Source organism: Pseudomonas sp. RC10-4-2, from assembly GCF_050433085.1.
Taxonomy (GTDB): Bacteria; Pseudomonadota; Gammaproteobacteria; order Pseudomonadales; family Pseudomonadaceae; genus Pseudomonas; species Pseudomonas aeruginosa.
Genome location: NZ_JBNPXX010000004.1, coordinates 56,063 through 168,439, shown reverse-complemented (window position 1 = coordinate 168,439; position 112,377 = coordinate 56,063). Strand labels below are relative to the sequence as shown.

The following is a 112,377-nucleotide window of genomic DNA, read 5'->3' as shown; positions in this document are numbered from 1 at the left end:
GGCGGTCCACCCCTTGGCCGTTGGCGTCTGCCGGCGGGATAAAAACAACGATAAGGGGAACCCGAATGCTGCGACATCCACGAGTCTGGATGGGCTTCCTTTTGCTCTCGGCGATCAGCCAGGCGAATGCCGCCTGGACGGTCAACATGGCCCCGGGCGCTACCGAGGTGAGCCGGTCCGTCTTCGACCTGCACATGACCATCTTCTGGATCTGCGTGGTGATCGGCGTGCTGGTCTTCGGCGCGATGTTCTGGTCGATGATCGTCCACCGCCGCTCCACCGGCCAGCAGCCGGCGCATTTCCACGAGAGCACCACGGTGGAAATCCTCTGGACGGTGGTGCCGTTCGTGATCCTGGTGGTGATGGCGGTGCCCGCCACCCGCACCCTGATCCACATCTACGACACTTCCGAGCCGGAGCTGGACGTGCAGGTCACCGGCTACCAGTGGAAGTGGCAGTACAAGTACCTGGGCCAGGACGTCGAGTACTTCAGCAACCTGGCCACCCCGCAGGACCAGATCCACAACCGGCAGGCGAAGGACGAGCATTACCTGCTGGAGGTGGACGAGCCGCTGGTGCTGCCGGTGGGCACCAAGGTGCGCTTCCTGATCACCTCCAGCGACGTGATCCATTCCTGGTGGGTGCCGGCCTTCGCGGTCAAGCGCGACGCCATCCCCGGCTTCGTCAACGAGGCCTGGACCAAGGTCGACGAGCCCGGCATCTACCGCGGCCAGTGCGCCGAGCTGTGCGGCAAGGACCACGGCTTCATGCCGATCGTGGTCGACGTCAAGCCCAAGGCCGAGTTCGACCAGTGGCTGGCCAAGCGCAAGGAAGAGGCGGCGAAGGTCAAGGAACTGACCAGCAAGGAGTGGACCAAGGAAGAACTGGTCGCGCGCGGCGACAAGGTCTACCACACCATCTGCGCCGCCTGCCACCAGGCCGAAGGCCAGGGCATGCCGCCGATGTTCCCGGCGCTGAAGGGCTCGAAGATCGTCACCGGGCCCAAGGAGCACCACCTGGAAGTGGTCTTCAACGGCGTGCCCGGCACCGCCATGGCGGCCTTCGGCAAGCAGCTCAACGAGGTCGACCTGGCCGCGGTGATCACCTACGAGCGCAACGCCTGGGGCAACGACGATGGCGACATGGTCACCCCGAAAGACGTCGTCGCCTACAAGCAGAAACAACAATAGGAGACCGCCATGAGTGCTGTGATCGATACGCCCGACCACCATGCCGGCGACCACCACCACGGACCGGCCAAGGGCCTGATGCGCTGGGTGCTGACGACCAACCACAAGGACATCGGCACCCTCTACCTGTGGTTCAGCTTCATGATGTTCCTGCTCGGCGGCTCGATGGCCATGGTGATCCGCGCCGAGCTGTTCCAGCCCGGCCTGCAGATCGTCGAGCCGGCGTTCTTCAACCAGATGACCACCATGCACGGCCTGATCATGGTCTTCGGCGCGGTGATGCCGGCCTTCGTCGGCCTGGCCAACTGGATGATCCCGCTGATGATCGGCGCGCCGGACATGGCCCTGCCGCGGATGAACAACTTCAGCTTCTGGCTGCTGCCGGCGGCCTTCGGCCTGCTGGTCAGCACCCTGTTCATGCCCGGCGGCGGTCCCAACTTCGGCTGGACCTTCTACGCGCCGCTGTCGACCACCTTCGCCCCGCACAGCGTGACCTTCTTCATCTTCGCCATCCACCTGGCCGGGATCAGCTCGATCATGGGCGCGATCAACGTGATCGCCACCATCCTCAACCTGCGCGCCCCGGGCATGACCCTGATGAAGATGCCGCTGTTCGTCTGGACCTGGCTGATCACCGCGTTCCTGTTGATCGCGGTGATGCCGGTGCTGGCCGGCGTGGTGACCATGATGCTGATGGACATCCACTTCGGCACCAGCTTCTTCAGCGCCGCCGGCGGCGGCGACCCGGTGCTGTTCCAGCACGTGTTCTGGTTCTTCGGCCACCCCGAGGTGTACATCATGATCCTGCCTGCCTTCGGTGCGGTCAGTGCGATCATCCCGACCTTCGCGCGCAAGCCGCTGTTCGGCTACACCTCGATGGTCTACGCCACCGCCAGCATCGCCTTCCTCTCCTTCGTGGTCTGGGCGCACCACATGTTCGTGGTCGGCATCCCGGTCACCGGCGAGCTGTTCTTCATGTACGCCACCATGCTGATCGCGGTGCCCACCGGGGTGAAGGTGTTCAACTGGGTGACCACCATGTGGGAGGGTTCGCTGACCTTCGAGACGCCGATGCTGTTCGCCGTGGCCTTCGTCATCCTGTTCACCATCGGCGGCTTCTCTGGACTGATGCTGGCGATCGCCCCGGCGGACTTCCAGTACCACGACACCTACTTCGTGGTCGCCCACTTCCACTACGTGCTGGTGCCCGGCGCGATCTTCGGCATCTTCGCCTCGGCTTACTACTGGCTGCCGAAGTGGACCGGCCACATGTACGACGAGACCCTCGGCAAGCTGCACTTCTGGATGAGCTTCATCGGCATGAACCTGGCGTTCTTCCCGATGCACTTCGTCGGCCTCGCCGGCATGCCGCGACGGATCCCCGACTACAACCTGCAGTTCGCCGACTTCAACATGGTTTCGTCGATCGGCGCCTTCATGTTCGGCACCACCCAGCTGCTGTTCCTGTTCATCGTCATCAAGTGCATCCGCGGCGGCAAGCCGGCCCCTGCCAAGCCCTGGGACGGCGCCGAGGGCCTGGAGTGGAGCATCCCCTCGCCGGCGCCCTACCACACCTTCAGCACCCCGCCCGAGGTCAAGTGAGGAGCGCGCCATGAGCGATGCCAAGGTCGATACCCGCCGCCTGGTCGGCCGCCTGCTGCTGGTGACCGTGCTGATGTTCGCCTTCGGCTTCGCCCTGGTGCCGCTCTACGACGTGATGTGCCGCGCCCTGGGGATCAACGGCAAGACCGCCGGCAGCGCCTACAGCGGCGAGCAGCAGGTGGATGTCGGGCGCGAGGTGAAGGTGCAGTTCATGACCTCGAACAATATCGACATGGTCTGGGAGTTCCGCTCCGCCGGCGACCAGTTGGTGGTGCATCCCGGCGCGGTGAACCAGATGGTGTTCTACGCGCGCAACCCGAGCGACAAGCCGATGACCGCGCAGGCCATCCCGAGCATCGCCCCGGCCGAGGCCGCAGCCTACTTCCACAAGACCGAATGCTTCTGTTTCACCCAGCAGGTGCTGCAACCCGGCGAGAGCATCGAGATGCCGGTGCGCTTCATCGTCGACCGCGATCTGCCCAAGGATGTGCGGCACGTGACGCTGGCCTACACCCTCTTCGATATCACTGCGCGGAAGCCGCCCGTACCGGTTGCGGGACGATAAGGAGAACAACATGGCAAGCCACGAACACTATTACGTCCCCGCCCAGAGCAAGTGGCCGATCATCGCCAGCATCGGCCTGCTGGTGACGGTGTTCGGCCTGGGTACCTGGTTCAACGACCTCACCGCCGGCCACAAGGAATCCCATGGCCCGTGGATCTTCTTCGTCGGCGGGCTGATCATCGCCTACATGCTGTTCGGCTGGTTCGGCAACGTCATCCGCGAGAGCCGCGCCGGACTCTACAGCGCGCAGATGGACCGCTCGTTCCGCTGGGGCATGAGCTGGTTCATCTTCTCCGAGGTGATGTTCTTCGCCGCCTTCTTCGGCGCGCTGTTCTACGTCCGCCACTTCGCCGGTCCCTGGCTCGGCGGCGAGGGTGCCAAGGGCGTGGCGCACATGCTCTGGCCGAACTTCCAGTACAGCTGGCCGCTGCTGCAGACCCCGGACCCGAAGCTGTTCCCGCCGCCGAGCGCGGTGATCGAGCCGTGGAAGCTGCCGCTGATCAACACCATCCTGCTGGTCACCTCCAGCTTCACCGTGACCTTCGCCCACCACGCCCTGAAGAAGAACAAGCGCGGCCCGCTCAAGGCCTGGCTGGCGTTGACCGTGCTGCTGGGGATCGCCTTCCTGATCCTGCAGGCCGAGGAGTACGTGCACGCCTACAACGAGCTGGGCCTGACCCTCGGCGCCGGTATCTACGGCTCGACCTTCTTCATGCTCACCGGCTTCCACGGCGCCCACGTGACCCTCGGCGCGCTGATCCTCAGCATCATGCTGATCCGCATCCTGCGCGGTCACTTCGATGCCGAGCACCACTTCGGCTTCGAGGCCGCCAGTTGGTACTGGCACTTCGTCGATGTGGTCTGGATCGGCCTGTTCATCTTCGTCTACGTGATCTGACCGCCACCGGGGGAATCAGAAATGCCAGGGCGCGTGGCTGTTCAGCTCGCCGCTGTAGAAGCCCCAGGCGACCAGCGCCAGGGTCGCCGCGGCGAGCACCACGCGGACGGTCAGCGAATTGACCACGCGGGAACCATGGCCCTGGTCCTTGACCAGGAAGAACAGGCCGCTGAACAGGCTCACCAGGGTAGCCAGCAGTAGCAGGACGATCGCCACTTTCAACATGGTGGGACTCCGGCGATGGGGGGATTCATGCAGTATAGCCAGCGCCTCGGGGAGGCCGGACGCAATGACAGACGCAGCATGCGTGGCGCGTTCCGCCCCGGCCTGCTGCCGACCCTGGTGGTCCTCGGCCTGCTGCCGGTGCTGCTCTGGCTGGGCACCTGGCAGTTGCAGCGGGCCGACGAGAAGCGCGCCCTGCTGGCCAGCTACGAGGCCCGGCGCGGCGCCGAGCCGGTGTCGCCCGGGCAGCTAGAGGGGCTGCGCGACCCGGCGTACGTCCGCGTGCGCCTGCACGGCCGCTTCGACGAGCGGCATACGCTACTGCTGGATAACCGGCTGCGCAACGGGCAGGCCGGGGTCGAGGTGCTGCAACCCTTCTACGACCAGGCCAGCGGCCTCTGGCTGCTGGTCAACCGCGGCTGGGTCGCATGGACTGACCGACGCTCGCCGCCGGCGCTGGAAACCCCCGACCGCGTCCTCCTGCTCGACGCCTGGACCTACCTGCCGCCACCCGGCGGTCTGCACCTGGCCGACGCGCCGGCCGGCGGCTGGCCGCGCCTGGTGACCCAGCTCGACATCCCGGCGCTGTGGCAGGCCTTCGGTCGCGCCGGGCTGCCCTGGGAAATCCGCCTGGAACCGGGCGACGCCAGCTTCGACACCGACTGGCCCCTGGTCTCGATGCCGCCGGAGCGGCACACCGGCTACGCCGTGCAGTGGTTCGCCCTGGCGACGGCCCTGCTCGCCCTCTACCTCTACCTCGGTGTGCGCCGCGCACGGGAGAAAAACCATGAGTCTCGCGATTCCGATGCCTGAACGTCCGCGCCGCGCCCGTGGCCGCCTGCAACTGCTGGCGATCATCGGCCTGGTGGTGGGGCCGATGCTGCTCGCCAGCGCCATGTACAAATGGAATTTCTGGGTTCCGCAGGGGCGCAGCTACAGCGGCGCGCTGATCGGCAACGGCCAGACCCCCGCCGACCTCGGCGTGCAGGGACGCAGCCAGGGCGAGCAGTGGCAACTGCTGGTGACCGCGCCGGGCACTTGCGGCGAGGACTGCCAGCAACTGGTCTACCTGGCCCGCCAGGTCAACATCGCCCTCGGCCGCGAAGCCTCGCGCGCCGGCCACGCCCTGGCCGCCAGCGGCGAGCTGCCGGCGGACTTTGCCAACCTGGTGAGGCAGGACTACCCGCGCCTGCAGCGCTACGGCCTGGACCCGGCCCTGTACGACAAGGCCGGCGGCGAGCGGCCGCTGCTGTGGGTGGTCGACCCGCACGGCAACCTGGTGCTGCGCTACGACGCCAAGGCTAACGGCAAGAAGCTGCTGAAGGACGTGCAACTGCTGCTCAAGCTCTCGCATATCGGTTGATCGGCGTGGCCGGCGCGGTTCCCGGCCCGATGAGGACAGAACGACAAGAAAAAGGGGCCCGCGAATGTCAGGCGCAACCCGCAAACCCGGTTTCACCGTCGCCGTGCTGGCGACCCTGCTGGCCGCCGTGGTGGTCCTGCTCGGCGCCTATACCCGGCTGACCCACGCCGGCCTCGGCTGTCCGGACTGGCCAGGCTGCTACGGCTTCGTCCACGTGCCGTTGAGCGAGGCGCAACTGGCCCACGCCGAACTGCACTTCCCCGACGCCCCGGTGGAGGCGCAGAAGGGCTGGAACGAGATGATCCACCGCTATTTCGCCGGCGCCCTCGGCCTGCTCATCCTTGGCCTGGCTTTGCATGCGCTGGTCCGCCGCGGGCGCGACGGCCAACCGCTGAAGCTGCCGCTGCTGCTGCTCGCGGTGGTGATCGCGCAGGCCGCTTTCGGCATGTGGACGGTGACCCTCAAGCTCTGGCCGCAGGTGGTCACCGCCCATCTGCTCGGCGGCTTCACCACCCTGGCGCTGCTCTTTCTCCTCGCCCTGCGCCTCTCCGGACGCTTCGCGGCGCGGCGCTACCCGGCGGCGACCCGCGGCCTGGCGGGGCTGGCCCTGCTCCTGGTGATCGGCCAGATCGCCCTCGGCGGCTGGGTCAGCAGCAACTACGCGGCGGTGGCCTGCATCGACCTGCCCACCTGCCATGGCGAGTGGTGGCCGCGGATGGACTTCGCCAACGGCTTCCACCTGACCCAGCACATCGGCCCCAACTACCTCGGCGGCCAGCTCGACAGCGACGCGCGCACGGCGATCCACATGACCCACCGGATCGGCGCGCTGTGCGTGACCCTGGTCCTCCTGCTGCTCGCCTGGCGCCTGCAGCGCAGCGGCCTGGTCTGGCCGACCGCGCTGATGCTGCTCGGCCTGTCGCTGCAGATCGGCCTGGGCATCAGCAACGTGCTGCTGCACCTGCCGCTGCCGGTGGCGGTGGCGCACAACGGCGGTGGCGCCCTGCTGCTGCTCAGCCTGGTGCTGGTCAACTATCGCCTGCGCGCGCCGGCCAGCGTCCGCGCGCCGGCACCGTCGCCGCAGCGCGTGCGCCGCACGCTGCCGCCGGCGCAAGGTTCGCGGCTGAAGGCCGCCTGACAGACAGAAGGATGGAGGTAAGGATATGGCCACCGTCATCGATCGCCACAGCCAGCCGACCTGGCGCGACTTCCTCGAACTGACCAAGCCCAAGGTCGTGGTGCTGATGCTGATCACCTCGCTGATCGGCATGCTGCTCGCCACCAAGGCGCCGCTGGATGGCTTCGTGCCCTGGCAGGTGCTGATCTTCGGCAACCTCGGCATCGGCCTTTGTGCCGGCGCGGCAGCGGCGGTCAACCATGTGGTGGACCGGCGCATCGACTCGATCATGGCGCGGACCCACAAGCGGCCGCTGGCCGAGGGCCGGGTGTCGCCGAGCATGGCGCTGGGCTTCGCGCTGCTCCTGGCGCTGGCCGGGATGGCCGTGCTGCTGGCCTTCACCAACCCGCTGACGGCCTGGCTGACCCTCGCCTCGCTGCTCGGCTACGCGGCGCTCTACACCGGCTTCCTGAAGCGCGCCACGCCGCAGAACATCGTCATCGGCGGGCTCGCCGGGGCGGCGCCGCCGCTGCTCGGCTGGGTCGCCATCACCGGCCACCTGAGCGCCGAGCCGCTGTTGCTGGTACTGATCATCTTCGCCTGGACCCCACCGCACTTCTGGGCGCTATGCATCCACCGCAAGGACGAATACGCCAAGGCCGACATCCCGATGCTGCCGGTGACCCACGGCGAGCGCTACACCAAGCTGCACATCCTGCTCTATACCCTGGTGCTGTTCGCGGTGAGCCTGATGCCGTTCGTCATCCACATGAGCGGGCTGGTCTACCTGCTCTGCGCCCTGGCGCTGGGCGCGCGCTTCCTCGACTGGGCCTGGGCGCTCTACTGTGACAGCCGGCCACATGCGGCGATAAAGACCTTCAAGTACTCTATCGTCTACCTGTTCCTGCTGTTCATGGCGCTGCTGGTGGACCACTATCTGCCGCTGAAGCTGCTTCTCTGATCCCACTCTAGAGCCTTGCCCACCCATGACTCGAGTCAACAAGACCGTCCTCGTCCTCGTCGCCCTGGTCGCCCTGGTCCTCGGCCTCACCGTGCACAAGGTGCTCACCGCCCAGCGCCAGGCCGATCCCACCGTGCTGCTCGACGCCGGCATCGTGATCCTGCCGCAGACGCGCAAGGTGCCGGCGCTGGAGTTCACCAACCAGGACGGCCAGGCGGTCAGCACCGCCAGTCTCAAGGGTCGCTGGCACCTGCTGTTCTTCGGCTACACCTTCTGCCCCGATGTCTGCCCGACCACCCTCGCCCAGCTCCGCGAATTGCAGGGCAAGCTGCCGCAGGAGGTGCGCGACGACCTGCAGGTGGTATTCGTCAGCGTCGATCCGAACCGCGACACGCCGCAGCAGATCAAGCAATACCTGGGCTACTTCAACGCCGGCTTCCAGGGGCTCACCGGTACTCCGGAGAACATCCAGAAGCTGGCCAACGCCATGAGCATCCCCTACATCCCCGCCGACACCAGCAAGCCCAACTACACCGTCGACCACAGCGGCAACCTGGTGATCATCGGCCCGGACGGCGAGCAGCACGGCTTCATCCGCGCGCCGCTGAACAACGCCAAGCTGGAAGCCCAACTGCCCGGCGTGCTCAAGCCGCAGGCCTGATTCCCTTCCCTCCCCCCACCGTCCGCGGCGTTCCGGGCCTCAGGCCCGGCGCATGCCGATGTGCGGGATGTCGTCTTCCAGGTAGACCTCGGTGACCGCGACGAAGCCATAGCGGCTGTAGTAGCCCTGCAGGTGGGCCTGGGCCGAGAGGTATACCGGGGTGTCCAGCCAGAGGCGCTCCGCCGCCTGCAGCGCGCGTTCCATCAACTGGTGACCGAGCCCCTGGCCGCGCGCGGCCGAGGAACTGACCACCCGGCCGATCACCACCTGGCCCTCGTGGCGAACCGGGTCCAGCAGGCGCAGGTAGGCGAGCAACTGGCCGTCGCGCCAGGCCATCAGGTGATGGGTATCGCCGACCAGGTCGAGGCCGTCGACTTCCTGGTAGGGGCATTTCTGTTCCACCACGAAGACCTCGGTGCGCAATTGCAGCAGCGCGTAGAGTTCCTTCAGGGTGAGGTCGGCGTGGTGCTTGCAGGTCCAGTCGAGCGACATGGTCGGGATTCCGGGACAGGAGACAGGAACGCGGTTATGCCATGGGCGGCGGGCCGCTGGAAAGGCGTGGCCGGTCGGTTTCGTTTCAGAACCCACGCGGCTATCCTTTGCCGAACGGCTGGAGGTGTCTCATGCGTTGGGAAGAACTGAGCGAACAACCCTGTTCGCTGGCGCGGGTGCTGGCGATCCTCGGCGATCGCTGGACCCTGTTGGTATTGCGCGACTGCTTTCTCGGCGTGCGCCGTTTCGACGACTTCGAGCGCAGCCTCGGCGTGACCCGCCACGTCCTCGCCGACCGCCTCAAGCGCCTTGTCGAAGCGGAGATATTGGCCAAGGTGCCCTACCAGGAAAGGCCGCTGCGCGAGGAATACCGGCTTACCGAGAAAGGGATGGAACTGTACCCGGCCATCCTTTCCCTGGTGAACTGGGGCGACCGCCACCTCGCCGGCGTCGAGGGGCCGCCACTCGAGCATGTGCACAAGCATTGCGGCCAGCACATGCATGGCGTGCTGGTCTGTTCCGAATGCGGTGAGCCGCTGCACGCGCGGGACGTGACGGTACGCGAGGGGCTGTTCTGGAAGGGGCGCCTGCTGCGGCGCGGCTGAGCGTTCCAGGCCTGGCCGCCGACGCGAATCGGCGGATAAACGCCGATGGCGTTACGGCAGGAAGGACGCTGTCGTACCAGGCTCCGCCGACCGGTCCCCGCTCTTCAGGGAGAGGACGTGCCGGGCAGGCTGGGACAGGCAGAGTAATTGGTGCGCGGATATCACTCGAGCCCTTGCCAGTTGACAAGTTCCTTTTGAGAACTAACTATCGTCTCTATTGGGTTCTAAAAAAGAACTAACAAGAGAGGCCTCTGCAATGACCCAGCGCAAAGCGGTTCTGGTAATGGGCGCCGGCGACGCCACCGGTGGCGCCATCGCCCGGCGGTTCGCCCGCGAGGGCTACGTGGCGTGCGTCGCCCGGCGCAACGCGGAGAAGCTGGAGCCGCTGGTGCAGGCCATCCGCGACCAAGGCGGCGAGGCCCTGGCCTGCGGCTGCGACGCACGCCAGGAGCAGCAGGTGATCGACCTCTTCGCCCGCATCGAGGGTGAGGTCGGTGCGCTGGAGGCGGTGATCTTCAACGTCGGCGCCAACGTCTGGTTCCCGATCACCGAAACCACCGAACGGGTCTATCGCAAGGTCTGGGAGATGGCCGCCTTCGGCGGCTTCCTCACCGGCCGCGAGGCGGCGCGGGTGATGCTGCCGCGGCAGCGCGGAACGATCATCTTCACTGGCGCCACCGCCTCGCTGCGCGGCCGCGCGCATTTCGCCGCGTTCTCCGGCGCCAAGTTCGCCCTGCGTGCCCTGGCCCAGAGCATGGCGCGCGAGCTGGGGCCGAAGGGCATCCACGTCGCCCACCCGATCATCGACGGCGCCATCGACACCGACTTCATCCGCGAAACCCTGCCCGAGCTGTACAAGCGCAAGGAGCAGGACGGCATCCTCGATCCCGAGCACATCGCCGAGACCTACTGGCAGATCCACTGCCAGCCGCGCGACTGCTGGGTACACGAACTGGACCTGCGCCCCTGGATGGAAACCTTCTGATCCCCGCCACGGAAAGAGCCACGCATGAGCAAGCAAATCGAGTTCTTCTTCGACTTCGGCAGTCCCACCACCTACCTCGCCTGGACCCAACTGCCGCGCATCGCCGCCGCCCATGGCGCGAGCATCGCCTGGCGGCCGATGCTGCTGGGCGGCGTGTTCAAGGCCACCGGCAACCATTCGCCGATCGAGGTGCCGGCCAAGGGGCGCTACACCCTCCACGACCTGGCGCGCTATGCGAAACGCTACGGCGTGCCGCTGGCCTTCAACCCGGCCTTCCCGATCAACACCCTGACGCTGATGCGCGGCGCCCAGGGCTATCTCGGCGGCGAAGGGTTCCAGCCCTACCTGAAAGCGGTGTTCGAAGCGTTGTGGGTACGACAGCAGAACCTCGGCAAGCCCGAGGTGGTCGCCCAGGTGTTGGCGGAGGCCGGGTTCGATCCGGATGAGTTCCTCCGCCTGGTTGGCGACGAGCAGGTCAAGGAGGGGCTCAAGGCGACCACCGAAGAGGCGGTGCGGCGCGGCGTCTTCGGCGCGCCCAGCTTCTTCGTCGGCGACCAGTTGTTCTTCGGCCAGGATCGCCTCGATTTCGTCGCCGAGGCCCTTGCCGGCTGACCTCCCCTTCCCCGCGGCGAGCCGCTCTGGCCCGCCGCCTTGCGCCATCCGAGCGCCCTTCTCCCGGCTGCGGCCCGCGCGTGCCGCGGTTCCTGGCCATTCGTCGCGCCCGCCGATAGCGGCTTGTCAGGCCGACTTCTTTGCGTATAGGCTGAACTGGTCAGACCGGTAATACCACAATAAAAATGCGTTCATCGCCCGCCTCCGCGAGGCCCGATGGAAGCGCCGAATGGAGACTCCTGCGATGTTCATCAAGCGCTGTTCCCGCTCGATATTCCTGCAAGTCGTGATTGGCCTGGTGATAGGCGTCATCTGCGGGGTCGGCATTCCCGACCTGGCCGTGCAGATGAAGCCGCTGGGCGATGGCTTCATCAAGCTGATCAAGATGCTCATCGCACTGATCGTCTTCTGCGTGGTGGTCAACGGCATCTCCGGCGCCGGCGACCTGAAGAAGGTCGGCCGCATCGGCCTGAAGTCGGTGATCTACTTCGAAATCCTCACCACCATCGCCCTGGTCCTCGGCCTGGTGGTCGCCTACAGCCTGGGCCTGGGCAGCGGCGCCAACATCCATCTCAACGAACTGCCCGCCGGCGACGTCGCCCTGTATACCGGGCGCACCCAGGAGATCCACGGCCCCGTGGCATTCCTCATGGGCCTGATCCCGACCTCTGTGTTCAGCGCCTTCGCCGAGAACGACATCCTCCAGGTCCTGCTGTTCTCCGTGCTGTTCGGCAGCGCCCTGAACCTGGTCGGCGAGCAGGCCAGCGGCGTGGCCCGCCTGATCAACGAATTCAGCCACATCGTATTCCGCATCATGGGCATGATCGTGCGCCTGGCACCGCTCGGCGTGTTCGGCGCGGTGGCCTTCACCACCGCCCGCTACGGCGTCGACTCGCTCAGCCACCTGGGCGCGCTGGTGCTGGTGTTCTACGCCACCTGCCTGGTCTTCGTCATGGCGGTGCTCGGCAGCGTCCTGCGTCTCTCCGGGGTGCGCATGCTGCCGTTCCTGCGCTACTTCCGCGAAGAGCTGCTGATCGTGATGGGCACCGCCTCCTCCGACGCGGTGCTGCCGCAGGTGATGCGCAAGCTCGAGCACATGGGCATCCGCAGCTCCACGGTAGGCCTGGTGATTCCCACCGGCTACTCGTTCAACCTCGATGGATTCTCGATCTACCTGACCCTGGCGGTGGTGTTCATCGCCCACGTCACCGGCACGCCGCTGGCGATGACCGACCTGGTCACCATCCTGCTGGTTTCGCTGGTGACCTCCAAGGGCGCCCACGGCATTCCCGGCTCGGCCCTGGTGATCCTCGCCGCCACCCTCACCGCGGTGCCGGCGATCCCGGTGGCCGGCCTGGTGCTGGTGCTTTCGGTGGACTGGTTCATGGGCATCGGCCGCGCGCTGACCAACCTGATCGGCAACTGCGTGGCCACCGTGACCATCGCCCGCTGGGAAAACGACATCGATATGCCGCGCGCGCAGGCCATACTCGACGGGCGCCTGGAGGCGCCGGCCAAGGCCGACGGCGAGCCGCTCAAGCGCAGCGCGGTGGCCGGGGAAGGCAAGCTGCATGGCTGACGCGCCGAGGCGCGTTGCACGTCCGATTGGCAAGTAAAGGGAGGCGACATGTTTTCTTCGTCCAAGCTGGTCAACGCGGTTGCCCAGCGCCTGCTCGACACCATCGAGCAGGGTCGCTGGGTCGCCGGCCAGATGTTGCCCGGCCAGCGCGAGCTGGCTGAGCAGATGGAAATCAGCCGGCCGAGCCTGCGCGAGGCGATCATGGTCCTGGAGACCCTGGGCGTGGTCCGTTCGCTGCCGGGCAAGGGCGTGATGGTCCTCGAACGCAGCGAACCGCTGCGCGAGGTCGCGGCGCCCGGCGAGGCGACCATGGAAGACGTCCTGCAACTGCGCTATGCGCTGGAGCCGTTCATCGTCGGCATCGTCGCGCAGAGCGCCGGGGCGGCGGAGATCAGCGAACTGCGGCTGTTGCTGCTGGACCTGCGCGAAGCGGTCGAGGATGGCGACCCGCAGGCTCTGGTTGAGGCCTACACGGCCTTCCACCGGCGCCTGGTGAAGCTCACCTCGAACCCGATCTTCCTCAGCGTTTCCGAACAGATCGGCAGCGCCCTGGAACGCAGCGACAACCTGGTGCGCCGCCAGCCGGAATACGCCGAGGAGATCCTCCAGGAACACGACGCCATTCTCCGTGCGATCCGCCAGCACGACAGCGAGCGGGCGAGCCAGGCGATGCGCCAGCACATCCTCAACGAAGGCGCGCGCCTGAACATCGACCTGCGCTTGCCGCAGGTCTGATCGCCCGCGCCAGGGTTCCAACCCGGGACCGTCGCGGCGCCCGGACGGCTTTCGTCCGCCGCCTGCGAAGGCCCACAAGCACGACTCGACAGGTGTGAACATGGTCGGATTCGACGCACGTACCCAGCAGGGCGCCGCGCTGCGCCCCACCAGCCATTTCGTCTACGAAAGCATCTACACGGCAATCCTGGAAAAGCGCCTGGCGCCGGCCGCCAAGCTGAGCAAGGAAACCCTCGGGCAGATCTTCCGGGTCAGCAACGGCACCATCCAGCGTGCCCTCACCCGTCTCGCCGAGGACGGCGCGGTGGTGATGCCGCCGAAGGAGGTCGCCAGCGTCGCCCGCCCGGACGAGCGCCAGGCGCGGCAGGTGCTGGACGCGCGCCTGCTGGTGGAAAGCGAAGTGGTGCGGCAACTGCCCGCGGGGCTGGATCCCGCCGCCCTTGCCGAGCTACGGGCGCTGGTCGACGAGGAGCAGGCTTGCCTCGCGGCGCGCGACAGCGCCGGGCTGATCCGTCTCGCCGGGCGCTTCCACCTGCGCCTGGCCGAACTGACCGAGAATCCCTTGCTGCAGGGTTTCGTCCGTGGCCTGGTGGCACGCGCCTCGCTGGACATCGCGCTGAACAAGGGGGCGGTCTATACCGCCGAGGCCTGCGCCGCGCAGCGCGCCCTGCTCGATGCCCTGGAGGACGGCGACAGCGCGGCGGCGGCTGCGCTGATGGACGCTTACCTGCGAGGCCTGTTCGCCCGCATGCGCTTCCTGCCGCCACCCACCACCGACCTGCGCGAGGCATTCGGCATGAAGGCCCCTCGCGGGGAAAAACGCCGGAGGGCCTGACCTCCCCGGCCGCCGCCTACCAGATCTGGCAGGCGGTGGTGGCTGGTGGCCAGCCTATAGTGAAGCGGGTCAGGGATGGCGCCGTGCTGGTCGAAGTAGCCAAGGGTCCGTTGTGAGCGCCCGGTCCTGTCCGTGACGTCCTACAGGAAGCTGTGAACGCATGGTTAACGGAGATCGACATGGCATACGCAGAATGGATCGCAGTGAAGGTCGTGGTATCCAAATCCATCGGCACGGTGGGCATCCGCAACGCCACCTTGCAATGGGGCAAGTTCTACCGCTACACCAACAAGGACGACGAGATTTCCACCGAGGAAGTCAGCAGCATGAACGTGCAGGCCGGCAGCCCGCAATGGATCGCCTCCTGCGGACGGGAGAACGCTTCGTCCGGCACCCAGGGCAGCTTCGACTGCTACGACGGCAACACCAAGATGGGCACCTTCAGCTGGGATGACCCGTGGAAATCCGGCGCCACCAACACCTGGGGCTTCACGCCGGCATCGGCGGACTATGCCGGCATCACCAGCGGCGGCAACGCCACGGGCACGGACATCGGCGAGGTCACCCTGACCCTCGGCCGCTTCTCCTGACGGTACCTGGAGCTGGCCGGCAGTCCGTCGGTCAGCTCCAGCGCTCATCCCCGTCCGTGGCGAACGCTCGCCGCAGCGCCTCGATGGCGACCTTCACCTTGGCCGGCTGGGCCTCGCGCCGTGGCGTCACCGCATAGATGCCGAGCCCGGGAATCCTCCACTCCGGCAATAGCTGTTGCAGGCGCCCGTCGTTCAGCGCGTCGCGCACCTCCGGCAGCGGCTGGTAGGACACGCCGAGTCCGTCGAGGGTGAACTGACGCACCGCGAGCATCCCGTTGGCGGCCACCCGTGGCTCCAGGCGCAGTTTGCAGACTTCCCCGCCCGGCCCGCTGAGCGTCAGGTGGTTGAGGTGGTTCGAGGTGTTCAGGGAAATCCAGTCGACCTCGGTCAACTGCTCCGGACGGTTGATGGGCGCCCGTTGGCGCAAATAGGCCGGCGCCGCGCAGAGCACGCTGCTCCAGTCGCCGAGGTGGCGCGCCACCAGGCTGGAGTCGGCGAGATTGCCGACGCGGATCGCCAGGTCGATGCGCTCGGCGACCAGATCGATGCGCTCGTCCTGGAAGAACAGTTGCAGGCGCAACTGGCGGTGGTTCTCCAGCAACGGTTTCAGCGCCTGGGTGATCAGGGTGCCGGAGAACCCCACCGGCGCCGCCAAGCGCAACTCGCCCACCGGCGCATCGCGCCATTCGCCAAGCCGCCGCTCGGCTTCCTCGGCGATCGCCAGCATCTGCGCGCAACTGCGATAGAACGCCTCGCCGGCCTCGGTCAGGGTCAGCCGGCGGGTGGTGCGATGCAGCAAAGTGACCTGGGCGCGGCTCTCCAGCTTGCGGATCTGCTGGCTGACTGCCGAAGGGGTCATGCCCAGGCTCTGGGCCGCGGCTGCCATCGAGCCCTTGTCCACCACAGTGGCGAAGATCGCCATGCCTTTCAGCGAATCCATGCCGGTTCCTCCTTGCGGGAGACTGCGTCTGGGAAAAAATCACCGGAAAAAGCGCGAGAAAGCGTGCCCAGCGGGCGAGGTCGTCGGGTTTCGGAAAAATACGGATGCGTATGGGAGCGAAGCATAAGTCAGTTAAAGAACTAATCAGGTTGCAGTGGTCGCAAGTTGGTCGCTCTCATTTGTCTGGTCGAAAAATGTCCATTTCTTGTGAGTTATGGATGTTTTGTCCGAAATAAGTAACTACGTACAAGTCAAGGTAAATATTCGTTTTGAAACATCTTGTAACCGTGTGATCACTTTTAGGGGGTAATTTCGACCCTGTCGATGCGCAAAATCTGGATTTCCTTGCCTTTTACCCGAAAAGGGGCGCTGAACGGCCAGCGCTCCAGGGTCAGGGTGCGTACGCCTGGCACCTCGCTGGGCCGCCCTGCCCCCTGGTTGGCTACCTGCTGCAGCGGTTTCACCTGCTCGACGATGTCCTGGACGGCTTTCAGGGCTTTTTCCGGGCCGATCAGCACGACGTAATGGTCGTAGATGGCGTCCAGGTCGGCGGCCGCCTTGCGGGTCCACTTCAGGCTCATTGCAGCCCCCAGCGCTTCTCGATCTCGGTGTGTTCCAGCAGGCGACCGGCATTGGCATCGGCCAAGCCTTCATCGATGGCAGCGACCTGCCACTGCTGCCTTTCCAGGTACTGCGCGAGCGCCTGCCGCAGGTGATACGGGCGGTCGCGGTGGGTGGCGCGGGCCAGTTCGTCGAGGGCCGCGACCAGGGCGTCATCGGCGCGGAACGAGACTACGGTGCTCATTTTCTGATCAGCTTCGTTTTCGTTGTATACGGTGTTTACAGTGAAAACGAATGTATACGAAAGCCCTCGGGCGAGCAATCGCCAGGCTGTTTCGTCCGACGAAAAAACCTTTATCGATCAGTGGGTTGAATGAGGAGCCCGCCCCGAGCGGGGCGGGCGGAAGGGTGGCGCGGGATTACCAGGCCTGGTTGAAGTGGAAGCCCTGCCTGGGCGAGAAGCGGGTGTTGACGAGCTTGTAGCCTTCCTCGCCGCGTGGCTTGACCAGCGAGACCTGGCCGACCTGCGGTTGGGTGATCTGTTGCAGGGTGGTCAGGCTGGCCTGCTTGAGCACCTCGGGGTTCTTCGCCCAGTCCTTCACTTCGCGTGGCTTGACCTCGACGGTGACCAACCAGCCCTTTTCCACGGCCGGGCCGTAGTCGTCGGGCTTGGCGGGGTCCACCGAACGGACGCTGACGTCGAAGCCGCTGCTGTAGCAGAAGGCCTTCGACTCGGGCTTGTAGTCCTCGCGGCCGGCGGGCGTGAGGTCGTAGGAATCGCCGTCGCGGCGCAGCAGGCCGACGCCGACCAGCGCGTCGTAGACCGCAGCGTTGCCTTTCGCCGGGCCGGGGCCGGAGAAGCTGTCGGAGAGCGTCACCGGGAAGGTCTTGAACAGGGTGGAGCTGGCGCAGGCGGGTTTGTCGAAGCCGCGCTCGGCGAGCAGGCGGGCGATCTCCTCGCTGGACGGAGCGGAGTCCGAGCAGGCGGCGAGGAACAGTGGGAGGGCGGCGACGAGGCCGCGCAGAACGCGTGTAGGCATGGGCATGTCCTTTGTCCATTGGCGCAGCCGGATCGGCTGCGCGGCGAATTCTAGCGGCTGTGGCACCATGGGCGCACATTCGACCCAAGGAGGAGAACCCATGCGCCTGCCTGCGAACCTCGGCCGCCTGCTGCCGGCCCTGTGCCTGGGCGTCCTGTTGAGCGCCTGCAGCACCTTCGGCCAGCGCGATCCGTTGCGTATCGACCTGGTCGGCCTGGAACCCCTGCCGGGGCAAGGCATGGAGATGCGCTTCATGGTCAAGCTGCGGGTACAGAACCCCAACGACGAGCCGATCGAATACAACGGCATCGCCCTCGACCTCGACGTCAACGGCCAGCCCCTGGCCAGCGGCGTCAGCGACCAGACCGGCGAGGTGCCGCGCTTCGGCGAGCGGGTGGTGAGCGTGCCGCTGACCGTCTCCGCCTTTTCCGCCTTCCGCCAGGCCTGGGGCCTGAGCAACAACGCGCCGACCCGGGGCATGCCCTACGTGGTGAAGGGCAAGCTCGCCGGAGGCCTGTTCGGCACCGTGCGCTTCAGCGAAAAGGGCACCCTCGACTTCTCCGGGCCGGCCGTCGGCGCGCCGAAGACCAAGGGGCTCTGAGGCGGTTCGGCAGGGGAGCGATAAACCCTATATAATCTGCGGTTTTCGTCCCCCTGCTGAAGAGAGAATGCCGTGAGCACGCTGCCGCCCTGTCCCCAATGCAACTCCGAATACACCTACGAGGATGGTGCGCTGCTGGTCTGCCCGGAGTGCGCCCATGAATGGTCGCCGAACGAGGCCGCTACGGCGTCCGATGATGGCAAGGTGATCAAGGATTCGGTGGGCAACGTTCTCCAGGACGGCGATACCATCACCGTGATCAAGGACCTGAAAGTGAAAGGCTCCTCGCTGGTGGTGAAGGTCGGCACCAAGGTGAAGAACATCCGCCTGGTGGACGGCGACCACGACATCGATTGCAAGATCGACGGCATTGGCGCGATGAAGCTGAAATCGGAATTCGTCAGGAAGGTCTGAGACGACCTTGCCTGAAGAAGCCCGGCCATTGGCCGGGCTTTTCTTTGGAGGGCTGTCTGGGTTCTTCCCCCGGTGGTGGACTCAGACCCGCGCCGTCTTCCCGGCGTAGTCCTCGCCGAGGCGCGGCTTGCGTCGCGCGTTGAGCAGCCCGAGGCAGACGGTGAAGATCGTCAGCAGAGCGGTGGCGAACACCTCGTGACGGTGCTCCGGCATGATCAGCATGATGCTCAGCGCGGCGACGATGAACAGGATCACCGCCCAGGTCAGCCAGGGATACAGCCACATGCGGAACTCGATGGGCTGGCCGCTGGCCTGCAATTGCTTGCGCATGCGCAACTGGGTCACGGCGATCACCAGGTACACCAGTAGCGCCACGGCGCCGGAGCTGGCGAGGAGGAAGGTGAAGACCTTCTCCGGCGCGAAGTAGTTGACGATGGTGGTGAGGAAGCCCACCGCGGTGCTGGCCAGCACCGCCGGGCGTGGTACGTGGGCGGTGTTGGTCAGCTTGAGCACGCTCGGGGCGTCGCCGCGCTTGGCCAGGGAGAAGACCATCCGCGACGAGGTGTAGATCGCCGAGTTCAGGCAGCTGGCCACGGCGACCAGTACCACCAGGTCGACGATCAGCTTGGCGTGCGGGATGTCCAGCAGCTCCAGGGCGCGCTGGTAGGAGCCGACCTGGATCAGCAGCGGGTCGTTCCACGGCACGATGGAGATCACGATGAAGATCGACACCAGGTAGAACAGGCCGATCCGCCAGATCACCGAGTTGGTGGCGCGGGTGATCTGCTTCGCCGGGTCCTTGGACTCGGCGGCGGCGATGGTGACGATCTCGGTGCCCATGAAGCTGAACATGGTCGTCAGCAGGGCGCCGAGCACCGCGCCGTAGCCGTTCGGCACGAAGCCGCCGTGGCTCGCCATCAGGCTGGGCAGGCCGCTGACCTCGCGTTCCGGCAGGCCGCCGACGATGGCCACCGCGCCGAGCACGATGAAGGCGATGATGGCGATCACCTTGAGCAGCGCGAACCAGAACTCGAACTCGCCGTAGCGGGCCACGCTGAAGAGGTTGGTGACGGTGAGCAGGAAGGTCACCGCGAGGGCGAAGATCCAGGTGTCGATGGCCGGGAACCAGGCGTTGAGGATGGCCGCGGCGGCGATCGCTTCGAGGGGGATCACCAGCACCCAGAACCACCAGTAGAGCCAGCCGATGGTGAAACCGGCCCAGCGGCCGATGGAGCGATCGGCGTAGGTGGAGAAGGAACCGGTATCGGGGGAGGCGACCGCCATTTCGCCGAGCATGCGCATGACCAGCACCACCAGGGTGCCGGCGATCAGGTAGGCGAGCAGGGCGGCCGGGCCGGCGGCGGCGATGGCATGGCCGGAGCCGACGAACAGGCCGGCGCCGATCACCCCGGCGATCGACAGCATGGTGACGTGGCGTTGTTTCAGGCCGGGCGCGAGCGAGGCGTTGCGCTTGTTCGGCAGTTGTGAAGCCAGTACGACTTTGGACATCGTTGAGACCCTTTAATTGTTCTTGGGCAAGGTCTGGGCCGCCTTGTGGGCGACGCCATGGGTGCGGCCGTGGGTGAGGTTTCACGGCGGTGGAACGTTGCGGACTCCTGATTGCGGAAAAAGAAAAAAGGCATGGTCGTTACCGACCATGCCTGTTGTCGTCAGCCTTCAGAGGCTGGGGAAGGCGAATTGCGAGGCCTCGTGGCTGGCCCGCTGCGGCCAGCGCTGGGTGATGGCCTTGCGCCGGGTGTAGAAGCGCACGCCGTCCGGGCCGTAGGCGTGGAGGTCGCCGAACAGCGAGCGCTTCCAGCCGCCGAAGCTGTGGTAGGCCACCGGCACCGGCAGCGGGACGTTGACGCCGACCATGCCGACCTCGATCTCGTCGCAGAACAGGCGGGCGGCCTCGCCGTCGCGAGTGAAGATGCAGGTGCCGTTGCCGTATTCGTGGTCGTTGATCAACTGCATGGCCTCTTCCAGGCTGTTGACGCGAACCACGCACAGCACCGGGCCGAAGATCTCTTCCTTGTAGATGGTCATTTCCGGGGTCACCCGGTCGAACAGGCTGCCGCCGAGGAAGAAGCCGTTCTCGTGGCCGGCGACCTGGTAGCCGCGGCCGTCCACCACCAGCTCCGCGCCCTGGGCCACGCCGCTGTCGATGTAGCCGGTGACCTTGGCCTGCGCGGCGGCAGTGACCAGCGGGCCCATGTCGAGGCCGCAGGAAGTGCCGGCGCCGATCTTCAGCGCCTTGATCTGCGGAACCAGCTTGGCGATCAGCGCGTCGGCCACCTGGTCGCCGACGCATACCGCCACCGAGATCGCCATGCAGCGCTCGCCGCAGGAGCCGTAGGCGGCACCCATCAGCGCGCTGACGGCGTTGTCGAGGTCGGCGTCGGGCATCAGCACCGCATGGTTCTTCGCGCCGCCCAGGGCCTGCACGCGCTTGCCGCGCTTGGTGCCCTCGGCATAGATGTATTCGGCGATGGGGGTCGAGCCGACGAAGCTGATGGCTTTCACTTCCGGCGCCTGGAGCAGGCCGTCCACGGCTTCCTTGTCGCCGTGCACCACGTTCAGCACGCCCTTCGGCAGGCCGGCTTCGTGGAACAGCTCGGCGATCAGCAGGGTGGAGCTGGGGTCGCGCTCGGAGGGCTTGAGGATGAAGGTGTTGCCGCAGGCGATGGCCAGCGGGTACATCCACAGCGGCACCATCGCCGGGAAGTTGAACGGGGTGATCCCGGCGACCACGCCGATCGGCTGGAAGTCGCTCCAGGCGTCGATGTTCGGGCCGACGTTGCGGCTGTACTCGCCCTTGAGGATTTCCGGGGCGGCGCAGGCGTACTCGACGTTCTCGATGCCGCGCTTGAGTTCGCCGGCGGCGTCTTCCAGGGTCTTGCCGTGCTCTTCGCTGATCAGCTTGGAAATCCGCGCCTCGTTCTGCTCCAGCAGTTGCTTGAAGCGGTACAGCACCTGTGCGCGCTTGGCCGGCGGGGTGTTGCGCCAGGCCGGGAAGGCGGCCCTGGCGGCATCGATGGCTTTCTGCAGGGTCTTGCCGTCGGCCAGCGGGACCTTGTGGATGGCTTCGCCGGTGGAGGGGTTGAAGACGTCTGCGCTGCGGCCGTTGTCGGCGACCATTTCGCCGTTGATCAGGTGGTGGAGGGTGCCCATCTTGTCTTGTTCTCTCTTCGCTAGGGGTGACGAAAGGGCCGTGGCCCTTTCCCTTTACCCGCTCCCTGGGGAGCGGGTGCGGATTACTTGATCTCGGTCTCGACGAAGACCACTTCGTGTGCGCTGGCGTTGATCACGTTGTGCTCGACGCCGGCCTTGCGGAAGTAGGCCTGTCCGGCGACCAGCGGCGCGTGACGGTCGCCCTCTGGGGTTTCCAGCAGCAGCGTGCCGTCGGTCAGCGGTACCACCACATAGTCGTGGCCGTGGCGGTGGCGCCCGGTTTCCGCGCCGGGGGCGAAGCGCCATTCGGTCACGATCACCTCGGCGTTGTCCACCTGCACGGTGGGTACGGCTTGCGGGCGGCCGCTCATCAGGCGATGCCGTTGAGCGCTTCGCCGACCGCGTCGAACAGGCGGTCCAGCTCTTCCGGCCTGGCGTTGAAGGTCGGGCCGAATTGCAGGGTATCGCCGCCGAAGCGCACGTAGAAACCCTGTTGCCAGAGCTTCATGCCGGCCTCGAACGGACGCACAGTCGGATCGCCGTCGCGCGGGGCGATCTGGATCGCGCCGGCCAGGCCGCAGTTGCGGATGTCGATGACGTTCTTCGCGCCTTGCAGGCCGTGCAGGACCTTCTCGAAGTGCGGCGCCAGCTCGGCGGACTGCTGCACCAGGTTGTCCCTGGCCAGGATGTCCAGCGCGGCGAGGCCGGCGGCGCAGGCAACCGGGTGCGCGGAGTAGGTGTAGCCGTGGCTGAACTCCACCGCGTGCTCGGGCAGCGCCTGGTTCATGAAGGTGTCGTAGATCTCGCTGCTGGCGATCACCGCGCCCATCGGCACGGCACCGTTGGTGACCTGCTTGGCGACGTTCATCAGGTCCGGGGTGACGCCGAAGTACTCGGCGCCGCTGTAGGTGCCCAGGCGGCCGAAGGCGGTGATCACCTCGTCGAAGATCAGCAGGATGTTGTGCTGGTCGCAGATCTCGCGCAGGCGCTGCAGGTAGCCGACCGGCGGCACCAGTACGCCGGCGGAGCCGGACATCGGCTCGACGATCACCGCGGCGATGTTCGAGGCGTCGTGCAGTTCGATCAGCTTGAGCAGTTCGTTGGCCAGCTCGACGCCGCCGGTCTGGGCCATCCCGCGGGTGAACGCCATGCCCGGTTGCAGGGTGTGCGGCAGGTGGTCGACGTCCATCAACTGGCCGAACATCTTGCGGTTGCCGCCGATCCCGCCGAGGCTGGTGCCGGCGACGTTGACCCCGTGGTAGCCGCGGGCGCGGCCGATCAGCTTGGTCTTCTGCGGCTGGCCTTTCAGGCGCCAGTAGGCGCGGGCCATCTTGACCGAGGTGTCGGCGCACTCGGAGCCGGAACCGGTGAAGAACACGTGGTTCAGTTCGCCTGGCAGCAACCCGGCGATCTTCTCGGCCAACTGGAAGGACAGCGGATGGCCGTACTGGAAGCCCGGCGAGTAGTCGAGGGTACCGAGCTGGCGAGCCACCGCCTCCTGGATTTCCTTGCGCGAGTGGCCGGCGCCGCAGGTCCACAGGCCGGACAGGCTGTCGTAGACCTTGCGGCCCTTGTCGTCGGTCAGCCAGCTGCCTTCGGCGGCGACGATGATCCGCGGGTCCTTCTGGAAGTTGCGGTTGGCGGAGAAGGGCATCCAGTGGGCGCGCAGGTTGAGTTCGCTGGAAACCGGCGGGGCCACGTTGAGCGGCTGGTTCATCGTTCGATCCTCGGGCTTTCTTGTTGGAAGGTTCCGCGCACGCGGCGGCGGAGCGTTGGATCAAGCTTGGCCCTGACGAAAGGTTAGATAAAGCTTATTCTTCTCACGTTTAGTTTCGACTGGGTAAAACAATAATGGCCAAATCCCGCAACCCGTCGCTCGGCCAGGTCAGCGATTTCGATATCCGCCTGCTGCGCATCTTCAAGACCATCGTCGAGTGCGGCAGTTTCTCCGCCGCCGAGAGCACTCTCGGCCTCAGCCGCTCGGCGATCAGCCTGCACATGGGCGACCTGGAGAAGCGCCTGGGCATGCGCCTGTGCCAGCGCGGCCGCGCCGGCTTCGCCCTGACCGACGAGGGCCGCGAGGTCTATCGCGCGACCCAGACCCTGCTGGCGGCGCTGGAGGGGTTCCGCGCCGAGGTCAACGACCTGCACCAGCACCTGCGCGGCGAACTCAACATCGGCATCATCAACAACCTGGTGACCCTGCCGCAGATGCGCATCACCCACGCTCTCAGCGCGCTCAAGGGGCAGGGACCGCAGGTGCGGATCAACATCGGCATGACCACCCCCAACGAGATCGAGCTGGGCGTGCTCGACGGCCACCTGCATGTCGGCGTGGTGCCGTTGATCAGTCCGCTGTCGGGGCTCGAGTACCTGCCGCTGTATGACGAGCACGCGCAGCTCTATTGCAGCCGCGGCCACGCACTGTTCGAGCGCGCCGACGGCGATATCGCGGTGGACGAGGTGCTCGCCGCGGACGCCGTGGCGCCCAGCTACCGCCTGCCCGCCGAAGCCCAGGCGCGCCACCAGGAACTGAACAACAGTGCCAGCGCCTCGGACCGCGAGGGCATGGCGTTCCTGATCCTGACCGGCAACTTCATCGGCTACCTGCCGTCGCACTACGCCGCCGACTGGGTCGCCGCCGGGATGCTGCGGCCCCTGCTGCCGGAGCGTTTCCACTACGCCATCGCGCTGACCATCGTGACCCGCAAGGGACGCCGGCCGAACCTGGTGCTGGAACGGTTCCTGGAGGCGGTGGCGGTGTCGTGAGGGCGCGGATTGAGTGACGCGAGCTTCGGCCGTCCGCCGAACGGTGCCTTTTCTCTAACAGCGCGAGGAGGTGGCATGCAGCGACGGGCCGAGCCAACGCGGGAAAGAGGCTCTCACCCCTTCGCATGGCGCCGCTCCCCCATCACCCAGGTCTCCGCCACCGCGCGGTCGTCGCCCAGGGTGTTCAGCACGAACAGGGTATCGGCCAGGCCGCGCGCATGCTCCATGCGCTGGGCGATCATCGGCGTGGCGGCCAGGTCGAGAGCGACGAAGTCGGCCTCGCGGCCGGGCAGGAAGTTACCGACCAGGCCGTCCAGGTCGAGCGCCCTGGCGCCGCCGAGGGTGGCCAGGTAGAGCGCCTGGAACGGATCGAGGCTGGTGCCGCGCAATTGCTGGATCTTGTAGGCGTCGGCGAGGTTGGCCAGCAGCGACAGGCTGGTGCCGCCGCCGACGTCGCTGCCGATGCCGACGCGGATGCCGTATTGCTGGGCGCGGCCAAGGTCGAACAGGCCGGAGCCGATGAACAGGTTGGAACTGGGACAGTGCGCCAGCGCCGCGTTCTTGTGCGCCAGGCAGCGGCATTCGCGTTCGGAGAGATGGATGCCATGGGCGAACACGCTGCGTTCGCCGACCAGGCCGGCGCGATGATAGACGTCCAGGTAGTCCTGTGCCTGGGGAAACAGCTCGCCGACCCAGGCGACTTCCTTGAGGTTCTCCGAAAGATGGGTGTGCAGGTAGACGCCGGGATACTCGTCCAGCAGGCGCGCCGCCGCGGCCAGTTGCTCGGGCGAGGAGGTCGGCGCGAAGCGCGGGGTGACCGCGTATTGCAGGCGCCCGTTGCCGTGCCAGCGCTCGATCAGCGCGCGGCTCTCGGCGTAGCCACTGGCCGCGGTATCGCACAGCGCCGGCGGCGCGTTGCGGTCCATCAGCACCTTGCCGGCGATCATCCGCAGGCGGCGCTTCTGCGCGGCCTGGAAGAATGCCTCGGCGGATACTGCATGGACCGTGCCGAACACCAGCGCGGTAGTGGTGCCGTGGCGCAGCAGTTCGTCGAGGAACAGTTCGGCCTGGGCGGCGGCGTAGCCGGCATCGGCAAAGCGCTGCTCGGCGGGAAAGGTGTGGGTTTCCAGCCAGTCCAGCAGTTGGGTGCCGTAGGAGGCGATCACTCCGAGTTGCGGGTAATGCACATGGCAGTCGACGAAGCCGGGCAGCAGCAGGCGCTGCGGATGCTCCTCCAGCGGCAGGTCGGCGGGCAGTTGCGGCAGCAGGTAGGCTGCGTGATCGAGCGCGCGCACGTGGCCGTGTTCGATCCACAGCAGGCCGTCCTCGAAATACTCCCAGGCCTTGTCGCCGAGCTTCGCCGGGTCGCCGAGGAAATGCAGGATCCGCCCGCGATGGGCCGAACTGCTCATCGCGCTCCCGCCGTGGTCGGAGTGCAGGATAAGTGGGGGGACGAAGTTGCCAGCAGGTACTGCATCGTTCATCTCCTCTGCTGCCGGAACGGCGCTTTCGCCTCTTTAGTCCGGGAAATCGACGGAAATATCCCGTCTTTGGCGCGTGATCTCGCTTCCGCCATTATGCACTGTGCGCATGCTGTGGATAAGTCTGTGTGTAGCGCGTGTGCGGAGAGATTGCACGAGCCATTGCGGGATGCGCCCATCTGGCTGCCGGCAGGCGATCCGCGAAAAGCGTTCCGGCACCTTGAATCCGCCTTGCGAAATGCCCGGTCGGCAACTGGCGCTTCTGTGGGTTTGTCTGTGGAAAAGCTGTTCGCATTCCCCGTTGAAAAAATGCCTTCGGCGGTCGGGGGAAAGGCGTTGGACGGGGCCGCAGGATTTCTCCCGGTTGGCGAAAGAGCCAGGGAAAAGGCGCTGTGGAATGCGCCACGACGGTGCGTCGCGAAACTGTGGACAGTGGATCCACCCATGGCGCCGCCGAGCATGCTTCCGTCGATCGCCGCGGACTTTCCTGAAAAGCCGGAAAACCCAGTATTCATGGGCGTTCTGGCGTCGAAAGGGGAAGTCCTGGAGACATTTTCACGGGCATTCCCGTTCCGCGGGTTTCCTGTGGAAAAGCTGTTGGCAAACTGTGCCGGAAGCGGGCCGCCGGGGCTGCCCCAGGGATTCGGCCGAGCCATGGCTTGGCCGGGAGAGATCGTTCTGCCGGGTTCCTCCGAACGGCTGTAGATATCTTGTGGATAAAGCTGTTGGCAAAGTGTTGGAGAAAATGCCTTGCCAGGTCGCGCTCATGGCCTGCCGGGTTGGCTGTTTTCTGTCCATCGCCGATGTTGCGAAAATTGCCGGGACGGTCGGCGCGGGAGGCTTCCCAAGGTCCCGGATGGGCTCCCGACACGCTGTGGATAACTCTGTGAGCAAGGTGGTGATGACTGTTTTGCGACAAATGCTCACGCGGGTGCGCCGCAGGGTTGCCCGCAAATGTGCCGCGGCGTCCCAGGCGTGCCCCGGCTTGGTGCCGCTCGGCGCGGCAGCCTGGCCCGTGGCTCCCGGCGCAAGCCGCGTTCCAGGGCTTTCCTGACCTCCTGGCCAGGTATTTGCACCGGCCGCGGCATCGTCGAGCAACCGACCGGGTCCGCCATGTCCGCACCTTCCTCCTTCGCGCCGCCGCGCCTCGAACTACGCGGGATCAGCAAGCGCTATCCGGGTTGCCTGGCCAACGACCGCATCGACCTGTGCATCGACGCCGGCGAGATCCACGCCCTGCTCGGTGAGAACGGCGCCGGCAAGAGCACGCTGATGAAGATCATCTACGGCGTGACCCGTCCCGATGCCGGCGAGATCCGCTGGCAGGGCGAGCCGGTGCAGGTGCGCGACCCGGCTCGCGCCCGGGCGCTGGGGATCGGCATGGTGTTCCAGCATTTCTCCCTGTTCGAGACGCTCAGCGTGGCGGAGAACATCGCGCTCGCCCTCGGCACCGAGGCGGGCAGCCCGCGCCGGTTGGAGGCGCGTATTCGCGAGGTGTCGCAGCGCTACGGCATGCCGCTGGAGCCTCGCCGGCTGGTCCATGGGCTGTCCATCGGCGAGCGCCAGCGGGTGGAGATCGTGCGCTGCCTGATGCAGGACATCCGCCTGCTGATCCTCGACGAGCCGACCTCGGTGCTGACTCCGCGCGAGGCCGAGGATCTCTTCGTCACCCTGCGCCGTCTTGCGGAGGAGGGTTGCAGTGTCCTCTTCATCAGCCACAAGCTGGCCGAGGTCCGTGCGCTCTGCCAGCGCGCCACGGTGCTGCGCGGCGGACGGGTGGCCGGACAGTGCGTGCCGGCGCAATGTTCCGATCTCGAGCTGGCGCGGCTGATGGTGGGCGACGCCGAGGGCCTGGCGGCGGAGTATCCGAAGGTTACCGGCGGCGCGCCTTTCCTCCAGGTGCGCGACCTGCACTGGCGCAACCCGGACCCCTTCGGCGTGTCCTTCGCCGGCCTCGACCTGGAGGTGCGCAGCGGCGAGATCCTCGGTATCGCCGGGGTCGCCGGCAACGGCCAGGACGAGTTGCTTGCCCTGCTCAGCGGCGAAGTGCGCCTGCCGCGCGCCCAGGCCGAGCGCATCCGCCTCGGCGGCTGCGCCGGCGCGCACCTGGCGCCGGATGCGCGGCGCCGCGCCGGTCAGGCCTTCGTGCCCGCCGAGCGGCTGGGGCACGGCGCGGTGCCGGAGATGAGCCTGGCGGACAATGCGCTGCTCACCGCCTTCCAGCAGGGCCTGGTGAAGCGTGGGTTGGTCCGGCGGCGCAAGGTGCTGGCGCTGGCCGAGGAGATCATCCGCCGTTTCGCCGTGAAGGCCCCGGGTGCCGGGGCGCCGGCACGCAGCCTTTCCGGCGGCAACCTGCAGAAGTTCATCCTCGGCCGCGAGATCTTCCAGGCCCCGCGCCTGCTGGTGGCGGCGCATCCCACCTGGGGCGTGGACGTCGGCGCGGCGGCGCTGATCCACCGCGCGCTGATCGCCTTGCGCGATGCCGGTACGGCGATCCTGGTGGTCTCCGAGGACCTCGACGAGCTGTTCCTGCTCAGCGACCGCATCGCCGCGCTGTGTTCGGGTCGGCTGTGCCCGGCGGTCGCCACCGCGAGCGCTTCGCCGCAGCAGGTCGGCGGCTGGATGGCCGGTCAATTCGAGGCGCCGGCGGCGGTCGCCGGCGCCGTTGCCCAAGGGAGCCTGTGATGCTGTTGTCCCTGGAACCGCGCGGCCGGCAGTCGCGCTGGATGCTGCTGGCCTCTCCGCTGCTGGCGGGGTTGCTGACCCTGGTCTGCGGCGCGCTGCTGTTCGCCTGTCTCGGCCACGATCCCTGGCAGACCCTGCATACCGTGCTGGTACAGCCGCTCAGCGACCTCTATGGGCTCGGCGAGCTGCTGGTCAAGGCCATGCCGATCCTGCTCTGTGCCCTCGGCCTGGCACTGGCCTACCAGGCGCGCGTGTGGAACATCGGCGCGGAGGGCCAGTTGCTGGTCGGCGCCCTGGCCGGCAGCGCGGTGGCGATCCAGTTGCTCGACTGGCAGAGCCGCTGGGCGCTGGCCTGGGTGCTGCTCGCCGGCACCGCTGCCGGGGCGCTCTGGGCCGGGTTCGCCGCCTGGCTGCGAACGCGCTTCAACGCCAACGAGATCCTGACCACCATCATGCTCAACTACATCGCGCTGAACCTGCTGCTGTACGGCGTGCACGGGCCGTTGAAGGACCCGGATGGCTTCAACTTCCCGCAGTCGGCGCTGTTCGGCGAGGCCAGCCGCCTGCCGGCGCTGTTCGAGGACAGCCGGGTGCACCTCGGCGCATTGTTCGGCCTGCTGGCGCTGGCGGCGGTCTGGGTGCTGGCGCAGCGCAGCTTCCTCGGTTTCCAGGTCCGCGTGCTCGGCCTCGACCGCCGCGCCGCCGGTTTCGTCGGTTTCCGCGAGAAGCGCCTGGTCTGGTTCGTGCTGCTGTTCTCCGGCGCGCTGGCAGGCCTGGCCGGCGTCTGCGAGGTCGCCGGGCCGATCGGCCAACTGGTGCCGCAGGTCTCGCCGGGCTACGGCTATGCGGCGATCACCGTGGCCTTCCTCGGCCGTCTCAATCCCTTCGGCATCCTCTGCGCCAGCCTGCTGATGGCGTTGCTCTACCTCGGCGGCGAGGCCGCGCAGATGAGCCTCAACCTGCCGTTGGCGCTGACCGGGCTGTTCCAGGGGATGATGCTGTTCTTCCTCCTCGCCTGCGACGTGCTGATCCTCTACCGCCCACGTTTGCACGGACGCTGGCGCAAGCGCCCGGCGCTGCGCGACGCCCTGGCCTGACCGAACCGCCGAGGAACCACGATGGATATCGATCTGCTCGACAACCTGCTGTTCGCCATGGTCCGCACCGGTACTCCGCTGCTGCTGGTGGCCCTGGGCGAACTGGTCTGCGAGAGAAGCGGAGTGCTCAACCTGGGCCAGGAGGGGATGATGCTGTTCGGCGCGGTGATCGGCTTCATGGTCGCCTTCTCCAGCGGCAGCCTGTGGCTCGGCGTGCTCCTCGCGGTGCTCGCCGGCATGCTGCTGGCGGCGCTGTTCGCCGGGGTCGCCCTGTACCTGAACGCCAACCAGGTGGCCTGCGGCCTGGCGCTGACCATCTTCGGCGTCGGCCTGTCGTCGTTCGTCGGCGCCGCCTGGGTCGGCAAGCCGCTGCAAGGGTTCGCCCCGCTGGCGCTGCCGGTGCTGGGCGAGTTGCCGCTGCTCGGGCGCATGCTGTTCGCCCAGGACGCGCTGGTCTACCTGAGCCTGGCGCTGTTCGCCGCGGTCGCCTGGATGCTCCTGCGCAGCCGCGCCGGGCTGGTTCTCCAGGCGGTCGGCGAGAACCCCGACGCGGCCAGCGCGATGGGCCTGCCGGTGCTGCGCGTGCGCACCCTGGCGGTGCTCTTCGGCGGCGCCATGGCCGGCCTGGCCGGTGCCTACCTATCGCTGGCCTACACGCCGATGTGGGCGGAGAACATGACCGCCGGACGCGGCTGGATCGCCCTGGCGCTGGTGGTCTTCGCCAGTTGGCGGGTGTTCCGCGTGCTGCTCGGTGCCTGGTTGTTCGGCCTGGCCAGCATCCTGCACCTGGTGGCCCAGGGGATCGGGCTGTCGATTCCGGCCAACCTGCTGGCGATGCTGCCCTATGCGGCGACCATCCTGGTGCTGGTCCTGCTCTCCCGCGATGCCCTGCGCACCCGGCTGTATGCCCCGGTTTCCCTGGGCCAGCCGTGGAAGGCCGGGCACTGACGAGGGCAGGTTCTTCGATTAGTTGTTTTAACTATTTATATATTCTTCGATAGATTTAGATAATTTCACTGATGGCCTAAATCAATGGGGCATTTTTGCCGAACCCCGTTAAGATTCTCCCAGTCGATTTGAAACACCCCATTCAACTGAGAGAGGAACGACTGATGTCCCTGATCAACACTCAAGTCCAACCGTTCAAGGTCAACGCTTTCCACAACGGCAAGTTCATCGAGGTGACCGAGGAATCCCTGAAGGGCAAGTGGTCGGTCCTGATCTTCATGCCGGCTGCCTTCACCTTCAACTGCCCGACCGAGATCGAAGACGCCGCCAACAACTACGGCGAGTTCCAGAAAGCCGGTGCCGAGGTCTACATCGTGACCACCGACACCCACTTCTCGCACAAGGTCTGGCACGAAACCTCCCCGGCAGTCGGCAAGGCCCAGTTCCCGCTGATCGGCGACCCGACCCACCAGCTGACCAACGCCTTCGGCGTGCACATCCCGGAAGAAGGCCTGGCCCTGCGCGGTACCTTCGTGATCAACCCGGAAGGCGTGATCAAGACCGTCGAGATCCACTCCAACGAGATCGCCCGTGACGTCGGCGAGACCGTGCGCAAGCTGAAGGCCGCCCAGTACACCGCCGCCCACCCGGGCGAAGTCTGCCCGGCCAAGTGGAAGGAAGGCGAGAAGACCCTCGCTCCGTCCCTGGACCTGGTCGGCAAGATCTAAGACCGCGCCGGCGGCATTCGCCGCCAGCCTCTCCGGCGGACGATCCCTCGCGGATCGTCCGCCCTTCACCCAGCCAACGCGCCGTGCAGGGCGGATGTCCCATCCGCCGGGGATACGTTTGCCCGAATTTCGAGGAGCTGAACCATGTTGGACGCCAATCTTAAAACCCAGTTGAAGGCCTACCTGGAAAAGGTCAGCCAGCCGTTCGAGATCGTCGCGTCCCTCGATGACAGCGACAAATCCCGCGAGCTGCTGGGCCTGCTGCAAGACATCGTCGGCCTGACCGACAAGATCACCCTGAAGACCGACGGCAGCGATGCGCGCAAACCGTCGTTCTCGTTGAACCGCCCCGGTGCGGACATCGGCCTGCGCTTCGCCGGTATCCCCATGGGCCACGAATTCACCTCGCTGGTGCTGGCCCTGCTGCAGGTAGGCGGCCACCCCTCCAAGCTCGACGCGGACGTGATCGAGCAGGTCAAGGGCATCGAGGGCACCTTCGAGTTCGAAACCTACTTCTCGCTGTCCTGCCAGAACTGCCCGGACGTGGTCCAGGCGCTGAACCTGATGGCCGTGCTCAACCCGAACATCCGTCACGTCGCCATCGACGGCGCGCTGTTCCAGGATGAGGTCGAGGCGCGCCAGATCATGTCGGTGCCGAGCATCTACCTCAACGGCGAAGTCTTCGGCCAGGGCCGCATGGGCGTGGAAGAGATCCTAGCCAAGATCGACACCGGCGCCGCCGCCCGCGACGCCGAGAAGCTGACCGCCCGCGACGCCTTCGACGTGCTGGTGGTCGGCGGTGGCCCGGCCGGCGCCGCGGCGGCGATCTACGCCGCGCGCAAGGGCATTCGCACCGGCGTCGCCGCCGAGCGCTTCGGCGGCCAGGTGCTGGACACCATGGCCATCGAGAACTTCATCTCGGTGCAGGAGACCGAAGGGCCGAAGCTGGCGCGGGCGCTGGAAGAGCACGTGCGTCACTACGAGGTCGACATCATGAACCTGCAGCGCGCCAGCAAGCTGGTTCCGGCGAAGAACACCGGCGAGTTGCACGAGGTGCAGTTCGAGAGCGGCGGCAGCCTCAAGGCCAAGACCCTGATCCTCGCCACCGGCGCTCGCTGGCGCGAAATGGGAGTGCCCGGCGAGCAGGAATACAAGGCCAAGGGCGTGTGCTTCTGCCCGCACTGCGACGGCCCGCTGTTCAAGGGCAAGCGCGTGGCGGTGATCGGCGGCGGCAACTCTGGCGTCGAGGCGGCCATCGACCTGGCCGGCATCGTCGCCCATGTGACCCTGCTGGAATTCGACAGCAAGTTGCGCGCCGATGCCGTGCTGCAACGCAAGCTCTACAGCCTGCCGAACGTCGAGGTGATCACCAGTGCCCTGACCAGCGAAGTGAAGGGCGACGGCCAGAAGGTCACCGGCCTGGTGTACAAGGACCGCAACTCCGAGGAGTTCAAGTCGATCGAGCTGGAAGGCATCTTCGTGCAGATCGGCCTGCTGCCCAACACCGAGTGGCTCAAGGGCAGCGTCGAGCTGTCGCCGCGTGGCGAGATCATCGTCGACGCCCGTGGCGAGACCTCGCTGCCCGGCATCTTCGCCGCCGGCGACGTGACCACGGTGCCGTACAAGCAGATCGTGATCGCCGTGGGCGAGGGCGCCAAGGCTTCGCTGAGCGCCTTCGACCACCTGATCCGGACCTCCGCGCCGGAGTGACCCGGCCAGCGACCGTCGAACCAGGGACGCCCGGAGCGCGAAAGCGCCCCGGGCGTTTTCGTTGGCGCGACCGCCCGCCTCAGGCCGGGATATCCAGGTTCGCGTGGCCCGGCGCGGCGGCCGCCTCGGCGTAGACCTTCTCGTCCTCCTCGATCACCCGCGAGGCCGGCCCCACCAGCAACGGGTCGGGCTCATGGGCGATGCGCCGGTCCTTGTCCGGGTAGTCCAGCGCGTGCAGGAAGTGGCGGATGCAGTTGAGTCGTGCGCGCTTCTTGTCGTCGGACTTGATGACCGTCCACGGCGCGTCGGCGGTGTCGGTATGGAAGAACATCGCCTGCTTGGCGGCGGTGTAGTCGTCCCATTTGTCCAGAGACTTGATGTCGATGGGCGACAGCTTCCAGTGCTTGAGCGGATCGTCGCGGCGCGAGATGAAGCGCCGCAGTTGCTCCTCGCGGCTCACCGAGAACCAGTACTTGAACAGCAGGATGCCGCTGTTGCTCAGCATGCGCTCCAGCTCGGGGGCCTGGCGCATGAACTCCAGGTATTGCAGTGGCGAACAGAAGCCCATGACCCGCTCGACGCCGGCGCGGTTGTACCAGGAGCGGTCGAAGAAGACCATCTCGCCGGCGGTGGGCAGGTGCTGGATGTAGCGCTGGAAATACCACTGGCCCTGCTCCTGGGAGGAGGGTTTCTCCAGGGCTACGATCCGCGCGCCGCGCGGGTTCAGGTGCTCCATGAAGCGCTTGATGGTACCGCCCTTGCCGGCGGCGTCGCGGCCTTCGAACAGGACCACCACGCGCTGGCCGGTCTCCTTCACCCAGCTCTGCACCTTGAGCAGTTCGATCTGCAGGTCGTGCTTGGCTTTCTCGTACTCGTTACGGCGCATCCGCGTGTGATAGGGATAGTTCGCCGGCAGGCTCGCCGAGGTGCTGTCCTCGCTGCTGCCGTGGGGCGCGCTGGCGACCTGCAGGGCCACCGGCTTCTGGCTGATCGCCTGGATCTCCTCGCGGGCCTTCTGCGCCGGGCTGGCCACCCGCGGGCGGCGGGTCGCCGGCTTGCGTGGGGCGCGGCGGGCGGCTGGCCGGGCCGGCTTGGCCGGCTGCGCGGCGGGTTGCTCGGGGGAGGGGGGAGTGACAGTGGGTTCTTCGCTCATGCGGGGCTCCTTCCGTTCTACGTTTTCAGCTATGCAGTCCCCCACTCTATGCCCCTGCCGGAGGGCGTCCGTTGACCCCCATCAAACCGCGCCCGGCTGCCGCCGGGAGGAAAGCCTTACACCTCTCCGACAATCCCTTGTAGGATATCGCCACGCGCGCGGCGTCCCGTCGCCCCGCGGACCTGGATCAGCAGACAGGGTGAACACTGAGCTGGCTCTCATCAACCGAGGGCCGGCAGCGTTCGCGCCGGCCCGCCGATCCGACGAAGGTCCGCACATGTCCCGCACCTGGATTCGCAACCCCCTCGCCATCTTCACCGCCAACGGTCTCGACGCCGCCGGCGGCCTGGTCGTCGAAGACGGCCGCATCGTCGAGCTGCTCGGCGCCGGCCAGCAGCCCGCGCAGCCCTGCGCCAGCCAGTTCGACGCCAGCCGGCACGTGGTCTTGCCGGGACTCATCAACACCCATCACCACTTCTACCAGACCCTTACCCGCGCCTGGGCGCCGGTGGTCAACCAGCCGCTGTTCCCCTGGCTGAAGACCCTCTACCCGGTCTGGGCGCGGCTGACCCCGGAGAAGCTCGAACTGGCCACCAAGGTGGCGCTGGCCGAGCTGCTGCTGTCCGGCTGTACCACTGCCGCCGACCACCACTACCTGTTCCCCGGCGGCCTCGAACAGGCCATCGACGTGCAGGCCGGGGTGGTCGAGGAACTGGGCATGCGCGCCATGCTCACCCGCGGCTCGATGAGCCTCGGCGAGAAGGACGGCGGCTTGCCGCCGCAGCAGACGGTGCAGGAGGCTGAGACCATCCTCGCCGACAGCGAGCGACTGATCGCTCGCTACCACCAGCGCGGCGAAGGCGCCCGGGTGCAGATCGCCCTGGCGCCCTGCTCGCCGTTCTCGGTGACTCCGGAGATCATGCGCGCCAGCGCCGAACTGGCGGCGCGCCACGACGTACGCCTGCACACCCACCTGGCGGAGACCCTCGACGAGGAAGACTTCTGCCTGCAGCGCTTCGGCCTGCGCACCGTGGACTACCTGGACAGCGTCGGCTGGCTCGGCCCGCGCACCTGGCTGGCCCACGGCATCCACTTCAACGCCGAGGAGATCCGTCGTCTCGGCGAGGCCGGCACCGGTATCTGCCACTGCCCGAGTTCGAACATGCGCCTGGCCTCGGGCATCTGCCCGACCGTGGAGCTGGAGGCGGCCGGCGCGCCGATCGGCCTGGGGGTCGATGGCTCGGCTTCCAACGACGCCTCGAACATGATCCTCGAGGCGCGCCAGGCCCTGTACCTGCAACGCCTGCGCTACGGCGCCGAGCGGATCACCCCGGAACTCGCCCTGGGCTGGGCCACCCGTGGCTCGGCACGCCTGCTCGGACGCAGCGACATCGGCGAGCTGGCCCCCGGCAAGCAGGCCGACCTGGCCTTGTTCAAGCTCGACGAGCTGCGCTTCTCGGGGAGCCACGACCCGCTCTCGGCGCTGCTGCTGTGCGCTGCCGACCGTGCCGACCGGGTAATGGTCGGCGGCGCCTGGCGAGTGGTCGATGGTGCCGTGGAAGGGCTCGACCTGGCCGCCCTGATCGCCCGCCACCGCGAGGCGGCGAGCGCCCTGATCGCCGGGTGAGGCGGGCGCCGACGGAGGAGGCGCCAGGCTTCCTCTGTCGGTTCGCATAGGTCGGCGCCTGGCCTGCAACCGGCTAGACTTCGGCATCCCCCACCAGGAGCCGACCATGTCCCGCGCCGCCCGCCCCCGCAATCGCTTTTGCAGCCTTCTGCTAGGACTCTCCCTGCTGATGCCCGCCAGCCTTCCTCTGTCCGCTGCCGAAACGGCGGCGGTGCAATCGCCGCGGACCCTGATCATCGACACCGACCCGGGCGCCGACGACGTCATCGCCCTGCTGTTCGCCATGGCCTCGCCGAAGGAGCTGAAGATCCAGGCGCTGACCACCGTCGCCGGCAACGTGCCGCTGGAAAAGACCGCGCGCAACGCCCGGCTGGCCCGCGAGTGGGGCAAGCGCCCGGATATCCCGGTCTACGCCGGCGCCCCGCGGCCGCTGCTGCGCACGCCGATCTACGCCGCCGACGTACACGGCAGCGAAGGCATCACCGGCGTCGAGGTGCATGAGCCGAAGCAGCCGCTGGCCGAAGGCAACGCGGTGGACTACCTGATCCGTACCCTGCGCGCGGCGCCGGAGAAGAGCGTGACCCTGGCCATGCTCGGCCCGGAGACCAACCTCGCGCTGGCCCTGACCCAGGCCCCGGACATCGTCAAGGGCATCCGCGAGATCGTGATCATGGGCGGCGCCCACTTCAACGGCGGCAACATCACCCCGGCCGCCGAATTCAATATCTTCGCCGACCCCCACGCGGCGGAAATCGTGCTCAAGAGCGGGGCGCTGATCACCATGCTGCCGCTCGACGTGACCCACAAGATCCTCACCAGCCCCGAGCGCATCGCCAAGCTGCGCAACCTCGGCAACCGAGCCGGCAAGACCGTCGCCGACATCCTCGACGCCTACGTCCAGTACGACATCAAGTACTACGGCCTGAAGGGCGGCCCGGTGCACGACGCCACGGTGGTCGCCTACCTGCTCAAGCCCTCGCTGTTCAAGGGCAAGCGGATCAACGTGCAGGTCGACAGCCGCGAGGGCATCACCTTCGGCCAGACTGTGGCCGACTGGTACGGCGGCCTCAAGCAGCCGGCCAACGTCGAGTGGATCAACGAGGGCGATGCCCAGGGGTTCTTCGACCTGCTCACCGAGCGTATCGCCCGCCTGCCCTGAGCGGGCTTCCCGCGGCGCCCGGCGTGGGCGCCGCGCTCAGAACGCGTAGCCGACGTTGAAGTAGTGGCCGATCCCGCTGGAGTCGGTGCGGCGTCCGTCCAGTTGCTCGCCGTCGCGCCACTGGGTCATGTTGCGGTAGACCTTGGCGCCGTAGCCGAACTTCCAGTGTTCGGTGTGATACCAGAGCCCGAGGTAGGCCTGGAAGCCGTTATCGGTACGGTATTCGCGCTCGAAGGCATCGTCCTTGTCGGGCAGTTTCGAGCCGAACTCGTAGTCGAAGAAGCCCTGGAAGGCGATGAAGCGCTTGCCGCCGAACTGCGCCAGCGGCTTGAACCAGTTCATGTGGGCGACGTAGCCGTCCCAGGCGTTCTCGTTGGACGCGCCGTAGTTCTTGTCGATGTAGCGCGCGTAGAGATTGAGCCCCACCGTACCCAGCCAGGGCAGCTCGGTGTTGGTGCCGATGCCCGACCACAGCACGTTCAGCCCCGGTCCCTGGCGCGCGTCGGCGTAGTAGTAGTCGAAGGCGACGAACCATTCGCGGATCGGGCCGATGGAGAAGTCGCGGCCGAGCAGGCGGTCGATGGAGAGACGCGGCTCGATGTCGACGAACCAGTTCTCGCCGTCGGGTACGTCCGAGCTGGCGTCGTCGAAGAGGTTCTTGTAGTCGATGTAGCCGTACAGGTCGAGCACCCCCTTGCGGCCGCCGAACTCCCATTCCAGGTAGCTGTCGTCGGTCAGGTAGGGGCCGCCGCGCTGGTTGAACGCGCGGTAGACGTGCAGGTTGTTCCAGAGCCCTTCGCGGGCGGCGTTCTCGTCGTTGTTTTCGGCGCCGAAGGCGGCGGCCGCGCACAGCGGGGCGGCACAGCACAGCAGGGCTTTGCGCATGGGAAGTCCTTGCCTGGAGTGGGACGGGTCGGACTCAGCCGCGGGATTGCCCGGCGAGTTGCCGGAGAGCCTGCTCGGCGTCGCCGACGACGATCCTGCCGGGCACCGCCAGCATCAGGTTGAGCGGCAGGCCGAACTCTTCCAGGGCCATGCCGTCGCGGTCGCGGGTCGGATCCTCGCCGACCAGCTCCGGGGCGTGCCGGCGGATCCGCTCGGCGTAGCTGCCGGCGTCGTCGACGTAGCCATAGACCGGCTTGCCGAGAGCGGTGGCGTAGCCGACCTCGAAGGCGGTGCCGCTGTCCGGCTCGGCGCCGCGGAAGAAGTTCAGGTTGGCCAGCACCGCGTCGGCGCGTTCGATCAGGCCGATGTTGGCGCGGTAGATCCAGGCCGCCTGTTCGCGCGGCTCGGCGAGCTGTTTCGGCAGCGCGTTGTCCAGCGGGTAGAGGCCTTCGAAGCCGTAGCGTGCGCACAGTGCCTTGAGCGCTTCGCCGTGGGCGACGGCGTCGGCGCGGAACACGTCGGGACCGGCCAGATAGAGTTTCCGCGGTCTGGCCGCGGCGCGTACGCCCGGCAGGCTGCCGAGCAGGGCGCCGGCGGGCAGCAGCAGGGCCGCCAGGCGCAAGAAGGTACGACGGCTGCTGGAACCGTTGGATCGGCTCATCGGATGCTCCCCCCAGGATGCCGGACGCCCCGCGCGGGGGCCGTTGTTGTCCGGGGATTATGGGCAGCAAGCGACATGCCAGGCGGCGCCTACCTGTCAGCAGATAGGCGGCGGCTCGCGTGCTTCTTCCGGCGCTCGGCGCGGGCGCTTCAGGCGTTCCCGCCGAGTTCCTCGGCGAGGCGTCGCAGGGCCTCGCGCGGGCCGCCGGCGACCAGCCGCGAAGGCACCGCCAGCATCAGGTTCAATGGCAGGCCGAAACCCTCCAGTTGCCAACCGTCGCGGTCCTCGTCGGGGTGCTCGCCAAGCCATTCCGGGGCCAGCCGGGCGAGGCGCTCGGCGTAGGCGCCGGCATCGCTGAGGTAGGCATATACCGGCTTGCCCAGGGCCAGGGCGTAGCCCACTTCGAAGGCGGTGCCGCTGTCCGGCTCGCTGCCGCGGAACGGTTCGAGGTTGGCCAGCACGCAGTCGGCGCGCTCGATCAGGCCGACATTGGCGCGGTAGATCCAGGCGGCCTGGGCGGCCGGCTCGCGGATGTCGGCGGGCAGGGCGTGGTCGAGCGGGTAGAGGCCGAGGAAACCGAACTCGGCGCAGAGCGCCTTGAGCATTTCGCCGTGGGCCTCGGCGTCGGGGCGGAAGACGTCCGGCCCGGCCAGGTAGATCGCGGTCATCGCGTGCGTGCCTTGTTACGGAAAGCCAGCGCCCATGGTAGGCCATCGTGGCGGCGCCGGCATGCACCAAGCGATGGCGCGCTGCACCGTCCTGCAGCCGCGCCGGCATGGCGCGGCACGCAGAAGCGCGGGCTTGAGCGGAGTTGTCCGGGTGGTCAGGTAATTGCATCGGCGGGCGGGCTGAACGCGAAGCCACGCCCGATGGCCAACCCTGCACTCACCGGAGCACGCCCATCCATGAAACACCGTCGCACGCAATCCCACATGTCCGTCCTGCGCCGCCTTGCCGCCGTCCTCGGCCTCGGCGCCTGCGCTCTCGCCGCCGAGGCCGCCGAACCACTGAAGATCGGCTTCGTCTATGTCGGCCCGGTCGGCGACCACGGCTGGACCTACCAGCACGAACTGGGCCGCCGCGAACTGGTGGAGCACTTCGGCGACAAGGTGAAGACCAGCTTCGTCGAGAACGTCGCCGAGGGCGCCGACGCCGAGCGGGTCATCCGCAACCTGGCGAAAGACGGCTACGGCCTGGTCTTCACCACATCCTTCGGCTACATGAACCCTACCGCCAAGGTGGCCCGGCAGTTTCCCAAGGTGACCTTCGAGCACGCCACCGGCTACAAGCGCGACAGGAACCTCGGCACCTACCTGTCGCGCTCCTACGAGGGACGCTACGTCGGCGGCTTCCTCGCGGCGAAGATGACCCGCAGCCACAAGATCGGCTACATCGCCTCGTTTCCGATTCCCGAGGTGATCCGCGACATCAACGCGATCCAGCTGGCGCTGGACAAATACGACCCGCAGGCCGAACTCAAGGTGATGTGGGTGAGCACCTGGTTCGATCCGGGCAAGGAGGCCGACGCGGCCAACGCGCTGATCGACCAGGGCGTCGACGTGGTGTTCCAGCACACCGATAGCCCGGCGCCGATCCAGGCCGCCGAGCGTCGCGGGGTGTACGCCGTGGGCTACGCCTCGGACATGCAGCACTTCGGTCCGAAGACCGTGCTCACCTCGATCGTCAACGACTGGGGCCCGCATTATATCCGCTCGGCCCAGGCGGTGATGGACGGCACCTGGAAATCCGAGGACTTCTGGGGTGGCCTGGCCGAGAGTACGGTGGTCCTGCCGCTGAACCAGGAGGTGCTGCCGGCGCCGGTGCGGGAAGAGGCGGGCAGGCTGATCGAGTCGATCCGCAGCGGAGCCTTCCACCCCTTCACCGGGCCGATCCGCGACCAGTCCGGCAAGGAGCGTTTCGCCGCCGGCGTCAGCGCGACCAATGCCGACCTGGCGTCGATGAACTATTACGTGGAAGGCATCAAGGCCGACCTGCCGAAGTGAGCCCTGGCCTTGTATGGAAAAAGTCGCCGAGCGCAGGCACTTTCCGTACAGGGCCCATCGAGGAGAGCGCGATTGGACCGTCTACCCATCATCGACATCGCCCCGCTCTACGGCGCCGACCGTGGCGCCTGGAACGACGTGGCGCGGCGGATCGACCAGGCCTGCCGCGAGTGGGGCTTCTTCTACATCGCCGGACACCCGTTGCCGGCCGCGCGCTTCGAAGCCCTGTTGGCGGCGGCGCGGGAGTTCTTCGCGCTGCCTGTCGAAGAGAAGCTGAAGATCGATATCACCCGTAGCCGCAACCATCGCGGCTATGGCGCGATCGCCACCGAGCAGCTCGACCCGGCGTTGCCCAGCGACTTCAAGGAGACCTTCGACATGGCCCTGCACCTGCCGGCGGAGCATCCCGACGTGCGCGCCGGCAAGTCCTTCTACGGGCCCAACCGACACCCCGACCTGCCCGGCTGGGAGGCCCTGCTGGAAGGACACTATGCCGACATGCTGGCGCTGGCCCGTACCGTGCTGCGCGCCCTGGCCATCGCCCTGGGGATCGAGGAGGACTTCTTCGATCGCCGCTTCGAGCAGCCGGTCAGCGTGTTCCGCCTGATCCACTATCCGCCGGCCTCGGCCCGGCAGAGCGCCGACCAGCCCGGCGCCGGCGCGCACACCGACTACGGCTGCGTGACCCTGCTCTACCAGGACGCCGCCGGTGGCCTGCAAGTGCAGAACCGCCAGGGCGAATGGATCGACGCGCCGCCCATCGACGGCACCTTCGTGGTCAACATCGGCGACATGATGGCGCGCTGGAGCAACGACCGTTACCGCTCGACCCCGCACCGGGTGATCAGCCCGCGCGGGGTGCACCGCTACTCCATGCCGTTCTTCGCCGAACCGCACATGGACACCGAGATCCGCTGCCTGCCGGGCTGCTTCGACGCGGACAACCCGCCGAAGTATCCGCCGACCACCTGTGGCGATTGGCTGACCTCGCGCTTCGCGCAGACCTATGCCTATCGGCGCGGCGAAACGGCCTGAGCCGCCCGTCGCGCACGGGAGCGGCTCGCGGGTTTGCCGCGGGCCTGACTCCCGGGACAGGTTAAACTTGCCGGCCAAGACCAGCCTGATCGAGAACCCACCCCATGTACGAATGGCTCAACGCCTTGCCCAAGGCCGAACTGCACCTGCACCTGGAAGGTACCCTGGAGCCGGAGCTGCTGTTCGCCCTCGCCGAGCGCAACCGCATCGCCCTGCCCTGGAACGACGTCGAGACCCTGCGCAAGGCCTACGCCTTCAACAACCTGCAGGAATTCCTCGACCTCTACTACGCCGGCGCCGACGTGCTGCGCACCGAGCAGGACTTCTACGACCTGACCTGGGCCTACCTGCAGAAGTGCAAGGCGCAGAACGTCGTCCACGTCGAGCCGTTCTTCGACCCGCAGACCCACACCGATCGCGGCATTCCCTTCGAGGTGGTGCTCGCCGGCATCCGCGCCGCGCTACGGGACGGCGAGAAGCTGCTGGGCATCCGCCATGGGCTGATCCTCAGCTTCCTCCGCCACCTCAGCGAGGAACAGGCGCAGAAAACCCTCGACCAGGCGCTGCCGTTCCGCGACGCCTTCATCGCCGTCGGCCTCGACAGCTCGGAAGTAGGGCATCCGCCGAGCAAGTTCCAGCGGGTCTTCGACCGGGCCCGCAGCGAAGGCTTCCTCACCGTCGCCCATGCCGGCGAGGAGGGGCCGCCCGAGTACATATGGGAAGCCCTCGACCTGCTCAAGGTCGAGCGCATCGACCACGGCGTACGCGCCTTCGAGGACGAGCGGCTGATGCGGCGGCTGATCGACGAACAGATCCCGCTGACCGTCTGCCCGCTGTCCAACACCAAGCTCTGCGTGTTCGACGACATGAGCCAGCACACCATCCTCGACATGCTCGAACGCGGCGTGAAGGTGACGGTGAACTCCGATGACCCGGCCTACTTCGGCGGCTATGTCACCGAGAACTTCCATGCCTTGCAGCAGAGCCTGGGAATGACCGAGGAGCAGGCCAGGCGCCTGGCGCAGAACAGCCTGGATGCGCGCCTGGTGAAGTGAGGGGCGGCGTGCCGGGTAGCCCGGCGCGCGACCCGCAAGGCGTTTCGTCGTCGCCGGCTTCTCGGTATTGATGATAAGCATTATCATTTGCGGGCCTGCTCAGCATTCCCATGGCGCCGCCCCGGCGCCGGCTTTCGTGCAGCCATCCTCACCGATGCCCGACCGCGACCTACCTCCCGGCCCGCGCCCGGATGCCTTGCCGGCAGACGGCGAGGCGGCGCGCCGCGCGGATCTCCTCAAGGCCTTCCTGGCCCAGCGCCAGCGCATGGAAAGCCTGGTCAGCCGCTGGGTCGGCTGCCGAGCGACCGCCGCCGACCTGGTCCAGGAGCTGTTCCTGCGCTTCTGGCGGCGCCCGGCCGCCCCGGTGGAGGAGCTTGGCAGCTACCTCCTGCGCAGCGCGCGCAACCTGGCCATCGACCACTTGCGTGGCGAAGGATCGCGGCAACGGCAACTGGACGATTGGCTGCCGGAGCAGCGCCAGGGCGAGCCGGTCGGTCCCGAGCAGGCGCTCGAGGCCGGCGACCAGTGGCGCCGGGTCGAGGCCGCCTTGCGCGGCCTGCCCGAGCGCACCCGGCGGATTTTCCTGCTCAATCGCATCCACGGCCGCACCTACGCGGAGATCGCCCAGGCCATGCAGCTTTCCCAAAGCGCCGTGGAAAAACATATGATGCGCGCCCTCGACGCCTGCAAGGCGAGCCTGGCCGGCCCGGCCGGCGAGCAGGCAAGGAGCGCCCAGCCATGACCCGACCCGATAGCGACGCCGCGCCCTACGAGCCCGTCCTCGAGCAGACCGCCCAGGCCTGGCTGGTGCGCCTGCGCGGTACGCCGGATGCGGCGACCCGGCGGGCCTTCGAGGACTGGCTGGCGCAGCGGCCGGCGCATGCCGAGGCCTATGCCCGCGCCGAGGCGCTCTGGCGCCTGACGGAAATACCGGCGAGCCGCCTGGCCATCGAAGAGGCCGATGCCCTGGAAGCCTACCTGCGGCCGCGCCGAGCGTCGCGCAACCCGCGGCGCTGGGCCTACCCGCTGGCCAGCGTCGCCTGCCTGCTGGCGATGCTCTGGCTGGGCGGCTGGTGGCAGCCCGGCGACTGGCTGCAGGACTGGCGTGCCGACTATGTCGCCGCGCCGGGACAGGTCGCCGAATGGAAGCTGGCCGATGGCTCCTACCTGAGCCTGGACGCCGGCAGCGCGGTGCGCGTGCGTATCGACGGCGGCCAGCGGCGGGTCGAACTGCTGCGCGGCGCCGCCGCGTTGCGGGTGAAGCGCGACGCGCTGCCATTCGTGGTCGAGGCCGGCGAAGGTCGGGCGCGGGTACTGGGCACCGAGTTCGAGGTCCGTCGCGGCGCCGGGGCGACCCGCGTCACCGTGTTGCAAGGGCGGGTCGCGGTGAGCGCCGGCACCGGTGCGGGCGCCGCCGAGGAAGTGCTGGGCGCCGGCCAGCAGGTCGGCTTCGCCGACGGCAAGCTGGGCCGGCCCGTGGCCATCGACGCCGCCGCCGCGCTGGCCTGGCGCCAGGGTTGGCTGAGCTTCTACCGGCGGCCGCTGGCGGAAGTGCTCGACGAACTCGCTCGCTACTACCCCGGACGCATTCTCCTGCTCGACGACGCGCTCGGTCGCCAGCCGGTCAGCGGCAGCTTCCGCAGCGATGATCCCGAAGCCGCGCTGAAGTCGCTGCAGGCGGTGCTCGGCTATCGCCAGCAGATCCTGTTCGGACGCCTGGTGGTGATTCGCTGACGGTGGCCCCGGTCCGTTTGGCCGCAGGAATCTTTCCCGGCGAAGAATTTTTTTGCCCTGCGGGGTGAGGTAAATCCGGCGCCGCTTCGTGTAGTGCTCATGACCGCGATTGATTCGCATTAGAAAAGCGACCGACACGAGCAACCCATGACCCCGTTCCCGCGCTTCGCCCTGCGTACTCTCCCCGCCCTGTTCCTCAGCCTCGGCTGTCTCGCCGCCACCGTGCAGGCCGCCGAGGCGGTTCGCTACCGCTTCAGCCAGGCTGCCGCGCCGCTGGCCCAGGCGCTCAACGCGTTCAGCCGGGCCAGCGGGCAGACGCTGCTCTACACCGCCGAGCTGCCGCCGCAGGCGACCGCTCCGGCATTGCACGGTTCGCTGGACGCGGAGGAGGCGCTGCAACGCCTGCTGCAGGGCAGCGGCCTGCGCGCGCGGCGGATCGACGAGCGCACCCTGACCCTGGAACCGATCCCCGCCAGCGGCGCGCTCGACCTCGATGCCACGACGGTCTCCGCCGCCGCCCCGGCGCAGGGCTACCGGCCGGCGGCCAACGCCTCGATCAGCCGCGGCGATGCGCCGCTACTGGAAATCCCCCAGGCGATCAGCGTGGTCCCGGCACAGGCGCTGCAGGACCAGCGCCCGCGCAACCTTGACGACGCGCTGGGCAACATCAGCGGCATCACCCAGGCCAACACCCTCGGCGGTACCCAGGACGCGGTGATGAAGCGCGGCTTCGGCGACAACCGCGACGGCTCGATCATGCGCGACGGCATGCCCTCGGTGCAGGGCCGCAATTTCACCGCCACCGCCGACCACGTCGAGGTGCTGAAGGGGCCAGCATCCCTGCTCTATGGCATCCAGGACCCGGGCGGGGTGGTCAACGTGGTGAGCAAGAAGCCACAACTGCAACAAGCCAACGCCCTGACCCTGCGTGGCTCGGCCTACGCCCACGGGCACAACGGCAGCGGCGGCCAGCTCGACTCCACCGGCCCGCTGGGCGACAGCGGACTGGCCTACCGGATGATCCTCGATCATGAGGACGAGGATTACTGGCGCGACTTCGGCAAGAGTCGCGAGACGCTGGTGGCGCCCTCGCTGGCCTGGTACGGCGAGGACACGACGGTCAACCTGAGCTACGAGCACCGCGAGTTCACCACGCCGTTCGACCGTGGCACGGCCATCGACCCGCGTACCAACCGCCCGCTGGACATCCCGCGCAGCCGGCGCCTGGACGAGCCCTTCAACATCACCGAGGGCCGTTCCGAGCTGGCCCGCCTGGATCTCGAACGGCAGCTCGACGACACCTGGAAGGCCCACTTCGGCTACGGCTACAGTCGCGAGACCTACGACGACAACCAGGCCCGGGTGATGGCCGTGAATGCCGACGGCACCCTGACCCGGCGCATGGACGGCACCCACGGCGCGGTCAGCAGCGACAGCTTCGCCACCCTCGGCCTGAGCGGAACGCTGCAACTGGCCGGGATGCAACATGACCTGCAATTCGGCATGGACCACGAGAAGCGCAAGATCTTCCGCGCCGACCTGCTGCGCGACAGCAAGACCAGCCGCTTCGACTACCTCGACCCGGTCTATGGCCAGGTGGTGCCGTCGACCCGGGTGGTCGCCGGCGACAGCGACCAGACCGACAAGCTGCGCAGCGACTCGCTGTACTTCCAGGACTCGATCCACCTGGACGAACGCTGGATCCTGGTCGGCGGCGCGCGCTACCAGATCTACGACCAGCTCGCCGGGCGCGGCCGGCCGTTCAACGCCAACACCGATATCAACGGGCAGAAATGGGTGCCGCGCGGCGGCCTGGTCTACCGCCTGAGCGACGAGGTTTCGCTGTACGGCAGCTACACGCGCTCGTTCAAGCCGAACTCGACCATCGCCCCGCTGAGCACCGGCGAGACCATCGATTCGGCGATCCTGCCGGAGGAGGCGACCTCCTGGGAGCTGGGCGCCAAGCTGGATGTGCCGGGGCGTCTCAGCGGCACCCTGGCGCTGTTCGACATTCGCAAGAAGAACGTGCTGGTCAACGAACTCGACGGTGCTGGCAACAGCAGCGTGCGCGCCGCCGGCCGGGTCCGCTCGCGCGGCCTGGAGCTGGACCTCACCGGCCAGCTCAGCGAACGCTGGAGCCTGATCGGCAGCTACGCCTGGCTCGCCGCGGAAGTCACCGAGGACCCGACCCTGGAGGGCAAGCGCCTGCAGAACGTGGCGCGCAACACCGCGTCGCTGTCGGCGGTCTACGAACTCGGCCAGCTCTTCGGCGGCGACCGCCTGCGCCTGGGCGGCGGCGCGCGCTACGTCGGCAAGCGCCCGGGCGACCCGGCCAATTCCTTCGACCTGCCGTCCTACACCGTGGCCGATGCCTTTGCCAGCTACGACACCCGCTTTGGCGGACACGGCGTGAAGTTCCAGCTCAACGTGAAGAACCTGTTCGACCGCACCTACTACCCGTCCAGTGCCAATCGACTGTACGTGGCGATGGGCGAGCCCCGGCAGTTCCAGCTGTCGACGACGGTGGAGTTCTGAGTCGGCGCTCGTTCCTGGCGGGGTTCCTGGCGTCCTCCTGGACGATGGGAGGCCTCTCCCGCCCTCTGGCCAAGCAGGGAGAAGGGCCGCCGCGGTGCTGCCCGGCGCAGGATCGGTGAATCGTTCCGTTCGACGATGCTCCATCCAGTGCCTTCTCCCTTCAGGGAGAGGGACGCGGAGCAGCGCCAGGGCGCGATCTCATCGCACGCCACCTCGTCCCCAACCTGCCCGTTGGGTACCATGCCCGCACCACTCGCCGCCACGGCCACCCCATGAACCTCGACAACCGCATCAAGTTCCGCCACCTCGCCTGCTTCCTCGAAGTCGCCCGCCAGCGCAGCTTCGCCAAGGCGGCGGACGCCGTGGCGGTGTCGCAGCCGGCGATCTCCAAGACCCTCAAGGAACTGGAGGAAATCCTCGGCGCGCGCCTGTTCGAACGGAGCAAGGCCGGCGCCGAGCTGACCGAGGCGGGGGTGACCTTCCTGCGCTATGCCGGCCCCTGCGTGCAGGCCCTGCGCGACGGGGTGAACACCCTGCGCGGCCACGAGGCGCAGGTCGAGACGGTGCGGGTCGGCGTGCTGTCGACGGTGGAGAGCCTGGTGGTGCCCGAGGTGATCCGGCGCCTGCACCGGCGCCACGGTGCGCTGGTGGTCAGCGTCGCCACCGGACCCAGCGCCTACCTGCTGGCGCAACTGAAGGTCGGCGAGCTGGACCTGGTGGTCGGGCGGATGACCGATAGCCCGGACATCCAGGGCCTGACCTTCGAGCACCTGTACAGCGAGTCGATGATGCTGGTGGTGCGTCCCGCCCACCCCTTGCTCGCCTCGCCCCTCGGCGACCTGCAGCGGCTGGCCGAATTCCCACTGGTGCTGCCGCTGGCCGGCACCACCATCCGCCGCCACGCCGACAGCCTGTTCGTGCAATGGGGCATCGCGCTCGCCGGACAGCGCCTGGAAACCCTCTCGCCGACCCTCAGCCGCAGCTATGTGTTGCGCAGCGAGGCGATCTGGGTGGCGCCGCGCGATGCCGTGCGCCTGGACGTCGGCAACGGCGAGCTGGCCGAGCTGGACCTGGGTATCCGCGAACCGGGCGGTTCGGTCGGGCTGTGCCACAACGCGGCCTTGCCGTTGCCGCTGGGGGCGCAATGGTTCAGCGCGGTGTTGCGCGAGGTGGCCGCCGAGTTGCACTGATAAAGCATAACCAAATGGTTATGTATGGGGCCGGATAATTCACTGTCCCCGTCCCGCCTCCTGCGCAAGACTTCGTTTTCCATGCCTGAATCCACAAGCCTGGCGACCGATAACGCGAATAACAGGAGCCCGACATGCACGACGCCGAAAGCCGTCGTTTCGTCATCCGTGACCGAAACTGGCACCCCAAAGCCTTGACCCCCGACTACAAGACCTCCGTGCCGCGCTCGCCGAGCCAGGCGCTGGTGAGCATCCCGCAATCGCTCTCGGAAACCAGCGGGCCGGACTTCTCCCACCTCAGGCTCGGCCGCCACGACAACGACCTGCTGCTCAACTTCGACCACGGCGGCCTGCCCCAGGGCGAGCGCATCATCATGTTCGGCCGGGTCTTCGACCAGTACGGCAAGCCGGTCCCGCACACCCTGGTGGAGATGTGGCAGGCCAACGCCGGCGGGCGCTACCGGCACAAGAACGACCGCTACCTGGCGCCGCTCGACCCGAACTTCGGCGGCGTCGGCCGGACCCTCACCGACAGCGAGGGCCACTATTACTTCCGCACCATCAAGCCCGGGCCCTATCCCTGGCGCAACGGCCCCAACGACTGGCGCCCGGCGCACATCCACGTGTCTGTCAGCGGCCCGGCGATCGCCGCGCGGCTGGTCACCCAGATGTACTTCGAGGGCGACCCGCTGATCCCCAAGTGCCCGATCATCCGCACCCTTGCCGACCCGGAGGCGGCGCAGAGCCTGATCGGCCGGCTCGACATGAGCATGGCCAACCCGATGGATTGCCTGGCCTACCGCTTCGACATCGTCCTGCGCGGGCAGCGCAAGACCTTCTTCGAGAACGCCTGAGGAGCCGACCATGAGCCACGAACTGCTGCGGGAAACCCCTTCCCAGACCGCCGGTCCCTATGTCCACATCGGCCTGGCGCTGGCCGCCGCCGGCAACCCGACCCGTGACCTGGAGATCTGGAACCGCATGGCCCGCGAAGACGCGCCGGGCCAGCACATCCTCCTGCTCGGCCACGTCTACGACGGCAACGGCCACCTGGTGCGCGACTCGTTCCTGGAGTTCTGGCAGGCCGACAGCGAAGGCCGCTACCAGGAGCGCTACGATCCGGAGCGTCCGTTCAACAGCTTCGGCCGCACCGCCACCACCTTCGATGCCGGCGAGTGGACCCTGCACACGGTCAAGCCGGGGGTGGTGCGTAACGCCCAGGGCGTGCCGATGGCGCCGCACATCAACGTCTCGCTGTTCGCCCGCGGCATCAACATCCACTTGCAGACCCGGCTGTACTTCGATGACGAGACCGAGGCCAACGCCGCCTGTCCGGTGCTCAACCTGATCGAGCAGGCGCCGCGTCGCGACACCCTGCTCGCGCAGCGCTGCGAAGTGGACGGACAGCTCGCCTACCGTTTCGACATCCGCATCCAGGGCGACAACGAGACGGTGTTCTTTGACTTCTAGGCGCATCGATCGCGCGGGAAGGAAGGGCGCCCTTGCCGGAGCGGCAAGGGCGTACCCAGAACCCGCCGATGGGTACCTGACATTACTCCCGGAGGGCGATGGGTAGCCCCGACAGTACTACAGTCGGAGGCGCTCCGGTCAATTGCGATGATCGAACGAGTGTCCGATAATCGGCGAGCCTTTCCGTGACCCGAGCCCGAACGTCCATGAGCGAACTCCCGGAACACCCCGCCACCCTGGCGCCGCCGACCGTCCTTTCGCCGGCCAAGCGCATCGAGGCCTTCACCGGCGATCCCAACTTCATGACCTCGCTGGCCCGTGGCCTGGCGGTGATCCATGCGTTCCAGGAGCGCAAGCGGCACCTGACCATCGCCCAGATCAGCCACCGCACCGAGATACCCCGCGCCGCCGTGCGTCGCTGCCTGCACACGCTGATGCAGCTTGGCTACGCCACCACCGACGGGCGCACCTACTCGCTGTTGCCGAAGGTGCTCACCCTCGGCCACGCCTACCTGTCGTCGACGCCGCTGGCGATCACTGCGCAGCCGATCCTCGACCGCCTCAGCGAACAGCTCCACGAAGCCTGCTCGATGGCCACCCTGGAGGGCGACGACGTGCTCTACATCGCCCGTTCGGCCACTCCCCAGCGGCTGATTTCGGTGGACCTCAACGTCGGCAGCCGGCTGCCCGCCTATTGCACCTCGATGGGCCGCATCCTCCTCGCCGCGCTGGACGACGACGCGCTGCACGCCTACTTCGGCGGAGTGGAGATGCAGGCCAAGACCAGCCGTACCCTGTATACCCCCGAGACCCTGCTGCCGTGCCTGGTGGAGATTCGTCGCCAGGGCTGGTGCATCGTCGACCAGGAGCTGGAAGTCGGCCTGCGCTCGCTGGCGGTGCCGGTACGCGACTCCGCCGGCCATGTGCTCGCCGCGCTGAACGTCGGCACCCATGCCGGGCGGGTCTCCCGCGCCGAACTGGAAAGCCGTTTCCTGCCGTTGCTGCTGGAGGCCAGCCGCGAGCTGAGCGCGCGCCTGTTCACCTGACGCCGGAGGCGATCCCCTCCACAAGTTTGGAAAAGGAACCCCCGCTTCCATCTGATAGTCGCAATCCTTGGGGACGCGGCTAGAATCCCTGCCAATTCTGGGAGTTTCCGGCCGGATCGGCCGGTATCTGTATGGATCGCGAAGGGGAAGGCATGTCAGACGCCAGAGGCGCTTTTCATTCCAAAGGTCGCTGGTCGCGGATGGCGCTGCCCGCCATCCTGTGCGCCGGCCTGCTTGTCGGTTGCGGCGCCGAGCCGCCCGCCGAGGAACACGTCCGTGTGCTGGCGCAGACGGTGAAGATGGCCGAGTTCGCCTCGGCCACCTCGATCACCGGCGACATCCAGGCACGGGTACAGGCCGACCAGTCGTTCCGTGTCGGCGGCAAGATCGTCGAGCGCCTGGTCGATGTCGGCGACCACGTCGCGGCTGGCCAGGTGCTGGCGCGGCTCGACCCGCAGGACCAGCGCAGCAACGTGGAGAACGCCCAGGCGGCGGTCGCCGCGCAGCAGGCGCAGTCGAAGCTCGCCGACCTCAACTACCAGCGGCAGAAGGCGCTGCTGCCCAAGGGCTACACCAGCCAGAGCGAGTACGACCAGGCGCTGGCCTCGGTGCGCAGCGCGCAGAGTTCGCTGAAGGCCGCCCAGGCGCAGTTGGCCAACGCCCGCGACCTGCTTTCCTATACCGAGCTGCGTGCCTCCGACGCCGGGGTCATCACCGCCCGCCAGGCCGAGGTCGGCCAGGTGGTGCAGGCCACCGTGCCGATCTTCACCCTGGCCCGCGACGGCGAGCGCGACGCGGTGTTCAACGTCTACGAGTCGTTGTTCAGCCACGATGTCGACGGCCAGCGGATCACCGTCAGCCTGCTCGGCAAGCCGGAAGTCACCGCCAGCGGCAAGGTCCGCGAGATCACCCCCACGGTGGACGAGCGCAGCGGTACGCTGAAGGTCAAGGTCGGCCTCGACTCGGTGCCGGCGGAAATGAGCCTCGGCAGCGTGGTCAACGCCAGCGTCGCCGCGCCGGCCGAGCACAGCGTGGTGCTGCCCTGGTCGGCGCTGTCCAAGGTCGGCGAGCAGCCGGCGGTCTGGTTGCTCGACCAGCAAGGCAAGGCGCGTCTGCAACCGGTGCGGGTGGCACGCTACGCCAGCGAGAAGGTGGTCATCGACGGTGGCCTGGAGGCGGGCCAGACGGTGGTCACGGTGGGCGGCCAACTGCTCCATCCGGGCCAGGTGGTCGAGGTGGCCCAGCCGCCGCAGCCGACCCAGAGCACCGCCAGCCGCGACGCCGTGGGCGGAGGCCAGCCATGAAGCCGTTTTCCCTCGCCGGCCTGTTCGGCTTCGCCCTGCTCCTCTCCGGCTGCGGCGACGAGCCGCCGCCGGCACCGCCGCGGCCGGTGCTGACGGTGACCGTGAAGACCCTGAAGAACGACGACCTCGGTCGCTTCGCCGGGAGCATCCAGGCGCGCTACGAGAGCGTGCTCGGCTTCCGCACCAACGGACGGATCGCCTCGCGCCTGTTCGACGTCGGTGACTTCGTCGGCAAGGGCGCGCTGCTGGCGACCCTCGACCCCACCGACCAGCAGAACCAGTTGCGCGCCAGCCAGGGCGACCTGGCCAGCGCCGAGGCACAGTTGATCGACGCCCAGGCCAATGCCCGGCGCCAGGAAGAACTGTTCGCCCGCAGCGTCACCGCCCAGGCGCGCCTGGACGATGCGCGGACCCGCCTGAAGACCAGCCAGGCCAGCTTCGACCAGGCCAAAGCGGCGGTGCAGCAGGCCAGGGACCAGCTTTCCTACACGCGCCTGGTGACCGATTTCGACGGCGTCATCACCACCTGGCACGCCGAGGCCGGGCAAGTGGTCAGCGCCGGCCAGGCGGTGGTCACCCTGGCCCGGCCCGAAGTGCGCGAGGCAGTCTTCGACCTGCCCACCGAGGTCGCCGAGAGCCTGCCGGCCGACGCGCGCTTCCTGGTCAGCGCCCAGCTCGACCCGCAGGCCAGGACCACCGGCAGCATCCGCGAGCTGGGTCCGCAGGCCGACGCCTCGACCCGCACCCGTCGCGTGCGCCTGAGCCTGGCGCAGACGCCGGAGGCGTTTCGCCTCGGTTCGACCATCCAGGTCCAGCTGAGCAGCGCCGGTAGCGTGCGCAGCGTGCTGCCGGCCAGCGTGCTGCTGGAGCGCGACGGCAAGACCCAGGTCTGGGTCGTCGATGGGAAACAGTCCAGCGTGGCCCTGCGCGAGGTACAGGTGCTCAGCCGCGACGAACGCCAGGTGGTGATCGGACAGGGCCTGGCCGACGGCGACCGGGTGGTCCGCGCCGGAGTCAACAGCCTCAAGCCCGGCCAGAAGATCAAACTCGACGAGGATGCGCGATGAAGGGCGGTTTCAACCTGTCGGACTGGGCCCTGCGCCACCAGTCCCTGGTCTGGTACCTGATGGCGGTATCGCTGGTGATGGGCGTGTTCTCCTACCTCAACCTGGGGCGCGAGGAGGATCCCTCGTTCGCCATCAAGACCATGGTCATCCAGACCCGCTGGCCGGGCGCCACGGTGGACGACACCCTGGAGCAGGTCACCGACCGCATCGAGAAGAAGCTCGAGGAGCTGGACTCGCTGGATTACGTGAAGAGCTACACGCGACCCGGCGAATCGACGGTCTTCGTCTACCTCAAGGACACCACCAAGGCCGGCGACATCCCGGATATCTGGTACCAGGTGCGCAAGAAGATATCCGACATCCAGGGCGAATTCCCCCAGGGCATCCAGGGACCGGGTTTCAACGACGAGTTCGGCGACGTGTTCGGCAGCGTCTACGCCTTCACCGCCGATGGCCTGGACTTCCGCCAGCTGCGCGACTACGTGGAGAAGGTGCGCCTGGACATCCGCTCGGTGAAAGACCTGGGCAAGGTGCAGATGATCGGTGCGCAGAACGAGGTCATCTACCTCAACTTCTCTACCCGCAAGCTGGCCGCCCTCGGTCTCGACCAGCGCCAGGTCGTGCAGAGCCTGCAGGCGCAGAACGCGGTGACCCCGTCCGGCGTGGTCGAGGCCGGCCCCGAGCGCATCTCGGTGCGCACCTCCGGCAACTTCCGTTCGGAAAAGGACCTGCAGGCGGTCAACCTGCGGGTCAACGATCGTTTCTACCGGCTGTCCGACCTGGCCAGCATCAGCCGCGATTTCGTCGACCCGCCGACCTCGCTGTTCCGCTACAAGGGCGAGCCGGCCATCGGCCTGGCGGTGGCGATGAAGGAGGGCGGCAATATCCTCGAGTTCGGCGAGGCGCTCAATGCGCGCATGCAGGAGATCACCGGCGAACTGCCGGTTGGCGTCGGCGTGCACCAGGTGTCGAACCAGGCCCAGGTGGTGAAGAAGGCGGTCGGCGGTTTCACCCGGGCGCTGTTCGAGGCGGTGGTGATCGTCCTCATCGTCAGCTTCGTCAGCCTCGGCCTGCGCGCCGGGCTGGTGGTGGCCTGCTCGATCCCGCTGGTGCTGGCGATGGTCTTCGTGTTCATGGAATACACCGACATCACCATGCAGCGGGTTTCCCTCGGCGCGCTGATCATCGCCCTCGGCCTGCTGGTGGACGATGCCATGATCACCGTGGAGATGATGATCACGCGCCTCGAACTGGGCGACTCGCTACACGACTCGGCGACCTACGCCTACACCTCGACGGCCTTCCCGATGCTCACCGGGACCCTGGTGACGGTGGCCGGCTTCGTACCCATCGGGCTCAACGCCAGCTCCGCCGGCGAGTACACCTTCACCCTGTTCGCAGTGATCGCCGTGGCGCTGCTGCTGTCGTGGATCGTCGCGGTGCTGTTCGCCCCGGTGATCGCCGTGCACATCCTGCCGAAGACTCTCAAGCACAAGTCGGAGCAGAAGAAGGGCCGCATTGCCGAGCGTTTCGACAGCCTGCTGCACCTGGCGATGCGCCGGCGCTGGACGACCATCTTCCTCACCGCGCTGCTGTTCGGCGTGTCGCTGTTCCTGATGAAGTTCGTCCAGCACCAGTTCTTCCCGTCTTCCGACCGTCCGGAACTGCTGGTCGACCTCAACCTGCCGCAGAACAGCAGCATCCACGAGACCAGGGCGGTGATGGACCGCCTGGAAGCGACGCTGAAGGACGACGAGGACATCGACCACTGGAGCGCCTACGTCGGCGAAGGCGCGATCCGCTTCTACCTGCCGCTGGACCAGCAGTTGCAGAACAACTTCTATGGCCAGCTGGTGATCGTCACCAAGGACCTGGAGGCCCGCGAGCGCGTCGCCGCACGCCTGCGCGATCGCTTGCGCAAGGACTACGTCGGCATCAGCACCTACGTGCAGCCGCTGGAGATGGGGCCGCCGGTGGGACGGCCGATCCAGTACCGGGTCAGCGGACCGCAGATCGACAAGGTCCGCGAGTACGCCATGGGCCTGGCCGGCGTGCTCGACGGCAACCCGAACATCGGCGATATCGTCTACGACTGGAACGAGCCCGGGAAGATGCTCAAGATCGACATCGCCCAGGACAAGGCGCGCCAGCTCGGGCTTTCCTCCGAGGACGTGGCGCAGATCATGAACAGCGTGGTGACCGGCAGCGCGGTGACCCAGGTGCGCGACGACATCTACCTGGTGAACGTCATCGGCCGCGCCGAGGATAGCGAGCGCGGCTCGCTGGAGACCCTGGAGAGCCTGCAGATCGTCACGCCCAGCGGCACCTCGATCCCGCTCAAGGCGTTCGCCAAGGTCAGCTACGAGCTGGAGCAGCCGCTGGTGTGGCGCCGCGACCGCAAGCCGACGATCACGGTGAAGGCGTCGCTGCGCGGCGAGATCCAGCCCACCGACCTGGTCGCCCGGCTGGCGCCGGAGGTCAAGCGCTTCGCCGACGGCCTGCCGGCGAACTACCGGATCGAAGTGGGCGGCACGGTGGAGGAGAGCGGCAAGGCCGAGGGCCCGATCGCCAAGGTGGTGCCGCTGATGCTGTTCCTCATGGCGACCTTCCTGATGATCCAGTTGCAGAGCGTGCAGAAGCTATTCCTGGTGGCCAGCGTCGCGCCGCTGGGGCTGATCGGGGTGGTCGCGGCGTTGCTGCCGACCGGCACGCCGATGGGCTTCGTGGCGATCCTCGGGATTCTCGCGCTGATCGGCATCATCATCCGCAACTCGGTGATCCTGGTGACCCAGATCGATGCCTTCGAGAAAGACGGCAAGACGCCCTGGGAAGCCGTGCTGGAAGCCACCCACCACCGCACCCGGCCGATCCTGCTGACGGCGGCGGCGGCCAGCCTGGGGATGATCCCCATCGCCCGCGAAGTGTTCTGGGGGCCGATGGCCTATGCGATGATCGGCGGCATCGTCGCCGCCACGCTGCTCACGCTGATCTTCCTGCCGGCGCTGTACGTCGCCTGGTACCGGATTCCGGAACCGGGACGCTGAGCGCGGCGTAAGGGGAAGGGGGCGCCGCCGTAGCAGAGTCTGTGCGGGGGGAAGGAGAGCGGACGGCGGGTGGGCCATCCGCCCCGACGCCGGGCAGGGTATGCCCGGCGTTGCTACGGCGACGGCGGCCAGTATAGGCAGCCCGGCGTCAGGGAAAATCCGACCAATTTACGAATCTGTTTTGCAACCGAGGTAATAGTGGACACATTGCAAGGCATGCGCGTGTTCGCCAGGGTGGTGGACAGCGGCAGCTTCACTTCCGCCGCCCAGGCCCTGGACCTGTCCACCGCGCAGGTATCGCGGCTGATCTCCGACCTGGAGGCGCACCTGCAGACGCGCCTGCTGCACCGCACCACCCGGCGCCTGGCCCTGACCGAAGCCGGCGAGCGTTACCTGGAACGGTGCCGCGGGATCCTCGAGGACATCGAGGTCGCCGAGGCCGAAGCCGCCGGCGCGCACATCCGCCCCTGCGGCCGCTTGCGCGTGCAGTCGCTGATGGGCATGGGCCAGCATCACCTGGTGCCGATGATCGCCCGCTACGGCGCACTGTTCCCCGACGTGGTGATCGAGCTGACCCTGTCCCAGCGCAACCCGGACATGCTCGAGGAAGGCCAGGATGTGCTGATCACCGGCGAGCGCCAGTTGCCCGACTCGGAGTTCGTCGCCCAGCGCCTGGGCAGCATCCACAGCGTGCTCTGCGCCAGTCCCGGCTACCTGCAGCAGCACGGCGTGCCACGCTCGGTGGACGACCTGGAGCGCCACGTCTGCCTGCGCCTGCAGGACCCGGCCTACCCGGAGGGCTGGATCTTCGCCGACGAGCAGGGCGAGCGCACCGTCAGCCCGCAGAACACCTTCATGGTCAATGTCGCCGAGGTCATGGCCCAGGCGGCCAAGGCCGACCTCGGCATCGCCCTGCTGCCCAGCTACGTGGCGGCCGCGGCGCTGCGCAACGGCGAGCTGCTACGGGTGTTGCCCGGCCATGCCATGCACCAGCGGACCATCTATGCGCTGTATCCCTCGCGGCGTTACCTGGACGCGAAGATCCGCACCTGGGTCGATCTGTTGCAACAGGAACTTCCCCAGGCATTCGCCCGCGACGAAACTACCATGCAAAGTTCAAGTTACTGGGCACAGTGAAGGATTGTTGTTATTGAGGTAATACTCTCTCGTCTGTTTGGCTATTTTTCCGAGCATGGCGGTTAACTAATATGGCGCCTGTCCCAAGTGAACAGGGTGTCATCGGAGACCCGCCATGAATCGCCAGATCCTTGCTGCCGCCATACTCAGTTTGTTTTCCCTCGCATTTTCCCAGGCCGGTTTCGCCGAAGAGTCCTCGCTGATGACCAACCGCATGGTCGACGCCAACCAGCAGGCCATCGAGCACCAGCAGGAACTTTCCGCCTCCGCCGCGCAGGCCGGGGCCCGCAGCGACTCCTGATCTAGCGCATGGCGCCAGCCGCGCCATGGCTTCCCCCGGGTACTCGGGAAGCGTGAGCCTGGGTACCCTGTCCTTGCGCCGCATATGATATGCGGCGTTTTTTTTGCCTTCCTGACCGTTCGGACAATTCTTGCAGAATATGTAAAAGACTTTCGTTGGATATCGGGTTTTTCCGATAGTGGCAAAAAAATATAATCGCGCCAGCTCAATGGATAATTGTCGCTGGCTGTCGACGATATTCGTTCTGTCTTCATCGATCTCGCCATGCAAGAGCGGGACGTGGAAAGCCTAAAGCCCGATGAGTCGAAGAGACTTTCAATAGAAGAGTCCGACTGCGTTTCAGCCGGTTTCCAGTGTCCGGAAATACACTGGCAAGACTTCCCGACGCCGAACTTTGATTGCTCCTATTCGACGTCTTCTCAAGGCCGCTGATACCAGCGGCCTTTTTTTTCGGGTTGCGCCCGGCTGGGCGCCCCATGGGAGCGATCGCCCGCGCGACGCCAGCAGAAGCGTCGCCGGGAACGACACCACAACACGCTTTCCGGCCTTGCCGGATTTCACCACGCTGTAAGAAGGAGCAACCGCAATGAGGAATCTGTTCGCCTTGACGCCGATGGCGCTGGCGCTGTGCACCGCGTCCGCCGCCTGGGCCGATGAGGGGGAAGCCAAAGAAGGCTTCATCGAAGGCTCCAGCCTCCAATTGCTGACCCGCAACTACTACTTCAACCATGACCGCCGGCACGCTTCCGGGCACGACAGCAAGGAATGGGCGCAAGGCTTCATCGCCACCTTTCAGTCCGGCTACACGCCCGGCGTGGTCGGCTTCGGCGTCGACGCCTACGGCATGCTCGGGCTGAAGCTCGACGGCGGCGGCGGTACCGGCGGCACCAGCATCCTGCCGATCACCTCGCCGAGCAAGGAAGGCTACGAATCCGGCAAGGCGCCCGATGAGTTCTCCAGTGGCGGGGCGGCGCTGAAGATCCGCGCCTTCGACACCGAGCTGAAGCTGGGCGACCAGTTCCTCAGCAACCCGGTGGTCGCCGGCGGCGAGTCGCGCATGCTGCCGCAGACCTTCCGCGGTGTGAGCCTGACCAACAACAGTTTCGAGGACCTGACCCTCACGGCTGGCCAGGTCAGTTTCACCAAGTACTACAACCAGAGTGGCCACCGTCGCCTCGGCTCGTACTACGGCGAACTGCCGGGCGACCGCGACAGCCATCATCTCAGCTGGCTGGGCGGCACCTGGGGCGGCATCGAGGGCTTCACCAGCAGCCTGTACGCCGCCGAACTGCAGAACGTCTGGAAGCAGTACTACGCCGACGTCGACTACACCTACGAGATCGACGACAACTGGTCGCTGAACCCCGGCGCGCACTACTACAAGACCGTCGACAGCGGCGACTCGTTGCTCGGCCGGATCGACAACAACACCTACAGCCTGCATTTCGCGGTCGGCTACAGGCAGCACACCGTCACCGCGGTGCTGCAGAAGGTCAACGGCAACACGCCGTTCGACTACATCAACCAGGGCGACAGCATCTTCCTCGACAACTCGCAGCAGTATTCCGACTTCAACGGTCCCAACGAGAAGTCCTGGAAGCTGCAATACGACTACGACTTCGTCGCCCTCGGCCTACCCGGCCTGAGCGCCTCGGCCTCGTACTCGCGCGGCAAGCTGGACCTGACCCGGGTCGATCCGGACAGCCCCGGCTACGGCGGCTGGTACAGCGCCGACGGCAAGAACGCCAAGCACTGGGAACGCGACCTCGACCTGCAGTACGTGGTCCAGGGCGGTCCGGCCAAGGACCTCTCGCTGCGCCTGCGCTGGGCCACCCACCGCGGCACCGGCGGCTACAGCGCGGTGGACAATGACATCGACGAATACCGGGTGATCGTCGACTATCCCATCGACGTGTTCTGAGCCCCGCGCGCTGGGCCCTTCGCCGGGCTCAGCGCTGGCGGAACAGTTCGCCGGGAGTGAAGCCGAAGAGTCCCTTGAAGGCGGCGATATAGGCCGAGGTCGAGTCGTAGCCGCTGTCCAGGGCGGCGCCGGTGACGCTGTCGCCGGCCTCCAGCGCGTTGAGCGAGGCGAGCAGGCGCTGGCGTTGGCGCCAGAGCCGGTAGTTCATCCCGGTCTCGCGCTGGAACAGGCGCGACAGGGTCTTTTCCGAGGTGCCCAGGCGCTGCGCCCAGTCGCCCATGGTCAGGCTCTGGGTCGGTTCGTCGATCAGTGCCTGGCACAGCCGCAGCAGGCGCGGCTCGCGCGGCATCGGCAGGGAGAAGGCGACCTCCGGCAGCAGCCGCAACTGGTCCAGCAGCACCTGCACCAGCCGCGATTCGGCGCTGTCGCCCTCCGGGTAGTCCACCGGCAACTCGCAGAAACTCTTGATCAGCTCGCGCGCCAGCGGCGTCACCTCCAGCACCCGGCAACGCGTCGGCGCCCAGGCGCAGGCGTCGCCACGGATGTACAGGCTGCGCATCTCGGCGCGGGTGGAGGTGACCACCTCGTGTTCCAGTTGCGCCGGAATCCAGATCGCCCGCTGCGGCGGGGCGAAGAAGCTGCCCTCGGCGGTATGTACGCCGAGCACGCCGCTGATGGCGTAGGAAAGCTGTACCCAGGCGTGCCGGTGGCGCGAGGTCCAAGAGCCGGCGCGCAGGCTTTCGGCGCGCGCGTAGACCGGCCGTGGCAGGCGGGCGAGGGTGGGAATCGGGCGGTGCAGTTCCGCAGGCTGTCCGTTCATCGTCATGACTTGGCGTCGTGTCGCTAGTCGGCAGAGTCTGGCAGGGCTAACCTGCCGCCTCAAGTTTCCCGGAGCCCACGCCGATGCTCGACTTCTCCGCCCACGCGCTTCCCTACGCCTCGCAACGTTCGCCGGTCCATGCCCGCCGCGGCATGGTCGCCACCTCGCAGCCGCAGGCGGCGCAGGTCGGGCTGGAGATATTGCGCCGTGGCGGCAATGCCATCGACGCGGCGATCGCCACCGCCGCCGCGCTGACGGTGGTCGAGCCGACCGGCTGCGGGATTGGCGGCGATGCCTTCGCCCTGGTCTGGACCCGCGGACGCCTGCACGGCCTGGACGCCAGCGGGCGCGCGCCGGGCCTGCTCGATCGCGAGCGGGTGCGCGCCGCCGGCCACGAGCGGATGCCGCTGTACGGCTGGACGCCGGTCACCGTGCCGGGCTGTCCGGCGGCCTGGGGCGAACTGTCGCGGCGCTTCGGCAAATTGCCGTTCGAACAACTGCTGCGGCCGGCGATCGAGCTGGCTCGCGATGGCTTTCCGGTCTCGCCGGTGATCGCCCGCCTGTGGCAGAGCGGCCTGGACAAGTTCCGCGCGGCGTTGCCGCAGCGGCCCGAGCTACGGGCCTGGTTCGACGAGTTCCTCATCGACGGCCGGGCGCCGCGCGCCGGCGAGGTGTTCCGCCAGCCGGGCCAGGCCGACACCCTGGACGAGCTGGCGCGCAGCCAGTGCGAAAGCTTCTATCGCGGCGAGCTGGCCAGGGCCATCGTCGGCCACGCCGAGCGCAGCGGCGGCTACCTGCGCGCGGAGGACCTGGCCGGCTACCAGGCGAAGTGGGTCGAACCGATCTCGCTGAACTACCGTGGCTATGACGTCTGGGAGATTCCGCCGAGCGGCCAGGGCCTGATCGCCCTGATGACCCTGAACATCCTCAAGGGCTTCGAATTCGGCGAGCGCGACTGCGCGCGGACCTGGCATCGCCAACTGGAGGCGATGAAGCTGGCGTACGTCGACGGGCTGCACTACATCAGCCAGCCGCAGTCGATGCGGGTCTCGGTCGAGGAACTGCTGCACGAGGACTACGCCGCCAGCCGCCGTGCGCTGATCGGCGAGCGCGCGCTCGATCCCAGCCCCGGCCAGCCGAGGCCGGGCGGCACGGTGTACCTGGCCTGTGGCGACGAGGAGGGCAACCTGGTCTCGTTCATCCAGAGCAACTACCACGGCTTCGGCTCCGGCGTGGTGGTGCCCGGCACCGGCATCGCCTTGCAGAACCGCGGCGCCGAGTTCAGCCTCGATCCGGACCACGTGAATTGCCTGGAGCCGGGCAAGCAGACCTTCCACACCATCATTCCCGGTTTCCTCAGCAAGGACGGCGTGCCGCTCGGCCCGTTCGGCGTGATGGGCGCCTATATGCAGCCGCAGGGCCACGTGCAGATGGTGATGAACCTGGTGGACTTCGGCCTCAACCCCCAGGCTGCCCTCGACGCGCCGCGCTGGCAGTGGCTGGGCGGGCTGCGCGTCGGCATCGAACATGCCGCGCCGCGCGCGCTGGCGGCGGAGCTGGCGCAGCGTGGGCACCAGGTGGAGATCGCCTACGACTCGACCAGCTACGGGCGCGGCCAGATCGTCCTGCGCGACCCGGCCAGCGGCGTGCTCTGTGGCGGCACCGAGCCGCGCACCGATTCGCAGATCGCGGTGTGGTGAGGGGACCCATGTGGGTGAGGCGGGGAGACCTGTCCGGCGGATAATGCCCAAGGCGTATCCACCCTGCGGATGACGAAGCAAGAAGACCCGGCAGGCATAGGCTGCCAGGCGACCCGTACTCGAGCGCGCTCCGCTACGCAACATCGAGAGCGCCTTCTGGATGTCATGCCACCGGAGTCTCCCAGGCCCTGGCGAATTTACGTCCGGGTGTCCTGAAACCCGACGAAAAACCCCATTCGGGGATGAATTCCGCCCGCCGTCTCTGGCATCATCCGCGCCGCTTCTCGCCCGAACGCCGGGGCGGTAATGTGTAGAAAGACCACGCACTGTTTTGTGTACAAAAGTCTGCTGATTCTTTTTGTCACAAATCGTTTTTGTGTATCCAGTTTTCTTCGCGCTGCCAACCCAAAGTCGAGCACGCCCCTCCCGACCACGCACCAGTGCAAGGCAAAAACTGTCCTTGGGGTCAGGTTTTTGCCGTCGTAGAGAGGTTGGAGGCATTTCGCCGCCTTTGTCCAAAACACTGAAAAAACAGGCGTTCCCTTCGCCGCAGGAAACCCGGCGAAGCGCCCGCGCCGTCTTGGCTTCGTTCTTGCTATCCATGGCGAGGCCTGACCGCTCGGACAGGTTCGCCCACTAGAAGAAAAGCTATTCACTCCAGGAGCGTTTCAATGAGCCGCACACTCGCCACCGTGATGCTAGCCGGGGGGCTACTGGCCGCAGGCCAGGCTGTCGCCGAAGACCATGACATGACGCCGACCCACGAGACCGACTCGGGGCCGCTGCTCTGGCACAACGAGAGCCTGACCTACCTCTACGGCAAGAACTTCAAGATCAACCCGCCGATCCAGCAGACCTTCACCCTGGAACATGCCAGCGGCTGGACCTGGGGCGACCTGTTCATCTTCTTCGACCAGATCAACTACAACGGCAAGGAAGACGCCAGCAACGGCAAGAACACCTACTACGGCGAGATCACTCCGCGCCTGAGCTTCGGCAAGCTCACCGGAGCGGACCTCTCCTTCGGCCCGGTGAAGGACGTGCTGCTGGCCGGCACCTACGAGTTCGGCGAAGGCGACACCGAGGCCTACCTGCTCGGCCCGGGCTTCGACCTGGCGATCCCCGGCTTCGACTACTTCCAGCTCAACTTCTACTACCGCAAGCCCGACGGCAACCGCGTGCGCGCCGGCGCCTGGCAGATCACCCCGGTGTGGTCCTACACCATTCCGGTGGGCAACTCCGACATCCTCATCGACGGCTACATGGACTGGGTGATCAACAACAAGAGCGCCAGCACCAGCCGCCGCAACCAGAGCGACTATCACGCCAACCTGCACTTCAACCCACAGGTCAAGTACGACCTGGGCAAGGCCCTCGGCTACGAGCCTAAGCACCTGTACGTGGGCCTGGAGTACGACTACTGGTCCGACAAGTACGGTGTGAAGGACTCGCAGTACTTCACCACCGACCAGAACACCGCAAGCTTCCTGGTCAAGTACCACTTCTGAGTCCGTCGCGCGGGGCTGCCGGCCGGGCCCCGCCAGCGCGCCCCGTCATTGCGCGCCGTGCATCGGCACGGTGCGCGACGGTCGCCTTCTTCGTCCTTGCGTTTGCCTCCCGTTGTCCGCTCGACCCACGCCGGGCGCGCCTTGCAGCCTGAGCGGCAGGAATAAGCTGATCACCTGGACAGCTTTTTGCAGAAGCCGTGCAACCTCCTCCTGTCCGAGGAGCGCCACTTGAGACGGCCCGATGCATAGCGAAGACCAACGCCCCAACGACCTCATCTACGGCCTCGACGACCGGCCGCGCCCGCTTCCCGCCTTCCTTGCCGCGCTACAGCACGTGCTGGCCAGCTTCGTCGGCATCGTCACTCCGCCGCTGGTGATCGGCTCGCTGCTCGGCCTCGGCGAGCACCTGCCGTACTTGATCAGCATGGCGCTGATGGTTTCCGGCGCCGGCACCCTGATCCAGGCGCGCCGGCCGTTCGGCATCGGCGCCGGGATGATCTGCCTGCAAGGCACCAGCTTCGCCTTCCTCGGCGCCGTGCTGGCCGCCGGGATGCTGGTGAAGCAGCGCGGCGGCGGTCCCGAGGAGATCCTCGCGATGATCTTCGGCGTGTGCTTCTTCGGCGCCTTCGTGCAGATCGTCCTCAGTCGTTTCCTCGGCCATCTTCGCCGGGTGATCACGCCGCTGGTCACCGGCATCGTCATCACCCTGATCGGCGTCAGCCTGATCAAGGTCGGCATCACCGACCTCGGCGGCGGAGCCGGGGCCACGGACTTCGGCGCACCGGCCAATCTCGCGCTGGGCGCGCTGGTGCTGCTGAGCATCGTCCTGCTGAACCGCTCGCGCCTGCCCTGGCTGCGCCTGGCCGCCATCGTCATCGGCCTGGCGCTGGGTACCCTGGCGGCCTGGGCGACCGGCCTGTTCGTTCCGCGGGCGTTGCCCGAGCTGCCGCTGGTCAGCCTGCCGCAGCCGTTCCGCTTCGGCTTCGCCTTCGACTGGATGGCCTTCCTGCCGGTGGCGCTGATCTACCTGATAAGCAGCATCGAGACAGTCGGCGATCTGACCGCCAACTGCATGCTCTCGCGGCAGCCCCTGGAGGGACCGGCGTACCTGCAGCGGTTGCGCGGCGGGGTGCTCGGCGACGGCGTCAGTTGCCTGCTGGCAGCCACCTTCAGCGCCTTCCCGAACACCACCTTCGCGCAGAACAACGGGGTGATCCAGCTCACCGGGGTGGCCAGCCGGCACGTCGGGATCTATATCGGCGGCGTGTTGCTGGCGCTCGGCCTGTTCCCCTGGGTCGGCGCGATCCTCCAGCAGATCCCCAAGCCGGTGCTCGGTGGCGCCACCCTGGTGATGTTCGGCAGCGTCGCCGCCGCCGGCATCCGCATTCTCGGCCAGACCGCGATGGACCGCCGCAGCGTGCTGATCATCGCCGCCTCGTTCGGCGTCGGCCTCGGCGTGGCCGCGCAGCCGACCCTGCTCGACCAGATGCCGGCGGTGGTGAAGACCCTGTTCGACTCGGCGATCACCAGCGGCGGCATCACCGCCATCCTGCTCAACCTGCTGCTGCCCGAGGAGCGCGTTGCCGAAGCGGCGCAGGCCAGCGCGAAGGGCGGCGCCCTGGCGCGCTGGCGCAAGCCGCTGGGTTGATACGGGCGTTTGCAAATTTTTCCGCGCCTGGCTTGTGTCCCGCGGCCGGGCTGGGGTATCAACGCGGGGATCACGCCGATGGAAACCTGCGCATGACCCTGACAGTGCCCGCCCACGACCCGGCCGCCCGCGACAAGCCGGCCGGGCGCATCCGCCAGAAGAACGAGGAGGCGATCCTCGCCGCGGCCGAGGAGGAGTTCGCCCGCCACGGCTTCAAGGGCACCAGCATGAACACCATCGCGCAGAACGTCGGCCTGCCCAAGGCCAACCTGCACTACTACTTCGGCAACAAGCTGGGCCTCTACACGGCGGTGCTGAGCAACATCCTCGAACTCTGGGACAGTACCTTCAACACCCTCGGCGTCGACGACGATCCGGCCGAGGCGCTGGCCCGCTACATCCGCGCCAAGATGGAGTTCTCCCGCCGCTACCCGCTGGCCTCGCGGATCTTCGCCATGGAGATCATCAGCGGCGGCGAGTGCCTCACCGCGCATTTCAACCAGGACTACCGCAGCTGGTTCCGCGGCCGCGCCGCGGTATTCGAGGCCTGGATCGCCGCCGGCCGGATGGACCCGGTGGATCCCGTGCACCTGATCTTCCTGCTCTGGGGCAGCACCCAGCACTACGCCGACTTCGCCAGCCAGATCGGCCTGGTCACCGGCCGCAAGCGCATGTCCAGGCAGGACTTCGCCGCCGCCGCCGACAACCTGGTGCGGATCATCCTCAAGGGCTGCGGACTGACCCCGCCGGCGGCCTGAACGCGATGCCGAGCACCCTGCAAGGCCTCGCCGAATACCGCGAGGAAATCCGCAAGAGCCGCTTCCACACCATCGCCGCGCCGGTGGCCGACGAGGACGAGGCGCAGGCGTTCATCGCCGCCCACCGCGACGCTTCCGCCGGACACAACTGCTGGGCCTGGAAGTGCGGCGCGCAGTACCGCTTCAGCGACGACGGCGAACCCGGCGGCAGCGCCGGGCGGCCGATCCTGGCGGCCATCGAGGGACAGGACATGGACTGCGTGGCGGTGCTGGTCAGCCGCTGGTTCGGTGGCATCAAGCTCGGCACCGGCGGCCTCGCCCGCGCCTATGGCGGCGGCGCGGCCAAGTGCCTGCAGCAGGCGCCGCGCAGCGAGCTGGTCGAGCGCTGTCGGGTGCGCTTCGCCTGTGCCTTCGCCGACCACGCGCTGCTCAAGGCGCGCAGCCTGGCGCTGGGCGCCAGCGTGGCGGCCGAAGACTACGGCGCCGACGGCGTCGTCCTGACCCTGGAGTTGCCGGTGGCGCGCTTCGAGGCGCTTCAGGCGCTGCTGGTGGACCTCAGCCGAGGCCAGGTGCGGCCGCAGCGGCTGGACGCCTGAGGAGGCTCAGCGCGCTGGAGCCGGGCGGGAAGGGGCAGGAAGCGGCGGGAGCGCGGCGAACACGCATTTGTCGCGGCCGCTGCGCTTGGCGTCGAGCAGTGCGGCGTCGGCGCGATTGACGGTCTGCGAATAGGTTTCGCCGATGCGGTGTTCGGTAACGCCGACGCTGGCGGTGACGCTCAGCGCCTCGGTGCCGACGCGTACCGCCAGGGTCCGTACGCTGTCGCGCACCCGCTCGAGTACCGGGCCGGCGTCCTGCAGGCGGGTCTGTGGCAGCAGCAGGAGGAATTCCTCGCCGCCCCAGCGGCCGCAGAGGTCGTATTCGCGTAGCTCGGACTCCATGGCCCGGGCGATTTCCACCAGCACCCGGTCACCGCTGTCGTGGCCCCAGGTATCGTTGACCTGCTTGAAGAAGTCCACATCGAGCATTGCCAGCACGTAGCTCTGGCCGTGGCGCTGGGAGCGTTCGTTCTCCTCCCTGAGGCGCTCCAGCAGCATGCGTCGGTTGGGCAGGCCGGTCAGCGGGTCGCGGATCGAGGCTTCCTTCAGCGCCAGGTTGAGGTCGCGCATCATCTGCTGGTAGCGGTCGGAGATCCGCGCCACCTTTTCCAGGCGCCGCAGCTGCTTGTGGTAGCGCTCGGACAGCGACAGGTTCTGCTCCCGCGCCATCGACTGGAAACCGTCGGAGATCCGGGCGATGCGCTCCAGCCGCACCAGTTGCTCCAGCGATTGCTGGCGCAGGCGGGCCAGCGCCTGGTGCAGCGGATGCCCGTGGAACTGCGGATCGGCCAGCAGGCCGTCGATCCAGGCGTCCAGTTCGCGTTCGCGGCTCATCGTCGGCTACTCGTCGTGGGCCTGGATGGCGAAGGGGAAGCTGCAGTCCTCGCGGAACTCCTCGGCCAGCTCGGCGACCCGTTCGTTGCGCCGGTCGTAGTGCCAGCGCAGGCTGACCGGGCGACCGCCCTGGTGGGCCTCTTCGAGCAGGTCGAGGATGTCCATCATGGCCTTGATCGAACTGGTGTTCAGGTACAGCAGGCGCAGGTCCAGTTCCAGCGGCCGCTGCCCGTCGGCGAGGAAGCGCTCGACCCAGTCGATCACCTGGCCGAACAGTTCATAGGAGTTTTCCGGGTAGGAATCGCCTTGCATGGACAGGCGTCCGGCCTGCCAGTCGCCCTGGATGGCGGGCGTGGACTGGGTGCCGGGTATGTGCAGGTCACTCATGATGGTGTTCTTCCTAAAACACGGGGTCAGATCACGGCGCGCAGGCTGAAGAAGGCGCGCCCGTCGGGCTGTTCCTTCAGCGATGCGGCCAGTGGTTCGCTGGACTTGCGGGCGATGTCCAGCAGGCCGAGACCGGCTCCGCTGGCGCAGCCGCTGTCGCGCGGGCGGCGTAGCTGCTCCTTGTAGGCGGCCTTGAGGGCGGCCTTGTCGAGGTTGGCGATGGCCTGGATGCTGCGCACCAGGCTCTGGCCGTCGTCGCGTTCCACCAGGTTGCCGGCGGACACCACGTAGTGGCCGTCCTCGTTGCGGGCGATGGCTACCGTGGCCGCCGCCTCGTGTTCGCCGTAGCCCTTGAGATTGGCGTAGTGGCGGATGTTCTGGGTCATCTCGATGTACACCGCGAAGACGTCCATCGCTTCGCTCGGCTTGGCCTGTTCGGCGTGCAGGTAGTTGCGCAGCGCGTGGCCTATCTCCTCGATCAGGCTGCGCGAGATCGGTCCGTTGAAGCAGAGCAGGATGCGTTGGCGGGTGTAGCTTTCACGCATGGCCAGCAGGTCTAGCGTTTCCATGGGTGCCCCTAGTCGAATCGGAAGGACAGGATGGTGATGTCGTCGCGTTGCGGGTGCTCGCCCTGGTACTCGGCGAGCGTCGCCACGAAGGCCTCGGCCTGCTCGGGGAGCGGCTGCCGCGCGTGGTCGCGGAGCATGTCGGCGAAGCGCCGGCTGCCGAAGCCGAAGCCGTGTTCGCCGCCGGCCTGGTCGAGGAAACCGTCAGTGCTCAGGTAGAAGGTCCAGCCCGGCGCCAGCGGTACCTCGATGTTGCGGTAGTCGCCACGGCGCTTGTCGCCGATCGCCCGGCGCGCGCCCTTGAGTTCCTGGACCTCCTCGCCGTCGCTGGCGTACAGCGAGATCTTCGCCCCGGCGAAGGCCAGCTGGCGGCGCCGGCGGTCGACCCAGACCAGCCCGGCATCCATGTTGGTGGCCAGCGCCTGGGGGATCTGCTCCTGGCTGAGCATGCTGCGCATCGCCTGGTCGGTCTCGCCGAGGATCGCCGCCGGGTCGCGGCTGCCCACCGCCTCGATGGCGTGGTCGATGGCGGCGCGGGCGAGCATGGTCATCAGCGCGCCGGGCACGCCGTGACCGGCGCAGTCGACCACGCCGATCAGGTAGCCGTCGGCCTGCTCGCGGTACACGTAGAAGTCGCCGCCGACCACGTCGCGCGGTTTCCACAGGATGAAGTGATGCTCGCCGAGGGTGGCGCTGAGCTGGCGGTCGGGGAGGATCGCGCGCTGGATCAGGCTGGCATAGTCGAGGCTGTCGCCGATCTTCTTCTGCGCGGCGGCCATCTCGCGGTTGGCTTCCTCCAGCGCCTGGGTGCGCTCCTGGACCTTGTCTTCCAGCTCGGCGGTGTGCCGGCGGACCTGGTCGGCCATGCTGGCGAAGGCCTTCGACAGCGAGCCGATCTCGTCCTGGCGCGCCAGCGGCAGCGGCGTGTCGTAGCGCCCGGCGGCGATCGCCTTGGCCGAGCGCTTGAGGCTGCGCAGGGGGCGCAACAGCAGGCGCTCGACGGCATAGGCGAAGCCCAGCAGCAGGGCCACCAGCAACAGCAGGAACGTGCCCGCCAGCGGCCAAAGCCAGCGGTTGTCGAGGACCTGGGCGGCGTGCAGGTCGACGGCGGTGAGCACGTACCAGCGCAGTTGGGGAATGTAGGCCACGGCGAAGAGTTGCTGGCGGCCGTCGAGGCCGGCCCACAGGCAGTGCACCGAGCCGGCCTTGGCGCGGGCCAGGCGCATGGCCTCGCGCAGGGCGTCGCGCTGTTCCGGCTGGTCGAGCAGGTCGAACACCCGGTGGCGTTCGCTGGCGCCGCCGGCGGCGGAGCTGTAGGCGATCAGGCGGCGGTCCGGGTGGGCCTGGATGGCGCCGTCGTCGCCGACGATCATCGGCGTCACGCCCGGCTCGCGGGCGATGATGAAGTCGTCGAGGAAGCCGCTCAGGTCCAGGCCGCTGCCGGCCAGGCCGATGGGCCGGCCCTGGTCGCGGATCACCAGGTTGAACCAGACCTTGGTCAGGTTCAGCTTGCTGTCGACATTGACGTTGATGTTGTAGGCGGCGCTGTTGCGCAGGGTATTGAAGTACCAGGCGTCTTCCGGGTCGCCGGCCTCCAGGGTGTAGCGCGGCCGTTCGCTGTAGGGTTGGCGGCCGTCGTTGAAGTAGTAGTGCTGGGAGCCGCTGGCGATGATGAAGTAGGCGTGGTCGCGGAAGTCGCCGCGGTAGCCCTCGGCCTCGCGGAAGAACAGCGCGCGGCGCGCCGGGTCGTCTTCCTTCAGCAGCCAGTCGCGGGTCACCACCGATTCGGCGAAACGGCGCGACAACGCCAGTTCGCGGGAGACCGGGGCGAGGATCTTCTGCCGGTGCAGCAGGGTGAAGTTCTTCGCGTAGGCCAGGCCGAAGTGCGTACGGATGTCGTCCATCGCGCGCCAGCCCAGCAGCACCGCCGGGACCAGTGCCAGGGCACAGGCCAGCAACAGCGCCACCACCGATTTGCCGCGCAACCCCCAGTTCGCCGCCATGGCTATCCCTATCAGTTTCTCGCCCGGCCCGCGGCCGAAATCATGGATCGAAAGCGTGTGTCGAACTTTTGGCGAAAGGGCCAATTGTGCAGATGTGCATTATTTCAGGCAACGTAATTTGGTTTTATTTCGCCATTAATTTGACGTCACAATGATGGCGAGCAGGCAAAGGCCCGTGGTTCGGGCCTGTCGTCGGCGGGGTCTCGGCGGGGGAGGTTGCGGGGGGCGGCGAAAAAGCGCAGCGGGCCGGCCAGAATCCCGCTCAGAGGCGGTTGCCGCTGCCGCGCCGGGCGGCTTGCTGGAGCAGCGCGGCGGCGATCCGTTCGAGCGGCAGCACGTCTTCCGCGGCGCCCAGTTCCACCGCTTCGCGGGGCATGCCGTAGACCACGCAGGTAGCCTCGTCCTGGGCCAGGGTGTAGCCGCCGGCCTGGCGGATCGCCAGGAGCCCGCGCGCGCCGTCCTTGCCCATGCCGGTGAGCAGGCCGGCGAGCAGGTTGCGCCCGGCGCAGCGAGCCAGCGATTCGAACATCACGTCCACTGCCGGGCGGTGGCCGTTGACCTGCGCCTGGCGGTTCAAACGCACCACGTAGTTGGCGCCGGAGCGCTGCACCTCCATGTGGTGGTCGCCCGGCGCGACCAGGGCGTGGCCGGGCAGTATGCGGTCGCCGTCGCGCGCTTCGCTGACGCTGAGCCGGGTCAGGCGATCCAGGCGCTCGGCGAAGCTGCGGGTGAAGCCGGGAGGCATGTGCTGGGTGATGACCACCCCGGGACTGTGCGCCGGCAGGCCGAGCAGCACTTCCTTGAGCGCCTCGGTGCCGCCGGTGGAGGCGCCGAGGGCGATGATCTTCTCGGTGCTGAGCAGCGGCGCCGCGCTTTCCGGCGGCGCCGGCGCGTCCGCCGCACGGCGGCGCAGGCGGGCGCGGGCGACGGTCTTGAGCTTGGCGCGGATTTCCTCGGCATAGGCCTGCATGCCTTCGGCGATGCCCAGCCGGGGCTTGGCGATGAAGTCCACCGCGCCCAGTTCCAGCGCGCGCAGGGTGGCTTCGGAACCGCGCTCGGTGAGCGAGGAGATCATCAGCACCGGGGTCGGCCGCGCCTTCATCAGCTTGTCGAGGAAGGTCAGGCCGTCCATTCGCGGCATTTCCACGTCGAGGCTGATCACGTCCGGCGCGTGCTGCTTGATCAGGTCGCGGGCGACGAAGGCGTCCGGCGCGCAGCCGACCAGGCGCAGCTCCGGGTCGGCCTGGATGATCTCCTTGAGCAGGCTGCGGATCAGGGCGGAATCGTCGACGACCAGGACACTGATGGGCATGGCGAGCTCTCCCGGAGAGTCAGAACAGGTCGATGGGGCCGCCGTCCGCGTTGCGGTCGATACGGCGGCGGTAGTCGCGTTCACGCTGCAGCACGGTGTCGTTCTTCAGCTCCACCAGGGACTTCACCAGGACCCGGCCATTGCGCGGGAAGAAGTAGATCTTGCGCGGGAAGGCCTCCAGCACGTCGCTGGCGAGCAGCGGGATACGCTCGGTGGCCAGGTAGTCGAGGGTGAACTCGACGTTGCGCTGGCCGATGGCGGCGCTGATCTGGCGCAGTACCGAGCCGCCGCCGAAGACCTTGGCCTGCAGGCGCTCGCGGCTGGCGCCGAGGGCCAGCATGCGGTTGATCAGCAGTTCCATGGCGTGGCTGCCGTAGCGCGCCGACGGCGAGGCCGGGTCGCCGCCGAGGCCGCGCTCGGGGAGCATGAAGTGGTTCATCCCGGCGATGCCGTTGAGCGGGTCGCGCAGGCACACCGAGACGCAGGAGCCGAGCACGGTGACGATCACCAGGTCTTCGCCGCTGGCGAAGTATTCGCCGGGCAACAGCTTCACCGCATCGCAGGCGAAGTACGGATCGTAGTAGCGGTTCAGCGGCGCGCCTTCCCGGGCCTGGAGATTCATCGCGATCAGGCCGGGCTGTAGACGGTCTGGCCGACGGAGCGCACCAGGTGGCTGGCGTGGACGAAGTTCTCCGAATGCCCGGCGAAGAACAGGCCCTCCGGCCGCAGCAGGGCCACCATGCGTTCCAGCAGGCGGGTCTGGGTCGGCTTGTCGAAGTAGATCATCACGTTGCGGCAGAAGATCGCGTCGAGTTCCCCGGCGATCGACCAGTCTGCCTCCAGCAGGTTGATCTGGCGGAACTCCACCAGTTGCCGCAGTTCCTCCACCACCCGCGCCTTGCCGGCGTTGGGCCCGGTGCCGCGGAGGAAGAAGCGTTTCTTCAGCGGCGCCGGCATCTGCTCCAGGCGCTCCAGCGGATAGACGCCCTGGCGGGCGCAGTCGAGCACCCCGGTATCGATGTCCGAGGCGACGATCTTCACCGGCGGATCGAAGCTGCCCAGCGCCTCCACCAGGGTGATGGCGATCGAATAGGGTTCCTCGCCGGTACTCGCCGCCGCCGACCAGATGCGCAGCGGGCGATGCCGCTGCAACTGGCGGCGGGCGAGGTCGGCGAGCAGGGGGAAGTGGTGGCGTTCGCGGAAGAATGCGGTGAGGTTGGTGGTCAGCGCGTTGACGAACAACTGCTGCTCGCCCGGCTCGCGGTCGAGGTGGGTGAAATATTCGGCGAAGCTGCCGAGCCGCAACAGGCGCAGGCGCCGCGAGAGGCGGCTATAGACCAGTTGCGCCTTGCTCTCGGCCAGGCTGATGCCGGTCAGCCGGTAGAGCCGCTCGCGTACTTGCTGGAAGTCCTCGCGGGTGTAGTGGAACTCCTGGTTGCCGAACACCGGCGAAGGCGTGGAGGTGGGCATTGGCGTCGGGTTTCCCTGGTCGACCCTAAGGGCTTGCCGCCCTCCGCCTGGCGGAGGCGCGGCGTGGTCTCAGAATTCTTCCCAGCCGTCTTCCTTGCGCGCCTTGCTGGCCCGCGCCATGCCGCTGCGGGCCAGCGGCGCCGGCGCGCTGGGGCGTGGCGCGGACGGCCGCGCGCTGGCGAGCTGGACCACGCTCGGCGGAGTGTCCAGCCTGAACACCGCCACCGACTGGTTGAGCAGGCCCGCCTGCTCCTGCATGGCCTCGGCCGCGGCCGCGGCTTCCTCCACCAGCGCGGCGTTCTGCTGGGTCATGTCGTCCATCTGCGAGACCGCGCTGTTCACCTCTTCGATGCCGGTGCTCTGCTCGGCGGAGGCGGCGGCGATCTCCGACATGATGTCGGTGACCCGGCGGATCGCTACCACGATGTCGCTCATGGTCTGTCCGGCCTGGGCCACCAGGGTGTTGCCGTTCTCCACCTTGTCCACCGAGTCGGAGATCAGCGTCTTGATCTCCTTGGCCGCGGCGGCGGAACGCTGGGCGAGGGTGCGCACTTCCCCGGCGACCACCGCGAAGCCGCGGCCCTGCTCGCCGGCGCGGGCTGCCTCGACCGCGGCGTTGAGGGCGAGGATGTTGGTCTGGAAGGCGATGCCGTCGATCACCCCGATGATGTCGGCGATCTTGCGCGCCGACTCGTTGATCGAGGACATGGTGCTGACCACCTTCTGCACCACGGTGCCGCCCTGGGTCGCCACTTCCGAGGCATTGGCCGCCAGCGAGTTGGCCTGGCGGGCATTCTCGGCGTTGAGCTTCACCGTGCTGGTCAGTTCTTCCATGCTCGAGGCGGTTTCCTCCAGGCTCGACGCCTGCTGCTCGGTGCGCGCCGACAGTTCGGCGTTGCCGCTGGCGATCTCGCTGGCGGCGGTGTTGATGGTGTCGGCGGCCTCGCGAATCTGCCCGAGCATCCGCGACAGGCTTTGTGCGGTGTCGTTGGAGAAATCCTTGAGCTGGCCGAAGGTGCCCTGGTAGTCGGCCTCGATGCGCTGGGTGAGGTCGCCCTGGGCCAGCGCCCCGAGCATCCGCGACACGTCGCGCAAGCCGCGGTCGGCGGTATCCACCAGGCTGTTCAGGTCCTTCGCCAGCCTGAGGAAGAAGCCTTCCTTGCCGGCCTCCTCGACGCGCTTGCTGAAGTCGCCGGCGGCCGCCGCCTGCACCAGTTGCGAGACTTCCTGCTCGGCGCGGTGTTCCTCGGTGCGGTCGGTCCATTGCACGGCGGAGCCGAGGCGTTCGTTGGCGTCGTTGAACACTGGCACCACGTCGAGGGAGAAGCGCCGGCCGCCGAGGTTGAGCTCGGCCTTGTGCACGCCGGTGAGGTTGGCCAGCAGGTGCCGCTGGTGCGCCGGATTCTTGTGGAACACGTCGATGTTGGCGCCCATCAGGCGGCCGGCGTCGAAGTTCGGCAGTTGCTTGCGGATATCCGCTTCGGCGCGACCGAGCATCTCGCTGACGGTGCGGTTCATGTAGATGATGTTGAGATCGTTGTCGGCGATCATCACGTTGGCCGAGACGTTGTCCAGCGCGCTCTTGATCCGCGCGTTGTAGGCCGCCGTGGCCAGTTGCGCCGAGGTCGCCTCGGCGGCCCCGCGCAGGCGTTCGCGAACGCCGTCGATGGCTTCGGTGATCTGCGCCTTCTTGCCCGGCAGGCGGTCCATCAGCGGCTCGAAGTTGCCCTGGCCGTAGGCGGTGACCACGCTGACCACCTTCATCTTCACCGCGATGTGCGCGGCCACCAGTTCGTTGACGCCCTTGGCGATGCGCGCCGCGCGACCTTCCAGGCGTTCGGCGGGAATCGTCTGGTCGATCCAGCCGGCTTCGTGCTGGCGGCTCATCTCCGCCAGCCCCGCCTCCAGGCTTTCCACCTGCTGGAGTTCGGCGCGTTGTTCGCGCAGTTGCCGCTGCAGCGCCCGCAGGCTGTCGTAGAGACGCTCGTAGCCGGGCGCCGGGGCCTCGCCGACGGCGGTGTCGAGCTGGCCGTCGGCGAACGACTGGAGGAGCGTGGCGATCCGGTCGGCGCGTTGCTGCGCCACCGCATGTGCATTGAACAGACCCATTTCGATATCCCCTGCCTATCCCTCGTTGGCGCCGCTCAGGCCGCGGCTTCGTCGACCAGCGCCATTTCGCGGCTGGTCATCAGTCTCTCGATGTCCACCAGGATCAACATGCGCTCGCCCGCGGTGGCCAGGCCGAGCAGGTATTCGGTGTCGAAGCTGGCGCCGAACTCCGGCGGCGGCCTGATCGCGTCGCCGCCCAGTGCGATCACGTCGGATACCGAGTCCACCACCACGCCGACGATGCGCCGGCCGATGTTGAGGATGATCACCACGGTGAACGGGTCGTAGGTGACCTCGGCGAGGTGGAACTTGATGCGCAGGTCGACGATCGGCACGATCGCCCCGCGCAGGTTGATCACGCCCTTGATGAAGGGCGGCGCGTTGGCGATCGCGGTGACCTGGTCGTAGCCGCGGATCTCCTGCACGCGGAGGATGTCGATGGCGTACTCCTCGCGGCCCAGGGTGAAGGTCAGGTATTCCTGCGCCGGGCCGTTCGCCTGGCTTGCCTCAGTGCCGTTCATCGGCGGTGTCCTCCCGCGCCGCCAGGCGTGGCAGCGCATCGACGTCGAGAATCAGGGCGACGCTGCCGTCGCCCATGATGGTGGCGCCGGCGATACCCTCCACTCGGCGGAAATTCTGTTCCAGGCTCTTGATCACCACCTGCTGCTGGCCGACCAGTTCGTCCACCTGCAGGGCGAAGCTGCGCCCCTCGGACTCGAGGATCACCACGATGCCCTGCTCCGGCGCCGGCGCTTCGCCGCCGATGCGCAACAGCTCGTGCAGGCTGAACAGCGGCAGGTACTCGCCGCGTACGCGGATCATCGCGTTGTCTTCGCCGCCGAGGCCGCGCACGTCGTCGCTGCGCGCCTGCAGCGACTCGACGATGTAGGTCAGCGGAATCACGTAGTTGACCGCTTCGACGGCGACGATCAGGCCGTCGAGGATCGCCAGGGTCAGCGGCAGGCGGATGCCGATGCGAGTGCCCATGCCGGGCGCCGAGTCGATGTCGATGCGCCCGCCCATGGCACCGATGTTGCGCTTCACCACGTCCATGCCGACGCCGCGTCCGGACAGCTCGGTGACCGCCTCGGCGGTGGAGAAGCCGGGCATGAACACCAGTTGCCAGACCTCGGCGTCGCTCATCCCGTCATGCACCGGCAGGTTGCGCTCGCGGGCCTTGGCGAGGATACGCGGACGCGACAGGCCGCGACCGTCGTCGGAAACCTCCACCACCACGCTGCCGCCCTGGTGGCTGGCGGCGAGCTTCACCGTGCCGCTCGCCGGCTTGCCGGCGGCGAGGCGTTCGGCGGGCGTTTCGATGCCGTGGTCGATGCTGTTGCGGACGATGTGGGTGAGCGGATCGCTGAGTTTCTCGATCACGCTCTTGTCCAGTTCGGTGTGCTCGCCGTGCAGGTGCAGCTCGACCTGCTTGCCCAGGCGCGTGGCGGTGTCGCGCACCAGCCTGGGGAAGCGGCTGAAGATGAAGTTGATCGGCAGCATGCGGATCGACATCACCGACTCCTGCAGGTCGCGGGTGTTGTGTTCGAGCTGGGCCAGGGCGTGCTGCAGGCGCTCGTGGCGGCTCGGGTCGAGCTGCTCGCCGAGCTGGCCGAGCATGGCCTGGGTGATCACCAGTTCGCCGACCAGGTTGATCAGGCTGTCGATCTTTTCCACGCTGACCCGGATCGAGCCGGACTCGCCGTCGCCACGCACGGGTGCGACTGCGCCCCTGGCCGTCGCGGCGACGGCTTGCGCGGGCGCACTGGGCGCGGCGGGGCTGCCGGGGGCGCCGTCGAACAGGCCGAAGGCGCGTTCCTCCGTAGGTGGGGAACCCGGTGCCTCATCGAAGAGGCCGAACGCTTCGCTCGCGGCCGGTGCGCCGGGCGCCTCGTCGAAGAGCCCGAACGCTTCCGGCGCGGCCGCTCGTTCCGGAGCGCCCGGGCCTTCGTCGAAGAAGCCGAAGGCATCGTCGTCCGCGGTTTCCCTGGCGGGCGCGTCGTCGAACAGGCCGAAGCCTTCCTCCGCCGCTTCCTGTTCCGGCACCCGCAGCCAGCCGCGCAGCCGCTCGACCGTCTCCAGCAACGGCACCCCGGGGTCGGGACTGCCGCTGCGATGGGCGTCGAGCAGGCGCTGCAACACGTCGCGGGCTTCGAGGAAGGAACTGATCATGTCCGGCCGCAGGTGCATCTGGCCACAGCGGATGCGGTCGAGCAGGGTCTCCAGTTCGTGGGTGACGGCGGTGATGTCGTCGAAACCGAACATTCCGCTGGAACCCTTGATCGAATGCGCGGCGCGGAAGATGCCGTGCAGCGTCTCGCTGTCCGGCCGGTCCAGGTCGAGACCGATCAGGAGGAGTTCGAGGGTGGCCAGGTGTTCCTCGGTTTCCTCGAAGAACACCTGGAGAAACTGGCTCATATCCTGGGGCATGGGACCTCCCCCGCGGGGGAACGGGAATCAGGGCAGGACCTTGCGCGTCACTTCGAGCAGTTTCGGCGGGTCGAACGGCTTCACCAGCCAGCCGGTGGCGCCGGCGCTACGCCCCTGCTGCTTCATCGCGTCGCTCGATTCGGTGGTCAGCATGAGGATCGGCACGCTGCGGTAGCCGGCCAGGTTACGCAGGCTGCGGATCAGCGACAGGCCGTCCATGTTCGGCATGTTCTGGTCGGTGAACACCAGGCTGTAGCTCTTGCTCTGGGCCTTGCCGAGGCCTTCCTTGCCGTCCGCGGCCTCGTCCACCTCGTAGCCGGCGGACTTCAGGGTGAAGCTCAGCATCTGGCGGATAGACGCCGAGTCGTCGACGATCAGAATCGGTTTGCCCATGGTCTTGCGTCCTCACGGTGTCCCTACCGCAGCGCCAAGCTCGGCGGCGAAGGTGGTGTGTGCCAGGTGGCTGTGACGGAGGGCTCTGATGGCCCTTTGCTAGTTCCAGTAAAGACAATGTCCGGTGGATTTCAATTATTGGCGCCGGTTTCTCGTCGGATAGTTATCCGGTTAGACGGATTGGCTATCGATACCCCTCAGAACAATTCCACTTCGCCCACGTTGACGCTGTTCTGGCTCACCGGGCTGGGCAAGGGCCGGCGTAGTTCCTCGACCTCCCGCGCGACCCGTTCGGGCCATTCCTGGCGCGGCCGCGCCTCCAGCGCGCCGAGGCCGAGGGCGAAGGCGCCAAGACGCGCATGGTGCTTGCGCATCTGGCCGAGCAACTGGCTGCCCATGTCCTGGAATTGCAGGGCGGTGACCGCCGCGTCGACGCCCTGGCCGACTTCCAGCGAGAGCCGGTCCAGTTCGTGGATGACCTTCAGGGTGTGCCGGTTCATCGCCTCCAGGTCATCGAGCATGCCCTGGATCTTGTGCTTGGAATCGAGGGCGAAGGACATGTCCTTGTCGGCCAGTTGCGAGATCGCGCTCTCGGCGTCCTGGATCTCGTGGTGGACCACGTCGACGTGCTTGCGGATGGCGGCGGAAAACTCCGTGGAGCGGGTCGACAGCGCGCGCACTTCATCGGCGACCACGGCGAAGCCGCGGCCGCTCTCGCCGGCTCGGGCGGCCTCGATGGCAGCGTTGAGGGCGAGCAGGTTGGTCTGCTTGGCGATGGCGTCCATGTCCTGGGTCGACTGCAGGATCTCGGTGATCTTCAGGCGCACCTGGTCCATGCGTTCCACCAGTTGCTGCGAGGTCCGGCTGGTTTCCAGGGTAGCCTCGACGAACAGGCTGAGGGTCTGCTGGGTGGTCCTGACGAAGTCCTGGAAGTTGATGCCTTCGTCGACCTGGCCGCGCCCGTCGTAGCGCTCGATCAGCGAATGGGACAGGCCGCGCTGGGTATCGATGCGTTCGGCGAGGCCGTGGAAGCTGTCGCTGAGCTGGCGGATCGCCGAATGCAGCAGTTCGTCGATCTGCCGGGCGTGACCGTCCAGTTGCGCGGTTTCGTCGGCGAGCGCCCGTTGCGCCGCGCTCCAGGCCGGCGAAGCGGCATCCGCCTGCGGGTTGGCATTCGCTACCGCTTGCCGAGGGGCGCGCAGGAGGAGGACGAGCATGGCCAGGCTGGCGAACCAACCGAGCGCCAGGACCAGCCAGACGCCGAGGCCGACGGCATGCAGCCCGGCGCACAACGCCCAGGGTAGGGAAAGCAGGCCCAGCTTCAGCAGCAGGGGCCGGGATGGTAACGAAACACCGAGGGACTCGCGCATGCTGCACTCCATGTGCCGGATCGGAGCAGGGCTTCCAGGCGGTCCCTCGGGACCGTGCGGAAGACGCCTTCCAAGCTCGTCGGCGGCGTTTTCTAAAACTAGAGTCCCAATCGGTAATGTCAAACTGCCGTTTTTCCGGCGAGGCCGGTGCCAGGGCCTTTTCCCGTTTGCCGAGGCGACGGATGGCTGGCGCTAGCCGGTTGGGAAGGCGGAGAAGCGCCGGGCCAGGTCCTGGCGGCGGAAGTAGTCGACGACGAAGTCGACGAAGACCCGGGTCTTGGCCGGTAGCAGCTTGTTCGCCGCGTAGTAGAGGCTGGTGTTGCCGGCGTCGACGTACCAGTCCGGCAGGACCCGCACCAGGGCGCCGGACTCCAGGTAGGCATAGGCGTGCTGCATGCATACCAGGGTGATGCCCAGGCCCATGGCGGCGACCTCGCAGGTGGCTTCCGGGTCGCTCATGGTCATGCGTTCGCGCAGCTCGATCGGCGCCTCCTCGCCGTTGCGCCGGCGCAGCGGCCAGGAGCGCACGCGGCCGGTCTGCGGCGAGCGGATGCGGATCCCGTCGAAGCCGCCCAGGTCGCCTGGATGGCGGATTGGCGGCTTGTCGCGGAGGTAGGCGGGCGAGGCGAGGAGGATCAGGTGGCCCGGCGTTAGGTTGCGCGCCACCACCCCGGGAGGCAGTTCGAAACCGCCGCCGATGGCGGCGTCGAAGCCTTCGCCGATGAGGTCGACCTGGCGATTGTCGAAATGCCAGTCGGGCACGATGTCGGGATAGCGTTCGAGGAACTCGCCGAGCAGCGGCAGGATGTAGTCGCGGCCGAAGGCCAGCCCCATGCTGACCTTCAACGTGCCGCTGGGTTGGTTGCCGACGCTGGAGACGTTGGCGAGAGCGGTCTGGATGCCCTCCAGGCTGCCGCCGACCTCTTGCAGGAAACGCTCCCCGGCTTCGGTCAGGGTCAGGCGCCGGGTGCTGCGCTGGAACAGGCGCACGCCGAGGTTGCTTTCCAGGCGGGCGACGTTCTTGCCCACCCCGGCCGGCGTCAGGCCCAGGCGCCTGGCGGCCTCGGCGAAGCTACCGGCCTCGGCGCTGCGGACGAAGCACTGGATGTTGCTGAGGGTTTCCATGGGAAAGGGCCCGCATAAACCATTGGTATCGGCTGAATATAGCGATTACCCGCTACCAGGTCTGCAATGGACGACGGAAACTCGGGGCCTGTCTATCCACTCCGATGGAGATTTCCATGTCCGTATCCTCTGCATCCCTCGCCGGCAAAGTCGCCTTCGTCCAGGGCGGTTCCCGCGGCATCGGCGCCGCCATCGTTCGCCGGCTGGCCGCCGAAGGCGCCAGCGTCGCCTTCACCTACGTCAGCTCGGCGGACAAGTCCCGGGCCCTGGCGGCCGAACTCGAAGGCGCCGGAGCCAGCATCCTGGCCCTGCATGCCGATAGCGCCGACGCGGCGGCGCTCGTCGCCGCCGTCGACGAAGCGGCGGCTCGCTTCGGACGCATCGACATCCTGGTCAACAATGCCGCCGTCCTCGCCCTCGGTTCGGTGGAAGAGCTGCCGCTGGCCGACTTCGAGCGGACCCTGGCGATCAACGTGCGCAGCGTCTTCGTCGCCACCCAGGCGGCGGTCAAGCACATGGGCGACGGCGGGCGGGTGATCAGCATCGGCAGCACCAATGCCGAACGCATGCCGTTCGCCGGCGGCGCCACCTACGCGATGAGCAAGTCGGCGCTGGTCGGCCTGACCAAAGGCCTGGCCCGCGACCTCGGCCCGCGCGGGATCACGGTGAACAACGTGCAGCCGGGTCCGGTGGATACCGACATGAACCCGGACGACGGCGACTTCGCCGAGGCCCTCAAGGGCCTGATGGCGCTGCCGCGCTACGCCCGCAGCGAGGAAATCGCCAGCTTCGTCGCCTACCTGGCCGGGCCGGAAGCGGCCTACATCACCGGGGCCAGCCTGACCATCGATGGCGGTTTCTCGGCCTGACCCGGGTCGCCTCGTTCCACCCGGCGAAGTAGCCCCTCTCCCCGACCTTCTGGCCAGACGTTCCCTCCTGAAGGGAGAGGGCGAGGGGAGAGGTTCCGCTTATCGCACCAGGAAAGGCGAAGCCCCCTCTACGACACCGGTCTCGCTGACGTATCGCTTCCAATGCTCGATCAGCTCCGCCAGCTTGCCCGGCTGGCTGTCAGCGAGGTCGTGGATCTCGCCCGGGTCGCGGGCCAGGTCGTAGAGCTGCCAGGTGGCCGGGCCCACCGGGGCCGGCAGGTACACCGCCTTCCAGTCGCCCTGGCGGATCGCACGCATGCCGAACAGCTCCCAGCCGGTCACGGTGTTCTCGTCGTGGGCCGCCTCGGTCTCGCCGGAAAGCCAACCCAGCCAAGACCTGCCGCGCGGCTCGGCGATCTCGCGGCCGCGCCAGCGCTTGCCTGGGTGGCGGACACCGGCGAGGTCGAGGAGGGTCGGGGTGACGTCCATCACCGTGGCGAAGGCATGGCTGATCGCACCCTGCCGGCTTAGCCGCGGGTAGCGCACCAGCGCTGGCACGCGAATGCCGCCCTGGGTGGTGAACGCCTTGTACAGGCGCGACGGCGCGGTGGCCGCCTGGGCCCAGCGCGGGCCATACCAGACGTAGGAATTGGCGCGGCCGATATTCTCCAGGCTGTTGTCGTAGTGCCGGTCGAGAAAGCCCAGCAAATCCGGGCCGAATTTCGGAAAGGCCTCCAGCAGGGCGCCTTCGGCGCCGTTGTCGGACATGAACAGGACGAAGGTGTTGTCCAGCTCGCCCTGCCGACGCAGGTAGTCCACGACCCTGCCGATGTTCCAGTCCATGCGCTCGACCATCGCCGCGTAGACCTCCATCGCCCGCGCCGACTTCGCCCGTTCCTCATCCTCCAGGGCCTCCCACTCGCGGCTCAGGGCGAGCACCGGATGGGCTTCGACGTCCGCCTCCACCAGGCCCAGCTCCTTGAGCCGGGCCAGGCGTTCCTGGCGCAGCGCCTCTGGGCCGGCGTCATAGCGGCCGCGGTACTTCTCGACGATCTCCTGCGGCGCCTGCAGTGGCCAGTGCGGCGCGGAGAACGGCAGGTAGGCGAAGAACGGCCGGCTCTGGTCGCGCTCCTTGAGGTAGTGCAGCAGCTTGTCGCCGAAGGCATCGGAGGAATAGAAACCCTCCGGCAGCGTGTCGAGGTAGCGCTCGTCTTCCACGTAGAGCGCCGGCGTGCCCTTGAGAATGCGCGGAGTGCTTTCGTCGTAGGGAGGCTCGAAGCCGTAGTGGTTGGCGGCGCCCGGCAGCAGCGAGAAGGAACGCTCGAAACCACGCGCATGGGGCGTCTGTTCCGGCTTCAGACCGAGGTGCCACTTGCCGGCCATGAGGGTCTGGTAGCCGGCCTCGCGGAGCAGCTCCGGCAGCGCCACCACGCGCTCGTTGAGATGCCCTTCGTAACCCGGCTTGCCTTCCAGTTCCGGGGTCAGCGCCTCGGCCATGGTGCCGATCCCGGCGATGTGGTGGTCGGTGCCGGTGAGCAGCATCGAGCGGGTCGGCGAGCAGGTCGAGGCGGTGTGGAAGTCGGTCAGGCGCAGGCCGGCGATGGCCAGGGCGTCGAGGTTCGGCGTGGCGATCTCGCCGCCGAAGGCGCCGATATCGGAGAAGCCCAGGTCGTCGGCGACGATCACCAGGAAGTTGGGACGTTTGCTCATGCGCGGGTCTCGTCTGGATGGGAGGAGAGGGTGGGGCCCTCGCCCCCGCCCTTCCCGCAGGGGGAAAGGGCCAGGGCAAGGGGCTTTTCAGCAAGCGAGGAATTCGAAGGGCAGGTTTTCCACCCGTCGCGGCGGTGGCGCGACGTACTCGCCGTCGGCGGTCAGTTCGTGCAGCAGCGCTTCGCGCTGGCGCAGGAAGTCGAAGCCACCGCGCTCGCGCGGATGCGCCAGGTCCACCTCGACCACCCGCCTGATCCGCCCCGGGCGCGGCTCCATCACCACCACCCGGTCGGCCAGGTAGAGCGCCTCCTCGACGTCGTGGGTGACCAGCAGGGTGGTGATGCGGGTGCGCCGACGGATCGCCAGCAACTCTTCCTGCAACTGCTGGCGGGTCAGTGCGTCGAGGGCGCTGAACGGCTCGTCGAGCAGCAGCAGGCGCGGGCTGGCCACCAGGCCACGGGCGATCGCCACGCGCTGGGCCATGCCGCCGGACAACTGGTGCGGGTAGGCACGCTCGAAGCCGTGCAGGCCGACCAGGCGGATGTATTCGTCGATCCGCGCCGCCTTGTCGGTTTCGCCAAGGGCTTCGTTGACCAGGCCGAGGGCGACGTTCTGCTGCACCGTCAGCCAGGGGAACAGGCGGTGCTCCTGGAACACGATGCCGCGTTCGCCGCCGATGCCGGCGATTGGCCGGCCGTCGACGCGGATCTCGCCGTCGTAGTCGCGGTCCAGGCCGATCAGCAGGCGCAGCAGGGTCGACTTGCCGCAGCCACTGGCGCCGACGATGGCGATGAACTCGCCCTCGCCGATCTCCAGGTCGAACTGCTGGATCGCTTCCAGTCGCCGGCCGTCCACGGCGAAGTGCTTGCGCACCTGGCGGAAGCTGACCAGCGGGGTGCCCGTGGCGGGCGCGGTGAATGCGTTCATGCGTGTCTCCAGCGCGTGGCGCGCGCTTCGATGCGTTGGCCGAGGGCATTGAGCAGGGCGCCGGTGAGGCCGACCAGGAGCATGCCGGCGCCGATCAGGTCCATGCGGAACAATTGCTGGGCGCCGATCATCAGGCTGCCGATGCCGCCGTCGGAGGGCATGAAGTACTCGGCGCCGATGGTTCCCAGCCAGGCGTAGATCAGCGCCAGGCGCAGGCCGGCGAACACCGACGGGGCGGCACCCGGCAGGACCAGCCGGAGCAGCCGTCGCCAGGGACCCAGGCGCAGCACCCGGGCCGCCTCGCCGAGGCTCGGCGGCAGGCTGGCGATGCCGCGCTGGGTGGCCAGCAGCAGCGGGAAGAAGGCGGCGATTGCGACGAACGTCAGCTTGGCCGGTTCGCCCAGGCCGAACCAGGCGGTGAGCAGCGGTACCCAGGCGAAGATCGCCACCTGCCGCAGTGCCGCGAAAGTGGGGCCGAAGAAGCGTTCCGCCGGGCGCCACAGGCCGAGCAGCAGGCCGCCGAGGAAACCCAGGCCGCCGCCCAGCAGGAGCCCGCCGAGCGTGCGCTTCAGGCTGTCGAACAGGGCGCCTGGGAGGCTGCCGTCGAGCGCTCCGCTCCAGGTCGCCCGCGCCACTTCCAGAGGGCTGGCGAGGATCGCCGGGTCGACCCATTCGGCGCTGCTCGCCGACTGCCACAGGAGCAGCAGCGCCAGCGGCGGCAGCCACACCTGCAGGCGCTGCCAGCCGCGTCCCGGCGGGCGCCGGCGGAATTCGCCGGTGGCGGCTTGCGGCCAGTGCAGCAGGCGGCGGTCGAGCCACTGGATGGCGCGGTCCATGCCCACCCCGACCAGGCCGATGATGAGGATGCAGACGAACACGATGTCGAGCATGAACAGTTGCCGGCCCTGCACCATCAGGTAGCCGATACCCTCGCTGGAAGCCAGCAACTCGACCGCCAGCAGCGAGGTCCAGCCCTGCGCCAGGGCCAGGCGCAGCCCGGTGAGGAAGGCCGGCAGCGCCGCCGGCAGGATCAGCCGCCAGACCAGCAGGCGTGGCGGCAGGCGCAGTACTGCGGCGGCTTCGCGCAGCTTGGGCTGGGCGTCGCGCACGCCGACCAGGGTATGGATGGTCACCGGCACCACGACCGCTTTCACCAGCACCACCAGCTTGAGCAGTTCGCCGATGCCGAAGAACAGCATGAACAGCGGGATCCAGGCCAGCGTGGGGATTTGCGCGAGGGCGCTGAAGGTGGGGAAGACCAGGCGCTCGGCACGCGGACTGAAGCCTAGCCAGGCGCCTAGCGCGGCGCCGCTGGCGACCCCGGCGAGCAGGCCCCAGGCCAGGCGCCGCAGGCTGATCGCCAATTCGCTCCAGAGTTCGCCGGCGAGCAACTCGCGGGCGCTCTGCCAGACCAGCTCGGGAGTTGGCAGCACCTGGGCCGACATCCAGTGGCGATGGCTGGCGACCCACCACAGCAGCGCCAGCCCGAGCGGCAGCAACCAGGGCAGCAGGCCGTCCCCCAGGCGCCGGGCGAAAGCCGCGGAGGGCGGCGGCGCCAGGCGCGGCAGGGGCCGGCTCCAGGCGGGCGAAAGGGTTTTATCGATATTCTTCATGGGAATATAAATCGCCGAATCAATGCATTTTTTCGCTAAGAAGGGCCATTTAAAGAAAGGCACCAGGCAGCGGCAAATGCATTTGGAGAATATTTTCCATGCTCTGGCTGCATATGACGCGGAGAGGCCCGTGCGGCCTGTCATACTGCTTTTGGTTATAAAAAAATGAATTTTTATTATTTATTTTCGAGGCGCCGCTGTGCATAGCTAGCCGCACACCCGCTCCCGGCGGGAATCCCTCTCTTCCCGTTCCAAGGAGCCGCCCCATGAAAGCGCTTACGTCTTCCCTGCTCGGTCTGTTCGCCGCGCCTGTGCTCGCCGGCCTGCTCGGTGCCTACGTGCCGCTGGCGAGCGCCGCTCCGCCGAAGGAAATCCGCATCGCGGTGCCGGACGTCAGCGCCGGCAGTTCGCACTCGGGCGGCGGCGTGGTCGACGTGCTCTACACCCGCCAGTTGCTGGAGAAGGAGTTCGCCAACGACGGCATCGCGGTGAAATGGAGCTTCTTCAAGGGCGCCGGCCCGGTGGTCAACGAAGCGTTCGCCAACGGCCAGGTGGACTTCGCCTACCTCGGCGACCTGGCGGCGATCATCGGCAAGTCCGGAGGCCTGGACAGCCGCCTGCTGGCCGCTACCGCGCGAGGGGTCAACCACTATCTCGGCGTGCAGCCGGGCTCCGGGATCAAGACCCTGGAGGATCTCAAGGGCAAGCGCGTAGGCATCTTTCGTGGCACCGCCAGCCAGTTGTCGTTCGACAATGCCCTGGCCAGCGTCGGTCTCAGCGAGAAGGACCTGAAGGTGATCAACCTCGATTTCAGCGCCGCCCTGTCCGCCCTCGCAGCCAGGCAGATCGATGCCACCTGGGGCCTGGCCGGACTGTTCGCCCTGCGCGACCGCGGGCTCGCGGAAATTCCGCTGAGCACCCGCGACCTGAACGGCGCCGGCACCCTGCAGGCGCTGCTGGTCGGCTCCGGAGCCTTCGTCGATGCCCATCCGGACATCACCGAGCGGCTGCTCAAGGTGCAGTTGCAGGCCCAGGACTGGCTGGCCCGCGAGGAGAACCGCGACGCCTACATCGAACTGGTGTCGAAGCAGGCCAGCTACCCGGTGGTGATCCTGCAGAGCGAGTACCGTGGCCGCAAGCTGGGCGACGCCCTGTCGCCGCGCCTGGACGCCGATTTCCTTGGCCGGCTGGATGCTTCGATCCAGGCGGCCAAGCGTTTCGGCCTGATCCGTCGCGAATTCAGCGCCGAGCAGTGGGCCGCGCCGGAACTGCTGGAGGCGGCCGGCAAGCTGGCGAAGGCCAAGGCCGTGGCGCAGGCGGCGGAGTGACGCCGAGCCGGGGACGGCCGAGGCGGCGCCGTTTCGTAGCAATTTGTAATATGTTTCGAGATTCTTGCACCGACCCAACCAATGACTGGATCGAGCGAAGTATCCAGCCGTTGGTCGGGGATTCTGCGTATATCGCGTCATGAAAGTTTCACGCGGGTAATCCGCAGGTTATTCCGCGATCATTTCGTTCGTTAATCGCCCCATATATTCAGATACAAAATCGGCACTGCCAATTCTTCCAGTTTTCCCTTCCGACAATTCTCCCGACCCTCCCCGGAAACAACTCCAAGTATCTCGCGGCGAACCGCCGCGTCCCGCATCTAGCCTGCCCATCACTACGACAGCGCGGCGCCAGCGCCGGGCCTCGCCCTGCGCGTCGGCGGCATTCCTGATTTTCTTCCGGAGGAGAGCGGTCATATGAATCTCGATAGCAAATTGTTCGACGCGACACTCGATCTCGAACGCGTGAAAGTTTCGGTGAGAACGCTGGTGAAGTTATCCCGCCAGGAACAATCGGCGATCATCCGGACCCTCAACGAGTTTGGTTTCCTGCTGTTGCGCAGCGAACAGGGCGAAGACAGGCAGGAACTTCTCGCGCTCAAGGAGTTGTTCGGCCGCGCCGCCCCCCACCCGCGCGCCGACGCCGACGGCATCGTGCCGATCAGCAATGCGCGGTATGTCAGCGGCTACCTCGGCTCCACGCCGCTGGAGCACAAGCTGCACACCGACGGCGCTTTCCTCGACACCCCGGAGCAATTGTGCAGCCTGCAATGCGTGCGCAACGCCCGGGAGGGCGGGGAGACCCTGCTGGCCAGCGCCGGACTGGCCTTCGAGCGCCTGCGCCGGCGCATGCCGACCAAGCATCTCGGCCTGCTGCGCGGCGACGCCCTGACCATCGTGCGCAAGCACCAGAGCAGCACCCAGCCGGTGTTCCGCCTGAACGGCGAGGCGCTGGGCATCAAGTTCCGGCAGAACGACGGGGCGGCCGAGGTGGTCGAGCATCCTGTGGCGGTGGAGGCCTTCGCCGAACTGGTGGCGGCGCTCGAGGATCCGGCCTGCCAACTGCGGATCAAGCTCGAGCCGGGGGAAATCCTGGTGCTCGACAACACCGCGGTGTTGCACGGGCGCACTGCCTTCTGCGCCAACGAACTGCGCGAGATGCGCCGGCTCAACTTCGACGGCCACGGCCGCCTGCGGGCGGAGCTGGAACTGGGCTTCAAGGTGGGGTTGTGATCGCACAGTTCGTCGCGGTGGTGCTGCCGATCCTGATCTGCACCGGGATCGGTTTCGCCTGGAGCCGTTCCGCCGGGCCGGTGGATACCCGCGCGCTGGTGTTCCTGGTGGCCAACGTCGGCTTTCCCTGCCTGCTGCTGTCGTCGCTGGACCGCCCCGGCCTGTCCATTGGCATGGTGGCCGGGGTGTTCCTCGCCACCGCGCTGGCGGTGCTGGCGTTCGCCCTGCTGGGCCTGGTCGCCCTGCGCCTGCTGCGGATGCCGGTGCGGCGCTACCTGCCGTCGATCATGCTGCCGAACTCCGGGAACATGGGCATCCCCATCGCCTACCTGGCCTTCGGCGAGGAGGCGCTGGTGTATGCGGTGGCGTTCTCCACCCTGATCCAGGTGGGCCACGCGACGCTCGGCGTCTGGTTCGCTTCGGGCGATATCACCCCGGCGAGCATCCTGCGCAACCCGATGATCTATGCCCTGGCCGTGGCGCTGGGCCTGATCGCCCTGGGCTGGAGCCTGCCGCCGCCGTTGCGCGATGTGACCCGCCTGCTGGGCGGGATTACCGTGCCGCTGATGCTGGTGATGCTCGGCCTGTCGCTGGCCGGTCTGCGCCTGCACGAGACCTGGCGGCCGTTGCTGCTGTCTCTGGTGCGGGTCTGGGGCGGTTTCGCGGTCGGCTATGGGATCGCTGCCGGCCTGGGCATGGAGGCGGTGGCGGCGGGCACCTTCGCCATCCAGTGCGGGATGCCGACCGCGGTGCTCACCTACCTGTTGGCCAAGCGTTACGACGGACCGGTGAACGAAGTGGCAGGCATGGTGCTGATCACCACGCTGCTGGTGCTGCTCTCCACGCCTTTGTTCATCCAGTTGCTGCCGCGCGCGTGAAGACGATCCGGGCCGCCCCGCGGGGCGGCCCGGGGCGTCACCAGATCGAGCGGGAGTAATCGACGACCAGCCGGGTTTCGTCGATGTCGCCGTCGAGATAGCTCGCGTTGCCCCGGTGCCAGGCCTGCGAGGCGCGCAGCGCGAGGCCGGCGAGGGGGCCCGCCTTGACCCGATAGGCGAAGCCGAGGTCGCTTTCCCGGTGCCGCCCGTCACGCCCGTAGAGTCCGGCGTAGATGCTCTCGGCGGCACTGCTGGCGCTGGCCCCGGCACGGCCGCGGGCATGCAGCGCATGCAGGCTGAGCCCAGGCAGGCCGAGCGCGCCGAGGTCCAGGTCATAGCGTAATTGCCAGGAACGCTCGCCCGGTCCGTTGAAGTCGGAGTAGCCCACCGAGTTGGCCAGTACCATGGACGCGCTGGAGCGCCCGTCGCCGAAGGCCATGTAGTCGAACGGCTGCTCGCCATGGACACGCTGGTAGGCCAGGGTGATGCGCTGCGGCCCCTGTTCGTAGCCCAGGGCCAGGGAGCTGGCCAGGGTGTCGATGCGGCCGAAGCGGCTCTGGCCGCTGTCGCGGGTGCGGTAGGCGTCGAGGTCGACCCGCAGCGCGCGCTCCCCGCCCAGCGGCTGGCGATGGCTGGCGCCGAAATAGGCCTGCTGCCAGATGTCGTCGAAGCGCGAGGCGTAGAGCGACAGTTGCAGCCGCTCCGTGGCCTGCCATTGACCGCCGAGGAAGCCGACCGCGTCGAGGCGCACCGGATAGGCGCCGAGGCGTCCGTAGACGGTGCTGATGTCGCCGCGGACCTTGGATTCGCCGGGGCCGGAGGCGGCGGTGAAGCGCCCGCCCTCGAGCAGCAGCCCGTCGAACGAGCGGTCCTCCAGCAGCAGGCCGTAGGCCATGCCGGCCAGCGTGCGGTTGCTGCTGGCGGCGAACACCGGCGCGCTGGTGGTGGTCTGGCCGTACTTCAGGCGGGTTTCGCCGTGGCGTAGCCTGAGGGCGCCACCGACCTTGCCGTAGCGATGGTCGGGATGGCCGTCGGCGCCGACCGGCAGGTTGCCGGTGCCGGTGCGGCCGCCGCCGCTGTCCAGTTGCAGGCCGAGCATGGCATGGGCGTCGAGGCCGAAGCCGAGGCTGCCCGGCGTGTAGCCGGAGGCGAACTGGAGGCGCAGGCCCTGGGTGGCTTCCTCGCGGTAGCCGTTGCGCTCGCTCCTGGGCTTGAAGCGGTTGCGCCCGGCGTTGTTCGGGCTGTCGCGGTAGTCGCGGTTGAAGTAGTAGGTGCGAGCGAGGAACTGCAGTTCGCTGTCCTCGACGAAGCCCCCATCCCCGGCCGTCGCGGCCGCCCCTTCGGAAAGCGTGCCGGCGACCAGGCCGGCGAATACAGCGCGTCTGAGATTTTGCATTTATTGTTTTCTCCCACCTGAGTGCCAGGTGGGCGCAGTCTCGGAAGTCGCTCCGCAGGCCGCTTGTGTTTCCCTGCCTCGGCTTTTGCCGGGGCCTGCCATTGGCAGGGGCTGGCATGTGCAACGGCAGGCCGGGTCAAGCATTTCGGAAGTCACCGACGGAGAGTGTGGCGTCGGCCGTCATCCGCAACGGCCGTGGGTGGGAGCCTAGGCTCCCGATGCAACCTCGCCTCAGGGAATACGCTTCATGAACAACAAGACCCTATGCCCTTCGCTCTTGCTCTGCCTTTCGCTGCTTGCACCGCTGTCTTGTCTCGGGGAGACCGCCGCCGCGCCCTATCCGCTGGCCCACCCACCGCGCCTGGCCGACTACCTCCCGCCGCCGCCGGCGGCGGACTCGGCTGCGGCCGTCGCCGATCTCGGCGCGGTGCTGGAGGCGCAACGCCTGCGCACGCCCGAACAGGTACGCCGGGTACGCGCCCACGACCAGTGGGAGGACAACGTCTTCCCCTTCGCCGGCGACCTGCTGGGCGCCTCGTTCGACAAGGAACGCCTGCCGCTGACCCGGAGTTTCTTCAACCGCGCCCAGGAAAACCTGGTCGAGGTGCTGATGCCGGCGAAGAAGCACTTCGCCCGCCCGCGTCCCTACGAAGTGACACCGAAGGTGAAGCCGGTGCTGCCGCCGCCGGAGGGGGAGTCCTATCCCAGCGGCCACACCATGGACAGCTACTTCAAGGCCTCGCTGCTGAGCATGCTGGTGCCGGAGCATCACGATGCGTTCTTCGCCCGCGCCGAGGAGCATGCGCAGAGCCGTGTGCTGGCCGGCGTGCACTTCCCCAGCGACCTGGAAGGCGGGCAGACCGCCGCCGCGGCGCTGGTGGCGAGCCTGCTGGCCGATCCGGCGGTGGCCGCCGACTTCGCCGCGGTGCGCGAGGAGCTGCGCGGCGCGCTGGGGTTGCCGAAACTCCAGTAGAGGAAGGGAAAGCGCGCGGCGGCTCAGGCCGCCGCGTGTTGCGCCTGGTCCAGTTCCACCAGCGTCTCGATCATCGCCTTGGCCGCTGCCGAAAGCCGGTAGCCGCTGCGGCTGATGATGCCGCAGCGGGCGCTGAGGCTATCCAGGTTCTGCGGCAGGTTGCGCCACTGTAGCGGTTGCAGTTCGCCGCGCTGCAGGTAGGGGCGCAGGGTCTCGTCGCTGGCGATGCCGATGGCGTCGGTCTGGCGGACGATACGGATCAGCGCGTGCATGTTCTCGCAGCGGATGTTGGCGGCGAAGTCGATCTTGCCGCTGAGGTTCGCCAGCAGCTTGCGGATGCCCGGGGGAATCAGGGTCGAGGCCAGCGGGTAGTTGAACAGGTCGTTGGTGGACAGGCTGTCCTTGCCCAGCAGCGGATGTTGCGGACGGCAGAAGAACTGGCCGCGGCGCGGGGTCAGCGGGCGCGTCTGGAAGTTTGGGTCGGCCTCGAAGTCGCGGATGTCGGCGACGAAGAATTCGATCTCTTCGCGGAGCAGGGCGCGGCTGAGCTTTTCCCAGTTGTCCACGTCCAGGCTGATCTGCACCCGCGGGTGGCGGTTGATGAAGTCGGCCACCGCGTCCGGCACCAGTTGCTGGGCCGGCGCCGGCCCGCTGCCGAAGCGCAGCTCGCCGGCATCCAGCTTGTTCAACTGGGCGATCTCGTGGATCAGGTTGGCCGACCCCTGCACCAGGCTCAGCGCGTGTTGCAGCACCACCTGGCCTTCCGGCGTCGGGCGCAGGTCCTTGCTGCCACGGTCCACCAACTGACAGCCAAGCTCCTGCTCCAGGCCCTGGATGCTGCGGCTGAAGGCCGGCTGGGTGATGCCCATGGCGTCCGCCGCGCGGACGAAACTGCGGTGTTCGGCGAGGGCGATGAAATAACGCAGTTGGCGCAGATCCATGATGCTTTACCGGCATTGGAAATATTGGACAAAGGCATTTGCCGTTCGGGATGTGCTGGTTTTAAATGCAAGCTCTTATTCCGTCAACAAAGAACAAATTAGAAAAATATGCGATTTAGTAATAAGCATAGATAGACCCCAGGAGCTGAACATGGTCCACCGTGCCTTTGCCGCCCCACCTCCGCCGTTCCGAATGCCCTTCCGCGTCGCCGGCGGCTGTCGCCCCTGACAGTCGCCCGGGGCTGAGCCGTCCGCCGGCCCCCTTCGAACCTTTCGCCAGATCGCTGCCTTGCGCGGCATGGCCGCCTGCTGCCTGCGTCCGGCTGCGCCGGAACCGAGGACATTCACGATGAAGCACCACTACCGCTTGCCGCTCCGCCGAACGCCGCACGGCGGCTCCGACTACGCCCTGGCCCTGCTGCTCGCCCTCGGCGGTGCGTTGCCGGCCAGTGCCGCCGATGCTCCCGCGCCCGCCGAGGAAGCGCCGCCGCTGGCCAGCAGCGTCCCGGACAAGGCCGATACGGCCCTGGGCAAGGTCACTGTCACCGCGCGTCGCCGCGAGGAGGATTCGCAGAAGGTACCGACGCCGATCACCGTGCTCGGCGGCGAGACTCTCGAGGCCCAGCGCATCTCCCGGGTGCAGGACCTGCAGCAGGTGCTGCCCAGCGTCAATGTCGCCTACATCCATGCGCGGCAGTCGAGCGTCGCCGTGCGCGGCATCGGCAACAACCCCGCCAGCGACGGCCTGGAAGGCAGCGCCGGGATCTACCTCGACAACGTCTACCTGGGACGTCCGGGAATGGCCGTGTTCGACCTGCTGGACATCGAGCAACTGGAGCTGCTGCGCGGTCCGCAGGGCACCCTGTTCGGCAAGAACACCACCGCCGGGGTGCTGAACATCAGCACCCGCGCGCCGACCTTCACTGCCGAGCGTACCGTCGAGGTCTCCGGCGGGCAGGATGGCTACTTCCAGGGCCGCGGCACGGTTTCCGGGCCGCTCGGCGAAACCCTCGCCGGACGCCTCTCGGCCTATCGCACCCGCGACGACGGCTACATCAAGAACATCCACGACGACAACTATCTCAACGGCGGCGAGCGCCAGGGCGCGCGCGGGCAATTGCTGTTCGAGCCGAACGAGGACTTCAGCCTGCGCTGGATCGCCGACTACAACGAGGAGGATTCGAGCAACGGCAGCATGGTGGTCTACGGCGGCGCCGAGCGTTTCTGGCAGCGCGCCGCGCTGGTCGGCGCTTCGCCGTTGCGCGATCCGCAGCGCAGGAAGGTCAACATCAACGGCCGCCAGCACGTCAGCGTGCACCAGGGCGGCAGCTCGCTGGAGGCCAACTGGAACCTCGCCGGCGGCTACCGCCTGACCTCCATCAGCGCCTACCGCTACTGGCACTTCACCCCGGCCAACGACGAGCAACTGAACGTCTCGGCGATCAACGACACCGGGGTGGAAGTGCACGACCGGCAGTTCTCCCAGGAGATCCGCCTGGCCTCGCCCACCGGCGGTGCCTTCGACTACGTGGTGGGCGCCTACGCGTTCAGGCAGAACCTCGGCAACAAGACCTTCACCTCCTACGGACCGTTGGCCGACCTGTACCTGCTCGGCGCCAATCTCGGCGCGCTGAACGACACCTACTCGAAGGCCAACGGCAAGATCGAGACCGACAGCTTCGCGCTGTTCGCCCAGGGCACCTGGCACCTCACCGAACGCCTGGACTTCACCGCCGGCCTGCGTGGTACCTACGAGGAGAAGAACGCCAAGGTTGAGCGCTTCGCTCCGCTGGGCGGCGCGGCGGTCGGCGGGGTCGGCGCGGCGGTGCGCAACGGCCAGCTCGGCGCCTACGATTCCGGCGATCTCAGCCAGTACAACTTCGCCCCTTCGGCGTTGCTCAGCCTCAGCTACCAGTTCAGCGACGACCTGCTCGGCTACGCCAGCCTGTCCCACGGCGAGAAGTCCGGCGGGGTCAACCTGGCGGTGGGCAGCGCACCGAGCGCCGGCGCCGATTCGCTGCTGGTCGGACCGGAGCGCGCCAACGACGCCGAGCTGGGCCTGAAGAGCACGCTCTTCGACCGGCGCCTGCTGCTCAACGCCAACCTGTTCTGGACCGGCATCCACGGCTACCAGGCCACCACCCTGTACCAGGCGCCGGGCTCGACCCAGTTGGTGCAGGTGCTGGCCAACGCCGGCAGCGTGCGCTCGCGTGGTCTGGAGTTCGAGGCCACCGCGCTGCCGTTGCGCGGCCTGACCCTGAACTTCAACGGCTCCTATAACGACGTCACCTACCTGTCGTTCAAGGATGCCCCGTGCCCTGCGGAAGTCAGCACCCGGCCCGGCGCGCCGAGCAGTTGCGACCTCACCGGGCAGCGCGTGGTCGGCGCCTCGAAATGGATCGCCAATCTCAATGGCGAATACCAGTGGCGCCTCGACGACCGCTTCCAACCCTACGTCAGCGCCAGCTACGCCTACCGCTCCGCCGCCGAGGGCACGCTGGACAACTCCGACCTTTCGAAGATCGACGGCTACGCCCTGGTGAACCTCGCCGCCGGTCTGCGCAGCGATCTCGGCGACGGCCAACTGGACACCTCGGTATGGCTGAAGAACGCCTTCGACAAGGACTACTACCTGAGCGCCTTCGCCAGCATCAACGGCTCCTACACCGCATCGGTGGGGCAGCCGCGCACGCTCGGCGTATCGCTGCGCTACGACTTCTGAGCCTTCACCCACGCAGTACCCCACGCATGAGGAACATGACATGAGCAATGCAGCACAAGCCCTCGCCACGCCGGTACGGCTCGACATCCGGCCGGTCGCCGGACGGATCGGCGCGGAGATTCGCGGCGTGACCCTGTCCGGCGAACTGGACGCCGCCACCGTCGAGGCGATCCAGGCCGCCCTGGTACGCCACAAGGTGATCTTCTTCCGGGACCAGAGCCATCTCGACGACCAGACCCAGGAGGCCTTCGCCCACTTGCTCGGCGAACCGGTCGCCCACCCCACCGTGCCGTCCCGCGAAGGCACCCGCTTCCTCCTCGAGCTGGATGGCGCCGAAGGCCGCCGGGCCAATTCCTGGCATACCGACGTGACCTTCGTCGAGGCCTACCCGAAGGCCTCGATCCTGCGCAGCGTGGTGGCCCCGGAGTCCGGCGGCGACACCGTCTGGGCCAACACGGCGAGCGCCTACGCCGACCTGCCGGCGGAGCTGCGCGAGCTGGCCGACCGGCTCTGGGCGGTGCACAGCAACGAGTACGACTACGCCGGGGTCAAGCCCAGCGCCTCGGTGGAGCAGTTGGAGAACTACCGCAAGGTGTTCACCTCGACCGTCTACGAGACCGAGCACCCGGTGGTCCGCGTGCATCCGCAAAGCGGCGAGCGGACGCTGCTCCTCGGCCACTTCGTGAAACGCCTGAAGGGTCTTTCGCAGCATGACTCGGCGCACCTCTTCGCGGTGCTGCAGGGGCACGTCACGCGCCTGGAGAACACCGTGCGCTGGCGCTGGCAGGCCGGCGACGTGGCGATCTGGGACAACCGCGCGACCCAGCACTACGCGATCGACGACTACGGCGACCAGCCGCGCGTGGTGCGCCGGGTGACCCTCGGCGGCGACGTGCCGGTAGGCATCGACGGGCAACGCAGCCGGACGATCCGGAAGGCATGACGGACCCGGCCCTCTCCTCGCCGGGGAGGGCGACCACAGGCAGAACGAACCCGCGAGGACCCCTTACATGAGCCAATCCGCCACCGCCCGGCAACCCGAACCCGAGGTCGCCGAGGCATTCCGCATCACCCCCCTGGAGGCGCCGCTGGGCGCCGAAGTCCGTGGCCTCGACGCGCGCCGGCCGCTGGCGCCGGAGCAGGTCCTGGCGCTCAAGCAGGCGCTGCGCGAGCACCACATCCTGGTGTTCCGCCAGCAGCACCTCGACGATGAGCAGTACTTGCGCTTCGCCACCCTGTTCGGCTCGGTGTTCCAGCCGCCGGCGGACATCCCGGTGCTGTCCTCGGGTGGCGACGGCAAGGTGCCGGACATCGTCAAGGTGGCCAACACCGGCGACGGCGAACTGGGCAACTTCGCCCTGCCGGCACACATCGACCACCAATGGACGCCGGTGCCGTCCTCCGGCTCGTTCCTCTACGCACTGGAGGTGCCGTCCAGTGGCGGCGAGACGCGCTTCACCAACCTGGCGCGCGCCTACGAGAGCCTCGACGAGGCGACCCGGCGCGAGATCGATGGCCTGCGCCTGATCAACTACAACCCCTTCATCCGCCTGCGCGAGGGCGGCTACGGCGGCGGTTTCGCCACCTACCGCACGCCGGACATCGAACCGATCCAGGGCAGCGAGCACCCGCTGGTACGCACCCACCCGGAAAGCGGCCGGCGCGTACTGTTCCTCAGCGCCCACACCGAGGTGGAGATTCCCGGCTACGACCCCGCGCGGGGCCAGGCGCTGATCGGTCGCCTGCGCGAACATCTGGCGCGCCCGGAACTGAGCTACAGCCACGCCTGGTCGGTGGGCGACATCGTCTGGTGGGACAACCAGGCCGTGCTGCATGCGCGCAACGCCTTCCCGGCCAGCGAGCGGCGGCGCCTGAAGCGCATCAGCCTGGCGGGCAGCCGTCCGTTCTGAGCCGGCATCCCCCAGCGTGCGCCGGCTCCTCCGTTGCCGACCGGCGTAGGTCGCTGCGCGCCGCTCTGGCGAGCCCCTTCCGTTCCGGCGAATAGCTAGCAGAACTGCGACATGCTGTCGCAGTTCTGCCATTTCTCCGCGTCTATCCTGCCCATAGGGCAATTCGCCTTTGGTCTAACGAGCTGGCCTGCAGCGCCCATGGAAAGGCGATCCTGACTTTGTAGTCAAAGTTTTGCTTTGCTACTTTGGCCAGGCATCAGGGATTGCTGATACAGCGTATTAAAAACATTAATTACCCCGGCATTCCGCGGCGCTGGCAGGATATTTTCCCGTCGAAGCCGTAGCGGCTTGACCTGATAGCCGGTCATTCACGGCAGGGATGTCATATTCTCGCGCGGGCTTCCCCGGATAGGCTGCACGCCAGTCAGGACGCGCCCGGCGGCGATGGGCGGGAATTGTTGGTCGGTTTATGACTTGTAGTTTCTCTGTCGTATGCCTTCAGAACTTGTTGAAGGCTTTTCGGCTCGATTGCACAATGCCGCGCCAAGGTTCGTTCGCGAATCGCGGTATGTGAGCTAGACCTCCGCAGCCGGTGCGCCATCCGCAGTGCCCCGGACTACTCGACAATCACGCAGGAGATTCGTGAGTGCAGATCGGTGTCCCCCTCGAGACCCATGCCGGTGAGACGCGGGTTTCCGCCACCCCGGAAACCGTCAAGAAGCTGATCGGCCAAGGCCACCAGGTGATCGTCCAGAGCGGCGCCGGCGTCAACGCCAGCCAGCCGGACAGTGCCTATGAAGCCGCCGGCGCGACGATCGGCAGCGCCGCCGAGGCCTTCGGCGCCGACCTGGTGCTGAAGGTGGTCGCGCCCAGCGCCGCCGAGCTGGCCCAGATGAAAAGCGGCGCCGTGCTGGTCGGCATGCTCAACCCCTTCGACAACGAGAACATCGCCCGCATGGCCGAGCGCGGCATCACCGCCTTCGCCCTCGAGGCCGCGCCGCGTACCTCGCGGGCGCAGAGCCTGGACGTGCTCTCCTCGCAGGCCAACATCGCCGGCTACAAGGCGGTGATGCTCGCCGCCAACCACTACCCGCGCTTCATGCCGATGCTGATGACCGCCGCCGGTACCGTGAAGGCCGCCCGCGTGCTGATCCTCGGCGCCGGCGTCGCCGGCCTGCAGGCGATCGCCACGGCCAAGCGCCTGGGCGCGGTGATCGAGGCTTCCGACGTGCGTCCGGCGGTGAAGGAGCAGATCGAGTCGCTCGGCGCCAAGTTCGTCGACGTGCCCTACGAGACCGACGAAGAGCGCGAGTGCGCCGAAGGCGTCGGCGGCTACGCGCGGCCGATGCCGGCCTCGTGGATGGAGCGCCAGGCCAAGGCCGTGCACGAGCGCGCCAAGCAGTCGGACATCGTCATCACCACCGCGCTGATCCCCGGCCGCAAGGCGCCGACGCTGCTGCACGAGGCGACCGTGGCGGAGATGAAGCCGGGCTCGGTGGTCATCGACCTGGCCGCCGCCCAGGGCGGCAACTGCCCGCTGACCGAGGCCGACCAGGTCGTGGTCCGGCACGGCGTGACCATCGTCGGCCACAGCAACCTGGCCGCGCTGGTACCGGCGGACGCCTCGGCGCTATATGCGCGCAACATCCTCGACTTCCTCAAGCTCACCCTGAACGCCGAAGGCTTCAGCGTGAACCTCGAGGACGACATCGTCGCCGCCTGCCTGATGTGCCGCGACGGCCAGGCGGTGCGCAAGAACGGCTGAGCCGCTGCGTCGGGAAGCTTCGATAACGATAAATGCGCACGCCTCGCGCCTGCGCCCTGAAGACCGGTGAAAACGATGGATATCATTTCTGACGGGATCTACAACCTGATCATCTTCGTGCTGGCCGTGTACGTCGGCTACCACGTGGTATGGAACGTCACCCCTGCCTTGCACACCCCGCTGATGGCGGTGACCAACGCGATTTCCGCGATCGTCATCGTCGGCGCCATGCTCGCTGCCGCCCTGACCGTGACCCCGCTGGGCAAGGCCATGGGCACCCTCGCCGTGGCCCTGGCCGCGGTCAATGTGTTCGGTGGCTTCCTGGTCACCCGGCGCATGCTGGAAATGTTCAAGAAGAAAGCGCCGAAGGCGGGGGGCCACTGATGAGCATGAACCTGGTCACCCTCCTGTACCTCATCGCCTCGGTCTGCTTCATCCAGGCCCTGAAAGGCCTGTCGCACCCGACCACCTCGCGCCGCGGCAACCTCTTCGGCATGGTCGGCATGGCCATCGCCGTGGCCACCACCGTCGGCCTGGTGTTCAAGCTGGGCGCGGAGATCGCCACCACCGGCGTCGGCTACATCGTCGTCGGCCTGCTGGTCGGCGGTACCGCCGGCTCGATCATGGCCAAGCGCGTCGAGATGACCAAGATGCCCGAGCTGGTCGCCTTCATGCACAGCATGATCGGCCTGGCCGCGGTGTTCATCGCCATCGCCGCGGTGGTCGAGCCGCAGTCGCTGGGGATCGTCGCGCACCTGGGCGACACCATTCCCACCGGCAACCGCCTGGAGCTGTTCCTCGGCGCGGCCATCGGCGCCATCACCTTCTCCGGTTCGGTGATCGCCTTCGGCAAGCTTTCCGGCAAGTACAAGTTCCGCCTGTTCCAGGGCACCCCGGTGCAGTTCTCCGGGCAGCACCTGCTGAACCTGGTGCTCGGCCTGGCAACCCTCGGCCTGGGCCTGGTGTTCATGTTCACCGGCAACCTCACCGCCTTCGCCGTGATGCTGGCGCTGGCCTTCGTCCTCGGCGTGCTGATCATCATCCCCATCGGCGGCGCCGACATGCCGGTGGTGGTGTCGATGCTCAACTCCTATTCCGGCTGGGCCGCGGCGGGTATCGGCTTCTCGCTGAACAACTCGATGCTGATCATCGCCGGCTCGCTGGTCGGCTCCTCGGGCGCGATCCTCTCCTACATCATGTGCAAGGCGATGAACCGCTCGTTCTTCAACGTCATCCTCGGCGGCTTCGGCGCCGAAGCCGACGCCGGCGGCCCGGCGGGCTCCAAGGAGCAGCGTCCGGTGAAGTCCGGTTCGGCCGACGATGCCTCGTTCCTGCTGACCAACGCCGACAGCGTGATCATCGTCCCCGGCTACGGCCTGGCGGTGGCCCGCGCCCAGCACGCGCTGATGGAACTGGCGGAGAAGCTGACCCATCGCGGGGTCACCGTGAAGTTCGCCATCCACCCGGTCGCCGGGCGCATGCCGGGGCACATGAACGTGCTGCTGGCCGAGGCCGAGGTGCCCTACGAGCAGGTGTTCGAGATGGAGGACATCAACTCCGAGTTCGGCCAGACCGACGTGGTCCTGGTGCTCGGTGCCAACGACGTGGTCAACCCGGCGGCGAAGAACGATCCGAAGTCGCCCATCGCCGGCATGCCGATCCTCGAGGCCTACAAGGCCAAGACCGTGATCGTCAACAAGCGCTCCATGGCCAGCGGCTACGCCGGCCTGGACAACGAGCTGTTCTACCTGGACAAGACCATGATGGTGTTCGGCGACGCCAAGAAAGTCATCGAAGACATGGTCAAGGCGGTGGAGTGATTCCCCGCTGAGTCCACCAGAACCCCGGCCCAGGCCGGGGTTTTTCGTTTTCGCGGGTTGTCCGCGCAGCGTTCTCCGCCGCTTCCAACGGCGAAAACACCAGCCTTTCAGGAATATTTTTCATGCCCGCAAGGCATGGGTTTTTCGTCGGATCGCTGTAGCCCGCCAACCACGCGGCCTGTGGCGATAGGGGCGAAACCCATAGCTCCAGAAGTTATTTCCATAACAAAAATAATTACTTCAGGCGCTAAGCCTCCTTGCCAATCATGCAACTCCCTGCGCCGCTAGGACTCCAGCACGGACCTGAGCGGCCATCGAGTTCGTCAGTGCAAGGAGCTTTTCATGGCAACACCCCAGCCCGTCGATGCCCGCACGCAGCCCTGGCGTGAGACGCCCGGCGGCGACCTGGTGGCGCTCGGTCGGCCGGTTCGCCAGGCGTTGCACCTGGTTCGCCACAACCCGGCACAGGGTCGGGTGCTCAGCCGGCGCGAGGCGATCCTGCTGGTCCTGTTCGCCCTGACCCTGCACGGAGCGGTGATCCATTGGCTGAGCCAGCAGAGAACCCCGGCGCTGCCCGAGGTGCCGCCACAGGTGCCGCCGATGACCATCGAGTTCACCGCCCCGGCGCCGCCGGTGGTGGAACCGCCGCCGCCCGAGCCGTTGCCGCCGGTGGTCGAGGAACCGCCACCACCGGTGGTCGACGAGAACGCGGTGAAGCCGCCGCCGCCGAAGCCGGTGCCAAAGCCGAAACCCAAGCCCAAGCCGCAACCCCGGCCCAAGCCGGCGCCGAAGGCCGTCGAGCCGGCTCCGCCCGCGCCGCCGCAACCCGCCGCGCCACCCGCCCCGCCGGCGCCGGCGCCGCTGACGCCGCCGTCGGCGAACGCCGGCTACCTGCACAACCCGGCGCCGGAATACCCCGCCCTGGCCATGCGCCGCGGCTGGGAGGGCACCGTGCTGTTGCGGGTGCATGTCCTCGCCAGCGGCAGCCCGAGCGAGATCCAGGTGCAGAAGTCGAGCGGACGCGAAGCCCTCGACCAGGCCGCGGTGAAAGCGGTCAAGCGCTGGTCCTTCGTTCCCGCCAAGCGCGGCGACAAGGCCGAGGACGGCTGGGTCAGTGTACCGATCGATTTCAAGTTGAACTGAATCTGCAGCGTCACGAGGAGCATCCGTCATGAGTCTGTTAACCACCCCGCTCGAATCCGTCGAAGGCGCCGTCATCTGGCTGCTGGTCGGCTTTTCCGTGGTCACCTGGGGCCTGGCCCTGGTCAAGGGCGTGCAGTTCGCCCGGCAGAAGCGCCAGGACCGCCAGTTCCAGAAGCAGTTCTGGAGCGCCACCAGCCTCGACTCCGCCGGCGAGCAGGCGCAGGACAAGCAGGGCGCCGGCGCCCGCGTGGCCCAGGCCGGCTTCGCCGCGATCCAGGTGCAGGACAACGGCCAGCCCGACCTGGCCCAGTCGATCAACCACCAGGACCGTCTCGAACGCGCCCTGCGCCAGCAGATCCAGCGCGAGCGGCGTTCCCTGGAGTCGGGCCTGGCGGTGCTCGCCTCGATCGGCTCGACCTCGCCCTTCATCGGTCTGTTCGGCACCGTCTGGGGCATCATGGAGGCGCTCAAGGGGATCAGCGCGGCCGGCTCGGCGAGCCTGGAGACCGTGGCCGGGCCGATCGGCAGCGCGCTGATCGCCACCGGCGTGGGAATCGCCGTCGCGGTGCCGGCGGTGCTGGTCTACAACTACTTCCTGCGGCGCCTGAAGCTGACCGCCGCCGACCTCGACGACTTCGCCCACGACTTCTACAGCCTGGCGCAGAAGAGCGCGTTCCGCGTCATCGTCCATCCCTCCGCCGCGCGCCAGGCCGGCAACCCCTCGCGCAACGTGAAGGAGGCGTCCTGACATGGCCTTCTCGACCCAGGACAGCGACGAAGTCCTTTCCGAAATCAACGTCACCCCGCTGGTCGACGTGATGCTGGTGCTGCTGGTGGTGTTCATCGTCACCGCGCCGCTGCTGACCAACTCGATCCCGATCAACCTGCCGAAGACCGAATCGGTGGCCCCGCCGGAGCAGAAGGATCCCCTGGTGGTGAGCATCGATGGCGCCGGCAAGCTGTTCGTCAACAAGGACGAGATCCAGCCGGAGCTGCTGGAGAGCAACCTGGCCGCGGCCAAGGCGAAGGACGCCGAGGTCCGCGTGCAGTTGCAGGCCGACGAAGGGGTGAACTACGGCCAGGTGGCGAAGGCCATGGCTTCCATCGAGCGCGCCGGGATCACCAGGCTGGCGGTGATCACCGCACGCTGAAGCGAATCCACGCCGTCCGGCGCAGGCCGGGCGGGCAACGGTTTCGACCGCTCCGATCCGGGCAGGGGAGAGCGGTCTTTTTTATTCCGGATGGACGCTCCTCGGGTGTGTCCGCCGAGGCCGGGCTCGCGAATGCGTCGCGCACCCTGTCCGGCGCTCGCACGTCCCACGCCTGGGCGCTCAGGCCTGGCGTGCCGGCGCATCCTGCTCCTTGGCGTCCTCCGTTCCTTCGACTTCCCATTCACCGGCCCAGTCCTCGCCGAACAGTTCGCTGGGATGCTGGGTGCGGCTGGCGCCGTTGCCGCAGCCCATAGATTCCGCCGAGCAATAGCGGTCGCAACCCCAGCAGATGCGCTCCGGATGGCTGGGATGGAGAGGAAATTTCTTGGCCATGATCCTGTCCCGATACCTGATGCCTGCGCTCAGGTATACCGCCGATGGCTTGCGCCGCCCAGGCGTTGCCGCGGAAAAGTGGCTTCGGCTTGCGCTGGATCAACTCGATTGGCATATATGTATTAATAGAATATTAAAATTGCTTTTTATTCCTTAGAGAAAAAAGGCTGCGCCCTTACACTTCCCTGGTGATGAATTTTTCTGGAGGGTTCTCCATGCACAGCGAACGCGTCCGTTATGTGTTGGTGCCCGGTTGGTACGGCTCGGAAGACGCCCATTGGCAAAGTCACTGGCAGCGCGCGCTGCCCAATGCCTCACGGGTCGAGCAACAGGACTGGATCACCCCGCTGCGCGCCGACTGGATCGCCGAGCTGGACGCCGAGATCCGCCGCCAGCCCGGGCCGGTGGTGCTGATCGCGCACAGCCTGGGTTGTGTGACAGTGGCGCTGTGGGCGGCCCAGGCCGAGCGCCGGGTGCGCGACCAGGTACGCGGCGCCCTGCTGGTGGCGCCGGCCGACGTCGAGCGCGAGAGCTGCGCCGAGGCGCTGCGCAACTTCGCGCCGATCAGCCGCGAGCCGTTGCCGTTCCCCAGCGTGCTGGTGGGTTCCGACAACGACCAGGCCTGCAGCCCGCAGCGCGCCATGCACCTGGCCCGCGCCTGGGGCGCGGAGACGGTGATCCTGCCCGAGGCCGGGCACATCAACGTGAAGTCCGGCCACGGCGCCTGGGAGGCCGGCTACCGTCACCTGTTCCGCTTGCAGTACCTGATCGACAGCCAGGCTCGCCGCCGCGCCTGAGACCACTTCAGTTCGCCAGCAGCGGCGACGGCTGGCGCTCGAACCAGCGGCTGGCCCGCTCGTAGGCGTGGGCCAGTTGCAGTACCGCGAAGTCGGCCTGGTGCGGACCGATGATTTGCAGGCCCATCGGCAGTCCCTCGGCATTGAAGCCCGCCTGCACATTGGCCACCGGGCAGCCGGACAGGCTGCCGGGAACCACCACTTCCATCCAGCGGTGGTAGGTGTCCATTGCCACGCCTTCGATGCTGCGCGGCCAGGGGGTTTCCTTGGCGAAGGGAAATACCTGCGCGCTGGGCAGCAACAGGTAGTCGTAGCGCTCGAACAGCCGGCCGATGGCGCGATACCAGTCGCTGCGGATGACCGACGCGCGAAAGACCGCGTCGGCGCCCAGGCGCAGCCCGTTCTCCACCTCCCAGAGCGCTTCCGGCTTCAGCAGGGCACGCTTCGCCGGATCGGCATGCACGCCGCCGAGCGAGCCGGCCACCAGCCAGTGGCGCAAGGTGCGCCAGCATTCCCAGAGGCGCTCCGGGGCGAAGCCGAGGTTCGCTTCTTCGATCTCGCAGCCGAGGCTGCGGAAATCGCCTAGCGCGCGCTGGCACAGTTGGAGGATGCCGTCCTGCATAGGCAGGTAGCCATCGAGGTCGCCCAGCCAGCCCAGCCGGATGCCTTCGAAATCGCGCTCCAGCGGAGCGGCGAACCGCGCGCCGGGTTCGGCGATGGATAGCGGCGCGCGGCGATCGGCGCCAGCCTGCACCGAGAGCAGCAGGGCGGTGTCGCGCACGCTGCGGCCCATCGGGCCTTCGTAGCCGAGCTGGTCGAAGAACAGGTCGGCGCTGTCGTCGAACGGTACGCGGCCTTGGGAAGGGCGGAAGCCGATGACGTTGTTGAAGGCCGCCGGGTTGCGCAGCGAGCCCATCATGTCGCTGCCGTCGGCCACCGGTACCAGGTGCAGCGCGAGGGCAGCGGCGGCTCCGCCGCTGCTGCCGCCGGCGCTGAGGCGTTCGTCGTAGGCGCAGGCGGTGGCGCCGAACAGCGGGTTGTAGGTCTGCGAGCCGAGGCCGAACTCGGGGGTGTTGGTCTTGCCGATGAGAATCGCGCCGGCGGCCCTGATCCGCTCCACCATGATCCCGTCGCGCTCGGGAATGTAGTCGCGGTACAGCGGCGAGCCGAGGGTGGTGCGGATGCCACGGGTCAGCGACAGGTCCTTGATGGCATGTGGCAGACCGTGCATCCAGCCACGCCATTCGCCACGGGCGAGTTCGCCGTCGCGCGCGTCCGCCTCTTCCAGCAGGCGTTCCGCCGGCAGCAGGCTGACCAGGGCGTTGACCCGTGGGTTGAAGCGCTCGATATGCGCCAGGTAGGCCTGCATCACCTCGCGGCAGGACACCTGGCGCAGGCGGATGCGTTCGGCAAGCTGGTGGGCCTGGAGCAGGACCAGCTCGTTGATCGGAGGGTTGGGCTTCATCGGGGTCGGGCCTTGGCAGTCGAGAAGGGGCGCCCCTGTGCCAGGGGCGCGAAACGGCGCTGCGCTCAGCGCATCAGGTTGGTCCACAGGCGGTCGGCGAGGCGGATCGCGTCTTCGCCGCAGGTCTGGCTGAACACCACGCGGGTACCGGCGGGGACGTGCAGCTCCGGGGCGTCCTTGAGACTGGCGTCGAGGTAGGGCTCGACGCCCTTCACCGGGCTCTGGTGCTTGAGGAAGTTCTGGGTCAGCGCGGCGTTCTCCGGCTGGGCGAGGAAGGCGATGAAGCGCCGCGCGTTGTCCGGGTTGCGGCTGCCGCGCGGGATCACCAGGTTGTCCACCCAGGCCAGCACGCCTTCCTTCGGATACAGGTACTTCAGGCTCGGCTTGAGTTCGCGCGCACGCATCGACGAGCCGCCCCAGAACATCGACATGTCCACCTCGCCCGCGGCGAGGTTCTCGCGGATCGAGCCGGCCTTGGAGCTGTAGGTCTTGACGAAGGGTTTCTGCGCCTTGAGCAGTTCGAGGACGCGCTGCATCTGCTTCGGGTCCGCGCTACAGAGTGGGATGCCCAGGTACAGGCTGGCCATGTCGACCACCTCGCTCACCGAGTCGAACATGTTGATCCGCCCGCGCAGTTCTTCCGGCGGCTGGTAGAGCACCGCGTAGCTGTCGGCCGGGCCGGCGTAGCGCGCGCCATCCAGCACCACGCTGGTGGTGCCCCAGATGAAGGGCACGCTGTAGGCGCCCTCCGGGTCCCAGGCGGGCTTCTTCAGGTTGTCGAGCAGGTTGGCGTAGTACGGCTCGGCGGCCGGGTCGAAGCGCTCGAGCAATGCTTCCTTGACCAGGATCGGAACGAACTGCTGCGAAGGAATCGCCACGTCGTAGCCGGCGCCGCCCTGCTTGAGCTTGGCCAGCAGGGTTTCGTTGGAGTCATAGGAGTCCACCGTGACGCGGATGCCGCTTTCCTTCTCGAATTTCTCCAGCAACTGCGGCGAGAAGTAGCCGCTCCAGCTGACCACGTTGAGTTGCCCGGCGGCCTGGGCGCTGCCGCCCAGGGCCAGGGTGAGGCCGAGGCCGATGCTTGCGATCCGTTGATGCATGGGGATTTCTCCGACGTAGGGCTCAGGCGCGTGGCTTGCCGAGCAGGTAGGAAAGGCTGACGAAGATCACGGAGACGCCGAGGATCAACGTCGACACGGCGTTGACGTCGGGCGTGACGCCCATCCGCAGCAGTCCGAAGATGAAGATCGGCAGGGTGGTGGTGCCGGCCTGCGAGACCATCATCGAGATCACGAAGTTGTCCAGCGAGACGATGAAGGCGAGCATCAGGCCGGAGAAGATGCCCGGCGCCAGCAGCGGCAGCGTCACCTTGCGCAGGGTCCGCCACGGACCGGCGTAGAGGTCGGCGGCGGCCTGCTCCAGGGAAAGGTCCATGTCATCCAGGCGGGCACGGATCGGCAGGTAGGCGAACGGGATGCAGAACACCGTGTGGGCGATGATCAGGTTGCCGTAGCCGAGAGACAGCCCGACGGTGGAAAACAGCGCCAGGGTGGCGACCCCGACCACGATTTCCGGCAGCACCAGGGGCAGCATGATCGCTCCCATCGACAGGCGCAGGCCCCTGAACTTCGCCCCACGCGAGGTGCCGAGGGAGGCCAGGGTGGCGATCGCGGTGGCCGCGGCGCTGGCGCACACGGCGATCAGCAGGCTGTTGCCGGCGGCCTGGCGCAGCGCCTGGTTGGCGAAGGCGGCGCGGTACCAGTCGAGGCTGAAGCCGGTCCAGACGGTGGCCGACTGGTTGGCGTTGAAGGAGTACACCACCAGCACCAGGATCGGCGCGTACAGGTACAGGTAGAACAACAAGCTGAAGGCACCGAAGCCGGGGAAGTCCTGGACGTTATGGCGGCTGCCTTTCCACAGGCGCGCGATCATCGGCCCATCCCCCGTGCGAGACGTTCGGCGCGCCAGGCGTAGACGGTCAGGACCAGCATCACCGCAGCCATCAGCACCAGCGACAGGGCGGCGCCGAACGGCCAGTTCCGGGCGTCGGCGAACTGCCGGAAGATCAGGTTGCCAAGCATCATGCGGGTGCCTCCGCCAAGCAGTTCCGGGGCGATCATCGCGCCCAGGCAGGGCACGAAGGTCAGGATGGCGCCGGCCAGGATGCCCGGCCGGGCGATCGGCAGGACCACCTTGCGTAGCGTGCGCAGGCGGCCGGCGTAGAGGTCCTGGGCGGCTTCCAGCAGGCGCATGTCCATTTTCTCCAGGGTCGCGTAGATCGGCAGTACCACGAAGGGCGCGTAGGTGTAGACCAGGCCGAGCAGCACCGCGCCGTCGCTGTAGAGCAGCGGCAACGGGTGGTCGACCAGGCCGAGGCCGAGCAGGCCGTTGTTGATCACTCCGCTGCCGCGCAGCAGGAGGATCCAGGCGTAGGTGCGGATCAGCAGGTTGGCCCAGAACGGCACGGTGATCAGGAAGATCAGCAGGCCGCGCCGACGCGGCGGCTGCATGGCCAGCCAGACCGCCACCGGGAAGCCGAGCGACAGGGTGATGAGGGTGGTCAGCGCGGCGATGCCGAGCGAGCGCAGGGCGATTGTCAGGTAGGAGTCGGCGAAGGCCAGGCTGTCGTCCATCTGCCGTTCGAAGAGCAGGGATACGTACGCCTCGCCGCTGAAGGCCCGGTCGACCCCGCCATAGGGGTTGGCCTCCATCAGCGAATAGGCGGCGACGATGAGGATCGGCAACACCAGGAACAGGCCGATGGCGACCAGCGCCGGAGTGACGCCGAGGAAGCTGCGCAGGGCCTGGCGACGCTGCAAGGCTGCGCCGGGGGAAGGGATCGGATGCATGGCTGGGGTCCGTTGCCGAAGGGGATCAATCCAGCAGGACGCTGGCGCTGTCTTTGGCCACGGCCAGGCAGGCAGCTTCGCCGGTGGCGAAGCGCCGTGCCGTGCCGTTCGGTGTGCGCACCGTCAGCAGGCTGCCGTCGGCCAGGCGCACCCGGTATTGCAGGTCGGTGCCGAGGTAGACCTGGCTTTCCACCGTGCAGGGCAGGCCGCCGCCGGTGTTGGCCGCCAGCAGGTCCAGGCGTTCCGGGCGGATCGACAGGCAGACCCGGGCTCCGGCTGCCAGGCCGTCGCGCGCGGCGGCCTCGAACGCTTCGCCGCCGGGACCGCGGTACAGCGCCAGCGGGCCGTCGCGCTGGAGCAGCTCGGCTTCGATGAAATTGGTCTCGCCAATGAAGTCGGCGACAAAGCGGTTGCCGGGGCGCTCGTAGATCTCTTCCGGCGGCCCGACCTGTTGCACCTGTCCCTCGGAGAGCACGGCGATGCGATCGGACATGGTCAGCGCCTCCTCCTGGTCGTGGGTGACGAAAATGAAGGTGATCCCGGTCTTCGCCTGGATCGCCTTGAGTTCCTCGCGCATCGCCTGGCGCAGCTTCAGGTCGAGGGCCGAGAGCGGTTCGTCGAGCAGCAGCACCCGCGGTTGCGGCGCCAGCGCACGGGCCAGTGCCACGCGTTGCTGCTGGCCTCCTGAAAGCTGCCCGGGACGGCGATCGGCGAAACGTTCCATCTGCACCAGGGCGAGCATCTCGCGGACCCGCTCGGCGATCTCCGCCTTGCCCAGGCTGCGTCCCAGTGGGCGCGATTCGAGGCCGAAGGCGAGGTTCTCGGCGATGCTCATGTGCGGGAACAGCGCATAGTGCTGGAACACGGTGTTCACCGGGCGCTCGAAGGGCGGTCGCGCGGCGATGTTCTCGCCGTAGAGGAGGATCTCGCCCTCCGTGGGAAACTCGAAGCCGGCGATCATCCGCAGCAGGGTGGTCTTGCCGCAGCCGGACGGGCCGAGGAGGGTGAAGAATTCATTGTCGCGGATATCCAGGTCGACGCGCTTCAGCGCCACCGGGCCGCTCTCGGGATCGCCGTACACCTTGCGTACCGCGCGGATGGACACTGCATGGGTACGCAGCGAATGCAGGGCACTCATGGACTTACCTCCGATTCCCCTTCGTGCGTGCCGCAATGCGGCGCGACGATGGTTGTTGTTCTTATGGCAGGGCTGGAAAGTAGGCTTCCGCGAGGTGGCGGAAGGGTAGCGCCGGCTTGTGGTCGCCGATGGCTGGAGCGGATGATGCGGAAAAGGGGCGGCTGTCGAAAGCTCAATTTTCTTATATAAGGTGTTAAAAAAATTAACACCTAGCGAGGTTCGCAAGGCCCATGTCGATCCCCCGTCTGCCCCCGTTGAACGCTGTGCGCGCCTTCGAGGCCGCCGCCCGCCTGGGTAGCTACGTGGCGGCGGCGAAAGCCCTGCACGTAACCCAGCCGGCGGTCGGCCGGCATGTCCGGCTGCTGGAAGACTGGCTTGGCGCGCGTCTGTTCGAACGTACTTCGCGTGGCGTGCTGTTGACCCCGGCCGGGCGGCAGTACTACGCCGCGGTGTCCACCGCGTTGCAGCAGATCGCCGAGGCCGGCGGCCAGCTCAGTGGCGCGCGCTGGCTGCGGATCATGGCGGTGCCGGCGTTCTCCCGGCGCTGGCTGACGTCGCGCCTGGAAACCCTCTGCGCACAGCGACCGGGGCTGAAGATCGCCCTCGAACCCAATCCCACCTTCGACCACGTGGAGGAGCGCAGCGCCGACCTCGGTATCGTCTATGGCCTGCCGGGCCAGTACGCCAACCCGCGTGCGCTGCTGATCCGGCCCAAGGTGTTCCCGGTGTGCTCGCCGGCCTACCTGGCCGCCGCCGGACCGCTGGAGTCGGCGGAGCAACTGGTCGCGCACAAGCTCATCCATGTCGACGACGGCGAGTGGTGGAACCTCTGGTTCTCCGCCATCGGGGTCGACGTCGAGGTCCGTCCGGCGGTGCTCTACCTGAGCAACGATCATGCCCTGGCGCGGGCCGAAGAGGGTCTCGGCATCGCCCTGGCCAACGAGGTGCTGGTCCGCCAGGAACTGCGCAGCGGCGCTCTGGTGCGGCCCCTGGCCGCCGAGGCGGCACTGGAGTGCTACCAGGTGCTGACCCCGCCCGGCACGCCCTCGGCGGACGTCGAGTGGTTCATCGGCTGGTTGGGCGAGGCCCTGCGCGAAGAGTTTCCGGACGCCGTGACGTCCTGAACGCAGCGCCAGCGCTGCATCGTTAACCCAAGCGTAACGATCATGTCGGCTGCTTGATTGAACAGGCCTGGCGGCCTGCCTAACGTGGCTCCTCACGACAGCGTGAAACCTGGAGCCGACATGACGACACCGATCTCTCCCCCGCCGCAGTGGTCGCGGCGCCGCCAGGAAAAGCAGCGGCGCCTCGAGCGCGTGCGCGGCCTGGCTGACGGCGCGGTGCTGCCGCGCGAACGCCTGGTCGCCGCGCTGGAGGCGCTGATCGCGCCGGGCGATCGGGTGGTGCTGGAAGGCAACAACCAGAAGCAGGCGGATTTCCTCTCCCGTTCGCTGGCGCGGGTCGATCCCGGCAAGCTGCACGACCTGCACATGATCATGCCCAGCGTCGGCCGCCCGGAGCATCTCGACCTGTTCGAACTGGGCATCGCGCGCAAGCTCGACTTCTCCTTCTCCGGCCCGCAGAGCTTGCGCATCGGCCAGTTGCTCGAAGACGGCCTGCTGGAGATCGGCGCGATCCACACCTACATCGAGCTGTACGCGCGGCTGGTGGTCGACCTGATCCCCAACGTGGCGCTGGTCGCCGGTTTCGTCGCCGACCGCGAAGGCAACGTGTACACCGGGCCGAGCACGGAAGACACCCCGGCGCTGGTGGAGCCCACCGCGTTCAGCGACGGCATCGTCATCGTCCAGGTCAACCGTATCGTCGACGACCCGCGCGACCTGCCGCGAGTGGATATCCCGGCGTCCTGGGTGGACTTCGTGGTCGAGGCCGACCAGCCGTTCTACATCGAGCCGCTGTTCACCCGCGACCCGCGCCACATCAAGCCGGTCCACGTGCTGATGGCGATGATGGCGATCCGCGGCATCTACCAGCGGCACAACGTGCAGTCGCTGAACCACGGCATCGGTTTCAACACCGCGGCCATCGAGCTGATCCTGCCGACCTACGGCGAGTCCCTCGGCCTGAAGGGCAAGATCTGCCGACACTGGACCCTCAACCCGCACCCGACCCTTATCCCCGCCATCGAGAGCGGCTGGGTCGAGAGCGTGCACTGCTTCGGCACCGAGCTGGGCATGGAGGGCTACATCGCCCAGCGTCCCGACGTGTTCTTCACCGGTCGCGACGGCTCGCTGCGTTCCAACCGGATGTTCTGCCAACTGGCCGGGCAGTACGCGGTAGACCTGTTCATCGGCGCTACCCTCCAGGTCGACGGCGACGGCCATTCCTCCACCGTCACCCGCGGACGCCTGGCCGGCTTCGGCGGCGCCCCGAACATGGGCCACGACCCGCGCGGCCGGCGCCACTCGACGCCGGCCTGGCTGGACATGCGGGGCGAACCCGAGGCCTTGCTGGAGCGCGGCAGGAAGCTGGTGGTGCAGATGGTCGAGACCTTCCAGGACGGCGGCAAGCCGACCTTCGTCGAGCGCCTCGACGCGCTGGAGGTGGCGCGCCAGACCGGCATGCCGCTGGCGCCGGTGATGATCTATGGCGACGACGTCACCCATGTGCTCACCGAGGAAGGCATCGCCTACCTGTACAAGGCGCGCTCCCTGGAGGAACGTCAGGCGATGATCGCGGCGGTGGCGGGGATCAGTCCGATCGGCCTGCGCCACGATCCGCGCGAGACCCAGCGGATGCGCCGCGAAGGGCTGATCGCGCTGCCCGAGGACCTCGGCATCCGCCGCACCGACGCCTCGCGCGAGCTGCTGGCGGCGAAGAGCATC

105 protein-coding genes (1 of these 105 running past the window's edge) are annotated in these 112,377 nt (G+C 67.5%); 65 read left to right on the top strand and 40 right to left on the bottom strand.

What is annotated here, in order from left to right; genetic code table 11:
• Window positions 1–65: 65 nt before the first annotated feature.
• Genes coxB through FHW81_RS19600 form a run of 4 tightly spaced genes read left to right on the top strand, consistent with a single transcriptional unit; the run spans window position 66 to window position 4,255 of the window.
• Entirely contained in the window at window positions 66–1,190 is a 1,125-nt protein-coding gene (coxB, locus tag FHW81_RS19615) for a cytochrome c oxidase subunit II (RefSeq protein ID WP_003101203.1), read from the top strand.
• 9 nt (window positions 1,191–1,199) lie between these two features.
• Entirely contained in the window at window positions 1,200–2,792 is a 1,593-nt protein-coding gene (gene ctaD / locus FHW81_RS19610) for a cytochrome c oxidase subunit I (RefSeq protein ID WP_003083723.1), read from the top strand.
• Between the two features lie 10 nt (window positions 2,793–2,802).
• On the top strand, window positions 2,803–3,357 hold the full coding sequence (locus FHW81_RS19605) for a cytochrome c oxidase assembly protein (protein WP_003083725.1): 555 nt from the start codon (window positions 2,803–2,805) through the stop codon (window positions 3,355–3,357).
• Between the two features lie 10 nt (window positions 3,358–3,367).
• Window positions 3,368–4,255 (top strand): cytochrome c oxidase subunit 3, encoded by an 888-nt coding sequence (locus FHW81_RS19600; protein ID WP_003083728.1) that lies wholly within the window; start codon window positions 3,368–3,370, stop codon window positions 4,253–4,255.
• Window positions 4,256–4,270: 15 nt separating this feature from the next.
• Here FHW81_RS19600 and FHW81_RS19595 read toward each other — a convergent pair whose 3' ends face one another.
• A complete protein-coding gene (locus tag FHW81_RS19595; RefSeq protein ID WP_003110653.1) occupies window positions 4,271–4,480 on the bottom strand; it encodes a twin transmembrane helix small protein in 210 nt (69 codons plus the stop codon).
• Window positions 4,481–4,495: 15 nt separating this feature from the next.
• On the opposite strand from FHW81_RS19595, the gene FHW81_RS19590 reads away from it, so the two are divergent.
• The 5 genes from FHW81_RS19590 (at window position 4,496) to senC (ending at window position 8,579) form a co-directional block, all read left to right on the top strand.
• Complete coding sequence (locus tag FHW81_RS19590; RefSeq protein WP_023092256.1) at window positions 4,496–5,290, top strand: SURF1 family protein; 795 nt, start codon at window positions 4,496–4,498, stop codon at window positions 5,288–5,290.
• Window positions 5,265–5,840, top strand: a complete 576-nt coding sequence (locus tag FHW81_RS19585) for a hypothetical protein (protein ID WP_023081668.1) — start codon at window positions 5,265–5,267, stop codon at window positions 5,838–5,840. Before FHW81_RS19590 ends, FHW81_RS19585 begins: the two co-directional genes overlap by 26 nt.
• Before the next feature lie 64 nt (window positions 5,841–5,904).
• Window positions 5,905–6,978 (top strand): COX15/CtaA family protein, encoded by a 1,074-nt coding sequence (locus FHW81_RS19580; protein WP_003115033.1) that lies wholly within the window; start codon window positions 5,905–5,907, stop codon window positions 6,976–6,978.
• 25 nt (window positions 6,979–7,003) lie between these two features.
• Complete coding sequence (cyoE, locus tag FHW81_RS19575) at window positions 7,004–7,918, top strand: heme o synthase (RefSeq protein WP_003083746.1); 915 nt, start codon at window positions 7,004–7,006, stop codon at window positions 7,916–7,918.
• 25 nt (window positions 7,919–7,943) lie between these two features.
• Window positions 7,944–8,579 (top strand): cytochrome c oxidase copper chaperone SenC, encoded by a 636-nt coding sequence (gene senC / locus FHW81_RS19570; RefSeq protein WP_003083748.1) that lies wholly within the window; start codon window positions 7,944–7,946, stop codon window positions 8,577–8,579.
• A 39-nt stretch (window positions 8,580–8,618) separates the two neighbouring features.
• On the opposite strand, the gene FHW81_RS19565 is transcribed toward senC, so the two are convergent.
• Complete coding sequence (locus FHW81_RS19565) at window positions 8,619–9,071, bottom strand: GNAT family N-acetyltransferase (protein WP_009314933.1); 453 nt, start codon at window positions 9,069–9,071, stop codon at window positions 8,619–8,621.
• A gap of 131 nt (window positions 9,072–9,202) precedes the next feature.
• On the opposite strand from FHW81_RS19565, the gene FHW81_RS19560 reads away from it, so the two are divergent.
• The 7 genes from FHW81_RS19560 (at window position 9,203) to FHW81_RS19530 (ending at window position 15,012) form a co-directional block, all read left to right on the top strand.
• Window positions 9,203–9,676 (top strand): winged helix-turn-helix transcriptional regulator, encoded by a 474-nt coding sequence (locus FHW81_RS19560; protein WP_003083753.1) that lies wholly within the window; start codon window positions 9,203–9,205, stop codon window positions 9,674–9,676.
• A 256-nt stretch (window positions 9,677–9,932) separates the two neighbouring features.
• Window positions 9,933–10,661: an SDR family oxidoreductase gene (locus FHW81_RS19555; protein WP_003083755.1), complete on the top strand. Its 729-nt coding sequence runs from the start codon at window positions 9,933–9,935 to the stop codon at window positions 10,659–10,661.
• Between the two features lie 24 nt (window positions 10,662–10,685).
• A complete protein-coding gene (locus tag FHW81_RS19550; RefSeq protein WP_003119512.1) occupies window positions 10,686–11,273 on the top strand; it encodes a 2-hydroxychromene-2-carboxylate isomerase in 588 nt (195 codons plus the stop codon).
• A gap of 229 nt (window positions 11,274–11,502) precedes the next feature.
• A complete protein-coding gene (locus FHW81_RS19545; protein WP_003119513.1) occupies window positions 11,503–12,852 on the top strand; it encodes a C4-dicarboxylate transporter DctA in 1,350 nt (449 codons plus the stop codon).
• A gap of 48 nt (window positions 12,853–12,900) precedes the next feature.
• Window positions 12,901–13,587 (top strand): FadR/GntR family transcriptional regulator, encoded by a 687-nt coding sequence (locus FHW81_RS19540; protein WP_003083762.1) that lies wholly within the window; start codon window positions 12,901–12,903, stop codon window positions 13,585–13,587.
• 100 nt (window positions 13,588–13,687) lie between these two features.
• Window positions 13,688–14,422, top strand: coding sequence for a GntR family transcriptional regulator (locus FHW81_RS19535; protein ID WP_003110658.1), 735 nt, complete (start codon window positions 13,688–13,690; stop codon window positions 14,420–14,422).
• Window positions 14,423–14,601: 179 nt separating this feature from the next.
• Window positions 14,602–15,012, top strand: a complete 411-nt coding sequence (locus FHW81_RS19530; RefSeq protein WP_003110659.1) for an aegerolysin family protein — start codon at window positions 14,602–14,604, stop codon at window positions 15,010–15,012.
• Between the two features lie 31 nt (window positions 15,013–15,043).
• Here FHW81_RS19530 and FHW81_RS19525 read toward each other — a convergent pair whose 3' ends face one another.
• The 4 genes from FHW81_RS19525 to FHW81_RS19510 all read right to left on the bottom strand — a co-directional run bounded on the left by FHW81_RS19525 (window position 15,044) and on the right by FHW81_RS19510 (window position 17,553).
• The gene (locus FHW81_RS19525) at window positions 15,044–15,952 is read right to left on the bottom strand and encodes a LysR family transcriptional regulator (protein ID WP_003083769.1); all 909 of its coding nucleotides are present in this window, start codon (window positions 15,950–15,952) and stop codon (window positions 15,044–15,046) included.
• Between the two features lie 299 nt (window positions 15,953–16,251).
• On the bottom strand, window positions 16,252–16,533 hold the full coding sequence (gene parE, locus FHW81_RS19520; protein ID WP_003083773.1) for a type II toxin-antitoxin system toxin ParE: 282 nt from the start codon (window positions 16,531–16,533) through the stop codon (window positions 16,252–16,254).
• Window positions 16,530–16,757 carry a CopG family ribbon-helix-helix protein gene (locus FHW81_RS19515; RefSeq protein WP_003083775.1) on the bottom strand — a complete coding sequence of 76 codons (228 nt, stop codon included), beginning with the start codon at window positions 16,755–16,757 and terminating at the stop codon, window positions 16,530–16,532. Before FHW81_RS19515 ends, parE begins: the two co-directional genes overlap by 4 nt.
• A gap of 175 nt (window positions 16,758–16,932) precedes the next feature.
• Window positions 16,933–17,553: a hypothetical protein gene (locus FHW81_RS19510; protein ID WP_003101226.1), complete on the bottom strand. Its 621-nt coding sequence runs from the start codon at window positions 17,551–17,553 to the stop codon at window positions 16,933–16,935.
• Between the two features lie 100 nt (window positions 17,554–17,653).
• On the opposite strand from FHW81_RS19510, the gene FHW81_RS19505 reads away from it, so the two are divergent.
• Both FHW81_RS19505 and FHW81_RS19500 read left to right on the top strand, forming a co-directional pair.
• Window positions 17,654–18,154 carry an LEA type 2 family protein gene (locus FHW81_RS19505; RefSeq protein ID WP_003101228.1) on the top strand — a complete coding sequence of 167 codons (501 nt, stop codon included), beginning with the start codon at window positions 17,654–17,656 and terminating at the stop codon, window positions 18,152–18,154.
• A gap of 72 nt (window positions 18,155–18,226) precedes the next feature.
• Window positions 18,227–18,568 (top strand): zinc ribbon domain-containing protein YjdM, encoded by a 342-nt coding sequence (locus FHW81_RS19500; protein ID WP_003101229.1) that lies wholly within the window; start codon window positions 18,227–18,229, stop codon window positions 18,566–18,568.
• A gap of 81 nt (window positions 18,569–18,649) precedes the next feature.
• On the opposite strand, the gene gabP is transcribed toward FHW81_RS19500, so the two are convergent.
• The 4 genes from gabP to bauA form a co-directional block, all read right to left on the bottom strand.
• A complete protein-coding gene (gabP, locus tag FHW81_RS19495) occupies window positions 18,650–20,077 on the bottom strand; it encodes a GABA permease (protein WP_080911303.1) in 1,428 nt (475 codons plus the stop codon).
• A gap of 168 nt (window positions 20,078–20,245) precedes the next feature.
• Window positions 20,246–21,739: a CoA-acylating methylmalonate-semialdehyde dehydrogenase gene (locus tag FHW81_RS19490; RefSeq protein WP_003101230.1), complete on the bottom strand. Its 1,494-nt coding sequence runs from the start codon at window positions 21,737–21,739 to the stop codon at window positions 20,246–20,248.
• Between the two features lie 83 nt (window positions 21,740–21,822).
• Window positions 21,823–22,110 (bottom strand): beta-alanine degradation protein BauB, encoded by a 288-nt coding sequence (bauB, locus tag FHW81_RS19485; RefSeq protein WP_003083790.1) that lies wholly within the window; start codon window positions 22,108–22,110, stop codon window positions 21,823–21,825.
• Window positions 22,110–23,456, bottom strand: a complete 1,347-nt coding sequence (bauA, locus tag FHW81_RS19480; RefSeq protein ID WP_022580839.1) for a beta-alanine--pyruvate aminotransferase — start codon at window positions 23,454–23,456, stop codon at window positions 22,110–22,112. The genes bauB and bauA overlap by 1 nt, the downstream gene beginning before the upstream one ends.
• 134 nt (window positions 23,457–23,590) lie before the next feature.
• On the opposite strand from bauA, the gene bauR reads away from it, so the two are divergent.
• Window positions 23,591–24,508 carry an HTH-type transcriptional activator BauR gene (bauR, locus tag FHW81_RS19475; RefSeq protein WP_003083805.1) on the top strand — a complete coding sequence of 306 codons (918 nt, stop codon included), beginning with the start codon at window positions 23,591–23,593 and terminating at the stop codon, window positions 24,506–24,508.
• Between the two features lie 113 nt (window positions 24,509–24,621).
• Here bauR and guaD read toward each other — a convergent pair whose 3' ends face one another.
• Window positions 24,622–25,992, bottom strand: coding sequence for a guanine deaminase (guaD, locus tag FHW81_RS19470; RefSeq protein WP_003128340.1), 1,371 nt, complete (start codon window positions 25,990–25,992; stop codon window positions 24,622–24,624).
• Window positions 25,993–26,139: 147 nt separating this feature from the next.
• On the opposite strand from guaD, the gene FHW81_RS19465 reads away from it, so the two are divergent.
• The 6 genes from FHW81_RS19465 (at window position 26,140) to ahpF (ending at window position 33,157) form a co-directional block, all read left to right on the top strand.
• Window positions 26,140–26,694, top strand: coding sequence for a hypothetical protein (locus FHW81_RS19465; RefSeq protein ID WP_171893934.1), 555 nt, complete (start codon window positions 26,140–26,142; stop codon window positions 26,692–26,694).
• Window positions 26,695–27,102: 408 nt separating this feature from the next.
• Window positions 27,103–28,674: an ABC transporter ATP-binding protein gene (locus FHW81_RS19460; protein ID WP_034069028.1), complete on the top strand. Its 1,572-nt coding sequence runs from the start codon at window positions 27,103–27,105 to the stop codon at window positions 28,672–28,674.
• Window positions 28,674–29,771 carry an ABC transporter permease gene (locus tag FHW81_RS19455; protein ID WP_003107144.1) on the top strand — a complete coding sequence of 366 codons (1,098 nt, stop codon included), beginning with the start codon at window positions 28,674–28,676 and terminating at the stop codon, window positions 29,769–29,771. The genes FHW81_RS19460 and FHW81_RS19455 overlap by 1 nt, the downstream gene beginning before the upstream one ends.
• A gap of 21 nt (window positions 29,772–29,792) precedes the next feature.
• Complete coding sequence (locus FHW81_RS19450; protein WP_003083821.1) at window positions 29,793–30,719, top strand: ABC transporter permease; 927 nt, start codon at window positions 29,793–29,795, stop codon at window positions 30,717–30,719.
• 164 nt (window positions 30,720–30,883) lie between these two features.
• Window positions 30,884–31,447: an alkyl hydroperoxide reductase subunit C gene (ahpC, locus tag FHW81_RS19445; RefSeq protein WP_003083828.1), complete on the top strand. Its 564-nt coding sequence runs from the start codon at window positions 30,884–30,886 to the stop codon at window positions 31,445–31,447.
• A 144-nt stretch (window positions 31,448–31,591) separates the two neighbouring features.
• Window positions 31,592–33,157 carry an alkyl hydroperoxide reductase subunit F gene (gene ahpF, locus FHW81_RS19440; RefSeq protein ID WP_003083830.1) on the top strand — a complete coding sequence of 522 codons (1,566 nt, stop codon included), beginning with the start codon at window positions 31,592–31,594 and terminating at the stop codon, window positions 33,155–33,157.
• 79 nt (window positions 33,158–33,236) lie between these two features.
• Here the strand turns inward: ahpF and ppk2 are convergent, their stop codons facing one another.
• Window positions 33,237–34,133: a polyphosphate kinase 2 gene (gene ppk2 / locus FHW81_RS19435; RefSeq protein WP_003137024.1), complete on the bottom strand. Its 897-nt coding sequence runs from the start codon at window positions 34,131–34,133 to the stop codon at window positions 33,237–33,239.
• A 454-nt stretch (window positions 34,134–34,587) separates the two neighbouring features.
• On the opposite strand from ppk2, the gene FHW81_RS19430 reads away from it, so the two are divergent.
• Complete coding sequence (locus FHW81_RS19430; protein ID WP_003083834.1) at window positions 34,588–35,937, top strand: 8-oxoguanine deaminase; 1,350 nt, start codon at window positions 34,588–34,590, stop codon at window positions 35,935–35,937.
• 106 nt (window positions 35,938–36,043) lie between these two features.
• Window positions 36,044–37,096 (top strand): nucleoside hydrolase, encoded by a 1,053-nt coding sequence (locus FHW81_RS19425; protein WP_429479903.1) that lies wholly within the window; start codon window positions 36,044–36,046, stop codon window positions 37,094–37,096.
• A 36-nt stretch (window positions 37,097–37,132) separates the two neighbouring features.
• On the opposite strand, the gene FHW81_RS19420 is transcribed toward FHW81_RS19425, so the two are convergent.
• The 3 genes from FHW81_RS19420 to FHW81_RS19410 form a co-directional block, all read right to left on the bottom strand.
• Window positions 37,133–37,981, bottom strand: a complete 849-nt coding sequence (locus FHW81_RS19420; protein ID WP_003083838.1) for an outer membrane protein OmpK — start codon at window positions 37,979–37,981, stop codon at window positions 37,133–37,135.
• Between the two features lie 34 nt (window positions 37,982–38,015).
• Complete coding sequence (locus FHW81_RS19415; protein ID WP_003083840.1) at window positions 38,016–38,642, bottom strand: nucleoside 2-deoxyribosyltransferase; 627 nt, start codon at window positions 38,640–38,642, stop codon at window positions 38,016–38,018.
• Between the two features lie 149 nt (window positions 38,643–38,791).
• Window positions 38,792–39,310 (bottom strand): nucleoside 2-deoxyribosyltransferase, encoded by a 519-nt coding sequence (locus FHW81_RS19410; protein ID WP_023109530.1) that lies wholly within the window; start codon window positions 39,308–39,310, stop codon window positions 38,792–38,794.
• A 237-nt stretch (window positions 39,311–39,547) separates the two neighbouring features.
• Here FHW81_RS19410 and FHW81_RS19405 point away from each other — a divergent pair, with 237 nt between their 5' ends.
• The 16 genes from FHW81_RS19405 (at window position 39,548) to FHW81_RS19330 (ending at window position 59,484) form a co-directional block, all read left to right on the top strand.
• Complete coding sequence (locus FHW81_RS19405; RefSeq protein WP_003123811.1) at window positions 39,548–40,645, top strand: BMP family ABC transporter substrate-binding protein; 1,098 nt, start codon at window positions 39,548–39,550, stop codon at window positions 40,643–40,645.
• 72 nt (window positions 40,646–40,717) lie between these two features.
• Entirely contained in the window at window positions 40,718–41,680 is a 963-nt protein-coding gene (locus tag FHW81_RS19400) for an oxidoreductase (protein ID WP_003112640.1), read from the top strand.
• Window positions 41,681–41,784: 104 nt separating this feature from the next.
• Window positions 41,785–42,735, top strand: a complete 951-nt coding sequence (locus tag FHW81_RS19395) for an adenosine deaminase (RefSeq protein ID WP_003112641.1) — start codon at window positions 41,785–41,787, stop codon at window positions 42,733–42,735.
• 196 nt (window positions 42,736–42,931) lie between these two features.
• Window positions 42,932–43,477 carry an RNA polymerase sigma factor gene (locus FHW81_RS19390; RefSeq protein WP_003112642.1) on the top strand — a complete coding sequence of 182 codons (546 nt, stop codon included), beginning with the start codon at window positions 42,932–42,934 and terminating at the stop codon, window positions 43,475–43,477.
• Window positions 43,474–44,469, top strand: coding sequence for a FecR family protein (locus FHW81_RS19385; RefSeq protein WP_003112643.1), 996 nt, complete (start codon window positions 43,474–43,476; stop codon window positions 44,467–44,469). The genes FHW81_RS19390 and FHW81_RS19385 overlap by 4 nt, the downstream gene beginning before the upstream one ends.
• 147 nt (window positions 44,470–44,616) lie before the next feature.
• On the top strand, window positions 44,617–47,004 hold the full coding sequence (locus FHW81_RS19380) for a TonB-dependent siderophore receptor (RefSeq protein ID WP_106120521.1): 2,388 nt from the start codon (window positions 44,617–44,619) through the stop codon (window positions 47,002–47,004).
• Window positions 47,005–47,276: 272 nt separating this feature from the next.
• Window positions 47,277–48,194 carry a pca operon transcription factor PcaQ gene (gene pcaQ, locus FHW81_RS19375; RefSeq protein WP_034054436.1) on the top strand — a complete coding sequence of 306 codons (918 nt, stop codon included), beginning with the start codon at window positions 47,277–47,279 and terminating at the stop codon, window positions 48,192–48,194.
• A 134-nt stretch (window positions 48,195–48,328) separates the two neighbouring features.
• Window positions 48,329–49,048 carry a protocatechuate 3,4-dioxygenase subunit beta gene (gene pcaH, locus FHW81_RS19370; protein WP_003102187.1) on the top strand — a complete coding sequence of 240 codons (720 nt, stop codon included), beginning with the start codon at window positions 48,329–48,331 and terminating at the stop codon, window positions 49,046–49,048.
• Between the two features lie 10 nt (window positions 49,049–49,058).
• Window positions 49,059–49,664 carry a protocatechuate 3,4-dioxygenase subunit alpha gene (gene pcaG / locus FHW81_RS19365; protein ID WP_003118582.1) on the top strand — a complete coding sequence of 202 codons (606 nt, stop codon included), beginning with the start codon at window positions 49,059–49,061 and terminating at the stop codon, window positions 49,662–49,664.
• A gap of 206 nt (window positions 49,665–49,870) precedes the next feature.
• The gene (locus tag FHW81_RS19360) at window positions 49,871–50,710 is read left to right on the top strand and encodes an IclR family transcriptional regulator domain-containing protein (RefSeq protein ID WP_003083866.1); all 840 of its coding nucleotides are present in this window, start codon (window positions 49,871–49,873) and stop codon (window positions 50,708–50,710) included.
• Between the two features lie 152 nt (window positions 50,711–50,862).
• Window positions 50,863–52,014, top strand: a complete 1,152-nt coding sequence (triA, locus tag FHW81_RS19355; protein ID WP_003118583.1) for a triclosan efflux RND transporter adaptor protein TriA — start codon at window positions 50,863–50,865, stop codon at window positions 52,012–52,014.
• Window positions 52,011–53,081 carry a triclosan efflux RND transporter adaptor protein TriB gene (gene triB / locus FHW81_RS19350; protein WP_003083872.1) on the top strand — a complete coding sequence of 357 codons (1,071 nt, stop codon included), beginning with the start codon at window positions 52,011–52,013 and terminating at the stop codon, window positions 53,079–53,081. The genes triA and triB overlap by 4 nt, the downstream gene beginning before the upstream one ends.
• Window positions 53,078–56,125, top strand: a complete 3,048-nt coding sequence (triC, locus tag FHW81_RS19345) for a triclosan efflux RND transporter permease subunit TriC (RefSeq protein ID WP_003102199.1) — start codon at window positions 53,078–53,080, stop codon at window positions 56,123–56,125. Before triB ends, triC begins: the two co-directional genes overlap by 4 nt.
• Window positions 56,126–56,323: 198 nt before the next feature.
• Window positions 56,324–57,262, top strand: a complete 939-nt coding sequence (locus FHW81_RS19340) for a LysR family transcriptional regulator (RefSeq protein ID WP_003121631.1) — start codon at window positions 56,324–56,326, stop codon at window positions 57,260–57,262.
• A gap of 115 nt (window positions 57,263–57,377) precedes the next feature.
• Window positions 57,378–57,563, top strand: coding sequence for a hypothetical protein (locus FHW81_RS19335; RefSeq protein ID WP_003083879.1), 186 nt, complete (start codon window positions 57,378–57,380; stop codon window positions 57,561–57,563).
• 586 nt (window positions 57,564–58,149) lie between these two features.
• On the top strand, window positions 58,150–59,484 hold the full coding sequence (locus FHW81_RS19330; protein WP_003112647.1) for an OprD family porin: 1,335 nt from the start codon (window positions 58,150–58,152) through the stop codon (window positions 59,482–59,484).
• A gap of 28 nt (window positions 59,485–59,512) precedes the next feature.
• Here the strand turns inward: FHW81_RS19330 and FHW81_RS19325 are convergent, their stop codons facing one another.
• Window positions 59,513–60,310: an AraC family transcriptional regulator gene (locus FHW81_RS19325; protein WP_003083886.1), complete on the bottom strand. Its 798-nt coding sequence runs from the start codon at window positions 60,308–60,310 to the stop codon at window positions 59,513–59,515.
• Window positions 60,311–60,387: 77 nt separating this feature from the next.
• On the opposite strand from FHW81_RS19325, the gene FHW81_RS19320 reads away from it, so the two are divergent.
• From FHW81_RS19320 to FHW81_RS19300, 5 genes are all read left to right on the top strand, one after another.
• Window positions 60,388–62,004 (top strand): gamma-glutamyltransferase family protein, encoded by a 1,617-nt coding sequence (locus FHW81_RS19320; RefSeq protein ID WP_003102206.1) that lies wholly within the window; start codon window positions 60,388–60,390, stop codon window positions 62,002–62,004.
• Between the two features lie 671 nt (window positions 62,005–62,675).
• Window positions 62,676–63,512 carry an outer membrane protein OmpK gene (locus FHW81_RS19315; RefSeq protein WP_003102209.1) on the top strand — a complete coding sequence of 279 codons (837 nt, stop codon included), beginning with the start codon at window positions 62,676–62,678 and terminating at the stop codon, window positions 63,510–63,512.
• Window positions 63,513–63,753: 241 nt separating this feature from the next.
• Complete coding sequence (locus FHW81_RS19310) at window positions 63,754–65,160, top strand: uracil-xanthine permease family protein (RefSeq protein ID WP_003102211.1); 1,407 nt, start codon at window positions 63,754–63,756, stop codon at window positions 65,158–65,160.
• Between the two features lie 92 nt (window positions 65,161–65,252).
• Entirely contained in the window at window positions 65,253–65,918 is a 666-nt protein-coding gene (locus FHW81_RS19305; RefSeq protein WP_003083903.1) for a TetR/AcrR family transcriptional regulator, read from the top strand.
• Between the two features lie 5 nt (window positions 65,919–65,923).
• The gene (locus tag FHW81_RS19300) at window positions 65,924–66,514 is read left to right on the top strand and encodes an IMPACT family protein (protein ID WP_003102213.1); all 591 of its coding nucleotides are present in this window, start codon (window positions 65,924–65,926) and stop codon (window positions 66,512–66,514) included.
• Between the two features lie 6 nt (window positions 66,515–66,520).
• Here the strand turns inward: FHW81_RS19300 and siaD are convergent, their stop codons facing one another.
• The 13 genes from siaD to FHW81_RS19235 form a co-directional block, all read right to left on the bottom strand.
• Entirely contained in the window at window positions 66,521–67,348 is an 828-nt protein-coding gene (gene siaD / locus FHW81_RS19295) for a biofilm formation regulator diguanylate cyclase SiaD (RefSeq protein ID WP_003083910.1), read from the bottom strand.
• A gap of 6 nt (window positions 67,349–67,354) precedes the next feature.
• Entirely contained in the window at window positions 67,355–67,735 is a 381-nt protein-coding gene (siaC, locus tag FHW81_RS19290) for a biofilm formation regulator SiaD modulator protein SiaC (protein ID WP_003083913.1), read from the bottom strand.
• Window positions 67,736–67,761: 26 nt separating this feature from the next.
• Window positions 67,762–68,304: a biofilm formation regulator kinase SiaB gene (siaB, locus tag FHW81_RS19285; RefSeq protein WP_003083916.1), complete on the bottom strand. Its 543-nt coding sequence runs from the start codon at window positions 68,302–68,304 to the stop codon at window positions 67,762–67,764.
• Window positions 68,305–68,312: 8 nt separating this feature from the next.
• Entirely contained in the window at window positions 68,313–70,304 is a 1,992-nt protein-coding gene (gene siaA / locus FHW81_RS19280) for a biofilm regulation protein phosphatase SiaA (protein ID WP_012613456.1), read from the bottom strand.
• 262 nt (window positions 70,305–70,566) lie between these two features.
• Complete coding sequence (locus FHW81_RS19275; RefSeq protein WP_003083922.1) at window positions 70,567–71,616, bottom strand: protein-glutamate methylesterase/protein-glutamine glutaminase; 1,050 nt, start codon at window positions 71,614–71,616, stop codon at window positions 70,567–70,569.
• A gap of 19 nt (window positions 71,617–71,635) precedes the next feature.
• Window positions 71,636–72,238 carry a chemoreceptor glutamine deamidase CheD gene (cheD, locus tag FHW81_RS19270; RefSeq protein WP_003102220.1) on the bottom strand — a complete coding sequence of 201 codons (603 nt, stop codon included), beginning with the start codon at window positions 72,236–72,238 and terminating at the stop codon, window positions 71,636–71,638.
• Window positions 72,239–72,243: 5 nt separating this feature from the next.
• A complete protein-coding gene (locus tag FHW81_RS19265) occupies window positions 72,244–73,086 on the bottom strand; it encodes a CheR family methyltransferase (RefSeq protein WP_003102222.1) in 843 nt (280 codons plus the stop codon).
• Window positions 73,087–73,155: 69 nt separating this feature from the next.
• The gene (aer2, locus tag FHW81_RS19260; RefSeq protein ID WP_003112650.1) at window positions 73,156–75,195 is read right to left on the bottom strand and encodes an aerotaxis transducer Aer2; all 2,040 of its coding nucleotides are present in this window, start codon (window positions 75,193–75,195) and stop codon (window positions 73,156–73,158) included.
• 35 nt (window positions 75,196–75,230) lie between these two features.
• Complete coding sequence (locus FHW81_RS19255) at window positions 75,231–75,716, bottom strand: chemotaxis protein CheW (RefSeq protein WP_003083938.1); 486 nt, start codon at window positions 75,714–75,716, stop codon at window positions 75,231–75,233.
• Entirely contained in the window at window positions 75,703–77,622 is a 1,920-nt protein-coding gene (locus FHW81_RS19250) for a chemotaxis protein CheA (protein WP_003117226.1), read from the bottom strand. The genes FHW81_RS19255 and FHW81_RS19250 overlap by 14 nt, the downstream gene beginning before the upstream one ends.
• Before the next feature lie 27 nt (window positions 77,623–77,649).
• Window positions 77,650–78,015, bottom strand: a complete 366-nt coding sequence (locus tag FHW81_RS19245; protein ID WP_003083943.1) for a response regulator — start codon at window positions 78,013–78,015, stop codon at window positions 77,650–77,652.
• A 197-nt stretch (window positions 78,016–78,212) separates the two neighbouring features.
• Entirely contained in the window at window positions 78,213–79,232 is a 1,020-nt protein-coding gene (locus FHW81_RS19240; protein ID WP_369700133.1) for a methyl-accepting chemotaxis protein, read from the bottom strand.
• A 345-nt stretch (window positions 79,233–79,577) separates the two neighbouring features.
• The gene (locus tag FHW81_RS19235; RefSeq protein ID WP_003083951.1) at window positions 79,578–80,510 is read right to left on the bottom strand and encodes a LysR family transcriptional regulator; all 933 of its coding nucleotides are present in this window, start codon (window positions 80,508–80,510) and stop codon (window positions 79,578–79,580) included.
• A 116-nt stretch (window positions 80,511–80,626) separates the two neighbouring features.
• On the opposite strand from FHW81_RS19235, the gene FHW81_RS19230 reads away from it, so the two are divergent.
• Window positions 80,627–81,379 (top strand): 3-oxoacyl-ACP reductase family protein, encoded by a 753-nt coding sequence (locus tag FHW81_RS19230; protein WP_003106691.1) that lies wholly within the window; start codon window positions 80,627–80,629, stop codon window positions 81,377–81,379.
• A gap of 99 nt (window positions 81,380–81,478) precedes the next feature.
• On the opposite strand, the gene atsA is transcribed toward FHW81_RS19230, so the two are convergent.
• From atsA to FHW81_RS19215, 3 genes are all read right to left on the bottom strand, one after another.
• Window positions 81,479–83,089, bottom strand: a complete 1,611-nt coding sequence (atsA, locus tag FHW81_RS19225; RefSeq protein ID WP_003162953.1) for an arylsulfatase AtsA — start codon at window positions 83,087–83,089, stop codon at window positions 81,479–81,481.
• Window positions 83,090–83,176: 87 nt separating this feature from the next.
• The gene (locus FHW81_RS19220) at window positions 83,177–84,016 is read right to left on the bottom strand and encodes an ABC transporter ATP-binding protein (RefSeq protein WP_003137062.1); all 840 of its coding nucleotides are present in this window, start codon (window positions 84,014–84,016) and stop codon (window positions 83,177–83,179) included.
• Window positions 84,013–85,629: an ABC transporter permease gene (locus tag FHW81_RS19215; protein ID WP_003106694.1), complete on the bottom strand. Its 1,617-nt coding sequence runs from the start codon at window positions 85,627–85,629 to the stop codon at window positions 84,013–84,015. Before FHW81_RS19215 ends, FHW81_RS19220 begins: the two co-directional genes overlap by 4 nt.
• Window positions 85,630–85,895: 266 nt before the next feature.
• On the opposite strand from FHW81_RS19215, the gene FHW81_RS19210 reads away from it, so the two are divergent.
• From FHW81_RS19210 to FHW81_RS19200, 3 genes are all read left to right on the top strand, one after another.
• Complete coding sequence (locus tag FHW81_RS19210; RefSeq protein ID WP_003112655.1) at window positions 85,896–86,957, top strand: ABC transporter substrate-binding protein; 1,062 nt, start codon at window positions 85,896–85,898, stop codon at window positions 86,955–86,957.
• 417 nt (window positions 86,958–87,374) lie between these two features.
• Window positions 87,375–88,190, top strand: a complete 816-nt coding sequence (locus tag FHW81_RS19205; protein WP_003107194.1) for a TauD/TfdA family dioxygenase — start codon at window positions 87,375–87,377, stop codon at window positions 88,188–88,190.
• Window positions 88,187–89,068 (top strand): AEC family transporter, encoded by an 882-nt coding sequence (locus tag FHW81_RS19200; protein ID WP_003107192.1) that lies wholly within the window; start codon window positions 88,187–88,189, stop codon window positions 89,066–89,068. Before FHW81_RS19205 ends, FHW81_RS19200 begins: the two co-directional genes overlap by 4 nt.
• A gap of 37 nt (window positions 89,069–89,105) precedes the next feature.
• Here FHW81_RS19200 and FHW81_RS19195 read toward each other — a convergent pair whose 3' ends face one another.
• Window positions 89,106–90,464: an OprD family porin gene (locus FHW81_RS19195; RefSeq protein WP_003142446.1), complete on the bottom strand. Its 1,359-nt coding sequence runs from the start codon at window positions 90,462–90,464 to the stop codon at window positions 89,106–89,108.
• A 247-nt stretch (window positions 90,465–90,711) separates the two neighbouring features.
• Between FHW81_RS19195 and FHW81_RS19190 the strand changes: the two genes are divergently transcribed.
• Window positions 90,712–91,437 (top strand): acid phosphatase, encoded by a 726-nt coding sequence (locus FHW81_RS19190; protein ID WP_003083962.1) that lies wholly within the window; start codon window positions 90,712–90,714, stop codon window positions 91,435–91,437.
• A gap of 23 nt (window positions 91,438–91,460) precedes the next feature.
• On the opposite strand, the gene FHW81_RS19185 is transcribed toward FHW81_RS19190, so the two are convergent.
• On the bottom strand, window positions 91,461–92,378 hold the full coding sequence (locus tag FHW81_RS19185; protein ID WP_003083964.1) for a LysR family transcriptional regulator: 918 nt from the start codon (window positions 92,376–92,378) through the stop codon (window positions 91,461–91,463).
• 349 nt (window positions 92,379–92,727) lie between these two features.
• Between FHW81_RS19185 and FHW81_RS19180 the strand changes: the two genes are divergently transcribed.
• The 9 genes from FHW81_RS19180 to FHW81_RS19140 all read left to right on the top strand — a co-directional run bounded on the left by FHW81_RS19180 (window position 92,728) and on the right by FHW81_RS19140 (window position 102,889).
• The gene (locus FHW81_RS19180) at window positions 92,728–95,100 is read left to right on the top strand and encodes a TonB-dependent receptor (protein ID WP_003161019.1); all 2,373 of its coding nucleotides are present in this window, start codon (window positions 92,728–92,730) and stop codon (window positions 95,098–95,100) included.
• 40 nt (window positions 95,101–95,140) lie between these two features.
• A complete protein-coding gene (locus tag FHW81_RS19175; RefSeq protein WP_003112660.1) occupies window positions 95,141–96,043 on the top strand; it encodes a TauD/TfdA dioxygenase family protein in 903 nt (300 codons plus the stop codon).
• Between the two features lie 67 nt (window positions 96,044–96,110).
• Window positions 96,111–97,010 (top strand): TauD/TfdA dioxygenase family protein, encoded by a 900-nt coding sequence (locus FHW81_RS19170; RefSeq protein ID WP_003112661.1) that lies wholly within the window; start codon window positions 96,111–96,113, stop codon window positions 97,008–97,010.
• A 646-nt stretch (window positions 97,011–97,656) separates the two neighbouring features.
• Window positions 97,657–98,775 carry a Re/Si-specific NAD(P)(+) transhydrogenase subunit alpha gene (locus FHW81_RS19165; RefSeq protein ID WP_003083972.1) on the top strand — a complete coding sequence of 373 codons (1,119 nt, stop codon included), beginning with the start codon at window positions 97,657–97,659 and terminating at the stop codon, window positions 98,773–98,775.
• Window positions 98,776–98,850: 75 nt separating this feature from the next.
• The gene (locus FHW81_RS19160; protein WP_003083974.1) at window positions 98,851–99,159 is read left to right on the top strand and encodes an NAD(P) transhydrogenase subunit alpha; all 309 of its coding nucleotides are present in this window, start codon (window positions 98,851–98,853) and stop codon (window positions 99,157–99,159) included.
• Entirely contained in the window at window positions 99,159–100,595 is a 1,437-nt protein-coding gene (locus FHW81_RS19155) for an NAD(P)(+) transhydrogenase (Re/Si-specific) subunit beta (protein WP_003083975.1), read from the top strand. Before FHW81_RS19160 ends, FHW81_RS19155 begins: the two co-directional genes overlap by 1 nt.
• Before the next feature lie 342 nt (window positions 100,596–100,937).
• Window positions 100,938–101,738 (top strand): energy transducer TonB, encoded by an 801-nt coding sequence (locus tag FHW81_RS19150; RefSeq protein WP_023097124.1) that lies wholly within the window; start codon window positions 100,938–100,940, stop codon window positions 101,736–101,738.
• 28 nt (window positions 101,739–101,766) lie between these two features.
• Complete coding sequence (locus FHW81_RS19145; protein WP_003083979.1) at window positions 101,767–102,486, top strand: MotA/TolQ/ExbB proton channel family protein; 720 nt, start codon at window positions 101,767–101,769, stop codon at window positions 102,484–102,486.
• Between the two features lies 1 nt (window position 102,487).
• Window positions 102,488–102,889 (top strand): ExbD/TolR family protein, encoded by a 402-nt coding sequence (locus tag FHW81_RS19140; protein ID WP_003106175.1) that lies wholly within the window; start codon window positions 102,488–102,490, stop codon window positions 102,887–102,889.
• A 180-nt stretch (window positions 102,890–103,069) separates the two neighbouring features.
• On the opposite strand, the gene FHW81_RS19135 is transcribed toward FHW81_RS19140, so the two are convergent.
• Window positions 103,070–103,282: a DUF3079 domain-containing protein gene (locus tag FHW81_RS19135; RefSeq protein WP_003118603.1), complete on the bottom strand. Its 213-nt coding sequence runs from the start codon at window positions 103,280–103,282 to the stop codon at window positions 103,070–103,072.
• A gap of 215 nt (window positions 103,283–103,497) precedes the next feature.
• Here FHW81_RS19135 and FHW81_RS19130 point away from each other — a divergent pair, with 215 nt between their 5' ends.
• Window positions 103,498–104,079: an alpha/beta hydrolase gene (locus FHW81_RS19130; protein ID WP_003106176.1), complete on the top strand. Its 582-nt coding sequence runs from the start codon at window positions 103,498–103,500 to the stop codon at window positions 104,077–104,079.
• 7 nt (window positions 104,080–104,086) lie between these two features.
• Here the strand turns inward: FHW81_RS19130 and FHW81_RS19125 are convergent, their stop codons facing one another.
• The 5 genes from FHW81_RS19125 to FHW81_RS19105 form a co-directional block, all read right to left on the bottom strand.
• On the bottom strand, window positions 104,087–105,544 hold the full coding sequence (locus FHW81_RS19125; RefSeq protein ID WP_004346843.1) for an amidase: 1,458 nt from the start codon (window positions 105,542–105,544) through the stop codon (window positions 104,087–104,089).
• Between the two features lie 65 nt (window positions 105,545–105,609).
• Window positions 105,610–106,644, bottom strand: a complete 1,035-nt coding sequence (locus FHW81_RS19120) for an extracellular solute-binding protein (protein WP_003106178.1) — start codon at window positions 106,642–106,644, stop codon at window positions 105,610–105,612.
• Between the two features lie 22 nt (window positions 106,645–106,666).
• Window positions 106,667–107,476 carry an ABC transporter permease gene (locus tag FHW81_RS19115; RefSeq protein WP_106120520.1) on the bottom strand — a complete coding sequence of 270 codons (810 nt, stop codon included), beginning with the start codon at window positions 107,474–107,476 and terminating at the stop codon, window positions 106,667–106,669.
• Window positions 107,473–108,393 carry an ABC transporter permease gene (locus FHW81_RS19110; protein ID WP_009875683.1) on the bottom strand — a complete coding sequence of 307 codons (921 nt, stop codon included), beginning with the start codon at window positions 108,391–108,393 and terminating at the stop codon, window positions 107,473–107,475. Before FHW81_RS19110 ends, FHW81_RS19115 begins: the two co-directional genes overlap by 4 nt.
• A 25-nt stretch (window positions 108,394–108,418) precedes the next feature.
• Window positions 108,419–109,531 (bottom strand): ABC transporter ATP-binding protein, encoded by a 1,113-nt coding sequence (locus tag FHW81_RS19105; protein WP_003106181.1) that lies wholly within the window; start codon window positions 109,529–109,531, stop codon window positions 108,419–108,421.
• Between the two features lie 230 nt (window positions 109,532–109,761).
• Here FHW81_RS19105 and FHW81_RS19100 point away from each other — a divergent pair, with 230 nt between their 5' ends.
• Both FHW81_RS19100 and mdcA read left to right on the top strand, forming a co-directional pair.
• Entirely contained in the window at window positions 109,762–110,655 is an 894-nt protein-coding gene (locus FHW81_RS19100; protein WP_003106182.1) for a LysR substrate-binding domain-containing protein, read from the top strand.
• Between the two features lie 120 nt (window positions 110,656–110,775).
• Window positions 110,776–112,377, top strand: partial view of a malonate decarboxylase subunit alpha gene (gene mdcA / locus FHW81_RS19095; RefSeq protein ID WP_003145070.1) — the 5' portion only. 63 nt of this gene lie beyond the right edge of the window; only the first 1,602 of its 1,665 coding nucleotides appear in the window; its start codon is at window positions 110,776–110,778; its stop codon lies off the right edge, out of view.

Coding starts and splice junctions, on each gene's coding strand:
- coxB (WP_003101203.1), top strand. CDS start 66: ATGCTGCGACATCCACGAGTCTGGATGGGCTTCCTTTTGCTCTCGGCG.
- ctaD (WP_003083723.1), top strand. CDS start 1,200: ATGAGTGCTGTGATCGATACGCCCGACCACCATGCCGGCGACCACCAC.
- FHW81_RS19605 (WP_003083725.1), top strand. CDS start 2,803: ATGAGCGATGCCAAGGTCGATACCCGCCGCCTGGTCGGCCGCCTGCTG.
- FHW81_RS19600 (WP_003083728.1), top strand. CDS start 3,368: ATGGCAAGCCACGAACACTATTACGTCCCCGCCCAGAGCAAGTGGCCG.
- FHW81_RS19595 (WP_003110653.1), bottom strand. CDS start 4,480: ATGTTGAAAGTGGCGATCGTCCTGCTACTGCTGGCTACCCTGGTGAGC.
- FHW81_RS19590 (WP_023092256.1), top strand. CDS start 4,496: ATGGGGGGATTCATGCAGTATAGCCAGCGCCTCGGGGAGGCCGGACGC.
- FHW81_RS19585 (WP_023081668.1), top strand. CDS start 5,265: ATGAGTCTCGCGATTCCGATGCCTGAACGTCCGCGCCGCGCCCGTGGC.
- FHW81_RS19580 (WP_003115033.1), top strand. CDS start 5,905: ATGTCAGGCGCAACCCGCAAACCCGGTTTCACCGTCGCCGTGCTGGCG.
- cyoE (WP_003083746.1), top strand. CDS start 7,004: ATGGCCACCGTCATCGATCGCCACAGCCAGCCGACCTGGCGCGACTTC.
- senC (WP_003083748.1), top strand. CDS start 7,944: ATGACTCGAGTCAACAAGACCGTCCTCGTCCTCGTCGCCCTGGTCGCC.
- FHW81_RS19565 (WP_009314933.1), bottom strand. CDS start 9,071: ATGTCGCTCGACTGGACCTGCAAGCACCACGCCGACCTCACCCTGAAG.
- FHW81_RS19560 (WP_003083753.1), top strand. CDS start 9,203: ATGCGTTGGGAAGAACTGAGCGAACAACCCTGTTCGCTGGCGCGGGTG.
- FHW81_RS19555 (WP_003083755.1), top strand. CDS start 9,933: ATGACCCAGCGCAAAGCGGTTCTGGTAATGGGCGCCGGCGACGCCACC.
- FHW81_RS19550 (WP_003119512.1), top strand. CDS start 10,686: ATGAGCAAGCAAATCGAGTTCTTCTTCGACTTCGGCAGTCCCACCACC.
- FHW81_RS19545 (WP_003119513.1), top strand. CDS start 11,503: ATGGAGACTCCTGCGATGTTCATCAAGCGCTGTTCCCGCTCGATATTC.
- FHW81_RS19540 (WP_003083762.1), top strand. CDS start 12,901: ATGTTTTCTTCGTCCAAGCTGGTCAACGCGGTTGCCCAGCGCCTGCTC.
- FHW81_RS19535 (WP_003110658.1), top strand. CDS start 13,688: ATGGTCGGATTCGACGCACGTACCCAGCAGGGCGCCGCGCTGCGCCCC.
- FHW81_RS19530 (WP_003110659.1), top strand. CDS start 14,602: ATGGCATACGCAGAATGGATCGCAGTGAAGGTCGTGGTATCCAAATCC.
- FHW81_RS19525 (WP_003083769.1), bottom strand. CDS start 15,952: ATGGATTCGCTGAAAGGCATGGCGATCTTCGCCACTGTGGTGGACAAG.
- parE (WP_003083773.1), bottom strand. CDS start 16,533: ATGAGCCTGAAGTGGACCCGCAAGGCGGCCGCCGACCTGGACGCCATC.
- FHW81_RS19515 (WP_003083775.1), bottom strand. CDS start 16,757: ATGAGCACCGTAGTCTCGTTCCGCGCCGATGACGCCCTGGTCGCGGCC.
- FHW81_RS19510 (WP_003101226.1), bottom strand. CDS start 17,553: ATGCCTACACGCGTTCTGCGCGGCCTCGTCGCCGCCCTCCCACTGTTC.
- FHW81_RS19505 (WP_003101228.1), top strand. CDS start 17,654: ATGCGCCTGCCTGCGAACCTCGGCCGCCTGCTGCCGGCCCTGTGCCTG.
- gabP (WP_080911303.1), bottom strand. CDS start 20,077: ATGTCCAAAGTCGTACTGGCTTCACAACTGCCGAACAAGCGCAACGCC.
- FHW81_RS19490 (WP_003101230.1), bottom strand. CDS start 21,739: ATGGGCACCCTCCACCACCTGATCAACGGCGAAATGGTCGCCGACAAC.
- bauB (WP_003083790.1), bottom strand. CDS start 22,110: ATGAGCGGCCGCCCGCAAGCCGTACCCACCGTGCAGGTGGACAACGCC.
- bauA (WP_022580839.1), bottom strand. CDS start 23,456: ATGAACCAGCCGCTCAACGTGGCCCCGCCGGTTTCCAGCGAACTCAAC.
- bauR (WP_003083805.1), top strand. CDS start 23,591: ATGGCCAAATCCCGCAACCCGTCGCTCGGCCAGGTCAGCGATTTCGAT.
- guaD (WP_003128340.1), bottom strand. CDS start 25,992: ATGAACGATGCAGTACCTGCTGGCAACTTCGTCCCCCCACTTATCCTG.
- FHW81_RS19460 (WP_034069028.1), top strand. CDS start 27,103: ATGTCCGCACCTTCCTCCTTCGCGCCGCCGCGCCTCGAACTACGCGGG.
- FHW81_RS19455 (WP_003107144.1), top strand. CDS start 28,674: ATGCTGTTGTCCCTGGAACCGCGCGGCCGGCAGTCGCGCTGGATGCTG.
- FHW81_RS19450 (WP_003083821.1), top strand. CDS start 29,793: ATGGATATCGATCTGCTCGACAACCTGCTGTTCGCCATGGTCCGCACC.
- ahpC (WP_003083828.1), top strand. CDS start 30,884: ATGTCCCTGATCAACACTCAAGTCCAACCGTTCAAGGTCAACGCTTTC.
- ahpF (WP_003083830.1), top strand. CDS start 31,592: ATGTTGGACGCCAATCTTAAAACCCAGTTGAAGGCCTACCTGGAAAAG.
- FHW81_RS19430 (WP_003083834.1), top strand. CDS start 34,588: ATGTCCCGCACCTGGATTCGCAACCCCCTCGCCATCTTCACCGCCAAC.
- FHW81_RS19425 (WP_429479903.1), top strand. CDS start 36,044: ATGTCCCGCGCCGCCCGCCCCCGCAATCGCTTTTGCAGCCTTCTGCTA.
- FHW81_RS19420 (WP_003083838.1), bottom strand. CDS start 37,981: ATGCGCAAAGCCCTGCTGTGCTGTGCCGCCCCGCTGTGCGCGGCCGCC.
- FHW81_RS19415 (WP_003083840.1), bottom strand. CDS start 38,642: ATGAGCCGATCCAACGGTTCCAGCAGCCGTCGTACCTTCTTGCGCCTG.
- FHW81_RS19410 (WP_023109530.1), bottom strand. CDS start 39,310: ATGACCGCGATCTACCTGGCCGGGCCGGACGTCTTCCGCCCCGACGCC.
- FHW81_RS19405 (WP_003123811.1), top strand. CDS start 39,548: ATGAAACACCGTCGCACGCAATCCCACATGTCCGTCCTGCGCCGCCTT.
- FHW81_RS19395 (WP_003112641.1), top strand. CDS start 41,785: ATGTACGAATGGCTCAACGCCTTGCCCAAGGCCGAACTGCACCTGCAC.
- FHW81_RS19385 (WP_003112643.1), top strand. CDS start 43,474: ATGACCCGACCCGATAGCGACGCCGCGCCCTACGAGCCCGTCCTCGAG.
- FHW81_RS19380 (WP_106120521.1), top strand. CDS start 44,617: ATGACCCCGTTCCCGCGCTTCGCCCTGCGTACTCTCCCCGCCCTGTTC.
- pcaQ (WP_034054436.1), top strand. CDS start 47,277: ATGAACCTCGACAACCGCATCAAGTTCCGCCACCTCGCCTGCTTCCTC.
- pcaH (WP_003102187.1), top strand. CDS start 48,329: ATGCACGACGCCGAAAGCCGTCGTTTCGTCATCCGTGACCGAAACTGG.
- pcaG (WP_003118582.1), top strand. CDS start 49,059: ATGAGCCACGAACTGCTGCGGGAAACCCCTTCCCAGACCGCCGGTCCC.
- FHW81_RS19360 (WP_003083866.1), top strand. CDS start 49,871: ATGAGCGAACTCCCGGAACACCCCGCCACCCTGGCGCCGCCGACCGTC.
- triA (WP_003118583.1), top strand. CDS start 50,863: ATGTCAGACGCCAGAGGCGCTTTTCATTCCAAAGGTCGCTGGTCGCGG.
- triB (WP_003083872.1), top strand. CDS start 52,011: ATGAAGCCGTTTTCCCTCGCCGGCCTGTTCGGCTTCGCCCTGCTCCTC.
- triC (WP_003102199.1), top strand. CDS start 53,078: ATGAAGGGCGGTTTCAACCTGTCGGACTGGGCCCTGCGCCACCAGTCC.
- FHW81_RS19335 (WP_003083879.1), top strand. CDS start 57,378: ATGAATCGCCAGATCCTTGCTGCCGCCATACTCAGTTTGTTTTCCCTC.
- FHW81_RS19330 (WP_003112647.1), top strand. CDS start 58,150: ATGAGGAATCTGTTCGCCTTGACGCCGATGGCGCTGGCGCTGTGCACC.
- FHW81_RS19325 (WP_003083886.1), bottom strand. CDS start 60,310: ATGACGATGAACGGACAGCCTGCGGAACTGCACCGCCCGATTCCCACC.
- FHW81_RS19320 (WP_003102206.1), top strand. CDS start 60,388: ATGCTCGACTTCTCCGCCCACGCGCTTCCCTACGCCTCGCAACGTTCG.
- FHW81_RS19315 (WP_003102209.1), top strand. CDS start 62,676: ATGAGCCGCACACTCGCCACCGTGATGCTAGCCGGGGGGCTACTGGCC.
- FHW81_RS19310 (WP_003102211.1), top strand. CDS start 63,754: ATGCATAGCGAAGACCAACGCCCCAACGACCTCATCTACGGCCTCGAC.
- FHW81_RS19305 (WP_003083903.1), top strand. CDS start 65,253: ATGACCCTGACAGTGCCCGCCCACGACCCGGCCGCCCGCGACAAGCCG.
- FHW81_RS19300 (WP_003102213.1), top strand. CDS start 65,924: ATGCCGAGCACCCTGCAAGGCCTCGCCGAATACCGCGAGGAAATCCGC.
- siaD (WP_003083910.1), bottom strand. CDS start 67,348: ATGAGCCGCGAACGCGAACTGGACGCCTGGATCGACGGCCTGCTGGCC.
- siaC (WP_003083913.1), bottom strand. CDS start 67,735: ATGAGTGACCTGCACATACCCGGCACCCAGTCCACGCCCGCCATCCAG.
- siaB (WP_003083916.1), bottom strand. CDS start 68,304: ATGGAAACGCTAGACCTGCTGGCCATGCGTGAAAGCTACACCCGCCAA.
- siaA (WP_012613456.1), bottom strand. CDS start 70,304: ATGGCGGCGAACTGGGGGTTGCGCGGCAAATCGGTGGTGGCGCTGTTG.
- FHW81_RS19275 (WP_003083922.1), bottom strand. CDS start 71,616: ATGCCCATCAGTGTCCTGGTCGTCGACGATTCCGCCCTGATCCGCAGC.
- cheD (WP_003102220.1), bottom strand. CDS start 72,238: ATGAATCTCCAGGCCCGGGAAGGCGCGCCGCTGAACCGCTACTACGAT.
- FHW81_RS19265 (WP_003102222.1), bottom strand. CDS start 73,086: ATGCCCACCTCCACGCCTTCGCCGGTGTTCGGCAACCAGGAGTTCCAC.
- aer2 (WP_003112650.1), bottom strand. CDS start 75,195: ATGGGTCTGTTCAATGCACATGCGGTGGCGCAGCAACGCGCCGACCGG.
- FHW81_RS19255 (WP_003083938.1), bottom strand. CDS start 75,716: ATGAACGGCACTGAGGCAAGCCAGGCGAACGGCCCGGCGCAGGAATAC.
- FHW81_RS19250 (WP_003117226.1), bottom strand. CDS start 77,622: ATGCCCCAGGATATGAGCCAGTTTCTCCAGGTGTTCTTCGAGGAAACC.
- FHW81_RS19245 (WP_003083943.1), bottom strand. CDS start 78,015: ATGGGCAAACCGATTCTGATCGTCGACGACTCGGCGTCTATCCGCCAG.
- FHW81_RS19240 (WP_369700133.1), bottom strand. CDS start 79,232: ATGCTCGTCCTCCTCCTGCGCGCCCCTCGGCAAGCGGTAGCGAATGCC.
- FHW81_RS19235 (WP_003083951.1), bottom strand. CDS start 80,510: ATGGAAACCCTCAGCAACATCCAGTGCTTCGTCCGCAGCGCCGAGGCC.
- FHW81_RS19230 (WP_003106691.1), top strand. CDS start 80,627: ATGTCCGTATCCTCTGCATCCCTCGCCGGCAAAGTCGCCTTCGTCCAG.
- atsA (WP_003162953.1), bottom strand. CDS start 83,089: ATGAGCAAACGTCCCAACTTCCTGGTGATCGTCGCCGACGACCTGGGC.
- FHW81_RS19220 (WP_003137062.1), bottom strand. CDS start 84,016: ATGAACGCATTCACCGCGCCCGCCACGGGCACCCCGCTGGTCAGCTTC.
- FHW81_RS19215 (WP_003106694.1), bottom strand. CDS start 85,629: ATGAAGAATATCGATAAAACCCTTTCGCCCGCCTGGAGCCGGCCCCTG.
- FHW81_RS19210 (WP_003112655.1), top strand. CDS start 85,896: ATGAAAGCGCTTACGTCTTCCCTGCTCGGTCTGTTCGCCGCGCCTGTG.
- FHW81_RS19205 (WP_003107194.1), top strand. CDS start 87,375: ATGAATCTCGATAGCAAATTGTTCGACGCGACACTCGATCTCGAACGC.
- FHW81_RS19195 (WP_003142446.1), bottom strand. CDS start 90,464: ATGCAAAATCTCAGACGCGCTGTATTCGCCGGCCTGGTCGCCGGCACG.
- FHW81_RS19190 (WP_003083962.1), top strand. CDS start 90,712: ATGAACAACAAGACCCTATGCCCTTCGCTCTTGCTCTGCCTTTCGCTG.
- FHW81_RS19185 (WP_003083964.1), bottom strand. CDS start 92,378: ATGGATCTGCGCCAACTGCGTTATTTCATCGCCCTCGCCGAACACCGC.
- FHW81_RS19180 (WP_003161019.1), top strand. CDS start 92,728: ATGAAGCACCACTACCGCTTGCCGCTCCGCCGAACGCCGCACGGCGGC.
- FHW81_RS19175 (WP_003112660.1), top strand. CDS start 95,141: ATGAGCAATGCAGCACAAGCCCTCGCCACGCCGGTACGGCTCGACATC.
- FHW81_RS19170 (WP_003112661.1), top strand. CDS start 96,111: ATGAGCCAATCCGCCACCGCCCGGCAACCCGAACCCGAGGTCGCCGAG.
- FHW81_RS19160 (WP_003083974.1), top strand. CDS start 98,851: ATGGATATCATTTCTGACGGGATCTACAACCTGATCATCTTCGTGCTG.
- FHW81_RS19155 (WP_003083975.1), top strand. CDS start 99,159: ATGAGCATGAACCTGGTCACCCTCCTGTACCTCATCGCCTCGGTCTGC.
- FHW81_RS19150 (WP_023097124.1), top strand. CDS start 100,938: ATGGCAACACCCCAGCCCGTCGATGCCCGCACGCAGCCCTGGCGTGAG.
- FHW81_RS19145 (WP_003083979.1), top strand. CDS start 101,767: ATGAGTCTGTTAACCACCCCGCTCGAATCCGTCGAAGGCGCCGTCATC.
- FHW81_RS19140 (WP_003106175.1), top strand. CDS start 102,488: ATGGCCTTCTCGACCCAGGACAGCGACGAAGTCCTTTCCGAAATCAAC.
- FHW81_RS19135 (WP_003118603.1), bottom strand. CDS start 103,282: ATGGCCAAGAAATTTCCTCTCCATCCCAGCCATCCGGAGCGCATCTGC.
- FHW81_RS19130 (WP_003106176.1), top strand. CDS start 103,498: ATGCACAGCGAACGCGTCCGTTATGTGTTGGTGCCCGGTTGGTACGGC.
- FHW81_RS19125 (WP_004346843.1), bottom strand. CDS start 105,544: ATGAAGCCCAACCCTCCGATCAACGAGCTGGTCCTGCTCCAGGCCCAC.
- FHW81_RS19120 (WP_003106178.1), bottom strand. CDS start 106,644: ATGCATCAACGGATCGCAAGCATCGGCCTCGGCCTCACCCTGGCCCTG.
- FHW81_RS19115 (WP_106120520.1), bottom strand. CDS start 107,476: ATGATCGCGCGCCTGTGGAAAGGCAGCCGCCATAACGTCCAGGACTTC.
- FHW81_RS19110 (WP_009875683.1), bottom strand. CDS start 108,393: ATGCATCCGATCCCTTCCCCCGGCGCAGCCTTGCAGCGTCGCCAGGCC.
- FHW81_RS19105 (WP_003106181.1), bottom strand. CDS start 109,531: ATGAGTGCCCTGCATTCGCTGCGTACCCATGCAGTGTCCATCCGCGCG.
- FHW81_RS19100 (WP_003106182.1), top strand. CDS start 109,762: ATGTCGATCCCCCGTCTGCCCCCGTTGAACGCTGTGCGCGCCTTCGAG.